At 67.7% G+C, this 113,141-nt stretch carries 104 protein-coding genes and 1 tRNA gene (2 of these 105 running past the window's edge); 46 read left to right on the top strand and 59 right to left on the bottom strand.

What is annotated here, in order from left to right:
- Together U4Y91_RS13750 and U4Y91_RS13745 are read left to right on the top strand one after the other, a co-directional pair.
- Window positions 1–152: the end of a glycerate kinase gene (locus tag U4Y91_RS13750; protein WP_321805487.1), read on the top strand. 994 nt of this gene lie to the left of the window's left edge; only the last 152 of its 1,146 coding nucleotides appear in the window; its start codon lies beyond the left edge, outside the window; the stop codon is at window positions 150–152.
- Window positions 153–214: 62 nt separating this feature from the next.
- A complete protein-coding gene (locus U4Y91_RS13745) occupies window positions 215–664 on the top strand; it encodes a MarR family transcriptional regulator (protein WP_321805486.1) in 450 nt (149 codons plus the stop codon).
- Window positions 665–929: 265 nt separating this feature from the next.
- Here the strand turns inward: U4Y91_RS13745 and U4Y91_RS13740 are convergent, their stop codons facing one another.
- A complete protein-coding gene (locus U4Y91_RS13740; RefSeq protein WP_321805485.1) occupies window positions 930–1,928 on the bottom strand; it encodes a 2-dehydropantoate 2-reductase in 999 nt (332 codons plus the stop codon).
- Window positions 1,929–2,029: 101 nt separating this feature from the next.
- Complete coding sequence (locus tag U4Y91_RS13735; protein WP_321805484.1) at window positions 2,030–3,175, bottom strand: helix-turn-helix transcriptional regulator; 1,146 nt, start codon at window positions 3,173–3,175, stop codon at window positions 2,030–2,032.
- A gap of 302 nt (window positions 3,176–3,477) precedes the next feature.
- On the opposite strand from U4Y91_RS13735, the gene U4Y91_RS13730 reads away from it, so the two are divergent.
- The 4 genes from U4Y91_RS13730 to U4Y91_RS13715 all read left to right on the top strand — a co-directional run bounded on the left by U4Y91_RS13730 (window position 3,478) and on the right by U4Y91_RS13715 (window position 7,221).
- Window positions 3,478–4,524, top strand: coding sequence for a porin (locus tag U4Y91_RS13730; RefSeq protein ID WP_321805483.1), 1,047 nt, complete (start codon window positions 3,478–3,480; stop codon window positions 4,522–4,524).
- A 22-nt stretch (window positions 4,525–4,546) separates the two neighbouring features.
- Entirely contained in the window at window positions 4,547–5,767 is a 1,221-nt protein-coding gene (locus U4Y91_RS13725) for an MFS transporter (protein WP_321805482.1), read from the top strand.
- A gap of 16 nt (window positions 5,768–5,783) precedes the next feature.
- Window positions 5,784–6,893, top strand: a complete 1,110-nt coding sequence (locus U4Y91_RS13720; RefSeq protein WP_321805481.1) for a class II histone deacetylase — start codon at window positions 5,784–5,786, stop codon at window positions 6,891–6,893.
- Window positions 6,894–6,990: 97 nt separating this feature from the next.
- Window positions 6,991–7,221, top strand: a complete 231-nt coding sequence (locus U4Y91_RS13715; RefSeq protein ID WP_044843684.1) for a hypothetical protein — start codon at window positions 6,991–6,993, stop codon at window positions 7,219–7,221.
- An 86-nt stretch (window positions 7,222–7,307) separates the two neighbouring features.
- Here U4Y91_RS13715 and U4Y91_RS13710 read toward each other — a convergent pair.
- Window positions 7,308–7,394 (bottom strand) — tRNA-Leu (locus U4Y91_RS13710).
- Between the two features lie 235 nt (window positions 7,395–7,629).
- Here U4Y91_RS13710 and hpnD point away from each other — a divergent pair.
- On the top strand, window positions 7,630–8,463 hold the full coding sequence (gene hpnD / locus U4Y91_RS13705) for a presqualene diphosphate synthase HpnD (protein WP_321805480.1): 834 nt from the start codon (window positions 7,630–7,632) through the stop codon (window positions 8,461–8,463).
- A gap of 24 nt (window positions 8,464–8,487) precedes the next feature.
- Here the strand turns inward: hpnD and U4Y91_RS13700 are convergent, their stop codons facing one another.
- The 3 genes from U4Y91_RS13700 to U4Y91_RS13690 all read right to left on the bottom strand — a co-directional run bounded on the left by U4Y91_RS13700 (window position 8,488) and on the right by U4Y91_RS13690 (window position 11,686).
- Entirely contained in the window at window positions 8,488–9,708 is a 1,221-nt protein-coding gene (locus U4Y91_RS13700; protein WP_321805479.1) for a DUF1501 domain-containing protein, read from the bottom strand.
- Between the two features lie 76 nt (window positions 9,709–9,784).
- Complete coding sequence (locus U4Y91_RS13695) at window positions 9,785–11,287, bottom strand: DUF1800 domain-containing protein (protein WP_321805478.1); 1,503 nt, start codon at window positions 11,285–11,287, stop codon at window positions 9,785–9,787.
- Between the two features lie 120 nt (window positions 11,288–11,407).
- Window positions 11,408–11,686 (bottom strand): hypothetical protein, encoded by a 279-nt coding sequence (locus tag U4Y91_RS13690; protein WP_321805477.1) that lies wholly within the window; start codon window positions 11,684–11,686, stop codon window positions 11,408–11,410.
- Window positions 11,687–11,944: 258 nt separating this feature from the next.
- Here U4Y91_RS13690 and ompR point away from each other — a divergent pair, with 258 nt between their 5' ends.
- The 4 genes from ompR (at window position 11,945) to U4Y91_RS13670 (ending at window position 15,423) form a co-directional block, all read left to right on the top strand.
- The gene (ompR, locus tag U4Y91_RS13685) at window positions 11,945–12,679 is read left to right on the top strand and encodes a two-component system response regulator OmpR (RefSeq protein WP_004192636.1); all 735 of its coding nucleotides are present in this window, start codon (window positions 11,945–11,947) and stop codon (window positions 12,677–12,679) included.
- Between the two features lie 40 nt (window positions 12,680–12,719).
- Window positions 12,720–14,081: an ATP-binding protein gene (locus tag U4Y91_RS13680; RefSeq protein ID WP_044843721.1), complete on the top strand. Its 1,362-nt coding sequence runs from the start codon at window positions 12,720–12,722 to the stop codon at window positions 14,079–14,081.
- 189 nt (window positions 14,082–14,270) lie between these two features.
- Entirely contained in the window at window positions 14,271–14,819 is a 549-nt protein-coding gene (locus tag U4Y91_RS13675; RefSeq protein WP_031399305.1) for a peroxiredoxin, read from the top strand.
- A 76-nt stretch (window positions 14,820–14,895) separates the two neighbouring features.
- Window positions 14,896–15,423, top strand: coding sequence for a carboxymuconolactone decarboxylase family protein (locus tag U4Y91_RS13670; RefSeq protein ID WP_321805476.1), 528 nt, complete (start codon window positions 14,896–14,898; stop codon window positions 15,421–15,423).
- Window positions 15,424–15,548: 125 nt separating this feature from the next.
- Here the strand turns inward: U4Y91_RS13670 and ispF are convergent, their stop codons facing one another.
- Together ispF and ispD are read right to left on the bottom strand one after the other, a co-directional pair.
- Window positions 15,549–16,034 (bottom strand): 2-C-methyl-D-erythritol 2,4-cyclodiphosphate synthase, encoded by a 486-nt coding sequence (gene ispF, locus U4Y91_RS13665; protein ID WP_044843723.1) that lies wholly within the window; start codon window positions 16,032–16,034, stop codon window positions 15,549–15,551.
- Window positions 16,035–16,063: 29 nt separating this feature from the next.
- Window positions 16,064–16,774, bottom strand: coding sequence for a 2-C-methyl-D-erythritol 4-phosphate cytidylyltransferase (gene ispD / locus U4Y91_RS13660; protein ID WP_044843724.1), 711 nt, complete (start codon window positions 16,772–16,774; stop codon window positions 16,064–16,066).
- 108 nt (window positions 16,775–16,882) lie between these two features.
- Here ispD and mfd point away from each other — a divergent pair, with 108 nt between their 5' ends.
- The 4 genes from mfd (at window position 16,883) to U4Y91_RS13640 (ending at window position 23,354) form a co-directional block, all read left to right on the top strand.
- Window positions 16,883–20,353 (top strand): transcription-repair coupling factor, encoded by a 3,471-nt coding sequence (gene mfd, locus U4Y91_RS13655; RefSeq protein ID WP_321805475.1) that lies wholly within the window; start codon window positions 16,883–16,885, stop codon window positions 20,351–20,353.
- Between the two features lie 96 nt (window positions 20,354–20,449).
- Entirely contained in the window at window positions 20,450–21,670 is a 1,221-nt protein-coding gene (argE, locus tag U4Y91_RS13650) for an acetylornithine deacetylase (RefSeq protein WP_321805474.1), read from the top strand.
- Window positions 21,671–21,730: 60 nt separating this feature from the next.
- Entirely contained in the window at window positions 21,731–22,750 is a 1,020-nt protein-coding gene (locus tag U4Y91_RS13645) for a threonine/serine dehydratase (protein WP_321805473.1), read from the top strand.
- A 184-nt stretch (window positions 22,751–22,934) separates the two neighbouring features.
- Window positions 22,935–23,354 carry a DUF3574 domain-containing protein gene (locus tag U4Y91_RS13640; protein ID WP_321805582.1) on the top strand — a complete coding sequence of 140 codons (420 nt, stop codon included), beginning with the start codon at window positions 22,935–22,937 and terminating at the stop codon, window positions 23,352–23,354.
- An 88-nt stretch (window positions 23,355–23,442) separates the two neighbouring features.
- On the opposite strand, the gene U4Y91_RS13635 is transcribed toward U4Y91_RS13640, so the two are convergent.
- A complete protein-coding gene (locus U4Y91_RS13635; protein ID WP_321805472.1) occupies window positions 23,443–25,962 on the bottom strand; it encodes a penicillin-binding protein 1A in 2,520 nt (839 codons plus the stop codon).
- Between the two features lie 438 nt (window positions 25,963–26,400).
- Here U4Y91_RS13635 and U4Y91_RS13630 point away from each other — a divergent pair, with 438 nt between their 5' ends.
- The 4 genes from U4Y91_RS13630 to U4Y91_RS13615 all read left to right on the top strand — a co-directional run bounded on the left by U4Y91_RS13630 (window position 26,401) and on the right by U4Y91_RS13615 (window position 29,838).
- Complete coding sequence (locus tag U4Y91_RS13630) at window positions 26,401–27,081, top strand: PspA/IM30 family protein (protein WP_044843730.1); 681 nt, start codon at window positions 26,401–26,403, stop codon at window positions 27,079–27,081.
- Between the two features lie 82 nt (window positions 27,082–27,163).
- On the top strand, window positions 27,164–28,372 hold the full coding sequence (locus U4Y91_RS13625; protein ID WP_321805471.1) for a tetratricopeptide repeat protein: 1,209 nt from the start codon (window positions 27,164–27,166) through the stop codon (window positions 28,370–28,372).
- A gap of 237 nt (window positions 28,373–28,609) precedes the next feature.
- A complete protein-coding gene (gene mscL / locus U4Y91_RS13620) occupies window positions 28,610–29,041 on the top strand; it encodes a large conductance mechanosensitive channel protein MscL (protein ID WP_257771513.1) in 432 nt (143 codons plus the stop codon).
- 350 nt (window positions 29,042–29,391) lie between these two features.
- The gene (locus U4Y91_RS13615; RefSeq protein WP_185500383.1) at window positions 29,392–29,838 is read left to right on the top strand and encodes a hypothetical protein; all 447 of its coding nucleotides are present in this window, start codon (window positions 29,392–29,394) and stop codon (window positions 29,836–29,838) included.
- A 77-nt stretch (window positions 29,839–29,915) separates the two neighbouring features.
- Here U4Y91_RS13615 and U4Y91_RS13610 read toward each other — a convergent pair whose 3' ends face one another.
- Window positions 29,916–30,809 (bottom strand): NAD(P)-dependent oxidoreductase, encoded by an 894-nt coding sequence (locus U4Y91_RS13610; protein WP_044843795.1) that lies wholly within the window; start codon window positions 30,807–30,809, stop codon window positions 29,916–29,918.
- A gap of 135 nt (window positions 30,810–30,944) precedes the next feature.
- On the opposite strand from U4Y91_RS13610, the gene U4Y91_RS13605 reads away from it, so the two are divergent.
- Entirely contained in the window at window positions 30,945–31,154 is a 210-nt protein-coding gene (locus tag U4Y91_RS13605; protein WP_006755984.1) for a dodecin, read from the top strand.
- A 240-nt stretch (window positions 31,155–31,394) separates the two neighbouring features.
- Complete coding sequence (locus U4Y91_RS13600; protein WP_006762467.1) at window positions 31,395–32,324, top strand: LysR substrate-binding domain-containing protein; 930 nt, start codon at window positions 31,395–31,397, stop codon at window positions 32,322–32,324.
- Window positions 32,325–32,481: 157 nt separating this feature from the next.
- Here U4Y91_RS13600 and U4Y91_RS13595 read toward each other — a convergent pair whose 3' ends face one another.
- Complete coding sequence (locus U4Y91_RS13595; protein ID WP_321805470.1) at window positions 32,482–33,900, bottom strand: 8-oxoguanine deaminase; 1,419 nt, start codon at window positions 33,898–33,900, stop codon at window positions 32,482–32,484.
- 493 nt (window positions 33,901–34,393) lie between these two features.
- Between U4Y91_RS13595 and uraH the strand changes: the two genes are divergently transcribed.
- Both uraH and U4Y91_RS13585 read left to right on the top strand, forming a co-directional pair.
- Entirely contained in the window at window positions 34,394–34,747 is a 354-nt protein-coding gene (gene uraH, locus U4Y91_RS13590; protein ID WP_011657188.1) for a hydroxyisourate hydrolase, read from the top strand.
- Window positions 34,748–34,800: 53 nt separating this feature from the next.
- On the top strand, window positions 34,801–35,994 hold the full coding sequence (locus tag U4Y91_RS13585) for a urate hydroxylase PuuD (RefSeq protein WP_321805469.1): 1,194 nt from the start codon (window positions 34,801–34,803) through the stop codon (window positions 35,992–35,994).
- A gap of 97 nt (window positions 35,995–36,091) precedes the next feature.
- Here U4Y91_RS13585 and U4Y91_RS13580 read toward each other — a convergent pair whose 3' ends face one another.
- The 11 genes from U4Y91_RS13580 to U4Y91_RS13530 form a co-directional block, all read right to left on the bottom strand.
- Window positions 36,092–36,502 (bottom strand): ACT domain-containing protein, encoded by a 411-nt coding sequence (locus U4Y91_RS13580; RefSeq protein WP_321805468.1) that lies wholly within the window; start codon window positions 36,500–36,502, stop codon window positions 36,092–36,094.
- Between the two features lie 171 nt (window positions 36,503–36,673).
- Window positions 36,674–37,186, bottom strand: a complete 513-nt coding sequence (locus tag U4Y91_RS13575; RefSeq protein WP_321805467.1) for an ureidoglycolate lyase — start codon at window positions 37,184–37,186, stop codon at window positions 36,674–36,676.
- Window positions 37,183–38,196 (bottom strand): allantoicase, encoded by a 1,014-nt coding sequence (gene alc / locus U4Y91_RS13570; protein ID WP_321805466.1) that lies wholly within the window; start codon window positions 38,194–38,196, stop codon window positions 37,183–37,185. The genes U4Y91_RS13575 and alc overlap by 4 nt, the downstream gene beginning before the upstream one ends.
- A gap of 62 nt (window positions 38,197–38,258) precedes the next feature.
- Window positions 38,259–38,780, bottom strand: a complete 522-nt coding sequence (gene uraD / locus U4Y91_RS13565; protein WP_044843738.1) for a 2-oxo-4-hydroxy-4-carboxy-5-ureidoimidazoline decarboxylase — start codon at window positions 38,778–38,780, stop codon at window positions 38,259–38,261.
- Window positions 38,777–39,730: an allantoinase PuuE gene (gene puuE, locus U4Y91_RS13560; RefSeq protein ID WP_321805465.1), complete on the bottom strand. Its 954-nt coding sequence runs from the start codon at window positions 39,728–39,730 to the stop codon at window positions 38,777–38,779. The genes uraD and puuE overlap by 4 nt, the downstream gene beginning before the upstream one ends.
- 150 nt (window positions 39,731–39,880) lie before the next feature.
- Window positions 39,881–40,717 (bottom strand): aspartate/glutamate racemase family protein, encoded by an 837-nt coding sequence (locus U4Y91_RS13555; RefSeq protein ID WP_321805464.1) that lies wholly within the window; start codon window positions 40,715–40,717, stop codon window positions 39,881–39,883.
- A gap of 10 nt (window positions 40,718–40,727) precedes the next feature.
- Window positions 40,728–42,212 carry an NCS1 family nucleobase:cation symporter-1 gene (locus U4Y91_RS13550; protein WP_321805463.1) on the bottom strand — a complete coding sequence of 495 codons (1,485 nt, stop codon included), beginning with the start codon at window positions 42,210–42,212 and terminating at the stop codon, window positions 40,728–40,730.
- 149 nt (window positions 42,213–42,361) lie between these two features.
- Entirely contained in the window at window positions 42,362–43,066 is a 705-nt protein-coding gene (locus U4Y91_RS13545) for a GntR family transcriptional regulator (protein WP_059599950.1), read from the bottom strand.
- Between the two features lie 308 nt (window positions 43,067–43,374).
- Window positions 43,375–44,313, bottom strand: a complete 939-nt coding sequence (gene ldcA, locus U4Y91_RS13540) for a muramoyltetrapeptide carboxypeptidase (protein WP_321805462.1) — start codon at window positions 44,311–44,313, stop codon at window positions 43,375–43,377.
- Between the two features lie 107 nt (window positions 44,314–44,420).
- Window positions 44,421–45,002 (bottom strand): tRNA adenosine(34) deaminase TadA, encoded by a 582-nt coding sequence (gene tadA, locus U4Y91_RS13535; RefSeq protein ID WP_321805461.1) that lies wholly within the window; start codon window positions 45,000–45,002, stop codon window positions 44,421–44,423.
- On the bottom strand, window positions 44,999–45,400 hold the full coding sequence (locus U4Y91_RS13530; RefSeq protein ID WP_044843744.1) for a DnaJ family domain-containing protein: 402 nt from the start codon (window positions 45,398–45,400) through the stop codon (window positions 44,999–45,001). The genes tadA and U4Y91_RS13530 overlap by 4 nt, the downstream gene beginning before the upstream one ends.
- Window positions 45,401–45,735: 335 nt before the next feature.
- Here U4Y91_RS13530 and U4Y91_RS13525 point away from each other — a divergent pair, with 335 nt between their 5' ends.
- The 6 genes from U4Y91_RS13525 (at window position 45,736) to U4Y91_RS13500 (ending at window position 50,665) form a co-directional block, all read left to right on the top strand.
- A complete protein-coding gene (locus tag U4Y91_RS13525) occupies window positions 45,736–46,506 on the top strand; it encodes a GntR family transcriptional regulator (RefSeq protein ID WP_124666428.1) in 771 nt (256 codons plus the stop codon).
- Window positions 46,503–48,242 (top strand): fumarate reductase/succinate dehydrogenase flavoprotein subunit, encoded by a 1,740-nt coding sequence (locus U4Y91_RS13520; protein ID WP_321805460.1) that lies wholly within the window; start codon window positions 46,503–46,505, stop codon window positions 48,240–48,242. The genes U4Y91_RS13525 and U4Y91_RS13520 overlap by 4 nt, the downstream gene beginning before the upstream one ends.
- A 17-nt stretch (window positions 48,243–48,259) precedes the next feature.
- Window positions 48,260–48,505 (top strand): ferredoxin family protein, encoded by a 246-nt coding sequence (locus tag U4Y91_RS13515; protein ID WP_006755644.1) that lies wholly within the window; start codon window positions 48,260–48,262, stop codon window positions 48,503–48,505.
- A gap of 49 nt (window positions 48,506–48,554) precedes the next feature.
- The gene (locus tag U4Y91_RS13510) at window positions 48,555–49,517 is read left to right on the top strand and encodes a HEAT repeat domain-containing protein (RefSeq protein ID WP_321805459.1); all 963 of its coding nucleotides are present in this window, start codon (window positions 48,555–48,557) and stop codon (window positions 49,515–49,517) included.
- Window positions 49,514–49,855, top strand: a complete 342-nt coding sequence (locus U4Y91_RS13505) for a gamma-butyrobetaine hydroxylase-like domain-containing protein (RefSeq protein ID WP_321805458.1) — start codon at window positions 49,514–49,516, stop codon at window positions 49,853–49,855. The genes U4Y91_RS13510 and U4Y91_RS13505 overlap by 4 nt, the downstream gene beginning before the upstream one ends.
- A gap of 360 nt (window positions 49,856–50,215) precedes the next feature.
- Entirely contained in the window at window positions 50,216–50,665 is a 450-nt protein-coding gene (locus U4Y91_RS13500; RefSeq protein WP_321805457.1) for an acetyltransferase, read from the top strand.
- Between the two features lie 255 nt (window positions 50,666–50,920).
- On the opposite strand, the gene guaA is transcribed toward U4Y91_RS13500, so the two are convergent.
- The 5 genes from guaA to U4Y91_RS13475 all read right to left on the bottom strand — a co-directional run bounded on the left by guaA (window position 50,921) and on the right by U4Y91_RS13475 (window position 56,625).
- Window positions 50,921–52,540 (bottom strand): glutamine-hydrolyzing GMP synthase, encoded by a 1,620-nt coding sequence (guaA, locus tag U4Y91_RS13495; protein ID WP_321805456.1) that lies wholly within the window; start codon window positions 52,538–52,540, stop codon window positions 50,921–50,923.
- Window positions 52,541–52,647: 107 nt separating this feature from the next.
- A complete protein-coding gene (locus tag U4Y91_RS13490) occupies window positions 52,648–53,247 on the bottom strand; it encodes a hypothetical protein (RefSeq protein WP_321805455.1) in 600 nt (199 codons plus the stop codon).
- Window positions 53,248–53,253: 6 nt separating this feature from the next.
- Window positions 53,254–54,714, bottom strand: coding sequence for an IMP dehydrogenase (gene guaB, locus U4Y91_RS13485; protein WP_321805454.1), 1,461 nt, complete (start codon window positions 54,712–54,714; stop codon window positions 53,254–53,256).
- 288 nt (window positions 54,715–55,002) lie between these two features.
- Entirely contained in the window at window positions 55,003–55,830 is an 828-nt protein-coding gene (locus U4Y91_RS13480) for a DUF2182 domain-containing protein (protein WP_321805453.1), read from the bottom strand.
- 30 nt (window positions 55,831–55,860) lie between these two features.
- The gene (locus tag U4Y91_RS13475) at window positions 55,861–56,625 is read right to left on the bottom strand and encodes a DUF899 domain-containing protein (protein WP_321805452.1); all 765 of its coding nucleotides are present in this window, start codon (window positions 56,623–56,625) and stop codon (window positions 55,861–55,863) included.
- A gap of 113 nt (window positions 56,626–56,738) precedes the next feature.
- Between U4Y91_RS13475 and U4Y91_RS13470 the strand changes: the two genes are divergently transcribed.
- From U4Y91_RS13470 to U4Y91_RS13460, 3 genes are all read left to right on the top strand, one after another.
- Complete coding sequence (locus U4Y91_RS13470) at window positions 56,739–57,959, top strand: helix-turn-helix domain-containing protein (RefSeq protein WP_321805451.1); 1,221 nt, start codon at window positions 56,739–56,741, stop codon at window positions 57,957–57,959.
- 30 nt (window positions 57,960–57,989) lie between these two features.
- The gene (locus U4Y91_RS13465) at window positions 57,990–58,673 is read left to right on the top strand and encodes a glutamine cyclotransferase (RefSeq protein ID WP_321805450.1); all 684 of its coding nucleotides are present in this window, start codon (window positions 57,990–57,992) and stop codon (window positions 58,671–58,673) included.
- A gap of 181 nt (window positions 58,674–58,854) precedes the next feature.
- Window positions 58,855–59,838 carry a DMT family transporter gene (locus U4Y91_RS13460; protein ID WP_321805449.1) on the top strand — a complete coding sequence of 328 codons (984 nt, stop codon included), beginning with the start codon at window positions 58,855–58,857 and terminating at the stop codon, window positions 59,836–59,838.
- 63 nt (window positions 59,839–59,901) lie between these two features.
- Here the strand turns inward: U4Y91_RS13460 and U4Y91_RS13455 are convergent, their stop codons facing one another.
- Both U4Y91_RS13455 and U4Y91_RS13450 read right to left on the bottom strand, forming a co-directional pair.
- On the bottom strand, window positions 59,902–60,225 hold the full coding sequence (locus tag U4Y91_RS13455) for an RnfH family protein (RefSeq protein WP_044843758.1): 324 nt from the start codon (window positions 60,223–60,225) through the stop codon (window positions 59,902–59,904).
- Between the two features lie 4 nt (window positions 60,226–60,229).
- On the bottom strand, window positions 60,230–60,667 hold the full coding sequence (locus tag U4Y91_RS13450) for a type II toxin-antitoxin system RatA family toxin (protein ID WP_044843759.1): 438 nt from the start codon (window positions 60,665–60,667) through the stop codon (window positions 60,230–60,232).
- Between the two features lie 98 nt (window positions 60,668–60,765).
- On the opposite strand from U4Y91_RS13450, the gene smpB reads away from it, so the two are divergent.
- Window positions 60,766–61,212, top strand: coding sequence for an SsrA-binding protein SmpB (gene smpB, locus U4Y91_RS13445; RefSeq protein WP_050012888.1), 447 nt, complete (start codon window positions 60,766–60,768; stop codon window positions 61,210–61,212).
- A 332-nt stretch (window positions 61,213–61,544) separates the two neighbouring features.
- Here the strand turns inward: smpB and U4Y91_RS13440 are convergent, their stop codons facing one another.
- The 3 genes from U4Y91_RS13440 to ppsA form a co-directional block, all read right to left on the bottom strand.
- Window positions 61,545–62,480 carry an SPFH domain-containing protein gene (locus U4Y91_RS13440; RefSeq protein ID WP_321805448.1) on the bottom strand — a complete coding sequence of 312 codons (936 nt, stop codon included), beginning with the start codon at window positions 62,478–62,480 and terminating at the stop codon, window positions 61,545–61,547.
- A 33-nt stretch (window positions 62,481–62,513) separates the two neighbouring features.
- Entirely contained in the window at window positions 62,514–62,948 is a 435-nt protein-coding gene (locus U4Y91_RS13435; protein WP_044843762.1) for an NfeD family protein, read from the bottom strand.
- A gap of 208 nt (window positions 62,949–63,156) precedes the next feature.
- Window positions 63,157–65,556 carry a phosphoenolpyruvate synthase gene (ppsA, locus tag U4Y91_RS13430; protein ID WP_321805447.1) on the bottom strand — a complete coding sequence of 800 codons (2,400 nt, stop codon included), beginning with the start codon at window positions 65,554–65,556 and terminating at the stop codon, window positions 63,157–63,159.
- 375 nt (window positions 65,557–65,931) lie between these two features.
- Here ppsA and U4Y91_RS13425 point away from each other — a divergent pair, with 375 nt between their 5' ends.
- Window positions 65,932–66,747, top strand: coding sequence for a pyruvate, water dikinase regulatory protein (locus U4Y91_RS13425; protein ID WP_044843764.1), 816 nt, complete (start codon window positions 65,932–65,934; stop codon window positions 66,745–66,747).
- A gap of 121 nt (window positions 66,748–66,868) precedes the next feature.
- Here U4Y91_RS13425 and U4Y91_RS13420 read toward each other — a convergent pair whose 3' ends face one another.
- The 16 genes from U4Y91_RS13420 to rpsB all read right to left on the bottom strand — a co-directional run bounded on the left by U4Y91_RS13420 (window position 66,869) and on the right by rpsB (window position 82,506).
- A complete protein-coding gene (locus U4Y91_RS13420; protein ID WP_321805446.1) occupies window positions 66,869–67,651 on the bottom strand; it encodes an RNA methyltransferase in 783 nt (260 codons plus the stop codon).
- Window positions 67,648–68,292: a ribonuclease HII gene (gene rnhB, locus U4Y91_RS13415; protein ID WP_321805445.1), complete on the bottom strand. Its 645-nt coding sequence runs from the start codon at window positions 68,290–68,292 to the stop codon at window positions 67,648–67,650. Before rnhB ends, U4Y91_RS13420 begins: the two co-directional genes overlap by 4 nt.
- Window positions 68,289–69,458 carry a lipid-A-disaccharide synthase gene (gene lpxB, locus U4Y91_RS13410; protein ID WP_321805444.1) on the bottom strand — a complete coding sequence of 390 codons (1,170 nt, stop codon included), beginning with the start codon at window positions 69,456–69,458 and terminating at the stop codon, window positions 68,289–68,291. Before lpxB ends, rnhB begins: the two co-directional genes overlap by 4 nt.
- Before the next feature lie 3 nt (window positions 69,459–69,461).
- A complete protein-coding gene (gene lpxA, locus U4Y91_RS13405) occupies window positions 69,462–70,250 on the bottom strand; it encodes an acyl-ACP--UDP-N-acetylglucosamine O-acyltransferase (RefSeq protein WP_321805443.1) in 789 nt (262 codons plus the stop codon).
- Window positions 70,251–70,317: 67 nt separating this feature from the next.
- A complete protein-coding gene (gene fabZ / locus U4Y91_RS13400; protein ID WP_006402657.1) occupies window positions 70,318–70,785 on the bottom strand; it encodes a 3-hydroxyacyl-ACP dehydratase FabZ in 468 nt (155 codons plus the stop codon).
- A 130-nt stretch (window positions 70,786–70,915) separates the two neighbouring features.
- Window positions 70,916–71,995: a UDP-3-O-(3-hydroxymyristoyl)glucosamine N-acyltransferase gene (gene lpxD / locus U4Y91_RS13395; protein WP_321805442.1), complete on the bottom strand. Its 1,080-nt coding sequence runs from the start codon at window positions 71,993–71,995 to the stop codon at window positions 70,916–70,918.
- A gap of 16 nt (window positions 71,996–72,011) precedes the next feature.
- On the bottom strand, window positions 72,012–72,509 hold the full coding sequence (locus U4Y91_RS13390) for an OmpH family outer membrane protein (RefSeq protein ID WP_321805441.1): 498 nt from the start codon (window positions 72,507–72,509) through the stop codon (window positions 72,012–72,014).
- Between the two features lie 64 nt (window positions 72,510–72,573).
- Entirely contained in the window at window positions 72,574–74,880 is a 2,307-nt protein-coding gene (gene bamA, locus U4Y91_RS13385; protein ID WP_321805440.1) for an outer membrane protein assembly factor BamA, read from the bottom strand.
- 64 nt (window positions 74,881–74,944) lie between these two features.
- Window positions 74,945–76,318: an RIP metalloprotease RseP gene (gene rseP / locus U4Y91_RS13380; RefSeq protein ID WP_321805439.1), complete on the bottom strand. Its 1,374-nt coding sequence runs from the start codon at window positions 76,316–76,318 to the stop codon at window positions 74,945–74,947.
- Window positions 76,319–76,329: 11 nt separating this feature from the next.
- Complete coding sequence (locus U4Y91_RS13375; RefSeq protein ID WP_321805438.1) at window positions 76,330–77,526, bottom strand: 1-deoxy-D-xylulose-5-phosphate reductoisomerase; 1,197 nt, start codon at window positions 77,524–77,526, stop codon at window positions 76,330–76,332.
- A 15-nt stretch (window positions 77,527–77,541) separates the two neighbouring features.
- Complete coding sequence (locus U4Y91_RS13370; protein ID WP_321805437.1) at window positions 77,542–78,363, bottom strand: phosphatidate cytidylyltransferase; 822 nt, start codon at window positions 78,361–78,363, stop codon at window positions 77,542–77,544.
- On the bottom strand, window positions 78,357–79,139 hold the full coding sequence (gene uppS, locus U4Y91_RS13365; RefSeq protein ID WP_321805436.1) for a polyprenyl diphosphate synthase: 783 nt from the start codon (window positions 79,137–79,139) through the stop codon (window positions 78,357–78,359). Before uppS ends, U4Y91_RS13370 begins: the two co-directional genes overlap by 7 nt.
- Window positions 79,140–79,188: 49 nt before the next feature.
- Window positions 79,189–79,749 (bottom strand): ribosome recycling factor, encoded by a 561-nt coding sequence (frr, locus tag U4Y91_RS13360; RefSeq protein ID WP_321805435.1) that lies wholly within the window; start codon window positions 79,747–79,749, stop codon window positions 79,189–79,191.
- A gap of 102 nt (window positions 79,750–79,851) precedes the next feature.
- A complete protein-coding gene (gene pyrH, locus U4Y91_RS13355; protein ID WP_011885142.1) occupies window positions 79,852–80,565 on the bottom strand; it encodes a UMP kinase in 714 nt (237 codons plus the stop codon).
- A gap of 156 nt (window positions 80,566–80,721) precedes the next feature.
- On the bottom strand, window positions 80,722–81,603 hold the full coding sequence (tsf, locus tag U4Y91_RS13350; RefSeq protein WP_014896733.1) for a translation elongation factor Ts: 882 nt from the start codon (window positions 81,601–81,603) through the stop codon (window positions 80,722–80,724).
- Window positions 81,604–81,765: 162 nt separating this feature from the next.
- The gene (gene rpsB, locus U4Y91_RS13345; RefSeq protein WP_006752149.1) at window positions 81,766–82,506 is read right to left on the bottom strand and encodes a 30S ribosomal protein S2; all 741 of its coding nucleotides are present in this window, start codon (window positions 82,504–82,506) and stop codon (window positions 81,766–81,768) included.
- Between the two features lie 357 nt (window positions 82,507–82,863).
- Between rpsB and map the strand changes: the two genes are divergently transcribed.
- The 3 genes from map to U4Y91_RS13330 are packed head-to-tail and all read left to right on the top strand — an operon-like array spanning window position 82,864 to window position 88,327.
- Window positions 82,864–83,679: a type I methionyl aminopeptidase gene (gene map / locus U4Y91_RS13340; protein ID WP_021159103.1), complete on the top strand. Its 816-nt coding sequence runs from the start codon at window positions 82,864–82,866 to the stop codon at window positions 83,677–83,679.
- Window positions 83,680–83,733: 54 nt separating this feature from the next.
- Window positions 83,734–86,310, top strand: a complete 2,577-nt coding sequence (locus tag U4Y91_RS13335) for a [protein-PII] uridylyltransferase (RefSeq protein ID WP_321805434.1) — start codon at window positions 83,734–83,736, stop codon at window positions 86,308–86,310.
- Window positions 86,311–86,326: 16 nt separating this feature from the next.
- The gene (locus U4Y91_RS13330) at window positions 86,327–88,327 is read left to right on the top strand and encodes a pseudouridine synthase (RefSeq protein ID WP_321805433.1); all 2,001 of its coding nucleotides are present in this window, start codon (window positions 86,327–86,329) and stop codon (window positions 88,325–88,327) included.
- A 79-nt stretch (window positions 88,328–88,406) separates the two neighbouring features.
- Here U4Y91_RS13330 and def read toward each other — a convergent pair whose 3' ends face one another.
- From def to U4Y91_RS13305, 5 genes are all read right to left on the bottom strand, one after another.
- Window positions 88,407–88,940, bottom strand: coding sequence for a peptide deformylase (def, locus tag U4Y91_RS13325; RefSeq protein ID WP_321805432.1), 534 nt, complete (start codon window positions 88,938–88,940; stop codon window positions 88,407–88,409).
- A complete protein-coding gene (gene ligA, locus U4Y91_RS13320; protein WP_321805431.1) occupies window positions 88,937–91,012 on the bottom strand; it encodes an NAD-dependent DNA ligase LigA in 2,076 nt (691 codons plus the stop codon). Before ligA ends, def begins: the two co-directional genes overlap by 4 nt.
- Before the next feature lie 178 nt (window positions 91,013–91,190).
- The gene (locus U4Y91_RS13315) at window positions 91,191–92,486 is read right to left on the bottom strand and encodes a cell division protein ZipA C-terminal FtsZ-binding domain-containing protein (protein ID WP_321805430.1); all 1,296 of its coding nucleotides are present in this window, start codon (window positions 92,484–92,486) and stop codon (window positions 91,191–91,193) included.
- Between the two features lie 85 nt (window positions 92,487–92,571).
- Complete coding sequence (gene smc / locus U4Y91_RS13310; protein ID WP_321805429.1) at window positions 92,572–96,084, bottom strand: chromosome segregation protein SMC; 3,513 nt, start codon at window positions 96,082–96,084, stop codon at window positions 92,572–92,574.
- A gap of 141 nt (window positions 96,085–96,225) precedes the next feature.
- Complete coding sequence (locus tag U4Y91_RS13305; protein ID WP_321805428.1) at window positions 96,226–97,167, bottom strand: DMT family transporter; 942 nt, start codon at window positions 97,165–97,167, stop codon at window positions 96,226–96,228.
- Between the two features lie 168 nt (window positions 97,168–97,335).
- On the opposite strand from U4Y91_RS13305, the gene dapC reads away from it, so the two are divergent.
- From dapC to cls, 6 genes are all read left to right on the top strand, one after another.
- Window positions 97,336–98,568 (top strand): succinyldiaminopimelate transaminase, encoded by a 1,233-nt coding sequence (gene dapC / locus U4Y91_RS13300; protein ID WP_321805427.1) that lies wholly within the window; start codon window positions 97,336–97,338, stop codon window positions 98,566–98,568.
- A 43-nt stretch (window positions 98,569–98,611) separates the two neighbouring features.
- Window positions 98,612–99,439 carry a 2,3,4,5-tetrahydropyridine-2,6-dicarboxylate N-succinyltransferase gene (gene dapD / locus U4Y91_RS13295; RefSeq protein WP_006478479.1) on the top strand — a complete coding sequence of 276 codons (828 nt, stop codon included), beginning with the start codon at window positions 98,612–98,614 and terminating at the stop codon, window positions 99,437–99,439.
- Window positions 99,439–99,807: an ArsC family reductase gene (locus tag U4Y91_RS13290; protein ID WP_121859337.1), complete on the top strand. Its 369-nt coding sequence runs from the start codon at window positions 99,439–99,441 to the stop codon at window positions 99,805–99,807. Before dapD ends, U4Y91_RS13290 begins: the two co-directional genes overlap by 1 nt.
- An 88-nt stretch (window positions 99,808–99,895) precedes the next feature.
- A complete protein-coding gene (dapE, locus tag U4Y91_RS13285; protein WP_321805426.1) occupies window positions 99,896–101,035 on the top strand; it encodes a succinyl-diaminopimelate desuccinylase in 1,140 nt (379 codons plus the stop codon).
- Window positions 101,036–101,046: 11 nt separating this feature from the next.
- Window positions 101,047–101,955: a 50S ribosomal protein L3 N(5)-glutamine methyltransferase gene (gene prmB / locus U4Y91_RS13280; RefSeq protein WP_321805425.1), complete on the top strand. Its 909-nt coding sequence runs from the start codon at window positions 101,047–101,049 to the stop codon at window positions 101,953–101,955.
- A 113-nt stretch (window positions 101,956–102,068) separates the two neighbouring features.
- Window positions 102,069–103,508, top strand: coding sequence for a cardiolipin synthase (gene cls, locus U4Y91_RS13275; protein WP_321805424.1), 1,440 nt, complete (start codon window positions 102,069–102,071; stop codon window positions 103,506–103,508).
- Window positions 103,509–103,613: 105 nt separating this feature from the next.
- Here cls and U4Y91_RS13270 read toward each other — a convergent pair whose 3' ends face one another.
- On the bottom strand, window positions 103,614–104,093 hold the full coding sequence (locus U4Y91_RS13270; RefSeq protein ID WP_069745053.1) for a glutathione peroxidase: 480 nt from the start codon (window positions 104,091–104,093) through the stop codon (window positions 103,614–103,616).
- A 136-nt stretch (window positions 104,094–104,229) separates the two neighbouring features.
- On the opposite strand from U4Y91_RS13270, the gene U4Y91_RS13265 reads away from it, so the two are divergent.
- Window positions 104,230–106,161, top strand: coding sequence for an ATP-binding cassette domain-containing protein (locus U4Y91_RS13265; RefSeq protein WP_321805423.1), 1,932 nt, complete (start codon window positions 104,230–104,232; stop codon window positions 106,159–106,161).
- A gap of 202 nt (window positions 106,162–106,363) precedes the next feature.
- Here U4Y91_RS13265 and U4Y91_RS13260 read toward each other — a convergent pair whose 3' ends face one another.
- From U4Y91_RS13260 to alr, 3 genes are all read right to left on the bottom strand, one after another.
- Window positions 106,364–106,630 carry a DUF2866 domain-containing protein gene (locus tag U4Y91_RS13260; protein ID WP_321805422.1) on the bottom strand — a complete coding sequence of 89 codons (267 nt, stop codon included), beginning with the start codon at window positions 106,628–106,630 and terminating at the stop codon, window positions 106,364–106,366.
- Window positions 106,631–106,779: 149 nt separating this feature from the next.
- Complete coding sequence (gene radA / locus U4Y91_RS13255) at window positions 106,780–108,156, bottom strand: DNA repair protein RadA (protein WP_321805421.1); 1,377 nt, start codon at window positions 108,154–108,156, stop codon at window positions 106,780–106,782.
- An 11-nt stretch (window positions 108,157–108,167) separates the two neighbouring features.
- Window positions 108,168–109,238, bottom strand: a complete 1,071-nt coding sequence (alr, locus tag U4Y91_RS13250; RefSeq protein WP_321805420.1) for an alanine racemase — start codon at window positions 109,236–109,238, stop codon at window positions 108,168–108,170.
- 218 nt (window positions 109,239–109,456) lie between these two features.
- Here alr and lplT point away from each other — a divergent pair, with 218 nt between their 5' ends.
- Both lplT and thiD read left to right on the top strand, forming a co-directional pair.
- Window positions 109,457–110,764 (top strand): lysophospholipid transporter LplT, encoded by a 1,308-nt coding sequence (gene lplT / locus U4Y91_RS13245; protein WP_321805419.1) that lies wholly within the window; start codon window positions 109,457–109,459, stop codon window positions 110,762–110,764.
- 58 nt (window positions 110,765–110,822) lie between these two features.
- Complete coding sequence (gene thiD, locus U4Y91_RS13240; RefSeq protein ID WP_321805418.1) at window positions 110,823–111,632, top strand: bifunctional hydroxymethylpyrimidine kinase/phosphomethylpyrimidine kinase; 810 nt, start codon at window positions 110,823–110,825, stop codon at window positions 111,630–111,632.
- Window positions 111,633–111,650: 18 nt separating this feature from the next.
- On the opposite strand, the gene U4Y91_RS13235 is transcribed toward thiD, so the two are convergent.
- Both U4Y91_RS13235 and U4Y91_RS13230 read right to left on the bottom strand, forming a co-directional pair.
- Window positions 111,651–112,610 (bottom strand): DUF1853 family protein, encoded by a 960-nt coding sequence (locus tag U4Y91_RS13235; RefSeq protein WP_321805417.1) that lies wholly within the window; start codon window positions 112,608–112,610, stop codon window positions 111,651–111,653.
- On the bottom strand, window positions 112,607–113,141 hold the end of the coding sequence (locus U4Y91_RS13230) for a uracil-DNA glycosylase (protein WP_321805416.1). The gene runs 545 nt beyond the window's last position; the window shows 535 of its 1,080 coding nt (coding positions 546–1,080); its start codon lies off the right edge, out of view; it ends in the stop codon at window positions 112,607–112,609. Before U4Y91_RS13230 ends, U4Y91_RS13235 begins: the two co-directional genes overlap by 4 nt.

The raw sequence follows: 113,141 nt of genomic DNA, 5'->3' as shown, positions 1-113,141 counted from the left end.
CGGCCGCGCTGCCGCGCCTGTCCGAACACTTTTCCGGCTGCTTCTCGCCGGCACCCGGCCCGATCACGCTCGACGTCGCGATCCGCGACGCGGCGAACCTGCTCGCGAACGAAGCGGAACAGTTGACACGGCTGAAGTACGGCGCACACTGACCGTTGACCCGAGCGCGCGATACAGGAACAATCGGGCCCGCCCTTTTTCTTCAGGATTCGACATGAAAGGCCGTCAAGCCGGGCTCGATCAGTTTCTGACCTATCGCCTCCATGCGCTCGCGAAGCGATCCGACCGCGGGATCGCCGACGTGTACCGGCACAAGCTGGACATCTCGCTGCCCGAGGCGCGCGTGATCGCCGCCGTCGGCGCCTTCGGTCCGTTTTCGATTATGGATCTCGCGCGCCACACCAATCTCGACAAGAGCCAGGCGAGCCGCGCGGCGGAAGCGCTGCTGCGCCAGGGGCTGCTCGAGCGCAGCGCGAGCGACGAGGATGGCCGGATCGTGCTGATCGCGCTGACCACCGACGGCCGCGCGCTGCATCGCAAGATCATGCCGATCGTGCGCAAGTGGAATGAAGGCTTGCTCGCGTGCCTGTCCGACAGCGAGCGCCAGACGTTCGAGCGGCTGCTCGACAAGGTGGTCGCGAACGCGATCGAACGCGACGACTGAACCGCTTGGCGGGCGTAGTCGGTGCCGCGCCTGTATCGCGAAGGTGCGGCATGGGCTGCAATCGCTGCGGCGGCGCCGCACATGTTTCAGGCGCGCTCCCCGCGCCTGCCGCTTTACTCGGATTTACCCAGATGAATCCCGCGGGCCGCCCGAGTCGCGCAAGCGCGGGCGGCGGCCCGGCGTCCCTGCCGGGCGACCGGACGGCCGCTCGCCGTTTCTTCATTCTGCTCCGCGTGCCGGCCTTCGCCGCCGCGCTCTCCCTCCGCTACAGCCCGCTGTTCGCCGCACGCTGACGCAGCAACCCCAGCACCGCGTCGCAATACGGCGTCGGCACGCCGAGCTGGCGCCCCAGTTCCGGAAACACGCCGAGGATCGGCCCGATTTCCAGCGCTCGCCCGGCCTCGAAATCCTGCAGCATCGATGTCTTGAACGCGCCGAGCTTGCGCGTCACGGCAATCCGCTCCGGCCCGCTCATCCCCGTATCGAGACCGAGCTTCGCGCCGATCGCGGCCGCCTCCTCCATCATCCGCAACGCGAGATCCCGCGTGAACGGATCGTCGAGCAGTTGCTCGGCGGTCGAACCCGTCAGCGCGCTCAACGGATTCATGTTCATGTTGCCCCACAGCTTCGCCCAGATCTCGGTGCGGATCGCCGGCGTCGACTCGACGTCGAAGCCGCCCGCGGCGAGCGCCGCCGCGAACCGCGCGCTCGGCGCGGCGAGCCGATGATCGGGCGAGCCGACGATCAGGCGGTTGCCGCGGCCGCGGCGCACGACACCCGGTGCATCGGTGCTCGACGACAGGTGCACGACGCAGCCGATCGCCTGTGCAGGCGGCAGCGCCGCCGAGACCGCACCGGCCGGGTCGACCGCGTCGAGCGGCACGCCGTCGAGCGGGCCCGCGAGCCCGTGCGTGAACCACCACGGCAGCCCGTTCATCGCGGCGACGATCACCGTGCCGGGTCCGACCAGCGGCGCAATGCGCGCGGCCAGCGCCGGCAACGCCTGCGCCTTCAGCGCGATCACCACGTAGTCCTGCACGCCGAGCGCGGCCGCATCGTCGCTCGCGCGCACCGGGACCGACGACATGGCGCCCGCCTCGTCGATCACGCGCACGCCGTGCGTGTCCAGTGCATCGAGCGTCGCACCGCGCGCGAATGCGCTCACCGTCATGCCGGCCCGCGACAGCGCGGCCGCGAGCAACCCGCCGATCGCGCCGACACCGACCACCGCCGCGCGCACCGACCCTGAATTCGTGTCGTTCATGATGGAAATCCGTTTACCGGGAGCTGACGAGCATAGCGCTCAATGGTTGCGGATACAACCATTTGCACCAGCACCCGCATGCCTATGCCGGCACGAGCGATTCAGCGCGCCGCGCCACCCGTCTCCACCGGTTCGTCGTCGGTCGGGCCGCCCGTCGCGCCGAGCACGCCGGCGATCTGGCTCTTGTCGTGCATGCCGAGCTTGCGGTATGCGCAGCGCAGGTAGTGACGCACGGTCGTCGGCGAAATCGCCATCTGCTGCGCGACCTCCTTGTGCGAACGACCGGCACCGTAATAACGGATCGCCGCCAGCTCGCGCGGGCTCAGCCGGTCGAGCAGCGAGCGCGGCCGCGCCTCGATCTGGAACAGTCCCGCGACGGGCACGCACTGGATGCGCAACGCATCGCCGATGAACGGCTGGCCCGACTGGCGCCGCACATGCGCGACCAGCGGCTCCGGCACGCGCGGGCCCGTCCACGCCGGCCATTCGGTGCGCAGCACGTCGTCGAAGCCGTGATCGGCGTGATGCAGCACGCCAAAGTTGTCGCACAGCGCGCGCGCCGCCGGCGCCACCGCGTCGCCGCGCTCGCGCGTGAGCTGCGCCGCGCGATTGATCGTCAGCGCGGCCGCCAGATGCGGGATCACTTCCTCGAAGCGGCTCGCGTCGTCGTCGCTGAACGGACGGTTCAGGCCCTGGCGGTAGATCGACATGAACGTCGTCAGCCCGAAGCGGCGATCGAGCGTACACACGCACATCAGTTGCGCCAGCCCGTACTTCACGCACCAGTCGCGAAACCGCGCGTCGAACCCGGGCTCGACGACCGACAATCGCACCGCGCGACCGTGCGCGCCGAGCAGCGTGCGCTGCGCGAGCGGATCGCAGTCGCGCACGCGTTTCCAGTCGCTGAAGAACGCATGCGGGAGACGGTACAGGAAACTGTTGTGCATCACGGGACCGGTCGGCACGTGCGTCGCGACGCCGGTCCACGCGGCGTCGAACGGGATGAGCCCCTGCAGCAGCGAAAAGAAGCGGCACTCGAATTCGCCGATGCCCGACTGCGCGGCGAGCGCGTACAGATCGAGCAGCATCAGGCCGAGTTCGCGCCGCGCTGCGTCGCCGCGCGTCACGCCGTCGAAATCGGCGCGGCGGGGCGGCAGCGGCGGCCAGGCGGATTCGTCGAGCACGATCGCGGCCGGCACGTCGCGCAACGCGTCGAGATCCTGCCCGATATCCGTCGTGATCCTCACCTTCCGCTCCCCTGCCCGATCGGGCCGCTGATGCGCGCAACGCAGACCGACCGATTATAGCGACCGGCATTTTTGGCGGGCGCCGCCGCCGGAGCACGCGGCAGCCCCATCCATTTGAACGGGACGCCGCCCGTTGCTGCTGCGCAGCACGCCGCGCCGCGGCGGCGCGGCGTGTCCATGCCGTGCACCGCGGGTTTTCCATACCGTTCATCTGCACGACTGTTCGCCGGTTTTCCCGCTGCGGACACTGCGTCGCGACAACACCAACGACAAACGATGCAGGACGGTATGGAGAACCCCACGTGATGACACCGCGTTTCATCCGCACGGCGACGGCCGCCGCTGCGCTCGCCGCGTGCAGCCTCGCCGCGCACGCGCAATCGACCCTCACGCTGTACGGCGCGCTCGACGCCGGCGTGCAGTACCTGACGCATGCCGACGGACGGCACGCGGCCGTGCAGTTGCAGAACTACGGCATCCTGCCGTCGCAGGTCGGGCTCAAGGGCACCGAGGATCTCGGCGGCGGCTGGCGCGCGCTGTTCAAGCTCGAACAGGGCCTCAACCTCAACGACGGCACCGCGACCGTCCCCGGCTACGCGTTCTTCCGCGGCGCGTACGTCGGCATCGCGGGGCCCGTCGGCACCGTCACGCTCGGCCGGCAGTTCAGCGTGCTGTTCGACAAGACGCTGTTCTACGACCCGCTGTGGTACGCGTCGTACAGCGGCCAGGGCGTGCTCGTGCCGATGAACGCGAACTTCATCGACCACTCGATCAAGTACCAGTCGCCGGCGTTCGCCGGCTTCGATGTCGAGGCCCTCGCCGCGACGGCCGGCGTCGCGGGCAATACGCGCGCCGGGCGCGTGCTCGAACTCGGCGGCCAGTACACAAGCAACGGGCTGTCGGTCAGCGCGGTGCTGCATCAGGCGCACGGCGACGCGTCGGCGGCTGACGACGCGTCCGCGCGCCGCCGCGAGCTCGGCACGCTCGCCGCGCGTTATGCGTTCGCGACGCTGCCGCTCACCGTCTACGCGGGCGTCGAACGCCTGACCGGCGACCTCGACGCGGCGCGCACGATCGTCTGGGGCGGCGCGCGCTATCTGACGTCGGGCGGAATCGGGCTGAACGCGGGCGTCTACCACACCGATTCGCACACGCCGGCGATCGGCCACCCGACGCTGTTCATCGCGAGCACCACCTACGCGCTGTCGAAACGCACCGTCGCCTACCTGAACCTCGGTTATGCGCGCAACAGCGGCCAGAGTTCGCAGACCGTCTACGAATACAACCCGACGCCGCTCGCCGGCGCATCGCAGTTCGGCGCGATGGTCGGCATGTACCACCTGTTCTGATTCCGTCCAGCGAGATCCCGCCATGAAAACCCTTTGCTCCACAGATGCCGCACTGCCGTCCGACGGCCGCGCGTCGCCGTTCGCGCGCTCGACGCTCGTCGCCCTCGTCGTGTTCGCGGCCATCACGCCGCTGCTGCTGCTCGTCGCGCCGGCCGTCGCCGGTCAGTTGGCGACGCAGCTCGGGCTGTCCGCGTCGCAGATCGGCACCTACTTCTTCGTCGAACTCGGTGCGTTCAGCCTCGCGACCGTGCCGTCGTACCTGTGGCTCGGCCGCGTCGATGCGCGCCGCGTTGCCGCCTGCGCGATCGCGCTGTTCGGCGCGGGCAATCTCCTGACCGCGCTGTGGATGCCCGGCTTCGTCACGCTGCTCGCGTTGCGCGCCGTCACCGCGCTCGGCGGCGGCTCGCTGATGGTGCTCTGCATGACCAGTGCGGCCACGAGCGAGAACAGCGATCGCGTGTACGGCCTCTGGGTCGTCGGCCAGTTGATCGCCGGCGCGATCGGCCTGTTCGTGCTGCCGCACGTGTTCGCCGCGTTCGGGCTGCGCGCGCTGTACGTCGCGCTGGCTGCGCTCGCGCTGCTTGCCGCGCCGCTGTCGCGCGGCTTTCCGGCGACGCTCGGTGCGCGGAGCGCGTCGGCGCAGGCCACGCGCGGCGTCGCGACGAATACGCCGCAGCGCTTCGTCGCGCTCGCGATCGGCGCGGTGCTGACGTTCTATCTCGCGATCGGCAGCGTGTGGACCTTCGCGAGCCGCGCGGCGGCGGAAGCCGGACTCGATCCGCAATCGACCGCCAACGTGCTCGCGATCGCGAGCGTGATGGGGATTGCCGGCGCGGCGCTCGCATCCTGCGCGGGCGGCCGGCTTGCGCGGCGCACGATGCTGGCCGCCGGTTACGCGTTGCTCGCGGCGTCGCTCATTGCACTCGCCGCGCTGCCGCATGCGCGTGGCTACAGCGCCGCGATCTTCGCGTTCAAGTTCGCGTGGACGTTCGTACTGCCGTTCATGCTCGCGACCGTCGCGCAGATCGATACGTCCGGGCGCCTCGTCGCAACGCTCAATTTCGTGATCGGTGCGGGCCTCGCGGCCGGCCCGCTGCTCGCCGGGCTGTTGCTCGATGCCGGCGGCACGATGCACGCGCTGTTCGCGGCCGCCACTGCCGTCGCGATCGCGTCGTTCGCCGCGCTGCGCCATATCGATCGCCGCGCGCGGATTGCCGCGGCTGCCATTTCCTCCCAACCGTGACAGGTCACACACATCCATGAATCGCACTGCCTTCTTCACCGACGAACGCACGTTCTGGCACACCGGCGGCACGCACGCGCTGTTCTTCCCCGTCGGCGGCTGGGTCCAGCCGCCGTCGAGCGCCGGCTACGCGGAATCGCCCGATTCGAAGCGGCGCTTCCTGTCGCTCGTGCAGGCGTCGGGCCTCGCCGCTCACCTCGACATGCGCGGTGCCGCGCCGGCCACCACCGGCGATCTGCTGCGGATTCATCCGGCGAGCTATCTCGACGCGTTCCGCGCGCTCAGCGATACGAACGGCGGCGACCTCGGCGATCTCGCGCCGTTCGGCAAAGGGAGCTACGAGATCGCCGCGCTGTCCGCCGGCCTCGCGATCGCGGCGGTCGACACGGTCGTCGCCGGGCATGCGGCGAACGCGTTCTCGCTGTCGCGCCCGCCCGGCCATCACTGCCTGCGCGATCGCCCGATGGGCTTCTGCCTGCTCGCGAACATCCCGATCGCGATCGAGGCCGCGCGCGCGAAGCATGCGATCGAGCGCGTCGCGGTGATCGACTGGGACGTGCATCACGGCAACGGCACGCAGTCGATCTACTACGACGATCCGGACACGCTGACGATCTCGCTGCACCAGGACCGCTGCTTTCCGCCCGGCTACAGCGGCGGCGACGAGCGCGGCGAAGGCGCGGGCGTCGGCGCGAACCTGAACGTGCCGTTGCTCGCGGGCAGCGGCGACGACGCGTATCGCCATGCGTTCGAGCGGATCGTGCTGCCGGCGCTGGAACGGTTCCGGCCGGAGCTGATCGTCGTCGCAAGCGGCCTCGATGCAAGCGCGGTCGACCCGCTCGCGCGCATGCAGTTGCATACCGACAGTTACCGGTACATGACGCGCGCGGTGAAGGAGGCGGCACGGCGCCACTGCGGCGGACGGCTCGTGATCGTGCACGAAGGCGGCTATTCGGAGGCCTACGTGCCGTTCTGCGGACTCGCGATCGTCGAGGAACTGGCCGGCATCCGCACCGAGGTCGCCGACCCGATGCTCGACCTCGCGATCGCGCAGCAGCCGGGCGAGCGGTTCGTCACGTTCCAGCGCGAGCTGCTCGACGAACTGGCCGTGTCGTTCGGGTTGTAACGCGCGCTCACCAACGAGATGGGGCCGGCCCTTGCGCGATCGGTGCAGATGGGGTTTGCTGTGCTTTTACACCTGCCGGGCCCGGGCCCCTCTTCAGATGAAATCGTCTCCGCGCGAACCCGACACCAACGACAAAGCGCGCCGCCAGCCGTCGAAGCTCGCCCTGAATATCGCCGCGGTGCTGGTCGGCCTCGTCACGTTCGCGATCGGCGTGGCGTGGTTGATCTATAGCTGGATCGTCGATCGCGAAGCGCAGTATTTCGCGATTCCGCTGGTGTTTTCGGTGCCGGTGATCGTGGCGGTCGCGGTGCGGAGTTTCTGGGACTAGGCGCGCGCCCAACGACAAAGCGCCGCGGTCGGTCGACGCGCGGCGCTTTTTTGGAACGGCCCTTGGGCGGGGCACGTTCGACTTCGTGGTGCGTGAGGCCGGACTCGAACCGGCACACCCTTGCGGGCGTCAGGACCTAAACCTGGTGCGTCTACCAATTTCGCCACTCACGCGCATCCCTGTCGCCTGACCGCGCGGCACGCAAGAAGCGTGCTCCACGCGCCCGGGCGTCATGCCGGCCCGAAAACCGGCACGCCCGATCAGGCGAGCGCGAGATTCTACCCGATCTGCGCAGCATTGTCTCGCCCCGCCGGCGCCCGCCTGACAGCGGTGCTAGAATGCCGCGCTCGACGTGCCGGCCACGCGCCGGCGCGCGTCCCCGAACCCGCCTCCGCCACGATCCCACCCGTGAACTTCGACGACTACTGTCAGCAAAAGGCCGCCCCCACGGGCTCCAGCGTCTACTACGCGCTGCGCCAGGCGCCGCTCGCCGCCGAACCGCGCCTGACGGCGCTGTTCGCGCTGCGCCGCGAACTCGAGGAAACCGTCAAGGAAACCAGCGATCCGACCGTCGGACACACGAAACTCGCGTGGTGGCACAAGGAACTCGCGGCGCTCGCCGCCGGCGAACCGTCGCACCCGGTCACGAAGGCGCTCGCGCAGCACCACCCGGCGATCGGGGCAGAAACCGACGCGCTGCGCACGCTCGTCAACGGTTACGGGATGGATCTGGAACAGGCGCGTTACCTGGATTTCGCGAATCTGCAGCGCTACATCGCGCAGGTCGGCGGCACCTTCGCGTCGCTGGTCGCGCGCGCAAGCGCCGCGAATCCGGCCGAACCGCAACCGTGGGCCGCGCAGGCCGGCCACGCGCTGATGCTCGCGCAATTCGTGCAGGAACTTGGCAACGATGCACGCTACGGCCGCATCTATCTGCCGATCGACGAACTGCAACGCTACAACGTGACCGCGGCCGACCTGCTGAATCGCCGCTACAGCCCGGCCTTCAGCGAGCTGCTGCAGTTTCAGACGGCCCGCGCGCGCGAAGCGCTCGCCGCCGCCGACGCAGCGATCCCCGCGTCCGCACGCCGCGCGCAACGCACGCTGCGTGCGCAGATCGCACTGGCCGGCGCGCTGCTCGACGAAATCGAGCGCGACGGCTACCAGGTGCTGCACCAGCGTATCGCGCTGACGCCGATCCGCAAGCTGTGGATCGCGTGGCGCGCCGCACGCCGCCGCTGATCCGCCCCGTCACGCACGACCACCTCACACCTTCAGCAGCGGCAGCGTCTCGAAGCGCTGCTGCAGCACGTGCGTCGCGTCGAGCCCCCACCACGGCCCGAGCACGGTCGCATAGAGCTGGCGGAAATCGACCGCGACCGGCAGGTTGCCGTTGCCGTCGAGATGCCCGAGTGCCGGCGCCGCGCCGTACAGCCCGCCGGCCACGCGGCCGCCCATCACGAAATGCGGCGCGGCGGTACCGTGATCGGTGCCGTTGCTCTGGTTCTCGCGCACGCGCCGCCCGAATTCCGCATACGTCATCACGAGCGTCTGGTTCCAGCGCCCGAGCTCGACCAGCGCGCCGCGCATCGCACTCATCCCTTCCGCGAACTGCCTGAGCAACGCCGCCTGCTGCCCGGGCTGGTTCTGGTGCGTATCGAAACCGTTGAGCGTGAGCCGCAGCACCGCGACGCCGTCCTGCGCGCCGGGCCCCGACGCCTCGCATGCCGCGAGCACCTGCATCGCGGTCTTCACCGCGGTCCCGAACGTACCGGCCGGAAAGGCCGTCCTGAACTCGCGCATCCCGCCGCGCGGGCGCAGCCTGTCGGCCGCCTTCACGATGTCGTTCTCGACGTCGATGATGTGCGCGAGCGCCGGGTTCCGTTCGCGCAGCGACGACGGTTCGGCCAACCGCGCCGCGCGGATGAACTGCGCGGGATTGACGAGCGCGATCGCGCGCGCGCCGTTCGCGAGCGGTCCCATCTCCGCACTGCCGAGCACGACGCCGTCCGCCGCGAAGCCGGGCGGCACCGGCGCCTGCGCGAACGTGCGCGTGAGCCAGCCTTCGTGCAGGTACTGGTCCGAGCGCGACGCGGTGTCCCAGATCTCGATCGAGCGGAAATGCGACAGGTTCGGCTGCGGATAACCGACGCCCTGCACGATCGCGACCTGTCCGTCGCGCCACAGCGGCATCAACGGCGCGAGCGACGGGTGCAGCCCCGTCTGCGCATCGAGCTGCAGCACCTGGTCGCGCTTAATGCCGATGCTGCGGCGGAACGGGTAGTAGAGCGGATCCGCATACGGCACCACCGTGTTGAGGCCGTCGTTGCCGCCCTTCAGCTCGACGAGGATCAGCACGTTCGCATAACCGGCCGCCGGCTGGCGGCCGGCCGCGACCATCGATGCCGCCTGCGCGGGCGGCTGCCACAACGACACGCCCGCCGCAGCCGCGGCGCCCGTCAGCGTCAGAAAATCACGTCGGTTCATCGTGCATCCTTCGGCTCGCCGTGCGGTATGGCCACCGCGGCAGCGTGCCTGTTCGTCGTCGTTTCAGTCGTTTCAGTCATTTCAGTTGATAGGCCGGATCCATCAGCAGCGCCTCGAGATACGCGCTGCCGGTCGAGTCCGTATCGATCGCCGCGACCGGCGACACCGGCAGCACCGCGTGCTGCAGCTGGAGCTCGGTCGACAATCCCGCAATCGCCTGCGGCCGCGCACGATACTGCGCGAGCCAGCGTTCGAGGTCGAATCGCAGGCCGCCGCGCGCGGATTTGACCGGCGCGCCGCGCATGCCGGCAACCGACGCGGCGTCCGCAACCGGTATCGCGTGCGCCCGCGCATTCGGCAACGGCGGCGCCATCGCGTGCGCGGGCGAGCGCATGCCGGCCGTCTCGGTCGCGCGGAACAACTGCTCGACGAACTGCTTGCGCGCCAGCAGCGTGGTGCTGTTGATCCACATCGCGCCGCCCGGCCAGCCCTTCACGTTCGGCGGATAGAACAGGTTCTGCCCGAGCGTGCGCACGGTGTTCGCGAGCATCTGCGGATCGCCGTTCGCGACGTCGAACAGCCGCACCGACCCGACGACGAACTCGGCCGGCGACTTCACGAGCACGCCGCGATTGCGCGGATCCCAGAATGCGTCGGTCGACCAGAGCGCGGCGAGCGCCGCGCGTATGTCGTAGCCGCTGGTGCGAAACCGCTCGGCCACGACATCGAGCGCGCCGGCGTCGGGCGTATCGGACACGAACTCGCGCCACAGCTTGCCGGCGATGAAGCTTGCCGTGTCGGGCCGCTTCAACAGGATGTCGAGAAACCCGTCGCCGTCGAACGCGCCGACCTCGCCGAGGATCGTCTTGTCGCCCGCGTCGTGCCATTCGGGCCGCACCACGAAGCGCAGCGTATCGGGATCGACGCTCCAGCCGGTCATCGCGCGCGCGGCCTCGGTCACGTCGCGCTGCGAGTAATGCCCTTCGCCGAGCGTGAACAGCTCCATCACCTCGCGCGCGAAATTCTCGTTCGGGCGGCCCTTGCGGTTGCTCGCGCCGTCGAGATACTGGAGCATCGCCGGATCCTTCGCGACCGCATGCAGCAGCGTGCCGAAGTTGCCGAGCGCCTCGCGCCGAAACAGCGCATTCTGCGCGGCCATCGTCTGCGGATACGGGACCTTGTCCTGCCCGGACGTGAAGTGCCCGTGCCAGAACAGCGTCATGCGCTCGGTAGGCGGCGACGGCGTCACGACCATCTCGTTGACCCACGCCGCGCGCAACGCATCGTAGCGGCGATTGCGCTCGCGCTGCTCGTCGCGCCGCATGTCGGGCGTCATGGCCTGGCGTTGCGCGCGGGTCGGCGGCAGCTCGGCGAGCCAGTCGGGCCAGGTCGTCACGGGCTCGCGGCGCACGTTGCCGAGCGTATCGGCCACCACTTGCGCGCGCGTCATCCCGACAATGCGGGCAACCTCGGCCGGTGCGGGAGAAAAGCCGGAACGGCTCAGGAAGAACAGCGCATCGTCGGCGTCGAGCGGCGCCTGCATCGCGGGCGAGGCCGGGGCGGCAGCGTTCGCTTTCATCGTCGTGGACTCCCGGAGCGCACCGGCGGTGCGGATGCCGGTTCAACGGCGGCACGCATCCGAAAGTTGACCGAAAAATTGCTACGGAATCTTTCCGCGCCGTGCGAACGCGCGTGCGTGTCAGCGCTTGTACAGCTCGCGAACGGCGTCCTCGATGTGCTGGCGCAGCAGGTGGCGCTCCTCGGGCGTCATGTGCCCGTCGCGACGGTGCTGTTCGAGATCGGGAGGCACGGCGGAACGGACCGCCATGTCGGCGGCGCGGTCGGGCTGCGGCGCTTTGCCGCGCGGCAGCTTGCGCGACGAGGCGCCCTGCTCGGGGCGCTGCGCATACGCGAAGTTCGACGCATATGGACCGGCAAGTGCGATCGTCAGCATCAGTGCAATCCGGGCAGATCGCATGACCGTCCTCGCTTCTCTGGTCGATTTGTTCCCTTCGTCACGCGGCAACCGGTTACCTCTGGTACTTGAAAAACCCTGCGGAATTCGGGTGTACAAAGATGAAAGATGGAGTGCAGGGGAGTATCTACCGAATTTCAGCTTCGAGTAAAGGAATCTCTATAGCCTGCCTTTACTCCGCGCGACACTCCGGGTAAATTTTGTAACGGACTGTAACGCGCGAAAATACGCGACCGTGCGTGATTTCCCATTCGCGATAAGATGCCGCTCATGGAAACGAAAAACCCCTCCAAGATTCTCGTCGTCGACGACGACCCGCGCCTGCGCGATCTGCTGCGCCGCTATCTCGGCGAGCAGGGTTTCAACGTGTACGTCGCGGAGAACGCGACCGCGATGAACAAGCTCTGGGTGCGCGAGCGCTTCGATCTGCTGGTGCTCGACCTGATGCTGCCGGGCGAAGACGGCCTGTCGATCTGCCGCCGCCTGCGCGGCAGCAACGACCGCACGCCGATCATCATGCTCACCGCGAAGGGCGAGGACGTCGACCGCATCGTCGGCCTCGAGATGGGCGCCGACGACTACCTGCCGAAGCCGTTCAACCCGCGCGAACTCGTCGCGCGCATTCACGCGGTGCTGCGCCGCCAGGCGCCGGCCGAACTGCCGGGCGCGCCATCGGAAACCACCGAGGTGTTCGAGTTCGGCGAGTTCTCGCTGAACCTCGCGACGCGCACGCTGACGAAGTCGGGCCAGGAAATTCCGCTGACGACCGGCGAATTCTCGGTGCTGAAGGTGTTCGCGCGCCATCCGCGCCAGCCGCTGTCGCGCGAAAAGCTGATGGAACTCGCCCGCGGCCGTGAATACGAAGTGTTCGACCGCAGCCTCGACGTGCAGATCTCGCGCCTGCGCAAGCTGATCGAACCGGATCCGGGCAGCCCGCGCTTCATCCAGACCGTCTGGGGCCTCGGCTACGTGTTCATCCCGGACGGCGCTGCCTGATCTTTTTCCTTTCCGGTTTCGCCCGTCCACGGCCCGTCCCATGCGTATCGACCGGCGCCTCCTGCAACTCGCGTTCGGCGGGCTGTTCTGGCGCACCTTCCTGCTGATCGCGCTGCTGATCTCGGTCAGTCTCGCCGCGTGGTTCCAGAGCTTTCGCGTGATCGAGCGCGAGCCGCGCGCGCAGCGCGTCGCGCTGCAGCTCGTCGCGATCGTGAAGCTCACGCGCACCGCCCTGCTCTATTCCGATCCCGATTTGCGGCGCGCGCTGCTGCAGGATCTCGAGAGCAACGAGGGCGTGCGCGTGTACCCGCGCGAAAAGACCGACAAATTCAAGCTGCAGCCCGACGAATCGCTGAACCGCCTGATCGAACACGACATCCGCAGCCGTCTCGGCGACGATACCGTGATCGCGCAGTCGGTCAACGACATCCCGGGCGTGTGGATCAGCTTCAAGATCGACGACGACGATTACTGGGTCGCGCTCGACCGCGACCAGCTCGACAGCGTCACGGGCCTGCAGTGGGCCGGCTGGGGCCTGTTCGCGCTCGCGCTGTCGCTGTTCGGCTCCGCGTTCATCACGAGCCTCGTGAACCGGCCGTTCTCGCGGCTCGCGCTCGCCGCGCGGCAGATCGGCTCGGGCCAGACGCCCGAGCTGCTGCCCGAGCGCGGGATGGGCGTCGCGGCCGACACCAACCGCAGCTTCAACCAGATGGTGCGCGACCTCGAACAGCTCGAGGCCGACCGCGCGCTGATGCTCGCGGGCATCTCGCACGACCTGCGCACGCCGCTCGCGCGGCTGCGGCTCGAGACCGAGATGAGCCCGTCCGACCAGGCGACCAAGGACGCGATGGTCGACGACATCGAGCAGATGGACCGCATCATCGCGGCGTTCATCGACTACGCGCGCCCGACCCAGCGCAAGCCGGAGCCGGTCGACCTGTCGTCGATCGCGCACGAAGTCGCCGCGCGCGTGTCGGGCGAGGACGGTGTCGAGATCCGCACGCGGCTCGCGCCGACCGCCGTGATCGAAGCCGACGAGACCGACATGCGCCGCGTGATCGGCAACCTCGTCGAGAACGCGCGTAAATACGGCCAGAGCCGCGACGACGGCGTGTCGCGCATCACGCTCGAGACGCGCGTGACGCACGCGCGCGTCGAGCTGTCGGTGAGCGACGAGGGCCCGGGCATCCCCGAGGACCAGCTGCCGCTCGTGATGCGGCCGTTCTATCGCGTCGATACGGCGCGCACCAAGGCGGACGGCACGGGGCTCGGCATGGCGATCGTGCTGCGCCTCGTCGGCCGCTATCGCGGCGCGCTGCGCCTGCGCAACCGCAGCCCCGAAGCGGGCCTCGAAGTTACCCTCGAATTCCCCGGCGCCGGCAAGGCGCGTGCGACGGCGTGACGCGTTCGCGCACGCTTCTTGCGCGTCACACTATCGGCGCGGTTGAAAAAAACTATGGGAATCGTTAGTCAAAAACTATTGAAGCGACTTATTAATAGTGTTATAGTCGTGCCCATGCTGTCACATCAACGTTGCAGCACCGAGGTAGCTTGACTCAGTCTTCTTCCCAACTCATACAGGAGTATCCGCATGAAAACCGTGGGCGATAAACTCGAAGCATTCACCGTCGTAGCCGCGAAGCCGGGCTTCAACAATCACGAGGAAAACGGCCAGTCGGCGTTCGAGACCGTCACCGAAGCGTCGTTCCCGGGCAAGTGGAAGATCATCTACTTCTATCCGAAGGATTTCACGTTCGTGTGCCCGACGGAAATCGTCGAGTTCGCGAAGCTGACGAAGCAGTTCGAAGAGCGCGACGCCGTCCTGCTCGGCGGCAGCTCGGACAACGAATTCGTGAAGCTCGCATGGCGCCGTGAGCACAAGGACCTGAACAAGCTGAACCACTACTCGTTCGGCGACGTCAAGGGCGAGCTGATCGACCAGCTCGGCGTGCGCGACAAGGAAGCCGGCGTGGCCCTGCGCGCGACGTTCATCGTCGACCCGGACAACACGATCCAGCACGTTTCGGTGAACAACCTGAACGTCGGCCGTAGCCCGGAAGAAGTCCTGCGCATTCTGGACGGCCTGCAAACGGACGAACTGTGCCCGTGCAACCGTGCAGTCGGCGGCGCAACGCTGTAAGCGCATCGATGCACGAAGCCCGCGGCGCACGTCCTGCCTGCGGGCTTTTTTAACGGCCAACTCATAGGAGATATCAATGGAATTCATCGACTCGATTAAGGCACGTATCCCCGACTACGCGAAGGACATTCGCCTGAACCTCGACGGCACGATCTCGCGCTCGTCGCTCGAAGGCACCGATGCAGTCGGCGTCGCGCTGGCGGCGGCGGTCGCGACGAAGAGCACCGTGCTCGTGAAGACGATCCGCGAAGCCGGCGTGCTGTCGCCCGAAGAGACGAACGCCGTGCTGACGGCGGCCGCGCTGATGGGGATGAACAACACCTGGTATCCGTATGTCGAGATGGCCGACGATGCCGACCTGAAGACGCAGCGCGCCGAGCTGCGGATGGGCGCGTATGCGTCGCACGGCGGCGTCGACAAGCGCCGGTTCGAGATGTACGCGCTCGCCGCGTCGATCGTCGGCAAGTGCCACTTCTGCGTGAAGTCGCACTACGCGCTGCTGAAGAACGAGCAAGGGATGACGACGACGCAGCTGCGCGACGTCGGCCGCATCGCGTCGGTGATCAACGCCGCCGCGCAGGTGATCGCCGCCGAAGGCGAATAAGCGGCCGCGCAAGCGGCGGCCAAGCGCGCCGGATCGCGCCGCAAAACGAAAATGCCACGCAAGCGCGTGGCATTTTTCATTCCGGCGGCGCAACCTGCGCGCCGCTTCGGACCGGCGTCAGGCGCTCACGCGCCCTGCTTCACCAGCAGCGCGGCGGCCTGCGCCTCGATGCCCTCGCCGCGGCCGAGATAGCCGAGCTTCTCGTTGGTCTTCGCCTTCACGTTCACGCGCTCGAGCGGCAGGCCGAGATCGGCCGCGAGGTTCGCGCGCATCCCGTCGATGTGCGGTGCGAGCTTCGGCGCCTGCGCGATCACCGTGCTGTCGACGTTCTGGATCGTGAAGCCGGCCGCCTTCACGCGGGCGACGCACTCGCGCAGCAGCACGCGGCTGTCCGCGCCCTTGAACGCCGCGTCGGTGTCGGAGAAATGGCGGCCGATGTCGCCGAGCGCCGCCGCGCCGAACAGCGCGTCGGTGATCGCGTGCAGCAGCACGTCCGCGTCCGAGTGGCCGAGCAGGCCGCGCTCGTACGGAATCGTCACGCCGCCGATGATGAGGGGGCGCCCCGGGACGAGCTGGTGCACGTCGTAGCCTTGTCCGATTCTGAAGTCCATGCGTAATCCGGTTTGAGATGAGGTGAAAGTCAGGAAGCGTTCGCGGGGCGCGCGAGGATCGCTTCCGCGAGCGCGAAATCTTCCGGGTACGTGACCTTGAAGTTGCGCAGGCTGCCCTGCACGACGCGCGGCGTATGGCCGGCCCATTCGATCGCGCTGGCCTCGTCGGTCAGGTCGTGCCCTTCGCGCTGCGCGCGCAGGATCGCGTCGCGCAGCATGCCGATGCGGAACATCTGCGGCGTCTGCGCCTGCCACAGCGCGTCGCGCGACTCGGTGCGCGCGATCGCGTCGCCGCCGGCCGGCACGCGCTTGAGCGTATCGGCCACCGGCAGCGCGACGATGCCGCCGACCGGGTCGTCCTTCAGCGTCGCGACCAGCGTGCGGATCAGTTCCGGCGTGATGCCCGGGCGCGCGGCGTCGTGCACGAGCACCCAGTCCTGCTCGGTCGCGCCGAATTCGGCCAGCTCGAGCAGCCCGTTGAGCACCGACGCCTGCCGCGAGCCGCCGCCGCAGCGGCGCACCGCGAAGCGCAGGCCCGCGAAGCGGCGCGCGTCGAAGTGCGTGTCGTCGGGCGCGAGGACGACGAGCGTCTGCGCGAATTCGCTGCACGCGTCGAACGCGGCGAGCGTGTAATGCAGGAGCGCGCGGCCGGCCAGCGTGCGGTATTGCTTCGGCACGGCCGAACCGGAACGGCTGCCCGTGCCGGCGCAAGGAATCAGGGCGAAAAGTCGGGGAGTCACGAAGGGGAAACGCCGGAAAGATGAAATCGAGAAGCGGATTTTATAATAGGTCTTTCGTCTCGACCGGCGCGCCGCGCCGCGCCCGTGCCCGCCACCCCTGCCGTCCCTATGCCAGACAACGCTTCCACCCCGTTCGCCTCGCCCGTCGCCCGCGTCAAACCGGGCCAGCGGTTCGCCTTCGACGGCGCGCACGGCTCCGCCGACGCACTCGCCATCGCCCGCTATCTCGCCGACAACCGCGCCGCGGTCCCGCTCCTTGCGGTGATCTGCGCGAACGCGGTCGACGCGCAGCGGCTGTCGCAGGAACTCCGCTACTTCTCGCCGGAGGCGCGCGTGCGCCTGCTGCCGGACTGGGAGACGCTGCCGTACGACACGTTCTCGCCGCACCAGGATCTCGTCTCCGAGCGGCTCGCGACGCTGCACGACCTCGGCGAGGGCCGCTGCGACATCCTGCTGGTGCCCGCGACCACCGCGCTGTACCGGATGCCGCCCGCGTCGTTCATGGCCGCGTACACCTTCGCGTTCGCGCAGGGCGAGCGGCTCGACGAGGCGAAGCTGAAGGCGCAGCTCACGCTGGCCGGCTACGAGCACGTGAGCCAGGTCGTGCGGCCCGGCGAATACTGCGTGCGCGGCTCGCTGATCGACCTGTACCCGATGGGCTCGCCGCTGCCGTACCGGATCGACCTGTTCGACGACCAGGTCGACTCGATCCGCGCGTTCGATCCCGATACGCAGCGCAGCCTCTATCCGGTGCGCGACGTGCGCCTCCTGCCCGGCCGCGAGTTTCCGTTCGACGAAGCGGCGCGCACGGCGTTTCGCAGCCGCTGGCGCGAGACCTTCGAAGGCGACCCGAGCCGCGCGCCGATCTACAAGGACATCGGCAACGGCGTGCCGTCGGCCGGCATCGAGTACTACCTGCCGCTGTTCTTCGACGAGACGGCCACGCTGTTCCACTACCTGCCGCAGGATGCGCACCTCGTGTTCGCCGGCGACCTCGAAGCGTCGATCCGCCGCTTCACGGCCGATACGAAGCAGCGTCACGCGTTCCTCGCGCACGATCGCGAGCGGCCGATCCTCGAGCCGCAGCGCCTGTTCCTGTCCGACGAGGATTTCTTCGGGTTCGCGAAGCCATTCGCGCGCGTCGTGCTGCCCGCGCAGCCGGCCGGCGGCTGGGCGACGGCGCTGCCCGAGCTCACCGTCGACCGCCACGCGGACGATCCGCTCGCCGCGCTGCGCACCTTCGTCGAATCGTCGGGCAAGCGCGTGCTGCTGACGGTCGAATCGGCCGGCCGCCGCGAAACGATCCTGCAACTGCTCGCCGAGCATCGCCTGCGCCCGGCGTCGAACGACCACTTCGCGGGCTGGCTCGAAAGCGACGCGCCCTTCGCGCTCGGCGTCGCGCCGCTCGCGAGCGGCTTCGCGGTGCCGGGCGAAGGCTACGCGATCGTCACCGAAACCGAGCTGTACGGCGCGCTCGGCCGCCGCGCCGGGCGCCGCCGCCAGGAGCAGGCGAGCAACGTCGACGCGATGGTGCGCGACCTGTCGGAGCTGAAGGTCGGCGATCCGGTCGTGCATGCGCAGCACGGCATCGGCCGCTACATGGGCCTCGTGTCGATGGATCTCGGCGAAGGCGAGACCGAGTTCCTGCATCTCGAATACGCGGGCGACAGCAAGCTCTACGTGCCGGTCGCGCAGCTGCACGTGATCTCGCGCTACAGCGGCGCCGATCCCGACAGCGCGCCGCTGCACGCGCTCGGCTCGGGCCAGTGGGAGCGCGCGAAGCGCAAGGCCGCGCAGCAGATCCGCGATACGGCCGCCGAGCTGCTGAACCTGTACGCGCGCCGCGCGGCCCGCGAAGGCCATGCGTTCGCGCTCGAGCCGCGCGACTACGTGAAGTTCGCGGAAAGCTTCGGCTTCGAGGAAACGCCCGACCAGGCCGCGGCGATCGCGGCCGTGATCGGCGACATGACGAGCGGCAAGCCGATGGACCGCCTCGTGTGCGGCGACGTCGGCTTCGGCAAGACCGAGGTCGCGCTGCGCGCCGCATTCATCGCGGTGATGGGCGGCAAGCAGGTCGCGCTGCTGTCGCCGACCACGCTGCTCGCCGAGCAGCACACGCAGACCTTCGCCGACCGCTTCGCCGACTGGCCGGTGCGCATCGTCGAGCTGTCGCGCTTCAAGACCGCGAAGGAAGTGAACGCGGCGATCGCGCAGATCAACGAAGGCAGCGTCGACATCGTGATCGGCACGCACAAGCTGCTGTCGTCGGACGTGCAGTTCAAGCGGCTCGGCCTCGTGATCATCGACGAGGAGCACCGCTTCGGCGTGCGCCAGAAGGAAGCGCTGAAGGCGCTGCGCGCGGAAGTCGACGTGCTGACGCTGACCGCGACGCCGATCCCGCGCACGCTCGGGATGGCGCTCGAGGGCTTGCGCGACTTCTCGGTGATCGCGACCGCGCCGCAGAAGCGGCTCGCGATCAAGACCTTCGTGCGCCGCGAGGAGGAAAGCGTGATCCGCGAGGCGATGCTGCGCGAGCTGAAGCGCGGCGGCCAGGTGTACTTCCTGCACAACGAGGTCGAGACGATCGAGAACCGCAAGGCGATGCTCGAGGAGCTCGTGCCCGAAGCGCGCATCGTGATCGCGCACGGCCAGATGCACGAGCGCGAGCTCGAACGCGTGATGCGCGATTTCGTCGCGCAGCGCGCGAACGTGCTGCTGTGCACGACCATCATCGAGACCGGCATCGACGTGCCGAGCGCGAACACGATCATCATGCATCGCTCGGACAAGTTCGGCCTCGCGCAGTTGCACCAGCTGCGCGGCCGCGTCGGCCGTTCGCACCACCAGGCGTATGCATACCTGCTGGTCCACGACCCGCAGTCGCTGACCAAGCAGGCGCAGCGCCGCCTCGAGGCGATCCAGCAGATGGAGGAGCTCGGTTCGGGCTTCTATCTCGCGATGCACGACCTCGAGATCCGCGGCACCGGCGAGGTGCTCGGCGACAAGCAGTCGGGCGAGATCCACGAGATCGGCTTCCAGCTGTATACCGACATGCTGAACGACGCCGTGAAGGCGCTGAAGAACGGCAAGGAGCCCGACCTCACCGCCCCGCTCGCCGCGACGACGGAAATCAACCTGCATGCGCCCGCGATCCTGCCGGCCGACTACTGCGTGGACGTGCAGGAGCGGCTGTCGCTGTACAAGCGGCTCGCGAACTGCGAGCACGGCGACGCGATCGACGGCATCCAGGAAGAGCTGATCGACCGCTTCGGCAAGCTGCCGCCGCAGGCGCACGCGCTCGTCGAGACGCACCGGCTGCGCCTCGCCGCGAAGCCGCTCGGCATCGTCAAGATCGACGCGAGCGAGGCCGCGATCGGGCTGCAGTTCGAGCCGAACCCGCCGATCGATCCGATGCGGATCATCGAGATGGTGCAGAAGCACCGGCACATCAAGCTCGCGGGCCAGGACAAGCTGCGCATCGAGACGCGCTCGCCCGATCTCGCGATCCGCGTGTCGACGATCAAGGAAACGCTGCGCGCGCTCGCCCCGCGCGCCGACGCGACGAGCGCCGCACGCTGACGGCACGGCCGCGATGCTGCACCGCATCGCGGCCGGCGCAGGCGGGCCGGCGCGTTTTTGAGTATGATTTTCCCATTCCTCAGACGGAGTTTTGCCATGTCCACTCTCGACGCGCCGGCGCCGTCCGCCGCAACCCAAGGCGACGCTTCGCTTGTCAGCCTGCCCTGGATCAAGCAGCTGGTGTCGATGGACACGACGAGCCGCGTGCCGAACCTCGGCCTGATCGAAACGGTGCGCGACGCGCTCGCCGCGAAAGGCATCGCGTCGACGCTCACACACGATCCGCGCGAAGGCTGGGCCAACCTGTTCGCGACCGTGCCCGCGCACGACGGCTCGACCGACGGCGGCATCGTGCTGTCGGGTCACACCGACGTCGTGCCGGTCGACGGCCAGCAGTGGGACAGCAACCCGTTCGCGCCGGAGCTGCGCGACGGCCGCCTGTACGGCCGCGGCACGTGCGACATGAAGGGCTTCATCGGCACGGCGCTCGCGCTGTTGCCCGAGATGCAGGCGACGAAGCTCGCGAAGCCGATCCATTTCGCGCTGTCCTATGACGAGGAAATCGGTTGCGCGGGCGCACCGCTGCTGATCGCCGATCTCGTCAAGCGCGGCGTGAAGCCGTCCGGCTGCATCGTCGGCGAGCCGACCAGCATGCGGCCGATCATCGCGCACAAGGGCATCAACGCGTATCGCTGCTGCGTGCGCGGCCACGCGGCGCACTCGTCGCTGACGCCGAAGGGCCTGAACGCGATCGAATACGCGGCGCGCCTCATCTGCCACATCCGCGACATCGCCGAGCGCTTCCGCGCCGAAGGCCCGTTCGACGCGCTGTACGACGTGCCGTTCACGACCGCGCAGACGAGCACCATCCAGGGCGGCAACGCGATCAACACGGTGCCGGCCGAATGCCGGTTCGACTTCGAGTTCCGCAACCTGCCGACGCTCGATCCCGAGCAGATCTTCGCGCGCATCGAAGCGTATGCGCAGGAAACGCTGCTGCCGCAGATGCGTCGCGAGCATCCGAACGCGGCGATCGAGTTCTCGAAGATCGCCGCGGCGCCCGGGCTCGACGCGACCGAACAGGCCGCGATCACGCAGCTCGTGCGCGCGCTGACGGCCGACCAGGACAAGCGCAAGGTCGCCTACGGCACGGAAGCCGGCCTGTTCGAACGCGCGGGCATCCCGAGCATCGTCTGCGGGCCCGGCAACATCGAACAGGCGCACAAGCCGAACGAGTATGTCGAGCTCGCGCAGCTCGCCGCCTGCGAGCAGTTCCTGCGCAAGTTCATCCGCAGCATGTCGGTCGACGCACACTGACTGCCCCCGCCACGCTGGCCTGCATGTGCGGGCCGGCCCACTCCCGCCACCCGCCACGTCATGTCGACTGAACAACAGCGCACTGCCCATACGACGATCGACGGCGAGCCGATTCCGACGCTCGACGAAATCGCCGCGCAGCATTTCGCGTTGTCGCCGTGGGTCGCGCGCACGCCGGTGTTCGAGCGTGCCGACCTGCCGTCCCTCGAGGGCACGCACGTCAACTTCAAGTTCGAGCTGCTGCAGGTGAGTGGCAGCTTCAAGGCGCGCGGTGCGTTCACGAACCTGCTGGCACTCGACGAAGCGCGCAAGAACGCCGGCGTCACGTGCGTGTCGGCCGGCAATCACGCGGCGGCCGTCGCGTATGCAGCGATGCGGCTCGGTAGCAGCGCGAAGGTCGTGATGTTCCATACCGCGAGCCCGGCGCGCATCGCGCAGTGCAAGCAGTACCGCGCGGAAGTCGTGCTCGCCGGCAGCGCGTCGCAGGCATTCGACCTCGTGCGGCGGATCGAGGCCGAGGAAGGCCGCTTCTTCATCCATCCGTTCAACGGCTATCACACGATTCTCGGCACCGCGACGCTCGGCTACGAATGGGCGACGCAGACGCCCGATCTCGACGCGGTGATCGTGCCGATCGGCGGCGGCGGGCTCGCGGCCGGCATGGCGACCGCGCTGCGGCTCGCGAATCCGCGCGTGCACGTGTACGGCGTGGAACCGGAAGGCGCCGACGCGATGAGCCGCAGCTTCGCGGCGAATCACACGATCCAGATGAGCGCGATGCAGACCATCGCCGACTCGCTGATGGCGCCGCACACCGAGGAATACAGCTACCAGCTGTGCCGGCGCCACGTCGACCGCATCGTCACGGTGTCCGACGACGCGCTGCGCGCGGCGATGCTGTTCCTGTTCTCGCAACTGAAGCTGTCGGTCGAGCCGGCGTGCGCGGCAGCGCTCGCGGCGCTGCTCGGCCCGCTGCGCGAAACGCTGCAGGGCAAGCGGGTCGGCGTGCTGCTGTCAGGCACGAACACCGACCCCGCGACGCTCGGCATGCATCTCGCGCACGCGAAACTGCAGCACTGAACCCGCGCACGGTACTCAGGGTTATCCCCAGTTTATGTTGACAGCCCTGTTGATAACCCGCCGGACAAGCACGCAAGTGGTTGAGCGCGCAGCGTTTTACGCGCGCGAAGCGCGCCGGACGCGAAATAGGCAAATAGCGCCGCCGAACGCATGGCCCGCGACGTGGCAACGTCGTACGCGGCAGATGATCGGCGCGGCAGCCGTCGCGCTGCTCGCCGGTTGCGCGGCCCCGCCCTCGCCCGTCGTCGACGCTTCCGTTGGCTGCCTGCAGCCGGACACGCATCGGATGCTGCAGGCCGACCTGCTGTTCGGGCGCGATATCGCGGGACGCGGCCCCGTCACCGAAACGGAACGCGCGGCCTTCCTCGCCGACGTCGTCACGCCGCGCTTTCCGGACGGTTTCACGGTCTGGGACACCCGCGGCCAATGGCGCGACCGCGCCACCGGCCGGATCATCGGCGAAGCGAGTTTCGTGGTCCGTATCGTCGCCGACGACACCGCCGATACGCACGCGCGGCTCGCGGCGATCCGGCACGCGTACCGCGAGCGCTTTCGGCAGGACTCGGTCGGCATCACGCTCGTACCGGCCTGCGCGTCGTTCTGATTCGTCCTCCCGCCAGCTGATGCGCGACGACACATAAGAAAACGGGCGCCCGAAGACGCCCGCCGCATGCGACACATCCGCGTATCGCTTACTTGTTCTCGAACATGTCCATGATCTGCTGCTTCTCCTGCTGCGTGACGGGCGGCGGTGCGAGCCCTGCCGCGCCGGCCGAGCCGAGCGCGTCGTTCGCGCTGATCGCATTCGCGGCCGGGTTGATGTCCACGCTGCCGACGAAGCCGTTGCCCGGCGTGCGATCGGCGTAGTACAGTTCGCCGTCGATCGAGGTCAGGCCGTCCGGCATCGGCATCTGCTGCTCGGGCACGCCGTTCAGCGCGGTGCGCATGTAGTTCACCCAGATCGGCAACGCGAGCTGCGCGCCGAATTCGCGGCTGCCGAGGCTCTTCGGCTGGTCGAAGCCCATCCACGCGACCGCGACGAGCGACTGCTGGTAGCCGGCGAACCAGCCGTCCTTCGCATCGTTCGTCGTGCCCGTCTTGCCCTGCAGGTCGCTGCGGCCGAGCGCGTTGGTGCCCGCGCCCGTGCCGGCCGTCGCGACCGTGTGCAGCAGGCTGTTCATCACGTATGCGTTGCGGCCTTCGATCGTGCGCGGCGCGGTGCCGCCGGCGATCACCGGCTGCGATTTCTGCAGCGGCTGGCCGCGCGCGTCGTCGACTTCGGCGATCAGGTACGGATCGACCTTGTAGCCGCCGTTCGCGAACACCGCATAGCCGGTCGCGAGCTGCAGCGGCGTCACGAGGCCTGCGCCGAGCGCCATCGGCAGGTAAGGCGGCGTCTTCGCCGGATCGAAGCCGAAGCGCTGCGTCACGTACTCCTGCGCGTACTGCGTGCCGATCGACGCGAGGATCCGGATCGACACGAGGTTCTTCGAACGCTGCAGGCCGGTGCGCATCGACATCGGGCCGTCGGGCTGGTCGTCGTCCTTCGGTTCCCACGCGGTGCCGCCCGGCACGCTCGGCGGGAAGTACAGCGGCGCATCGTTGATGATCGTCGCCGGCCCGAGGCCCTTGTCGAGCGACGCCGAATAGATGAACGGCTTGAACGACGAACCCGGCTGGCGCCACGCCTGCGTCACGTGGTTGAACTTGCTCTTGTTGAAGTCGAAGCCGCCGACGAGCGAACGGATCGCACCGTCCTGCGGCGCGATCGCGACGAGCGCGCCTTCGACCTGCGGCAACTGCACGATCTGCCAGCCCGTCTTGCCGTCCTTCAGCACGCGCACGATCGAGCCGGGCTTGATGTGCAGCGTCGCGCTCGCGCGCGGGCTCAGCGCGGCCGACACGAAGCGCAGCCCGGCCGGGCCGATCGTCGTCGTGGCGCCGCCGACGAACTGCACCTCGACCGCGTTCGGCGACGCCGACAGCACCACCGCCGACTGCAGGTCGCCGTTGTCCGGGTGATCGGCGAGCGCGTCGTCGATCGCCTCGTCGCGATCGTCGCCGGCCGCCGGCAGGTTGATCGAGCCTTCCGGCCCGCGATAGCCGTGGCGGCGCTCGTAATCGAGAATGCCGCGGCGCACGGCCTGGTATGCGGCTTCCTGGTCGGCCGAGTTGATCGTCGTCGTGACGGTCAGCCCGCGCGTATAGGTTTCGTCCTTGTACTGCTGGTACATCATCTGCCGCACCATCTCGGCGACGTATTCGCCGTGCACCGCGTACTGGTTGCCCGGCGTGCGCACGCGGATCTCTTCCTTCACCGCCTGGTCGTACTGCGGCTGCGTGATGTAGCCGATCTCGAGCATGCGTTTCAGGATGTACTCCTGACGCACCTTCGCGCGCTTCGGATTGACGACCGGGTTGTACGCGGACGGCGCCTTCGGCAGCCCCGCGAGCATCGCCGCTTCCGCGAGCGTGATGTCCTTCAGGTCCTTGCCGAAATACACGCGCGCGGCGGCCGCGAAACCGTACGAGCGCTGGCCCAGGTAGATCTGGTTCATGTACAGCTCGAGGATCTGGTCCTTCGTCAGCGCTTTCTCGATCTTGTACGCGAGCAGCATCTCGTAGATCTTGCGCGTATACGTCTTCTCGCTCGACAGGAAAAAGTTGCGCGCGACCTGCATCGTGATCGTGCTCGCGCCCTGGCGCGCGCCGCCGTGCATCAGGTCGGCCACGCCGGCGCGCAGGATGCCGAGGAAGTCCACGCCGCCGTGTTCGTAGAAGCGGTAGTCCTCGATCGCGAGCACCGCCTTCTTCATCACGTCGGGAATCTCCTGGAAGCGCACGAGGCTGCGGCGCTCCTCGCCGAACTCGCCAATCAGCACGTGATCGGCGCTGAACACGCGCAGCGGCACCTTCGGCTGGTAGTTGGTCAGCGCATCGAGCGACGGCAGTTGCGGCGCCATCACGACGAGTGCGTAGCCGACGATCAGCGCACCGACGATCGCGAGCGTCGCGACGAGGCCGACGAACCACAGCGCGACGCGCGAGCCGAACGAGCGGCGAGCGCCGTCCCCGCCGCCGTTGCGCTGCGCGCGCCGGTCGTCGCCGCGGTCGTCGTCATCGGGGTAATAGGCCCCCGACGGCGAACGGCGCAACGTGTAGTGAGGTTCGTTCCGGTCGGAAGGAGAAGACGGTCGTTTAATGATTGGCATGTCGGAATGGCGGGCGGCGTGGCGCCCTCGGACGCATGCGGAAAATGCAAGCGGATGAGTCAGAGTGGGTGCATCGTGGCAACTGTCACGTCGACAGACCCCGCCGCGCGGCGATCCGTTCCCGCGACGTGACAGCGCATTTTAATGAAATCGACCGATCGGCTTCGCGATTTTTTGTAAAAATTCCCGCACAAGCGCGAATTGCGGAACGTATTGGCGCCATGCTCCGCCTATCATGGACTCGCGACCCGGTGCGTGCCGCGGCGTTTCTTTCAGATGCGAAAGGTCGGAAATCTGCACACGCACGGCGCTTGAACTCCGGCGCTTAAGCCGTATTTAAGGGGCCGGCGGTGTAATATCCGCCGGCTCACGCGGGTCGGAACCGATTCGCGACGGGCATTGCCGCCGACGCGGCACCTTTCAACCACGGAGGATTTCATGTCGCTTTTCGACTCTGTTTCGCGCACGATCAAAGGCCTGCTGAACGATGCGGCCGACTCGGTACAGGATCCGTCGCGCGACGCACGGCAGATCGTGCGGGAGCTCGACGACAGCATCGGCCGTGCCGAGAATTCGCTGATCGAGATCGAGGCACAAGTCGCGACCCAGCGCAGCAAGCGCGATGCGGCCGACGACAAGGTGAAGAAGTACGAAGACGGTGCGAAGCGCGCGCTGCAGGCGGGCGACGAAGCGCTCGCACGCGAGGCGCTCGCCGCGCAGTCGAACGCTGAAGCCGAGCGCGATGCGCTCGCGGCCGAGCTGACGACGCTCGAGCCATCGGTCGACAAGCTGAAGGGGCAGATCGCCGACATGCGTCAGCGCCGCAACGACCTGAACGCACGCTCGAACATCCTGCAGGCCAAGCAGGAAATCGCGCAGGCGAAGGACGTCGCGGCAAGCGCCTTGGGCGGCATCGGCGGCAAGAACCTGTCCGAGGACTTCCAGAAGCTCGAGGACAAGGTCGCGCTGCAGAATGCGCGTTCGGACGCCCGCCTGAATTCGGCCGACACGTCGAGCGGCAAGGCGCTCGACGACAAGCTCGCCGCGCTGAACAAGGGCCCGTCGGTCGAGGACCGCCTCGCCGCGCTGAAGAAGCAGCTCGACACGCCCGCGCAGTAACGGCAGGCAACCGCGCCGCGGCCCGCCGGGCGCGCGGCGCGCACCGATCGTCAGGAGACGGGCGCCCGCGCCCGGTTCGACCATGAAGAAATCTCTCGCCGCACTCGGCTTCTCGCTGATGCTGCTGTCGTCCGCCGCATTTGCGGTCCCGTCGCTGCAGCAAGTCGAGCAGTCGATCGCACAACGTGACTGGCAGCGCGCCGACACGCAGCTGTCGCAAGTCATCGACGCCCATCCGAACAATGCGCATGCGCGCTATCTGTACGCACAGGTGCTGGACCGCGAAGGCCGCGCGTCCGACGCGCTCGCGCAACTGCAGCGCGCGAAGTCGCTCGATCCGCAACTGCGCTTCACCGACGCGTCGCATTTCGCGCAGACCGAATCGCGCATTCGCGCCGACGCCGCGCGCGTGAGCGGCGCGAGCGGCAACGCACCGTCGGCCACGCAGGCTGGCTCGTTGCAGTCGTCGCTCGCGCCTGCCGCGCCGGTCGCGAAACACGGTCCGTCGACCGGCATGTGGATCGGCCTCGGGCTGATCGTCGCGGTCATCGCGCTGGTGCTGCGCTGGACGTTGCGGCGCGCACGCTCGGCCGACGACAGCCGTGCGGGCGACGAACGCCGCGCGCAGTTGAAACGCGCGACCGACGTGCTGAACGACATCCGTCCGCTGAAACTCGACGCGAAACTGTCGACGGCGCCCGGTGCCGCCGCGCTCACTAGCGAACTCGAAGGCATCGAGACCGATGCACGCACGCTCGTCGAAACACTGTCGAACGGCAAGAACCCGGTGCCGCCGTATCGCATCGACGAACTCGAACAGCGGCATGCGAGCGTGAAGGCGCGCGTCGAAGGCCGCCCCGATCCGAGCGCGCCGCCCGCTGCGCCCGCGAACGGCAGCGGCTCCGTGTATGCGCAGGAAGCCGATCGCGTGACCGGCATGCAAGGCCAGCCGTATCAGCAGCAACCGTACCCGCAACAGCCGTATCCGCCGCAACCGTATCCGCAACAGCAGCCGCCCGTCGTGGTTCAGCAAGGTGGCGGTTTCGGCAGCGGAATGGGCGGGCTGCTGACCGGCGTGCTGCTCGGCGAAGCGATGTCCGGCGGCCGCGAACGCGTGGTCGAACGCGACGTGATCGTCGACGACCAACGCCGGCGCCAGGAGAACAACGATCCAGGCTTCGACCTCGGCCGCGGCGACAATTCGAACTGGAGCGACGGCAATGGCAATGGCGGCGGCGGCGGCGTCGATCTCGGCAGCAACGACGACGGCTGGACCGACGACAACACCTGAGCATGGCCCACGCGGGCGTCGACGCATCGCGCCGCGCCCGCCCCCGACACCGCGCTTTCTTTCATTTCCACTCGCGCCAGCCGGTGATTTGTTAATCATTTCAAGATGGGCTACCGGCAATGGGGCACGTTCGCTATCATGCGGCCATCGGCGTGCCCCCGATCCGACCCATCAGACGCTTCGCAGCCCTGCGCGTCGCGGCACGCCTCCTCTCGCCCAACCAGGAGAAAGCCGCTCATGAGCATAATCAAGGAATTCAAGGAGTTCGCCGTCAAAGGCAACGTGATGGATCTCGCCGTCGGCGTGATCATCGGCGGCGCGTTCTCGAAGATCGTCGACTCGGTCGTGAAAGACCTCATCATGCCGGTCATCGGCGTGCTGACGGGCGGTCTGGATTTCTCGAACAAGTTCGTTCTGCTCGGCACCATCCCCCCGACGTTCAAGGGTAATCCCGATTCGTTCAAGGACCTGCAGGCCGCGGGCGTCGCCGCATTCGGCTACGGCTCGTTCATCACCGTGGCGATCAACTTCGTGATCCTCGCGTTCATCATCTTCCTGATGGTGAAATTCATCAACAAGCTGCGCAAGCCGGAAGCAGCCCCGCCGGCCGCGACGCCGGAAGACGTGCTGCTGCTGCGCGAGATCCGCGATTCGCTCAAGCAACGCTGAGCACCGCGCCACGCTGCGACTGCCGGGCCCGCCATGTGCGGGCCTTTTTTCATGGGCACGCATCGTGCACCGTCGCGCGAGCGCTTATCTCACTTTTTTGTGACGCGCGAATGCACGCGCGGGAAAAGCAGGTCTATGATGGAGACTAAACGACAGTACGGGCGCCAAGACGCTGGCTGTGTCGATCATCGTGGCATGCGGGTCGACGGGAGACATTGATCGTCGTACCGCACGAGTGCAGAGTGCAGCATTTTCGTGTGCTATAAAGGATCGACATGCGGCGTACATAGCCGGGAGTGGGTCGCATGAAAGTGCCGCATTTCTTGCAATTGTTTTTGAGGCGAGTGTTTATGTCCTTCCCGAAAAAACGTCGACGTGCGCAACAGGATGGCCAGGAGTCCTTCCTCGCGGTATTGCGCCATTCGAAACCGTTCGCGCAGCTCGACACCAAGATTGCCCGCGCCCGTGCGCAGGACGAACCCGTCCTCTATGCGCACGTGCTGCCCGGCCTCGACGTGCTTCTGTGCAGCGTGCGCGGCGCACAGCCGCCCTATCCGGCCATCGCCGAACTGCGCAAGCGCTGCCTCGAATCGATCGCCAACGCACTCGAACAACCGCTCGACGGCCTCGAGAACGGCGGGTACTGGTACGAAGCGAACGGCTTCGGCTTCCTCGTGTTCGCGAGCCGCGCCCGTGCGCGCATCCTGCCCGAATTTGGTGCAGGCACGAAAGCGAGCCTGCGCGGCGGGCTCGGACGCCAGAACGCCGGCGACACGACACCGCGCTCCCTCGGCTGAATCGACACCGACACGATGGGCCGCCTCCGGGCGGCCCATCGGCCATTCAGGCTTCCCGCTTCAGCGTCGCGGCGCGCTCACTGCGCCGTCCCGCGCCCGTTGCCGGGCCGGACGATGTCGATGAACGCGGCGAAATCGGCGCCGGCAAGCCCCTGCGCAGCACCCAGGCGCAGCACCTGCTGCACGGTGGCCGATACGGGCATCACCGCGCCCGTGTCGCGCGCGGCATCGGCGATCGCATCGACATCCTTCTGGAACGTGCTGAGCGCGCCGATCGGCGCGTGACCGCCTGACGTCATGCGCGGCACGAAGGTCTGCAGCAGCACCGAATCGGCCCAGCCGCCCGCCAGCGCGTCGGCCAGACGCGCGGCGTCGATCCCGCTCGCCTGCGCGAGGCCGACGGCTTCCGCGATCGCGGTCACCGTCGCGGTGACGATCGCCTGGTTGCACAGCTTCGCGGTCTGGCCCGCGCCTGCGTCGCCCATGTGCGTGACGCGCGACGCATAGGTGTCGATCAGCGGTCGCACCGCAGCGAGGTCGGCCGCGCCGCCGCCCGCCATCACCGCAAGCGTGCCGGCCTGCGCGCCGGGCACGCCGCCCGAAACTGGCGCATCGATCCAGCCGACGCCGAGCGCGGCGGCACGCGCCGCGTAGTCACGCGTCGCGGCAGGCGGGATGCTCGAGTGATCGACGATGCGCTTCAGGCGGCGTGCATGCGCATCGCCGGCAAACAGCCCGTGCTCGCCGAACGCGACGTCGCCGACCGCACGGCCGTCGAGCACGCACACGAACACCGTGTCGACGCGCTCGGCCAGTTCGCGCGGTGTGTCGACCACCTGCGCACCGTCCTTTTCAAGCGCCTCGGCCTTGCCGCGCGTGCGGTTCCATACGCTGACCCGGTGGCCCGCCGCCAGCAAATGCCGAATCATCGGCGCGCCCATCAATCCCGGTCCGCAAAATCCGACTTCCACGATCTTCCTCGTCTCCAATTGAGGTTGCACTTGCCGCCCATCATACCTATCACTCAAGAAGCCGGACACGCGCGACGCCGCTTCGGGCCCGCCGCTTGCGCCGGCCGCACACACCGACATCCCAGGGAGCGCATCATGAGCGACCACGTCTACAAGCTGATCGAACTGACCGGTTCGTCGCGGCAATCGTGCGACGACGCCATCCGCAACGCGATCTCGAAAGCCGGCAAGACGCTACACAACCTGCACTGGTTCCAGGTGACCGAAACGCGCGGCCACATCGAAGGCGACCAGGTCATCCACTGGCAGGTCACGCTGAAAGTCGGCATGCGCATCGACGACTGACGCACGCGTGTCGCGCGTGGTGCCCTGACCACCGGATGCGTGCAATGCGCATCCGCGCGGCATCGCGCGCGCCCGCATTCCGCCCGCCTTCCCACTTTCGGCCCTCTTCAGCCCGCTTGGCGAGGCCCGGCCGGCGGGTGTCTGCGGGTATCCATCTCTTGACGCTGACTTTCGTTCATATTAAAAACCATATACCCACCTCCCCCATCGATCAGCCCAGACATATAAACTGGAGAAATCATGAGTCAGCAACGCGAGGCGATCGACACGTACCTCTTGCGCGTCTTGCACACCTTGTTGATGGAGCGCAGCGTCACGCGCGCGGCCGTCAAACTGAACCAGTCGCAACCGGCGATCAGCGCCGCGCTGCGGCGCCTGCGCGACATCACCGGCGACCCGCTGCTGGTGCGCGGCAAGTCCGGCATGGTCCCGACCGAATACGGGCTGCGCTTGCTCGAGCCGGTGCAGAACGCACTGCGTGAAATCGAGCGCATCAAGTTCCAGCAGCACAATTTCGACCCGGCCACGTCGATCCGCTGCTACCGGATCGGCTGCCCCGACTACCTGAACGTGCTGTTCGTGCCGACCGTCGTCGAACGCTTCCGCCAGGCGGCGCCGAATGCGACGCTCGAGTTCCACTCGCTCGGCCCCGCGTTCGATTACGAGCTCGCGCTGGAAGACGGCAAGCTCGACATCGTCGTCGGCAACTGGCCCGAGCCGCCCGAGCAGCTGCACCTGTCGAACCTGTTCGTCGACGAAATCGTCTGCCTGATGAGCAACACGCACCCGTTCGCGAAACGCGGCGGGCTCACGCTCGACCAGTACCTGAACGCGCCGCATCTCGCGCCGACGCCGTACTCGGTCGGCCAGCGCGGCGCGATCGACGTGCATCTCGCGCGCGAACGGCTCAAGCGTCACGTGGTCGTCACGCTGCCGTACTTCAACCTCGCACCGTACGTGCTGGTGAAGTCGGACCTGATCTTCACGACGACGCGCCTGTTCGCCGATCATTACGCGAAGTTCCTGCCGCTGTCGGTCGTGCCGGCACCGCTCGACTTCCCGCCGATGCAGTATTACCAGCTGTGGCACGAACGCTGCCACTACTCCGACGAAGTGCGCTGGCTGCGCAGCCTCGTCGCCGAAGCGACCCGCACGCTGATCGAAGCGTAAGCGCGCACGACGCGCGCGCCGGCCACGCCATTGCGGGGTGGGCCGGTGTGACGCGCGGCGCTTGGCGGCTTCAGCTTCAACCTCAACCTCAGCCGTAGCCACGGCCGCGCGCCCGATCCGCAGCGCGCGGGCGCGGCCTTCACCTCACGCCGACGCGTCAGCGCGACGCCTCCACGAGTGCCTGCGCCAGCGCGTTGTGGCGCTCGATGACCGGCGGCAGGTCGAGCGTCGCGAGCCGCCCTTCCCGCACCACGACCTTCCCGTTTACCACCGTGTACGCCGTCTGCGACGGCGCGCAGAACACGAGCGCCGCGACCGGATCGTGCAGCGCGCCCGCGAACAGCGGCTGGCGCAGGTCGAACGCGGCGAAGTCCGCGGCCATGCCGGGCTTCAGCGCGCCGATGTCGTCGCGGTTCAGCACCTTCGCGCCGCCCAGCGTCGCGATCTCGAGCGCTTCGCGCGCGGTCATCGCATCGGGCCCGAAACCGACCCGCTGCAGCAGCAGCGCCTGCCGCACTTCCGCGACCATCTGCGCGCCGTCGTTCGACGCGGAACCGTCGACGCCGAGGCCGACCGGCACGCCCGCGAGACGCATCTTCCTCACCGGCGCGATGCCCGACGCGAGCCGCATGTTCGAACACGGACAGTGCGCGACGCCGGTGCCGGTGCGCGCGAACAGGCCGATGCCCGCATCGTCGAGCTGCACGCAGTGCGCGTGCCACACGTCGTGGCCGACCCAGCCGAGATCTTCCGCGTATTCGGCAGGCGTCATCCCGAACTTCTCGCGGCTGTATGCGATGTCGTTGACGTTCTCGGCCAGGTGCGTGTGGAGCGACACGCCGTAGTCGCGCGCCAGCGCGGCCGCATCCCGCATCAGGCCGCGGCTCACCGAGAACGGCGAGCACGGCGCGACGACCACCCGCAGCATCGCGTAGCGGCCTTCGTCGTGATAGGTCTCGATCAGGCGCTGCGCATCGCGCAGGATGTCGGGCTCGCGCTCGACGACCGAATCGGGCGGCAGCCCGCCGTCGCGCTGGCCAACGCTCATCGCGCCGCGGCTCGCGTGAAAGCGCATGCCGATCCGCTGCGCGGCGCCGATGCTGTCGTCGAGCCGGCTGCCGTTCGGATAGATGTACAGATGATCGCTCGACGTCGTGCAGCCCGACTGCAGCAGCTCGGCCATCGCGGTCAGCGTCGACACTTCGATCATCTCGGGCGTCAGGTGCGCCCAGATCCGGTACAGGTTCGTGAGCCAGCCGAACAGCTCGGCGTTCTGCGCGGCCGGCACCGCGCGCGTGAGGCTCTGGTACATGTGATGGTGCGTGTTCACGAGCCCCGGGATCACGAGGTGGCCGCGCAGGTCGAGCACTTCGTCCGCAGTATCGGGCAACTCGGCACTCGGGCCGACCGCGACGATCCGGTTGTCTTCGATATAGAGCCCGGCGTCGCGCAGTTCGCGGCGCGCGTCGTCCATGGTCACGAGCACGTCGGCGTGCTTGACCAGCAGGGTCGTCGGGCGGGATGAGGATGGGTGCGGCGCGCGCGCGCGCGCGCCGGAGTGCTGCTCGGGATTCATGCGTTCTCCGCGTCGGTCAGCCCTTTCGGGCGGTCGCAAAGCCGTTCGAACGCTGATTCGCGGCACGCCCCGGTGCCTGCGTCCGTTCGAACGCCCTGGCCCGGTTACCCGGCGTGCTCGCCGTCTTCGGGGTGCGCACCGGCCTCGGGCCGACGCGCACGGCGGGAGGATCGCCGATGCACGCGCGCCGCACAATGCGTCACGCCGAATACTGCGCTTCACGGTTTCGATATGGTACGCGCGCGGGCCGTGCAGCGGCCCGCCGAGCACGGCGCGGCGGGTTTTTTCCCGCCGTCGACAGCGGTTCATGCGCGGCGCATTATCTTTGATATCGCGCCCGTATTTGCGCGGGGAACCTTTTTACAATGCCTGCACGGCGCTCGCTTCAATCTCGCCGACGGGTATGTAGCCACGTGACGTGGAGCCTCGATCCGCCGCACAGTCATGGATCGAGTCGCCGCCGAACCTCGCATTCACACAAGGACAATTGCGAATGGGAAAGCTCACTACCCACGTACTCGATACGGCACACGGTCGTCCCGGCGCCGCCATCAAGGTGGACCTCTACGCGCTGGACGGCGAATCGCGCCGCGCGATCAAGACCGTGCTGACCAATAGCGACGGCCGCTGCGACGAACCCCTGCTCGAAGGTGCCGCGCTCGCCGCCGGCGAATACGAACTCGTGTTCCATGCCGGCGACTACTTCGCGTCGCTCGGCGTGAAGGTGCCCGAACCGCGCTTCGTCGACCGCGTCGTGCTGCGCTTCGGCATCGCCGACACCGCATCGCACTACCACGTGCCGCTGCTCGTGTCGCCGTGGTCGTACAGCACCTATCGCGGCAGCTGACACACGCATCGGCGCCCGCATCAAAGACAACGATCTGAGTCTGGAGGAGTTTCATGGAAGGCTTCATCACCGACTGGCTGAACCTCGCGCTGCGATGGCTGCACGTCATCGTCGCCATTGCGTGGATCGGCGAGTCCTTCTATTTCGTCGCGCTCGACAACAGCCTGAAACCGCCGACCGACGCGAACCAGCGCAAGCGCGGCGTGTTCGGCGAACTGTGGCACGTCCACGGCGGCGGTTTCTATAACATGCAGAAGTACACGGTCGCCCCGCCGGAAATGCCGGATGACCTGCACTGGTCGAAATGGCCGTCGTACACGACCTGGCTGTCGGGCTTCTCGCTGTTCTTCGTGCTGTACCTGCTCGCGCCGAACACCTACCTGATTGACAAGAGCGTGCTCGACATGGGCCCGGTGGTCGCCGTCGCGTCCGCGCTCGGCTTCCTCGCGGCGGGCTGGATCGTCTACGACTCGCTGTGCCGCATTCTCGGCACCAACGATCGCGTGCTCGGCATCTGCGTTGGCCTCTACGTCGTCGTCGCCGCGTACCTCGCGTGCCACATCTTCGCGGGCCGCGCGGCATACCTGATCGTCGGTGCGATGCTCGCGACGATCATGTCGGCGAACGTGTTCTTCGTGATCATCCCCGGCCAGCGCAAGATGGTCGACAAGATGCTCAAGGGCGAAGAGCCGAACCCGATCTACGGCAAGCGCGGCAAGCAGCGCTCGGTGCACAACACGTACTTCACGCTGCCGGTCGTGTTCGCGATGCTGTCCAACCACTATGCGATGACGTACACGAACAAGTTCAACTGGATTGTGCTCGTGCTGATCATGCTGGCCGGCGCGCTGATCCGTCAGTTCTTCGTGATGCGTCACCGCGGCAAGCAGCTGTGGTACCTGCCGATCGGCGGCGTCGCGCTGCTGTCGGGCGCACTGGTGTGGACGATGCCGAAGCCGGTCGCACCGGAAGCACAGGCTGCGAACGCACCGAAGATCGTGATCAACGACATCATGCCGATCCTGCAGCAGCGCTGCGTCGAGTGCCACTCGGCCAAGCCGACGCTGATGGGCAGCGCGCCCGCCGGCGTGATGTTCGACACGCCGGACGAAGTGTCGAAGAACGCGCAGCGCATCTACGAACAGGCCGTGCGCCTGAAGGCGATGCCGATCGGCAACGTCACGCACATGACCGACGACGAGCGCGTGAAGCTCGCCGCCTGGTTCGAGGGTGGCGCGGCCAAGTAAGCCGCCGTGCGCCGGCCGTCGGTTGCCGGCGCGATCCTCTCCGTTCGCGGGCCCGGAAACGGGCCCGTTTTTTTGCGGGTACGGAACGTGTCGCCCGCTAGCCGCGCCGCGCATCGCGCTGCAGCGCGACGAGCGCATCGAGCGCGCGCGGGCCGTCGTCGAACGGCACGAAGATGTGATCGTGATACGCGGCGGCCATCACGTTGCAGCTGATGCCGGCCTCACCCAATGCCCGCGCGAACGCGGCCGTCAGGCCGACCGCCGCGAGGTCCGAATGCACGGTCAGCGTGATCCACGCGGCGCGGAACAGCACGGGCCAGCCGCGACGCGCGGCCGTCGCCTCGTCGACCACGACCGTCACGCCTTCGGCTTCGCGAAACGTCGCGATCGTTTCGGATAACGATATTTCCGTAGCGGCCGGCAGTGCGACGAACGCGAACGCACCGCGACGCAGTTCGGGCTGCATCGTGCGCAGCAGTATCGTGAGGTCGTTTTCAGGTTGGCTCATCGGGGGAACGCGTCCGGAACCGGACGTCGGGCGGTGGCGATGCGGGCACGATAGCATGCGGCCGACGTCCTCGACGCAGCGGCAACGTCATGCCGTGATGAGCGCGGCGGGCATGAAAAAACCCGCGCAGGTCGCGCGGGTTTTTTCGCCATGCAACTGCCGAAATACTAGTCAGGCCGTCAGCGCATCCAGCGCGTCCTCGGTGAGCCACAGCGATTCCTGCAGGTCCTGCTCGTTCAGGTTCAGCCCGTCGCCGCCGCGGTCGACGACGATGAAGTCGCTGACGCCGCCCAGCGCGATCAGCGGGTGATGCCACACGCCCTTCGCATAATTGACGCCCTGCCAGCCGCTCGTCACGAACGCGCGGATCTTCGACGGATCGAGATCGCCGGCCGGCGCGACGACGACGAGATACGGCTGGTCGTTCAGCGGCACGAACGCCTGGCTGCCGAGCGGATGGCGCTCGAGCATCTTCACCTCGAACGGCAGCGTGCGCGGCTGGCCGCGGAACAGGTTGACGAGCGTGCGGCCGTCTTCGTCGCTCACGTCGACCTTCGCAAGATCGTGAAAGCGGATCGTCGTGCCGAGATTGATCGGAATCTGCTTCGCGCCTTCGGTTTCGATCACGTCGCCGAACGCCGCGAATGCTTCCTTGGTCAGCGGTTCGATTGCGAGCGTCTTCATTTGTCGAGCGTCCCCCACAGACGCAGGCGCGATACGCCGCCGTCCGGAATGATGTTCAGGCGCACGTGGGTCACCGGGCCCAGCGATGCGATCTCGTGTTCGAAATAGTGCTGCTTGTCCATCTGCAGCTTCTGTTCGCCGAGCAGCACCGGCCAGAACATCGACTGCGTGATCAGCGAGCTGTCGGTGCCGCCCGACACGTACGCGGCCTGGATCGAGCAGCGGTCCGGATAGTTGCCCTTGAAGAACGCGGTATCGACTTCGATCCTGCGGATCACACTCGGCTGCGCGAGCGCGATGATCGCCCAGTCGTTGCCCGGCTCGCGGCGACGGCGGGTTTCCCAGCCGTCACCCATGTTCACGCCGCGGCCCGGCAGCAGCAGGTTCGACGCGACGCCGAAGTGCTGGTTGTTCGCCGCCACCACGTAACCGCCGTTCTCCATCGCCGCGAGGTCGAACTGCTCGGTCGCGCTGGCGCCGGCCCAGTCGAGCTGCGGCTGGCCGTACACGCGCAGGCGCGCGATGCCGCCGTCCGGATAGATGTTCACGCGCAGGTGCGTGAACGCGCGGGCGTCGCTCGCCGCGACGTAGTGGTGGCTGTTGCCTTGCAGCGTCGTCGACGGCACGATCTCGACCCATTCGGTCGCGTGCGTCGGCGCGCCGCCGGCCACGTACGCGGCCTCGATCGACGCGGCCGGCGGGAAGTTACCGGTGAAGTGGCTCGTGTCGATGTCGAAGCCCTTGATCACGCCCGGACGCGCGAGCTTGACGATGCACCAGTCGTAGCCCGTCGTGCGCTTGCGGCGCGTCTCCCAGCCGTCCATCCACTTGCCGTGGTCGTCGTACTTGCCGGGGATGAACACCGCCGGCTCGGGGTTCAGCATCCGCTCCTTCGGCGCGAAGAAGTCGTCGCTGGCCTCGAGCGCCTGCGCACCGAGACGCGGGTCGGCGAGGTTCACGTAGCGCCGTGTGAAGTCGGGTGCGTCGGGATCGAGAAGCGGAACAGCCATGATGTTTCCTTGTTTCAGTGATGCGATCAGGCCGCTGCGACGCAGCAGGCCGTCGTGAGGTGTCAGGCGTCGATCAGGTCGTCGAGGCGAAAGCGCGCGATCCGGTAGATCTGGTCGAGGCTCGCGCGCAGTTCCTCGGTGCGCGAATGATTCACGCGCGACTCGAAGTTCGCGATGATGCCGTGCCGGTCATAGCCGCGCACCGCGAGGATGAACGGGAAACCGAACTTCTCGCGATACGTGCGGTTCAGCGTCAGCAGCTTGTCGAACTCTTCCTGCGTGCACTGGTCGAGACCCGCGCCGCTCTGCTCGCGCGTCGACTCGGCCGTCAGCTCGCCGCGCACGGCAGCCTTGCCGGCCAGCTCCGGGTGGGCATTGATCAGTGCGAGCTGGCGGACTTCGCCGCCTGTCTCCACCGCGTTCGACATCGTCTCGTGCAGCGCGTCGATGCTCGCGAACGGCCGCTTGCCCGCGGCGACCTCGGCCACCCACGGCGAATGTTCGAAGATCCCCGACAGCGCCGCGACGAATGCGCTCGGCGCCATCGTGTTCAGTTGCTCCAACGTGTAACGCATCGCCTTCATGCTTTCCCTTCGTTTCGATGATTGGGCTGATACGGATGATGTTCACGCCAATGACGCGCGATATCGACACGCCGCGTCACCCATACGCGATCGTGCTTCTCGATGTGATCGAGGAAACGCTGCAGCCCGCGAAAACGCCCCGGCCGGCCGAGCAGCCGGCAGTGCATGCCGATCGACAGCATCTTCGGCGCCTCGTCGCCCTCCGCGTACAGCACGTCGAACGCGTCGCGCAGGTACTCGAAGAAATGGTCGCCGGTGTTGAAGCCCTGCGGCGTCGCGAAGCGCATGTCGTTCGTATCGAGCGTGTACGGAACGATCAGCTGCGGCGACGTGCTGCCGCCCGACACCTCGACATCCATCCAGAACGGCAGGTCGTCGCCGTAGTTGTCGGAGTCGTACAGGAAGCCGCCGTATTCCGCGACGAGGCGGTGCGTGTTCGGGCTGTCGCGGCCGGTGTACCAGCCGAGCGGGCGCTCGCCCGTCACGCGCTCGATCGCTTCCATCCCGAGGCGCATGTGCTCGGCCTCGAGCTCGGGCGTCATGCTCTGGTAGTGGATCCAGCGCCAGCCGTGGCACGCGATCTCATGGCCCAGCTCGACGAAGGCCCGCGCGAGTTCCGGATGACGCTCGATCGCCATGCCGACGCCGAACACCGTCAGCGGCAGCCCGCGCTTCTCGAATTCGCGCAGGATGCGCCACACGCCCGCACGCGAACCGTACTCGTAGATCGACTCCATGCTCATGTGGCGGTCCGGATAGGCGGCCGCGCCGACGATTTCGGACAGGAACTGCTCGGAGCCCGGATCGCCGTGCAGCACGCAATTCTCGCCGCCCTCCTCGTAGTTCAGGACGAATTGCACGGCGACGCGGGCGCGCCCGGGCCAGTTCGCCTGCACGGGATGGCGGCCGTAGCCGATCAGGTCGCGAGGATAGTTGGGATCGAGTGACATGGGTTCGAAGTGCCGCGAAAGCGTGCTGAAATAATGGGTTCGCATCGACCCGCGCGGGTGCCGGAGGCCGGCCGCACGGGCCGATGCGATGACGGCCCAGTGTAGCGAAAAGGTTCATACGCGCCCATACAGCGGCGCAGATAGTGCAGGTCAGACGGCGTGTATGTGCGGTTGCGGCAAAGCCGGGACCGGTTCCGGCGCGGCGCTCCCGCTTCGCGCCGTGGCGGCGGCCGGCGCGGACGACGACGCGGCCTCCGGCGGGCTGAAATGGGCGAATTCGCCGTCGTAGCGCTTCGGCAGCGGCCGCGCATAGTCGCCGCGCTTCGCGGTCGCGAGGCGCAGCGCGACGAGCGCCTCGGCCCACTTGACGGCTGCCGTGACACCTTCCACCACCGGTGCGCCGATCTGCTGCTCGATCTCGTGCGCGAATTCGGCCATCCCGGCACAGCCGAGCACGATCGCGTCGGCACCGTCCTCGTCGAGCGCGCGCCGGCATTCGTCGACGATGATCCGCCGCGCGGCCGAACCGGGCCGGTCGAGCTCGAGCACCGCGACGTCGGTCGCCCGCACGTTGCGGCAGAACCGCTTCATCCCGTAGCGCTCGGCGAGATGCCATGCCATCCCGCAGGTGCGCGCGAGCGTCGTGACGACCGAGAAGCCCGGCGCGAGCACGCTCGCCGCGTGCATCGCCGCCTCGGCGATCCCGATCACCGGCCCGCGCGCGAGTTCGCGCGCCGCATACAGGCCCGGGTCGCCGAAACACGCGATCACGTACGCATCGCAGCCGTCACGCTCGCCCTGCGCGATCTCGGCGAGCAGCCCGGGCGTCGCGAGCGCTTCGTCGTAATAGCCTTCGATCGACGGCGGCCCCATCGGCGGGCTCACTGCGACGATCTCGGTGCCTGCCGCCGCGACTTCGCGCGCGCAGCGGCCCATCGCGTCGGTCATCCGCTGCGTCGTATTCGGATTGATCAGCTTGATCTTCATCGCGCGCTCCTCAGGCCTTCGTGCTCACGAGCAGCCGGTAGAACACGAAGCCGAGCCCCGCGCCGATGAACCACGAGAAGTTCGCGGCGGCCTGCCAGCCCGGCACCATTACACAGACGACGGCGATCACCGCGGCCGGCAGCAGCGCGGCGAGCGCGCGGCGGTTCACGCCACCGGTGTACCAGTAGGTGCCGCGCTCCGACATCGTGTACAGGTCGTCGCGCACGAGCCGGCCGCGCTTGACGAGGTAGAAGTCGGCGATCAGCACGCCGTACAGCGGGCCGATGAACGCGCCGAGCACGTCGAGCGTGTAGTGGATCACGGCCGGGTTGTTGAACAGGTTCCACGGCGTGATGAAGATCGACGCGACGGCCGCGAGCATCCCGCCCGCGCGCCAGCTGATCAGCCGCGGCGCGACGTTCGAGAAGTCGAACGCGGGCGACACGAAATTCGCGACGATGTTGATGCCGATCGTCGCGATCGTGAAGGTCAGCGCGCCGAGAATCACCGCGGTCGGATGGTCGATGCGACCGACCGTCTCGACGGGATCGGTGATCAGTTCACCGAACACCGGCAGCGTCGCCGCGGTGGTGATCACCGTGACGAGCGAGAACGCGAGGAAGTTGACCGGCAGCCCCCAGAAGTTGCCGCGCTTCACGTCGCCGAACGAGCGGCAATAGCGCGAGAAGTCGCCGAAATTGAGCATCGGCCCGGAGAAGTACGACACGACGAGCGACACGGCCGTGATCATCACCGGGATCACTTCCGCGCCGTGATACTTGACGCCGCCGAGGTTGAGGCCGATGTTGCGCCAGCCCGCGCGCCACACCATGTAACCGGCCAGGATGAACATCACGACGTAGACGGCCGGACCCGCGAAGTCGATGAACTTCTTGATCGTCTCCATCCCGTTCCAGAACACGAGCGCCTGCAGCACCCACAGCAGCATGAAGCCGGCCCAGCCGACCGCCGACAGCCCGAGGAAGCCGTAGCGATGGACGTCCGCGTACGGCAGCCATTGCGGAAAGAACTTCAGCACGACAATCACGAGTGCGCTGGACGCGAGATAGGTCTGGATGCCGTACCACGCGATCGCGATCAGCCCGCGGATCACGGCCGGCACGTTCGCGCCGAGCACGCCGAAGGTCGCACGGCACGCGACCGGATACGGCACGCCGATCTGCTGGCTCGGCCGCGCGATCAGGTTGCACAGCCGGTTCACGATCGTAATGCCGACGATCAGCGCGATCAGCACCTGCCAGCTCGTCAGCCCGAGCGCGAACAGGCTGCCCGCGAACACGTAGCCGCCGACGCTGTGCACGTCCGACATCCAGAACGCAAAGATGTTGTACGAGCCCCACGTCTGATTCTTTAGTGGTGCCAAATCTTCGTTGTACAAACGTTGACTGTAGCCGTCCGGCAACGCGGGGCCGCCGCCCTCGCCGCCTTCTTCCGCCGGATACGCACTGTCGTGCGCCACACTGAACTGAGCCATGACTTCTCCTTGACGCGGCCTGGCAGCCGCTCCACCGTCATCGATATCGCTCCGGGTCGTCGTCCGGAGTCGGACTGGCGGCCGGCGGCGCGAACCGCCGGCCTGCATTGCTCTCGTCGTGTGGCGCGCGGCCGGGTTCGCGTCGCCGCTCAGGCGCCGCCGAACACTTCGCGCAAATCGACCTGCCCTTGCGCGGGCCGGTCCAGCATCTTCAGTTCGACATGCTGCAGATGGTGCGCCATCAGCGTCACCGCCCGCTTCGAATCGCCCGCTTCCAGCGCGGTCAGGATCTCGTCATGGTCGTCGCACGAGCACGGGCTGCGCCCGTGCGATTCGTACAGCGCCGACATCAGCGTCGAGCGTGCGACGAGCCCGTCGAGGCACTCGCAGAGTGTCGCGTTGCCCGTCAGCGCCGCGAGCGCCGTATGGAATTCGCCCGACAGGCGGATCCACGCCGCGAAGTCGTGCCGCTCGAACGCCTTGCGTTCCTTGTCGATCAGCGCGGCGACGCCCTTCAACCGCTTCGCGCCCGGCCCCGTCGCGAGCCGCTCGACGACGGCCAGCTCGATGATCCGGCGCATCTCGAACACCTCGTGCACGTCCTGCAGCGTCGGACTCGCGACGAACGCACCGCGGTTCGGCTCGAGATCGACCAGCTTGTCGGCCGCGAGCTGCGAGAGCGCCTGGCGGATCGTCCCGCGCTTCACGCCGAACACGTCGCAGAGCTGCGCCTCCGTCAGCTTCGCGCCGGGCGCGAGCCGATGCTCGAGGATCGCGGTGCGGATCCGCTCGGCGATCGCTTCGGGACCGGCGGCGCCGGACGGATGGGTATCGGAGTCGTTCATGTTCTGCATCGTGTGATGGTCCTCATCCTAGGACGGACATAAAGATTGTCAACAATTCTTTTCTGGAAATGCGCACAATCGGTGTGCATCAGCCTGTACCAGAGCGGTGCGCTGCGCCCGATATCCAGGCAAGACAAGCCTCTCGCGCTTGTCCATGGCGGCTCACGGTGTATACCCTCCCGGCCATTTTGTTGACAAAAATGATGCGTGCCACGACACCAACCGGATCGACGGCGATGAAAATTTCCGACCGTTAGTTGCGCATTTACTTAAAGAAAAAGGCGGGAAGCCCCGCCTTTCGATGGTCCCTGCCCGTTTCAGCCGAGATGCGGATAGTCCGACAGCGTGAGCCGGAAACCGTGCGCATTCGCGACGAGCTGCGCCTGCGCGCCGAACGGCAGCGTCAGCAGGTCGGGCACGTGACCGAACTGCAGCCCCGTGACGACCGGAATGCCGATCACCGAGCGCATCTGGTCGATCATCGCCTGCATGTCGTAGCCGTTGTCGTATTCGAATGGCCGCGCGCCCGTGAACTGGCCGAGCACGAGCGCCTGCTGGCGCGCGAGCAGCCCCGACAGGTGCAGCTGGTAGATCATCCGTTCGATCCGGAACGGCTGCTCGTTCACGTCCTCGATGAACAGGATGCCGCCCTCGATGTCGGGCATGTACGGCGTGCCGACGAGCGACGTGAGGATCGCGAGGTTGCCGCCCCACAGCGTGCCCGTCACGTTCACGGTCTGCACTTGCGGCGCCTCGGTGACGATCGTCGTGGTCGGCTGCGACAGCGTCCGCCAGAAGTGCTGCATCGTGAAATCGCTCGGCGTTTCCGCACCGAAGTCGGCCGACAGCATCGGGCCGCCGAAGGTCTTGATGCGCGCCTTCGCGTACAGCGCGAGCTGGATCGCGGTGAAGTCGCTGTGGCCCACGAGCGCGATCGGCTGGTCGCGCAGCCGACGCTCGAGCCCGCGATAGTCGAGCCCGTGCAGGATGCGCGCGGCGCCGTAGCCGCCGCGCACCGCGAGCGCGATATTCGGCAGCGCGCGCTCCGGATCCGCGAGACGGTTCAGGTCGCCGGCCCGCTCGCCGTCGGTGCCGCCGAAGCGCTGAAAGCGGCGCTGCGTCGCCTCGATGTTCTCGATGCGCTGCTGCGCGCCGCTCAGGCGCTCGAGCGCGCGGTTGATCGCGTCGGGGTCGTGCGGATAACCGGACGGCGCCAGCAGGCGGATGGTGTAGGACGCGGCGGGCTGGAAGGACATGGCGAAAGATATCGGGATCGTCAAACCTGCTTAGAGGGTCCGAACCGTCTCCGGTTCACGGAACTGCGCGGCCCGCCCCGCTCCGGGCGACGGGCACGGCGGGCGCGCTATGACGCGCCGGATGCGGCGTCGCGGGCGAGCCGTGCTTCCCGCAGCGCGCGACGGCGCTCCGCGAAGAACGACTTCAGCGCGGCGCCGCACTCGTCGGCGAGCACGCCGCCGGTCACGTCGGTATGGTGATTGAGCTGCGGATTCGCGAACGCGTCGATCACGCTGCCGCACGCGCCCGTCTTCGGGTCGGCGGCGCCGTATACGACCCGCGCGATGCGCGCGTGCATGATCGCGCCCGCACACATCAGGCACGGCTCGAGTGTCACGTACAGTTCGCAGCCGGGCATCCGGTAATTCTGCAGATGCTGCGCGGCCATGCGCAGCGCGGCCATTTCCGCGTGGGCCGACGGGTCGTGCCCGCCGATCGGATGGTTGAAGCCGCGTGCGATCACTTCGTCGCCGCGCACGAGCACCGCGCCGACCGGCACTTCGCCGGCCGCGCGCGCCTCTTCGGCGGCGGCCTGCGCGAGCCGCATGAAATGCAGGTCGCGCGCCGACACCGGCGCGGCTTCGGGAACGGGCGCATCGGGAGCGGCAGCCGGTCCGGCTGCCGCGTCGGGCAGCGCGTCGGCGCTCACATCGGCCCCGCTTCGGCGGGCGCGTCGTCGAGCCCGCGCTCGCACAGACGTTCCGCGATGCGCCGGCAATAGTCGCGCGGCATCACCATCGGGCCGCCGCGCAGCGATTCGAGCGCCATGTCGAGGGCGAGGATCTTCGCCTGCAGCCGGCAGCGCGCGGCGCGGTCGCTGACCGCCTGCAGTTCGTCCTGCAGGTTGCGCAGCGCGCGCAGTTGCTCGACGGCCGGCGGCACGAAGCCCGCATTCTTCAGGATACGGTTGGCCACCCGCACCTCCTCGGGTACGAGCAGGTCGTCATCCAGCGCCTGCGGCGCGCCGGTACCCGGCAAATCGTCGAACTCGCCCCGCGCGGCGGCGGCGGCAATGCGTTGTTCGACCAGTGCGTCAAGCAATCTCATCAGTCAATCGGAACAAATGCGGCAGCCGAATTCTAGCAGGGTGACGTGCGTATGACAGGCCCTTCGAAGGCATGCTCGATATTGTGTTTTTTAGGGGCCGAATCGGCGCGCATGGGTGCCGATCGCCGCGACTTGCCGCTGTGCTGCGCCGCAGCAGGCTCCGCGCGGATTCGGTGCCGTTTGCGCGGGTCATGCGGGGCCCTGTTTTTTTATTTTCGCGCGGGTCGCCGCCGCCCCGCTTTTCCGGAATCGGAAAGTCGAAATCAGAAATAGTTGGTTTCGGCGCGCGAGCGCGCTCACTACACTCGAGTCATCTTGTCATAACAAGTTGACCGATGACCCCACCCAACGTCGTGCCGCTGTCGGCGGCGCCGCTCTACGTGCAGATCAAGGACACGCTGCGCACGCGCATCCTCGACGGCACCTATGCACCACACAGCCGGATGCCGTCCGAGCACGAACTCTGCGCGATGTTCGACGTGAGCCGCATCACGGTGCGCCAGGCGCTCGGCGACCTGCAGAAGGAAGGCCTGCTGTTCAAGCTGCACGGCAAGGGCACGTTCGTGTCGAAGCCGAAGGCGTTTCAGAACGTGACGTCGCTGCAGGGCTTCGCCGAGGCGATGTCGTCGATGGGCTACGAGATCGTCAACCAGCTGCGCAGCTTTCGCACCGTGAAGGCCGACCGCCACCTCGCGACGAAGCTGAACGTGCCGGAAGGCGCGCCGCTCGTCGAGATCCACCGCGTGCGGCTGCTGAACCGCGAGCCGGTGTCGCTCGAGCAGACGTGGGTGCCCGAGGCGCTGGGCAAGCGGCTCGCCGGCGCCGATCTCGCGACCCGCGACATCTTCCTGATCCTCGAGAACGACTGCGGCGTGCCGCTCGGCCACGCCGACGTGTCGATCGACGCGATCCTCGCCGACGATGAAATCGTCGATGCGCTGCGCGTCGAGGAAAGCAGCCCCGTGCTGCGAATCGAGCGCCTGACGCACGACGCGTCGGGCACGCCGATCGACTACGAACACCTGTACTTCCGCGGCGACGCCTTCCAGTACCGGCTGCGCATCGACCGGCAGAAGACGCGCCAACCTGCAAGGAACCCGCAATGAACACCCATGTACTCGAATACGACATCGTCGTGGTCGGCGGCGGCACGGCCGGCCCGATGGCGGCGATCAAGGCGAAGGAGCGCGACCCGTCGCTGCGCGTGCTGCTGCTGGAGAAGGCCAACGTGAAGCGCAGCGGCGCGATCTCGATGGGGATGGACGGGCTGAACAACGCGGTGATCCCGGGCCACGCGACGCCCGAGCAATACACGCGCGAGATCACGATCGCCAACGACGGGATCGTCGACCAGGAAGCCGTGTACGCGTATGCGACGCACAGCTTCGCGACGATCGAGCAGCTCGACCGCTGGGGCGTGAAGTTCGAAAAGGACGGCACCGGCGACTACGCGGTGAAGAAGGTCCACCACATGGGTTCGTACGTGCTGCCGATGCCGGAAGGCCACGACATCAAGAAGGTGCTGTACCGGCAGCTGAAGCGCGCGCGCATCGCGATCACGAACCGCATCGTCGCGACGCGCGTGCTGACCGACGCGCAGGGCCGCGCGAGCGGCGTGCTCGGCTTCGACTGCCGCACGGCCGATTTCCACGTGATCCGCGCGAAGGCCGTGATCCTGTGCTGCGGCGCGGCCGGCCGGCTCGGGCTGCCGGCGTCCGGCTACCTGATGGGCACCTACGAGAACCCGACCAATGCGGGCGACGGCTACGCGATGGCGTACCACGCGGGCGCGGCGCTCGCGAACCTCGAGTGCTTCCAGATCAATCCGCTGATCAAGGACTACAACGGCCCGGCCTGCGCATATGTGACGGGCCCGCTCGGCGGCTTCACCGCGAACGGCAAGGGCGAGCGATTCATCGAGTGCGACTACTGGAGCGGCCAGATGATGTGGGAGTTCTACCAGGAACTGCAAAGCGGCAATGGCCCGGTGTTCCTGAAGCTCGACCACCTCGCGGAGGAAACGATCCAGACCATCGAGCAGATCCTGCACACCAACGAGCGGCCGAGCCGCGGCCGCTTTCACGCGGGGCGCGGCACCGACTACCGGCGCCAGATGGTCGAGATGCACATCTCCGAGATCGGCTTCTGCAGCGGCCACAGCGCATCCGGCGTATACGTGAACGCCCGCGCGGAAACGACCGTGCCGGGGCTCTACGCGGCCGGCGACATGGCGGCGGTCCCGCACAACTACATGCTCGGCGCATTCACCTACGGCTGGTTCGCCGGACAGAACGCGGCCGACTACGTGGCCGGCCGCGATCATGCGCCGGTGGACGACGAACAGGTCGCCGCCGAACGCGCGCGCGTGCTTGCGCCGCTCACGCGCGAGTGCGGACTCGCGCCGGCGCAGGTTGAATACAAGCTGCGCCGCATGGTGAACGATTACCTGCAACCGCCGAAGGTGACGCGCAAGATGGAAATCGGGCTGCAACGTTTTGACGGCATTACTGAGGATATCGAAGAAATCAAGGCGAGCCACCCGCATGAACTGATGCGCGCGGCCGAAGTGCGCGCGATCCGCGACTGCGCCGAAATGGCCGCGCGCGCGTCGATGTTCCGCACCGAGAGCCGCTGGGGGCTGTACCACCATCGCGTCGATTTTCCACATCGCAACGATGCCGAGTGGTTCTGCCACACGTGGCTGCGCAAAGGTACCGACGGCACGATGCGCAGCGAGAAACGACCGGTCGAACCCTACGTCGTGCCGCTCGCCGACGACGAACGCAGCGCCTACGCGCACCTGCGCATCCGCGAACCGGCCGCACACGCGGCCGCCCTCTGACGCCGAGGAGCCTTACCGTGCCCCATACCCCGCACGACATCTTCCTGCGCAGCAGCGCGCCCGTGACGATCGACGAGGACCGCTGCATCGCCGACAAGGGCTGCACCGTCTGCGTCGACGTGTGCCCGCTCGACCTGCTCGCGATCGACGTGACCAAGGGCAAGGCATACATGCAGTTCGACGAATGCTGGTACTGCATGCCGTGCGAACGCGACTGCCCGACCGGTGCGGTCAAGGTCGACATCCCGTATCTGCTGCGCTGACCCGGCGCGCCGCCGGCGCGTCGCTTCCCCACTACCGGACTCACGACACATGAAACCTGCTTCCGACCATGCCGCGCTCGTCGCGCGCGTTGCCGCACCCGATGCATCGGTGCGCCGGATCGCGCTGCTCGAGCTCGCCGATCTCGAGGATCCCGATCTCGTGCCGATCTTCGTTGCGGCGCTGCGCGACGATCCGTCCGCCGACGTGCGTGGCGAAGCTGCGCGTGTGCTCGCCGCCTGGGAGCAGCCCGACGTCGTCGACGCGCTGTGCCACGCGCTGCTCGATCCGGACGACGACGTGCGCGCGACCGCCGCACACAGCCTGTCCGAACTGAAGGACGTCGCATCCGGCGCCGCGCTGTGCCGCTGGGTCGAGCACGCCGAACCGTTCGTGCGCAGCGCCGTGCTGCGCGCGCTGCGTGAACTGCGCGCCCCCGACGCGTTCGCGCCGGCGCTGCGCGCGCTCGACGCGCCGGCGTCGGCCGTGCGCGCCGAGGCCGTCGCCGTGCTCGGCTGGCTCAAGGACGCCCGCGCGCTGGCGCCGCTCGCACGCGTCGCCACGACCGACACGCATGCGGACGTACGGCGTATCGCGGTCGGCGCGGTCGGATTCGCGGCGTCCGCCGACACGGCCGTCGTCACTGCCTTGCTGGCGGCGCTGCGCGACGCCGAATGGCAGGTACGCGAGGAAGCAGCCGCGACGCTCGGCAAGCTGCGTGTCGCGGCCGCACGTGCGCCGCTCGTCGCCGCGCTCGACGACGATTACTGGCAGGTCCGCTTGCGTGCGGTGCGCGCACTCGGGCAATTGCGCGACGCCGCCGCGGCGCAGGCCGTCGTCGCGCTGCTGCCGCACGCGATCAGCAACCTGCGCAAGGAGGCCGCGCTCGCACTCGGCGAACTGCGCGATCCTGCGACGCTGCCCGCGCTGCACGACGCGCTCGACGATCGCGATCCCGAAGTACGCAAGGCCGTACGGATCGCGATCGCGCAGATCGGAGAAGATGTTCGATGACACCGCCGACCGAGATCCTGCTCGATCATGCGGCCCGCGCATTGACGCTGTGCTGGCCGGACAGCGATACGCAGCGCATCGGTTATGCGCGCTTGCGCAGCGCTTGCCCGTGCGCCGCATGCCGGAAGATCCGACTCGATGGCGGGCAGGTCGACGCGCCACCCGACCTGACACTGGACGGCGTGGAAGCGGCCGGTTACGGTATCCGCGTGCGGTTCGGCGACGGTCACGCGCGTGGCATCTATCCGTGGCCGTTTCTGGCGGAACTCGGCGCAGACGAGACGGATGCGGGCGTCGCAGCGCCCGGCGTGCCCGCATCCGGCCATCCCGCGAACTGACCGTCGGCGAATCGACTCGCATCGGGTCGCCCGTTTCAGCCTCGTACACGGGCCGCGACTTGCCTGGTCCGCGAGCGCACCTCCCGAACGCTCCCGCCGCCACGCCGCCATCTGTTCGAGAACGCTGCGATACTGACGCCTGCGCGCTGCACGCGCCTCCCCAAGGAGCACGGACATGCGAACGGCGGTCGGATTCATCGGCCTTGGCGTCGTCGGCACGCCACCCGTCGTATGGAGCCGGTCGCACGGCAGCGACGACGCACTGCGCGACGTTGCGCGCCGGGCGATGGAGGGGCCGCCCGATCGGGACCATGACGGTATCGGCTTCCCGCCGAGCCACGCATCACCACACATCCAACCATGATCAGAATTCGCAAATCCAACGAGGCCGACGGCACGCGCGTGCTGGATATCTGGCGCCAGGCAGTCGATGCGACACACCACTTCCTAAGCGACGACGACCGTCGCGCAATCGAAGCTGAAGTCGTCGCGTTTCTGCCCGGCGCACCGCTCGATCTGGCCGTCGACGAGAGCGATCGTCCAGTCGCCTTCATGCTGCTCGACGGCAGTCACATGGAAGCGCTGTTCGTCGATCCCGCGCACCATGGCGCGGGTGTCGGGCGGCGGCTGGTCGAAGCGGCGCTCGGACGCCATCCCGACCTGTCGACCGACGTCAACGAGCAGAACGAAGCTGCGGCGGGATTCTACGAACGGCTCGGATTCGAGCGCTGCGGGCGATCGGCGCTCGATGGACAAGGGCGGCCTTATCCGCTGATTCATCTTCGTTATCGCGGCGGCAAGCCAGACTGAGCATGATCGGGACAGCTCGTAACATCGGCTTGTGCCGCATCGAAAGCCGCGCTTTCCGTCGACGACGCAACGCAGCGCTCGCGCGCGTCACACCGCTACGCGCGGACGTGACGGCAAGGAAAACTCCCGGCTCCAGCATCGATCGAATCACGGCCGCCAACCGCACAAACGACAACGCCCGGCAGGTTCCCCTGCCGGGCGTCCGCATCATCCGATGCCGCTACCGGTCATCGAGGCACGCCTCGACGCCGACGCTCATTCCCACTCGATCGTCGCCGGCGGCTTGCCCGAGATGTCGTACACCACGCGGTTGATCCCGCGCACCTCGTTGATGATCCGGTTCGACGCACGGCCGAGCAGCGCGTACGGCAGGTGCGCCCAGTGCGCGGTCATGAAGTCGGTGGTCTGCACCGCGCGCAGGGACGTCACGTAGTCGTACGTGCGGCCATCGCCCATCACGCCGACCGACTTCACCGGCAGGAACACCGCGAACGCCTGGCTCGTCAGGTCGTACCAACTCTTGCCGACGTCGGCCTCGCCGCACAGGCCCGCTGCCGCATCCTGCGCGGTGGCGGTCGTGCCGCGCAACTCCTCGATGAAGATCGCATCCGCGCGACGCAGCAGGTCCGCGTATTCGCGCTTCACTTCGCCGAGAATCCGCACGCCGAGGCCCGGGCCCGGGAACGGATGGCGGTACACCATCTCCGGCGGCAGGCCGAGCGCGACGCCGAGTTCGCGCACTTCGTCCTTGAACAGGTCGCGCAGCGGCTCGAGCAGCTTCAGGCCGAGCGTTTCCGGCAGGCCGCCGACGTTGTGGTGGCTCTTGATCGTGGTCGCCTTCTTGGTCTTCGTGCCGCCCGACTCGACCACGTCCGGATAGATCGTGCCCTGTGCGAGCCACTTCGCCTTCGACAGCTTCTGCGCTTCGGCCTGGAACACCTCGACGAACTCGCGGCCGATGATCTTGCGCTTCGCTTCCGGATCGGTCACGCCGGCCAGATGGCCGAGGAACTGCTCGGATGCGTCGACGTGCACGACCTTCGCATGCAGGCGGCCCTCGAACATGTCGAGCACCATCTGGCCTTCGTTCAGGCGCAGCAGGCCGTGGTCGACGAACACGCAGGTCAGCTGGTCGCCGATCGCGCGGTGGATCAGCGCGGCCGCGACGCTCGAATCGACGCCGCCCGACAGGCCGAGAATCACTTCCTCGTCACCGACCTGCTCGCGAATCTTCGCGACGGCTTCCTCGATGTGGTTCTTCATGATCCAGTCGGGCTTCGCGCCGGCGATCTGCAGCACGAAGCGTTCGATGATCTGGCGGCCCTTCACCGTGTGCGTGACTTCCGGGTGGAACTGCACCGCGTAGTAGCCGCGCGCCTCGTCGGCCATGCCGGCGATCGGGCAGCTCGGCGTCGACGCCATCAGCGCGAAGCCCGGCGGCAGCTCGGCAACCTTGTCGCCGTGGCTCATCCAGACCTTCAGCATCCCGTGGCCTTCGTCCGTCTTGAAATCCTCGATGCCGTCGAGCAGGCGCGTATGGCCGTGCGCACGCATTTCCGCATAGCCGAATTCGCGATGGTCGCTCCACTCGACCTTGCCGCCGAGCTGCACGGCCATCGTCTGCATGCCGTAGCAGATGCCGAGCACCGGCACGCCGAGATCCCACACGGCCTGCGGCGTGCGCAGTTGGTGGTCTTCGTACGTGCTCGCGTGGCTGCCCGACAGGATCACCGCCTTCGGCGCGAACTCGCGGACGAAGTCGTCGGACACGTCGTTCGGATGGATTTCGCAGTAGACGTGCGCTTCGCGCACGCGGCGCGCGATCAGTTGGGTGACTTGCGAACCGAAGTCGAGAATCAGGATTTTGTCGTGCATGGCTGCGGACGGGATGAAGAGAATAAGAAAAGCAGCGCATCGAGCGCTGCGTCAAAAGCATGGACTACGGCGTCGGGCGGCAGGCGGCTCGCGCGACGCATCGCCGCTCAATCCTGCGACGGCGGGCGCGCGTCGAATGCGACGCTGCCGGACGCGCGCTCGGAGGCGCTCGACGTGGCCGCCGCGACCGGCGCCGACGGCGCGACCGGACGGCTGACGACCGGTTCGACCCGCTGCCGCGGCGCGGCCGCCGGCGCCGGCTCGACCGGACGCTGCGCGCCCTCGCCCTCGAGCGCCTGCGCCTTCTCGCGCCGCCGCACGGCCGATGCGAGCCGTACGCCGCCGAAGCCCAGCAAGATCAGCGCGACACCGGCCATCGCCGACAGCACGCGGCCGGCGGCCGCGAGCGCGGGACCGTTGCCGGTACCGAACGACCACACGACCGCCAGCACGCCGATCAGCCAGTTCACATGGCCGACCGCACGTGCGACGGGCGCCGTGAGATCACCGTTGAGCGCCGCGTGAAACGCGAGCCACGCGAGGCCGAGCAGCGCGATGCCGAACGCCTGGCCGAGCATCGCCGGCTGGATGTTCGCCAGCTGCAGCGCGTTGAACAGCGCCTGCCAGGGCGTCAGCACGAACAGCACGCCGAACGCCAGCAGCAGCACGGCATCGACGATCAGCACGGCTCGCAGCAGCGGTTTCATCGGCGATCAGTCCACGTGGTAGTTCGGTGCTTCCTTCGTGATCTGCACGTCGTGCACGTGCGACTCGCGCATGCCCGCCGCGGTGATCTGGACGAATTCGGCCTTGTCGTGCAGCTCGTCGATCGTCTTGCAGCCGCAGTAGCCCATGCTCGCGCGCACGCCGCCGACCAGCTGGAACAGGATCGCGTTGACCGAACCCTTGTACGCGACGCGGCCCTCGATGCCTTCCGGCACGAGCTTGTCGATGTTCGCCGAGTTGTCCTGGAAGTAGCGGTCCGCCGCACCGTCCTTCATCGCGCCGACCGAACCCATGCCGCGGTACGACTTGTACTGGCGGCCCTGAAACAGGAACACGTCGCCCGGCGCCTCTTCGGTACCCGCGAACATGCTGCCCATCATCACCGCGTTCGCGCCGGCCGCGAGGGCCTTCGACACGTCGCCCGAGAACCGCACGCCGCCGTCGGCGATGCACGGCACGCCGGTGCCCTTCAGCGCTTCCGCGACGTTCGAGATCGCGCTGATCTGCGGCACGCCGACGCCCGCGACGATCCGCGTCGTGCAGATCGAGCCCGGGCCGATACCGACCTTGACCGCATCCGCGCCGTATTCGACGAGCGCCTTCGCGGCGGCTGCCGTCGCGATGTTGCCGCCGATCACCTCGACGTTCGGGAAGTTCTGCTTGACCCAGCGCACGCGCTCGAGCACGCCCTTGCTGTGGCCATGCGCGGTATCGACGACGATCACGTCGACGCCGGCCTGCACCAGCAGCTCGACGCGCTCTTCGTTGTCCGGGCCGACGCCGACCGCCGCGCCTGCGCGCAGCTTGCCGTGTTCGTCCTTGCACGCATCCGGGTGTTCGGTCTGCTTCGTGATGTCCTTGACGGTCATCAGGCCGCGCAGTTCGAACGCGTCGTTGACGACCAGCACGCGCTCGAGGCGGTGGCTGTGCATCAGCGCCTTCGCTTCGGCGAGCGGCGTGCCTTCCTTGACGGTGACGAGACGCTCGCGCGGCGTCATGATCGACTTGACCGGTTCGTCGAGGCGCGATTCGAAACGCAGGTCGCGGTTCGTGACGATGCCGACGAGCTGCGGGCCTTCGACGACCGGGAAGCCCGAGATGCCATGCTGACGCGACAGCGCGATCACGTCGCGCACCTTCATCTGCGGCGGGACCGTGATCGGGTCGCGCACGACGCCCGATTCGAAACGCTTGACCTTCGCGACTTCGCGAGCCTGCTCGGCCGGCGTGAGGTTCTTGTGGACGATCCCCACCCCACCCTGCTGCGCCATCGCGATCGCGAGGCGACCTTCGGTGACCGTGTCCATCGCGGCGGACACGAGCGGCATGTTCAGGGAGATGTTGCGGGTCAGCTTGGTCTTCAGGCTGGTGTCGCGCGGGAGAACGTCGGAAAAGGCGGGAACGAGGAGCACATCATCGAAAGTGAGTGCTTTTTGGATCAGACGCATGGCAAATCCTATGGGCGCAAAAGCGAATTATACGCGAAGCGCTGCGAATTTTCACAACACGAACAACGGGTTAGCCGTTTCCCACCGTTCGGGGGCCGAATCGTTCGGATCGCCGTTCGGATCGCCGTTCGGTTCGTTTTCGATCGCCTTTCGTTTCACCCCCGCATCGGCCCATTCGCGCAGCCGGCCGGAATCGGGCCGATCGCACGCCGTTGCCGTACGACGCCGGACCTGCCGGCGGTGCGTGCGCCGGCCCCGTTCGACGCGCGCCGGCAGCCCCGGGCGCCGCTAGGCCAGCCCGGCCGCGGCGCACGCGATCATCGCCGCGCCGGCGCCGATCGCGACGCCGCCGACGATCCGCGCGACGCGAACGCCAGCCGGCGCCAGCCGCTCGGCGGCGACCGCCACGGTCACGACGGCCATCACGCGCAGGTCCATCATGCCGGCCGCCAGCGCAACGGCCATCAGGTTCCCGCAGCAGGCGCCGCACCGTAGCGCGGCACGCACGCCGTACCACCACGCGACCGCGGCCCGGGCTACCGCCCGCGGCGCGCATGCGTCGTCCGGTGCATGCCGGCAGCAAGCGAGCCGGCGCGCCTTCCAGCCGGAAAACTGCAGCACGCCCGCGCCGAGCACGATCGCGCCAGCCGCGAACGGCACCGAGGCGGCGAGCGCGGGCAGCCGCGCAGCGGCCGCCGCCCATGCAGTGCCGACCGGAAACACCAGCGCGCCGAGCGCCATCCACACGGAGAAATACCCGGCGCCCGCGAGCGCGACGAACCATGCCGCACGCACGTCGCCCACCGCGCCGAGACGCTGCCGATATCGCCAGAGCACCGGCGCCAGCACCGGCAGCATCATCGTCACCGTCATCGCGCCCCACATGCCGGCGAATGCGGCGAACGCGCGCCCTGCCTGCCATCCGCACGGCCTGAGCCACCCGGCCGACAGCGTCCAGCCGCCGGCCATCGGCATGCCGCCCATCGCGTCCATCGATGCGTGCTGCGCGAGCGTCGCCCAGATCGCGGCGGCCGATACCGCGACGAGCGCGGCGCCGAACACCCGCCGGCCGCCGCCCGCGGCACCGGCCGCCGCCCGTTTCGTCGCCGTGCTCATCGCCCGCTCCCGCGGCTCGCCGGCCCGCGCTCAACCGCGTGCGTACTCGTCATGACGGCGCCACCACACGCCCGTTTCGTTGCGCCCGAGCGGCGCGCGATCGAGCCACTGGTACATCCCCCACAGCCCGTCGAGCCCGCGCGCGTACGTCGAATACGTGTGATAGACGATGCCGTCGTCGCGCACGAACGCGCTCATCCCCGGCCGGTCGCGCGCGTACGTCGCGGCGTCGGTGCCGCAGGTCGCCGCGAACTGGGCGACCGCGGCGGGCGGCGGGTCCATGTCCATCGCGTGGCCGGCCCGCGCATAGTTGTATTCCACGTCGCCGGCGCGCTGCTGCGCTTCGGTGAACGACACGTTGAAGTCGAAGTTGAACTCGCCGCCGTCCGACGACGCCCACGGAAAGTGCCAGCCCATCCGCTGCCGGTATGCCAGCAGCTTCGCAAGCGGCGCGCGCGACACCGCCGCGAGCGTCACGTCGTGGTTCGCGAGGTGGACCGCGAAACCGTCGAAGCCGTCGGCGAGCGCCGAGCACGACGGGCAGCCGGCCTTGTAGTCGGGACCGAACATGAAGTGATAGACGAGCAGCTGCGAGCGGCCGTCGAACAGATCGTCGAGCGTCGCCGGGCCGTCTTCGGTGTCGAACCGGTAGGCCTTGTCGACGCGCACCCACGGCAGCGCCTGGCGCCGCCGCGCGAGCTCGTCGCTCTGCCGGGTCAGCGCCTTTTCCGCATCGAGCAGCGCGCGGCGCGCAGCCAGCCATTCGTCGCGCGTTCCGGTGAGATGGTTCGTCATTACGGGTTCCTCCTTTCGATGGATATCCGGGCACGGCGCATCTGCCGTGTGCGTGGTGCTAGATTAGGACCGGGCGTCGGACCGGAGGGAGTGACAACTGTGTCGGGATTCGGATGGATTCGCTGATCACGGCCGCCGCGCGGGCGCTCGCGGCGGGCGACCCGCTCGGCGCGCTGAACCGCGTCGCCTTGCGCGACGACGCGCCGGCGCTCGCGTTGCGCGGGATCGCGATGGCCCAGCTCGGCGATTTCGAGCGCGCACGCGCGCTCGTGCGCAGCGCGGCTCGCGCGTTCGGCGCGAAGGAAGCCGTCGCGCGGGCGCGCTGCGTCATCGCGGAAGCCGAGATCGCGCTGGCGTCGCGCGACCTCGGCTGGCCGTCGCGCGCCCTCGACGCCGCCTGTGCGACGCTCGACGCACACGGCGACCGCACGAACGCCGCGCATGCGCGCTATCTCGGCGTGCGCCGGCTGCTGCTGATCGGGCACGTCGGGGATGCCGAACAGCGGCTCGCGAGCCTCGATCCCGCACCGCTGCCCGCCGCATCGCGCGCGGCTCACGAACTGATCGCGGCCGGCATCGCGATGCGCCGCATCCGCCCGCACGCGGCGCGCCTGGCGCTCGCCCGTGCGCGCGCGGCCGCACAGGACGCCGGCATCGCCGCGCTGACGGCCGAAGTCGAGACGGCTGCCCGCATGCTCGATACGCCGGCCGCGCGACTCATCGCGCGCGGTGCGTCGCGGCTCGTGCTGCTCGACGAGGTCGAGGCGCTGCTGGCATCGAACGCGCTGGTCGTCGATGCATGCCGCCACGCGGTGCGCGACGCGCGCACGACCGTGTCGCTCGCACGCCGCCCGGTGCTGTTCGTGCTCGCCCGCGCACTGGGCGAGGCGTGGCCCGGCGACGTGTCGAGAAACACGCTCGTCGCCGCGGCGTTTCGCGCGAGACACGCGGACGAATCGCATCGCGCCCGCCTGCGCGTCGAGATCGGCCGCTTGCGCGCGGTGCTGCGGCCGCTCGCGAACATCACTGCGACGCCGCGCGGCTTCGCGCTCGAACCGCTCGGCCCGCGCGAGGCCGTCGTGCTCGCGCGTCCGGTCGACGACCGCCACGCGGTCGTGCTCGCGCTGCTCGCGGACGGCGAGGCGTGGTCGAGCTCCGCGCTGGCGCTCGCACTCGGCGTGAACCAGCGCACCGTGCAGCGCGCGCTCGATGCGCTCGCCGAAGCGGACAAGGTGCAGGCGGTCGGCCGCGGTCGCGCGCGCCGCTGGATGACGCCGCCGCTGCCCGGATTCGCGACGACCTTGTTACTCCCCGCGCCGCTGCCGGGCGACTAGGATGGGGATACCAACGACGAGGTGACAAACATGAAACGCTCCACCGCAGACATCCTCCGCGAATACGGCCCGTTCCCGGGCGTCGACGGCGTACACGGCGTCACGTTCGACGGGCGGCACGTGTGGTTCGCGTCCGGCGACAAGCTGAACGCGCTCGACCCGGAACGCGGCACGACCGTGCGCGCACTCGACGTCGCCGCGCACGCAGGCACCGCGTTCGACGGGCGCCACCTGTTCCAGATCGTCGAGGACCGCATCGAGAAGATCGACCCCGACTCCGGCCGCGTGCTCGCGACGATCCCCGCGCCCGGCGGCGGCGCCGATTCGGGGCTGGCCTGGGCGGAAGGCACGCTGTGGGTCGGCCAGTACCGCGAACGCAAGATTCATCAGGTGGATCCGCAATCGGGCGCGGTGCTGCGCACGATCGAATCGAACCGCTTCGTCACCGGCGTGACGTGGGTCGACGGCGAGCTGTGGCACGGCACCTGGGAAGCGGACGAGAGCGCGTTGCGGCGGATCGACCCGCGCACCGGGCAAGTGCTCGAACAGGTCGACATGCCGCCCGGCGTCGGCGTGTCGGGGCTGGAGTCCGACGGCCGCGACCTCTTCTACTGCGGCGGCGGCAACAGCGGCAAGCTGCGCACCGTGCGCCGCCCCGCGCGGGCACGCGCGGCCGGCGACAGTGCGGCGGCGGCCGAGCCGGTCGAGCGGTGATCAGTCGATCGTCGAAGGGCAACCCGACCCGCCGCAGCCCCCGGTAAACAGGACCGGATCGCGGCGGCGCTTACCGCCGATGCCTACCCCCACCCCGCTCCCGAGTGCAGGAATGAACAAGACGCGGTCACGCCGCCGTCGTTAAGATGCGCGCTCATCAGTCTTTCGTTCGGAGCAGTCGATGCAGCGCGGTGTGGTGTATGGCGTCCTCGCGGGCGCGTTGTGGGGAATGGTCTTTCTCGTGCCGCGGCTGATGACCGACTTCTCCCCGCTGCTGCTGAGCGCGGGCCGCTATGCGATGTACGGCCTCGTGTCGCTGGCGGCGGCCCTGCCGGCCGCCCGCTCGCTGCTCGCCCGGCTGACGCGCGAGGATCTCGTCGCGCTCGCGAAGCTCGCGCTGATCGGCAACGTTGCGTACTACATGCTGCTGTCCGGTGCCGTGCACCTGATCGGCATCGCACCCAGCTCGCTGATCGTCGGCGTGCTGCCCGTGACCGTCACGCTCGCGGGCCTCGGCGACCACGGCGCGGTGCCGCTGCGGCGCCTCGCCGCCCCGCTCGCGCTGGTGATCGCCGGCATCGTCTGCATCAACGTCGACCTCTTCACGTCGGAAGCCGCGCAGGCGACGACGCTCGGCCAGAAGCTCGCGGGCATCGCGTGCGCAACCGGCGCGCTCGCGAGCTGGACCTGGTACGCGGTCGCGAACACGCGCTACCTGCAGCGCCACCCTCATTTCGGCGGTAACGAGTGGTCGGTGCTGTGGGGTGTGGTGACGGGCCTGATCGGCGGCCTCTGCTGGCTCGCGATCCTCGCGCTGCCGGCCGGCACGGTGCAGGCCGCCGTCCCGGCATCGCGCTGGCACCTGTTCTGGCTGCTGAACCTCGTGCTTGCGATCGGCGCGTCGTGGCTCGGCAACGGACTGTGGAACGCGGCGTCGAAGCGGCTGCCGCTCACGCTGTCCGGCCAGTTGATCGTGTTCGAAACCGTGTTCGCGATGCTCTATGCGTTCGTCTACGACCAGCGGATGCCGCGCGTACTCGAGATCGTGGCGCTCGCCCTGCTGCTGGCGGGCGTCTACGGGTCGGTGCGCCGGCACAACGACACGCATGCGGGCGGCAATACGCCCGGCAGCGCGGCCGTGAACGCGAACGTCACGGCGCACTGAGCGCAGCCGCGCCTGGTCTGAGGAATCGGAACGGAGAAGATGAAGCGACGCCGACGCGACGCGTCAGCGCGCGTCCTTGTGCATCCACTTGCGGCCCTCGACGGAGCCCTCGCGGCGGGTCTTGTCGACGCGCCGCTGACGCGCGAGCTTCGGATCGACGATCAACGGGCGGTAGATCTCGACGCGGTCGTGGTCGGCGAGCGGCGCGTCGAGCGGTGCGAGCTTGCCGAATATGCCGGTCTTCGCGTGCGCGAGGTCGATTTCCGGGTGCAGCGCGAGCACGCCGCTCGCGTCGATCGCCGCGCGCACGGTCGCGCCTTCGGGCAGCGACACCGGAATCAGCGTCTGGCGATCCGGCAGCGCGTAGCAGACTTCGATCGACAGCATCGCGTCACCCCTTCCCGTAGCGCTGGTCGGCGCGCTTGACGAACGAATCGACGAACGTGTTCGCGATATGGCTGAACACCGGCCCGATGATCTTCTCGAGCAGGATGCTCGAGAACTCGTAGTGCAGCGCGAATTCGATCTTGCACGCATCGGCGCGCAGCGGGATGAAGCGCCACGAGCCCGTGAACTTCCGGAACGGGCCGTCCGCGAACTCCATGTCGATCCGCGTCGGGCGCTGCTGCGTGTTGCGCGTCGCGAAATGCTGCTTGATGCCCTTGAAGTTGATGTCGATGCGCGCTTCCATCCCGCTGTCGTCCTGACGGCGGATCTCGACGCCGCCGCACCAGGGCAGGAAATTGGGGTAATCGGCCACGTCGGTGACGAGGTCGAACATCTGTTCCGCCGAATGACGGATCAATACGGTTTTCTGGACATCTGCCATAAATCGCGCGGCATCGCTTGAAGTGAGAACGCAAGCCGGGCGATTCCCGCCCTGCTTTGCTAAAATCGTGATTTTAAACGAGTTGGCCCGATCCTTTCATGAGCATCATCGACAACAGGAAAGCGCACTTCGATTATCACATCGAGGAACGCTACGAGGCGGGGCTCGTGCTCGAGGGCTGGGAAGTCAAGGCGCTGCGCGCCGGGCGCGGCCAGATCAAGGAAGGCTACGTCGTGGTGAAGAACGCCGAGATCTTCCTGATCGGCACCCACATCAGCCCGCTGCCCGAAGCCTCGACGCACATCAAGCCCGATCCGGTCCGCACGCGCAAGCTGCTGCTGCACCGTGACGAAATCAAGAAACTGATCGGCAAGGTCGAGCAGCGTGGCTACACGCTCGTGCCGCTGAATTTCCACTACAAGGGCGGTCGCGTGAAATGCGACATCGCGCTCGCGAAGGGCAAGAAGCTGCACGACAAGCGCGAAACCGAGAAGAAGCGCGACTGGGAACGCGAAAAGGCGCGCATCATGCGCGCCGGCACCTGAACGCCGAGGTTCGTCTCACAAACGACACGGCCCGCTCGAAGCGGGCCGTGTTGCTTTGTGTGGTGCGATGCGCATGAGCGCCGGCCGGACCGCCGCTCGCCTTCCGGGACGAACCGCTACGCGGTCTGCACTGCTGACATGCGGGCACGATCGCGGCGAGGTCGCGCGACGATTCGCCGCATGCCGGGCACATAACGGGCACATAACGGGCACATAACGGGCACATAACGGGCACATGGCCGGCACATACCGGGCGCATGCCGGGCGCACGAGCAGCGCACACCCGGCGACGCTCGTGACGACCGCCGGCACGCGTAACCCGCGCTTGCCGCTCAGCCCCGCCCGCTCGCCGCTGGTGCCGCGTTCTTGACGATGGTCAGCGCGGACGCGATCGCGGTGCCGAGATCCGACAGGTTCGCCGGCACGATCAGCGTATTGCCCTGTTTCGCGAGGTTCGAGAACGCGCCGACGTACTGCTCGGCGACCTTCAGGTTCACGGCATCCATCCCGCCCTGCGACTGGATCGCGTTCGCGATCTTCTGGATGGCCTGCGCGTTCGCCTCGGCCACCGCGAGAATCGCGGCCGCCTCGCCCTGCGCCTGGTTGATCGCGGCCTGCCGCTCGCCTTCCGACTTCTGGATCGCCGCTTCGCGCGCGCCCGACGCGAGGTTGATCTGCTCCTGCTTGCGGCCTTCGGAGGCGGCGATCAGCGCGCGCTTTTCCCGCTCGGCGGTGATCTGCGCCTGCATCGCGTGGAGGATCTCCTTTGGCGGCGTCAGGTCCTTGATCTCGTAGCGCAGCACCTTCACCCCCCAGTTCGCAGCAGCCTGGTCGAGCGCCGACACGATGTTGTGGTTGATGAAGTCGCGTTCCTCGAAGGTCTTGTCGAGTTCGAGCTTGCCGACCACCGAGCGCAGCGTCGTCTGCGCGAGCTGCGTGATCGCGAGCACGAAGTTGCTCGACCCGTACGACGCCTTCATCGGATCGGTCACCTGGAAGTACAGCACGCCGTCGACCTGCAGCTGCGTGTTGTCGCGCGTGATGCAGACCTGGCTCGGCACGTCGAGCGGAATTTCCTTCAGCACGTGCCGGTAGGCGATCCGGTCGACGAACGGCAGCACGATATTGAGACCGGGCGACAGCGTCGCGTGATAGCGCCCGAAGCGTTCGAGCACCCACGCATGCTGCTGCGGCACGATCTTCACCGTCTTCGACACGAGCACGATGGCGATGACGAGCAGGACGACCCAGATGATCAGCGAATCCATGAAATATTCCCTCCTTGTTGTATCAGTGGACGATCAGCCCGCGGGCTTCGCGATGACGACGAGACTGTTGCCGCGCACGGCACGCACCTGATACACGCGTGCATCGTCGCGCTCGCCGGCCGCGAGTTCGACGTCCCAGTCGGCGCCGCGATACTGCACGCGCGCGCGGCGGTCGTGCCACGCGTCGACCGTGACGGTCGCGCCGATATCGAGATTGACGTCCGGATTCGTCGACGTGTCGCGCTTCTGCTTGCGCCCGAGCCCCGAGCGGCGCAGCACGATCATCGCGACGATCGCGACCACGGCGGCCGCACCGAACTGCACGTGCGGCGCGAAACCGGCGAGCTGCAGCAGCGCGCCCGCGAGAAAGCCGAGCGCGATCATCAGCAGATAGAACGTGCCGGTCAGCAATTCGGCGACGACCAGCACGCCGACTCCGACCCACCAGAACAGATGCCCCGACATCATTGTGGTCTCCCGAAAAACGTCCCCGCTGCTCACTATATTCGCTGTGCGCGCCCGTGGGTCGCGGTCGACACGCATGACGCAACGCGGCGCGTACCGACGAAAAAAAACACCCCGGTGCTTACCGGGGTGTTTATAGCATGAACCTTGCATTTTGCCTTCAACGAAAGCGCGGTGAACCGCCCTTTCGTCGAAGCTGCGTTACCGACCGTTACTTCCGGTTGGCGAGCGCTTGCCACGTATCGATGATCGTGTCCGGGTTCAGCGAGATCGACACGATGCCTTCGTCGGTCAGCCATTGCGCGAAGTCCGGGTGATCGGACGGCCCCTGGCCGCAGATGCCGACGTACTTGCCCATCTTGCGGCAGGTATCGATCGCACGCTTGAGCAGGAACTTGACGGCCGGGTCGCGTTCGTCGAAGTCGACGGCCAGCAGTTCCATGCCCGAGTCGCGGTCGAGGCCGAGCGTGAGCTGCGTGAGGTCGTTCGAACCGATCGAGAAACCGTCGAAGTGCTCGAGGAACTCTTCGGCGAGGATCGCGTTGGTCGGGACTTCACACATCATCACGAGGCGCAGGCCGTTCTCGCCGCGCTTCAGGCCGAACTTCTCGAGCAGGCCGACGACGCGCTCCGCCTGCTTCACGGTACGCACGAACGGCACCATGATCTCGACGTTGGTCAGGCCCATCTCGTCGCGCACGCGCTTCAGTGCACGGCACTCCATCTCGAACGCCTGCGCGAAGTCTTCAGCGATGTAGCGCGACGCGCCGCGGAAGCCCAGCATCGGGTTTTCCTCGTCCGGCTCGTAGCGCGAACCGCCGATCAGCTTCTTGTACTCGTTCGACTTGAAGTCGGACAGACGCACGATCACGGGCTTCGGATAGAACGCCGCGGCGATCGTCGCGACGCCTTCCGTCAGCTTGTCGACGTAGAACTGGCGCGGCGACGCGTGACCGCGCGCGACGCTCTCGACTGCCTTCTTCAGGTCCTGGTCGATGTTCGGGTACTCGAGGATCGCCTTCGGGTGCACGCCGATGTTGTTGTTGATGATGAACTCGAGACGCGCGAGGCCAACACCACCGTTCGGCAGCTGCGAGAAGTCGAACGCGAGCTGCGGGTTGCCGACGTTCATCATGATCTTGACCGGGATTTCCGGCAGCTCGCCGCGCTGCACTTCCGTGACTTCCGTCTCGAGCAGCCCGTCGTAGATCTTGCCTTCGTCGCCTTCCGCGCACGACACCGTGACGAGCGCGCCGTCCTTCAGGATGTCGGTCGCGTCGCCGCAGCCGACGACTGCCGGCACGCCGAGCTCACGCGCGATGATCGCCGCGTGGCAGGTGCGGCCGCCACGGTTCGTGACGATCGCCGCCGCACGCTTCATCACCGGCTCCCAGTTCGGGTCGGTCATGTCCGCCACCAGCACGTCGCCCGGCTGCACGCGTTCCATTTCCGACGGGTCCTGGATCACGCGCACGGGGCCCGCGCCGATCTTCTGGCCGATCGCGCGGCCCGTTGCCAGCACCTGCGACTGGCCCTTCAGCTTGAAGCGCTGCTCGGCCTTGCCGCTCGCCTGGCTCTTCACCGTTTCCGGACGCGCCTGCAGGATGAAGATCTTGCCGTCGCGGCCGTCCTTGCCCCACTCGATGTCCATCGGACGCTGGTAGTGCTTCTCGATGATGACCGCGTACTTCGCGAGCTCGATCACGTCTTCGTCGGTGATCGAGTAGCGGTTGCGCTGCTCGTGCGGCACGTCGACCGTCTTCACGCGGCCCGGCTCGCCCGGCTGCGTGAATTCCATCTTGATCAGCTTCGAGCCGATCGAGCGGCGGATGATCGGGTACTTGTCCTGTGCGAGCGTCGTCTTGAACACGTAGAACTCGTCCGGGTTCACGGCGCCCTGCACGACGGTTTCGCCCAGGCCGTAGCTCGACGTGATGAACACGGCGTCCTTGAAGCCCGATTCGGTGTCGATCGTGAACATCACGCCGGCCGCGCCGACGTCCGAGCGGACCATGCGCTGCACACCGGCCGACAGCGCGACTTCAGCGTGCGTGAAACCCTTGTGCACGCGGTACGAGATCGCGCGGTCGTTGTACAGCGACGCGAACACGTGCTTCATGCGATCGAGCACGTCGTCGATGCCGACGACGTTCAGATACGACTCCTGCTGACCGGCGAACGAGGCGTCGGGCAGGTCTTCCGCGGTCGCGGACGAACGCACGGCGAACGACAGCTCGCCCGGCGAGCCGTTCTTCAGGATTTCGAACTGTGCGCGGATTTCCTCCTCGAGACGTGCCTGCATCGGCGCGTCGACGATCCACTTGCGGATTTCGGCACCGGCTTCGGCGAGCGCCTTCACGTCGTCGATGTCGAGCGACTCGAGACGCTTGGCGATGCGATCGGTCAGATCGTTGTGCTTGAGGAAATCGCGGAATGCGAGCGCGGTCGTGGCGAAACCGGTGGGTACGCGAACGCCTGCTTCGGAAAGCTGGCTGATCATCTCGCCGAGCGACGCATTCTTGCCGCCCACGATCTCCACATCGGTCATCCGCAACTGCTCGAACGGGATTACATACGCCTGGTCCTTTGCGACGTTTGCTGCGTTAGTCATACAAGCCCCTAAGTGTGAAAAAAATGCTCGATTGCGCAAGTGGGCTCGGACGCGGGCGCTTGCAAAAAGGCGCGGCGCGTCTTGCGCAACCTGTTGGAGAAACAATCGCAGGCGGAAAATCTTCCGACCCGATTTGCAAAAATCCCGGCAGAAAGGCGATATATTCAGACGAATCGCCGAACTTGCCGGGAGTTCTGGAAACGTTCGCGGCAAGCCTGGCGTGCCGTTCGCACCCCGCCCCCGCAATTGCTTATCCAACAGGTTGCCGCTATTCTACCGTGCCGGCTGCCGGATGTGGCGCGACCTTGTCACTATGCCTGGAGGCGGACCTCCAGCCGCCCGCGCAACCGCCCTTCACGCTCGACGCCCAGATTCATGCTGCCTACCGTTTTCATCGTCTCCGACGGCACCGGGATCACTGCCGAAACCTTCGCGCACTCGATCCTCTCCCAGTTCGACCAGAAATTCCGCCTCGTGCGCGTGCCGTTCGTCGACTCGCTCGACAAGGCCTTTTCGACCGTCGAGAAGATCAACGAAGCCGCGGTGCACGACGGCCGCCGCGCGATCGTGTTCACGACGCTCGTCGACAGCGAGTCGAACGACATCGTCAAGCGCTCGAACGCGCTCGTGCTGGACATGTTCCAGCGCTTCGTCGAGCCGCTCGAGCAGGAACTGGAGCTGAAGTCGAGCCACGCGATGGGCCGCGGCCACCAGAACGCCGATACCGAGGAATACAAGACGCGGATCGAGGCGATCAACTTCTCGCTCGCGCACGACGACGGCCAGTCGAACCGCAACCTGTCGGAAGCCGATGTGATCCTGGTCGGCGTGTCGCGCAGCGGCAAGACGCCGACGAGCCTGTATCTCGCGATGCAATACGGCGTGAAGGCTGCCAACTATCCGCTGATTCCGGAAGACTTCGAGCGCGGCAAGCTGCCGTCGGCGCTGTCGCCGCATCGCGACAAGCTGTTCGGGCTGTCGATCGATCCGCAGCGCCTGTCGGAGATCCGCAACGAGCGCCGCCCCGGCAGCAAGTACGCGGCGCCCGAGAATTGCCGCTACGAGATCAACGAGGCCGAAGCGATGATGCGCCGCGAAGGGATCAAGTGGCTGTCGTCGACGCACAAGTCGATCGAGGAGATCGCGACGACGATCCTGCAGGAAATCCGTCTCGACCGGCAGTCGTACTGACGACCGGCGCACGGGCGGCCGCCGGGCCGCCGTTGCCAAAAGCAACAAGGCCGCGTCGAACGCGGCCTTGTTTCGTGGTGCGGGATACCGCGCGGGCAACGCCGCGCGTCACGTCATCATGTCATGCGTGCCGCTGCTGCCGCACCTGCTCGAACAGGCACACCGCCGCCGCCGCCGCCACATTCAGCGACTCCATGCCGCCCGGCTGCGGGATCGTCACGCGATGCGTGGCCACGTCGCGCCAGAACGCCGACACGCCGGCGCCCTCGTTGCCGAACACCCATGCGACGGGCCCGGCCAGGTCGCAGTCGTAGATCGCCTGCGCGCCATGCGAATCGGTCAGCGCGACCGGCACGTCGAGGCGTTCGGCGAGCGCACCGGCCTCGACATCCTCGTGGATCGACAGCAGGAAGTGCGCGCCCATTCCCGAGCGCAGCACCTTCGACGACCACGCATAGGCAGTGCCCGGTGCACAGAACACGTGCTGCACACCGGCCGCGGCCGCGCTGCGCAGGATCGAGCCGACGTTGCCGGCGTCCTGCACGCCGTCGAGCACGACCGACGTGTGCGCGACACGCTCCGGCAGCGGCTGCGCGGGACGATCGACGAGCAGCAGGAAACCGACGCCGCTGACCACGTTCGACAGTTGTCCGAACAGCGCATCGGGCAGCGTGACGACCCGCTGCGCGTCGACGCGCGCGATGATCGCCTGCGCTTCGTCGTGCGCGAGCGCGCCTTCGGTGGCGACGCACAGCTCGGGTATCGCGCCCGTATCGAGATACGCGCTGGCGAGGTGAAAACCTTCGAGCAGCGCCTGGCCGCCGCGGCGCTGCTGGGACGTCGAACCCGCAAGCGCCTTCAGGCGCTTGTACAGCGGGTTGTCGCGGGAAGTAATGCTTTTCATCGAATCAGGTCGAGTGCCGCGCGCACGGGTGCGAACGAGCGCCGATGCGCTTCGCACGGGCCGTGCTCGCGCAGCGCGGCAAGATGTTTCTCGGTGCCGTAGCCCGCATGCACGTTGAACCCGTACACCGGGAAGCGTTCGTGCAGCTCGACGAGCATGCGGTCGCGCGTGACCTTCGCGAGAATCGACGCGGCCGAGATGCTCGGCACGAGCGCGTCGCCGCTGACGATCGCCTCGGCGCGCACCATCAGCGTCGGACAGCGGTTGCCGTCGATCTGCGCGAGCGTCGGCAGCACCGACAGGCCTTCGACGGCCCGCTTCATCGCAAGCATCGTCGCGTGCAGGATGTTGAGCGTGTCGATTTCGTCGACGCTCGCCGACGCGACGCAATACGCGCGCGCGCGCGCGACGATCAGGTCGTACAGCGCGTCGCGCTTTTTCGCGGACAGCGCCTTCGAATCGTCGAGCCCGTCGATCGGCTGCGCGGGATCGAGGATCACCGCGGCGGCGACCACCGGCCCCGCGAGCGGGCCGCGGCCCGCTTCGTCGACGCCGCAGACGATCTCGTCGGGCCGGCTGAAGTCGAAACCGCCCTGCACGTCGGTCGACGCGCGGCGGCGTGGTGCACGGGCTGCCGTCATGCGCGCCCCTTGCGTTGCTCGAGTACGCGCACGACCGCTTCGGCCGCCTTCGCGGCCGTGTTCTGCCGCAGCGAGAGATGCATTTCGGTAAACACTTCGGTCAGCGTGCGGCGGTTCGCGTCGTCGCGCAGCTGCGTGAGCGTCGCATCGGCGAGCGCCTCGGGCGTCGCGAAATGCTGCAGCAGCTCGGGCACGACGAAGCGCCCCGCCAGGATGTTCGGCAAGCCGACGTACGGCAGATAGCCCTGCCGGCGCATGATCTGTCCGGTCAGCCAGGGCACCTTGTACGAGATCACCATCGGCTTCTTCAGCAGCGCGGCTTCCAGCGTGACGGTGCCGCTCTTCACGAGGATCGCGTCGGCGGCCGTCATCGCGACCTGCGAGCGGCCGTCGGTGATCGTCAGCGCGAGTTGCGGATGAGCGTCGACGAGCGGCTGCAGCAGTTCGCGCAGCGCGGGCGTCGCCGCCGGCATCACGAACCGCACGCCGGGCTCGCGCTGCTGCATCAGCGCCATCGCGGCGAAGAACGTCGGGCCGATCAGCCCGATCTCCGAGCGCCGGCTGCCCGGCAGCACCGCGATCACGGGGCCCTCGGCCGGCAGGCCGAGCGCGATGCGCGCGCCGTGCGTGTCGGGCTCGAGCGGAATCTCGTCGGCCAGCGGGTGGCCGACATACGTCGACGCGACGCCCGCCTTGTCGAGGATCGCCGGTTCGAACGGGAACAGGCACAGCATGTGGTCGACGGACTTCGCGATCTTCTTGATCCGCCCGCCGCGCCACGCCCAGATCGACGGGCACACGAAGTGGATCGACGGGATGCCCGCGTCGCGCGCGGCCTGCTCCACGTTGAAGTTGAAATCGGGCGCGTCGACGCCGATGAATGCGTCGGGCCGCTCCGCGAGCAGCTGGCGCTTCAGCTCGCCGCGTATCCGCAGGATCTCGGGAATCTGGCCGAGCGCCTCGACGTAGCCGCGCACCGTCAGCTTGTCCATCTGCCAGTGCGAGTCGAAGCCGTGTGCAAGCATCCGCTGCCCGCCGATCCCGTAGTAGCGGGTCGATTCGGGCAGCCGCGCTTGAAGCCCGCCGAGCAGCGATGCCGCGAGCAGGTCGCCCGACGGCTCGCCGGCCACCATCGCGAGCCGGAGCTGATTGGTCGGGAGCGACATCGCTTAGCGGATGATGCCGCGTTGGGACGCGTCGATGAACTCGACGAGCGCGGTGACCGCTGCGTCGCCTTCGCCGCCCGCGGCCGCCAGCTCGCGCAACTGCACCTTCGCTTCCTCGAGCGACAGGCCGTTCTTGTACAGCAGGCGGTACGCGCTGCGCAGCGCCGAGATCGCGTCGGGCGAGAAACCACGCCGGCGCAGGCCTTCGACGTTGATGCCGTGCGGCTCGGCCTTGTTGCCGGCCGCGATCACGAACGGCGGCACGTCCTGCACGAGCGCCGAGGCGCCGCCCAGCATCGAGTGCGCGCCGATGCGCACGAACTGGTGCACGCCCGACATCCCGCCGACGATCGCAAAGTCGCCGATCTCGACGTGACCGGCCATCTGCGCGTTGCTCGACAGGATCACGTTGTTGCCGACGCGGCAATCATGGCCGATGTGCACATAGGCCATGATCCAGTTGTCGTCGCCGAGCGTCGTCACGCCGACGTCCTGCACGGTGCCGGTGTGGATCGTCGTGAATTCGCGGATCGTGTTGCGGTTGCCGATCACGAGCTTCGTCGGCTCGTCCTTGTACTTCATGTCCTGCGGACGGCCGCCCACCGACGCGTAATGGCCGATGCGGTTGTCCTCGCCGAGCGTCGTGTGACCTTCGATCACGCTGTGCGAGCCGACCGTCGTACGCGCGCCGATCGTGACGTGCGGCCCGACGATCGCGTACGGCCCGATCTCGACGGACTCGTCGATCTGTGCGCCCGGTTCGACGATCGCGGTAGGATGAATCCTGGTCATGCGCCGTTGCCTCTCGATGTGATGTGTCGCGTTGCCCGCGTTACGTTACTCATGCGTGCCGCGTCGCTCAGGGCGCCGCGTCGGCCGTCTTGACCGTGCACATCAGTTCGGCTTCCGCCGCCACCTTGCCGTCCACTTCCGCCACTGCCTTGAACTTCCAGATGCCGCGGATGTAACGTTCGAACGTCACGTTCAGAATCAGCTGGTCGCCCGGTTCGACCACACGCTTGAAGCGCGCACCGTCGATCCCGACGAAGTAGTACAGCGTGTTTTCCGGATCCTTCGGCTGCTCTTCCGAAAACGTCAGCAGCGCGGCCGCCTGAGCGAGCGCCTCGAGGATCAGCACACCCGGCATCACCGGCCGCTTCGGGAAGTGCCCCTGGAAGAACGGCTCGTTGATCGACACGTTCTTCAGCGCTTTGATGCCTTTGTGCGGCTCGAGTTCGAGCACGCGATCGACGAGCAGAATCGGATAGCGATGCGGCAGCAGCGTGAGGATCTTGTGGATGTCGAGATTGATTTTTTCAGTGCTCATGATGGTTCGTCTCACGCAGAGGCTGCGCGGTGGTGATGCAAAGGCTGAAGCGGGCCGCCGTGCGGCCCAGTCTGGCAAACCGGGCCGGATGCGCTGGCCGTGCCCGGTTCGTGGTCTCGCATGGTGTCGGTCAGGCTTCCGTGCCGCCCTGGGCGGCCAGCGCGGTTTCGAGCGCCTTGATGCGGTCGCGCAGCTTGTCGAGGTTGCGCACGAGCGCGGCGCTCCGGTTCCATTCGCCGTGGTCGACGGCCGGGAACGCGCTCGTGTAGATGCCGGCCTTCGGCAGCGACTTCGACACGCCCGAATTCGCCGTGATGATGACATAGTCGCCGAGCGTCACGTGGCCGGCGATCCCCGCCGCGCCGCCGATCATGCAGTGACGGCCGATCGTCGTGCTGCCCGCGATGCCCGCCTTGCCGGCGATCACCGTGTAGGCACCGATCCGGCAGTTGTGGGCGATCTGCACCTGGTTGTCGATCTTCACGCATTCTTCGATGACGGTGTCCGCCATCGCGCCGCGGTCGATCGTCGTGTTCGCGCCGATCTCGACGTCCGGGCCGACCGACACGCCGCCGACCTGCGGGATCTTGACCCAGCTGCCGGTGCGCGCGTCGCCGTCGCCGACGAAATCCGGCGCGAAGCCGAAGCCGTCGGAACCGATCACGGCACCGGAATGGATGATCGCGCGCGGGCCGATCTTGCAGCCGTGGTACACCGAGGCGTTCGGATACAGGTGCGAGCCGGCGCCGATCGTCGTGCCGCGGCCGACGAACACGTTCGCGTCGAGCTGCACGTTGTCTTCGATCACCGCGCCGGCCTCAACCGTCACGTGCGGGCCGATCACCGCGCTCGCGGCGACCTGCGCGGCCGGATCGATCGTCGCGCTCGGATGCACGCCGGCCGCGCGCGGCGGCGTGGCGAGATCGATGAACATCTGCGCGACGCGCGCGAAGTACGCGTACGGATTCGGCGTCACGATGAAGTTGCGGCCATGAGCGGCCGCACCCAGCTTTTCGAGATCCTTCGGCGCGATCAGCACCGCGCCGGCGCGGGTCGCCTCGACCTGCGACAGGTACTTCGGATTCGCGAGAAACGCGAGTTGCTGAGGGCCTGCCTGGTCGAGCGGCGCGAGGCCGCCCACCTTGCACTGGGCGTCGCCGGCGATCTCGCCGCCGAACCGCTTTACGAGTGCCTCAAGCGTCAATGCCATTCGTCGTCTGCTCCGTTCAGTTCGTCGAGCCGGACGCGAGCGCCTTGAGCACCTTGTCGGTGATGTCGATGCGCGGGCTGACGTACACGGCTTCCTGCACGATCAGGTCGTAATTCTGCTGCTCGGCGATCTGCTTGATGACCCTGTTCGCACGCTCCAGCACCGCCGCGAGTTCCTCGTTGCGGCGCTGGTTCAGGTCTTCGCGAAACTCGCGCTGCTTGCGCTGGAAGTCGGTGTCGAGCTGCGCGAGATCGCGCTGCTTCTGCGCGCGATCGGCCGCCGACAGCGACGCACCGTTCTTGTCCAGCGAATCGGACATCGACTTCAGGCGCGCCGCGAGGTCCTGCAGATCCTTGTCGCGCTTCGCGAACTCGGCTTCGAGCTTCGTCTGCGCCACCTTGGCGGGCGCCGACTCGCGCAGGATCCGATCCGAATTGACCGCCGCGATGCGGGCGACGTCCTGAGCATGCGCCGTCGCCGCGCCCAAGGCCAGCGCAACGGTCAGCGCACACATCACTCGTTTCGAAAACTTACCGGTTAGCAAAATTACCCTCTCGTTACTGTTGTCATGCGTTCGATCAGAACGCCGTCCCGATCTGGAACTGGAATTTCTGGTACTGATCGCCTTCGTGCTTCTGCAGTGGGAAGCCGAGGCTCAGCTTCAGCGGGCCGATCGGCGAGATCCACGCGAGACCCACACCGTAGCCGTAACGCAGGCCGTTCGCGCCGGTACTCGTGCCACCCGGCGCGTTGCCCCACACGTTACCGCCGTCGAGGAACGTGAACACGCGCAGCGTGCGGTCGTAGCCGGTGCCCGGCAGCGGGAACGTCAGCTCGATGTTGCCGACCAGCATCTTCGAGCCGCCGATCGGGTCGTTCGTCTTCGTGTCGCGCGGGCCCAGCGAGCTCGGCTCGTAGCCACGCACGGAGCCGATACCGCCCGCGTAGTAGTTCTTGAAGATCGGGTACGGGTTGCCGATGCCGTTACCGTAGCCGCCTTGCAGGTTCAGGCCCAGGATGAAGCCGCGCGAGAACGAATAGTAGTACTGCGCCTGCAGGTCGGCCTTGTAGTACTGGATCTTGCCGACCGGCACGCCGTATTCGACGTTCGCCTGCGTGAAGTAGCCGCGGCTCGGGATCAGCGCACTGTCACGCGCGTCGCGCGACCATGCCACCGTCAGCGGCACCGTGTTCGACACGCGGCCGAACTCGTTCACGTAATCCTGGTAGCTCTGCGGCGTGTTCGAGTCGACGTCGAGACGGTTCTGCTCGAAGCCCGCGCCGAAGTAGACGGTGTCGACTTCCGAGAACGGAATGCCGAACTTCAGGTTGCCGCCCGCGCTGATGATCCGGAAGCTCGAGCTGGTCGAGTAGTAAAGCGGCTGGTACGTGCGGTAGTAGACGTCCGTGATCCGCTTGATGCCGTCGACCGTGAAGTACGGGTCGACCTGCGTGACGGTCAGCGTGCGGTAGCTCTTCGCGGTGTTGACGTTCACCGACAGGCTCGTGCCCGAGCCGAACACGTTGTCCTGCGATACGCCGGCCGACAGCACCACCTTGTCCGTCGACGAGAAGCCCGCGCCCAGCGTGATCGCGCCGGTCGGCTTTTCGTCGACCTTCACGTTCACGTCGACCTGGTCGTTCGTGCCTTCGACCGGCAACGTCGTCACGTCGACGTTGGTGAAGTAGCCGAGACGGTTCACGCGGTCCTTCGACAGCGCGAGGCGGTTCGAATCGAACCACGAGCTTTCGAGCTGGCGCATTTCGCGGCGCACGACTTCGTCGCGCGTGCGCGTGTTGCCGACCACGTTGATGCGGCGCACGTACACGCGGCGGCTCGGATCGACGACGAGGTTCAGGTTCACCTTGTGGTTCGCCTGGTCGATGTCCGGCTGCGCGTTGACGGTCGCGAACGCGTAGCCGTATTCGCCGAGCTTGTCGACGATCGACTTCGTCGTTTGCTGCAGCTTTTCGGCCGAGAAGCGATCGCCCGGCTTGATCTTGATCAGCTTGTTCAGTTCGGCTTCGCGATCGAGAAGGTTGCCCGACAGCTTGATGCCCGACACCGTGTACGGCTCGCCTTCGTGCAGCGTGACCGTCAGGTACATGTCCTTCTTGTCGGGCGAGATCGACACCTGGGTCGATTCGATGTTGAACTCGAGGTAGCCGCGGTTCAGGTAGTACGAGCGCACGGCCTCGAGGTCGCCCGTGAGCTTTTCCTTCGAGTACAGGTCGTTCTTCGTGTACCAGGAGAACCAGTTCGGCGTCGACAGCTGCATTTCGTCGCGCAGCGTGCTGGTGCTGAACGCCTTGTTGCCGATGAAGTTGATCTGGCGGATCTTCGCGCTCGGGCCTTCGGCGACCGCGAACAGGATCGACACGCGGTTCGCGTCGACCGGCGTGATCGTCGTCTTGACCTCGGCCGCATAGAAGCCGCGCGTCAGGTACTGACGCTTGAGCTCCTGCTCCGCCTTGTCGACGAGCGCCTTGTCGTAGTAGCGGCCGTCGGCCAGACCGACCGCGCGCAGCGCCTTCGTCAGGTTGTCCTTGTCGAATTCCTTCGTGCCGGTGAAGTCGATCGACGCGATGGCCGGACGCTCCTGCACCTGCACGATCACGACGTTGCCCTGGGTGGCGATGCGCACGTCGTTGAAGAAGCCCGTCGCGTACAGCGCGCGGATTGCTTCGGATGCCTTGTCGTCGGTGAAGGTATCGCCCTGCTTGATCGGCAGGTAGGCGAACACCGAACCGGCTTCGACGCGCTGCAACCCCTCGATCTTGATGTCTTGCACCACGAACGGTGCCGCTGCATGCGCCGCGAGGCCGTGCGCGGCGAGCGCGGCCGCTGCAACTGTCTTAGGTACAAAGCGATGAGGTTTGAACAACGTGCATCCCCAATATTTAGCTGCATCAAATCAGGCGGCGGCCGACTGGCCGCCGCCTGACGCTTCAGAAATGGATTAACCGAGCCAGGTCGTTGAACAGCGCGATCGCCGACAACGCGACGATGCAGATCAACCCGGCTCTTTGCAGAATCAGCTGCCAGCGCTCCGATACGGCTTTCCCGGTCGCGGCTTCAACCAGATAATATAACAGATGCCCCCCGTCCAAAACGGGAATCGGCAGCAAGTTCAGCACCCCGAGGCTAATGCTGACAAGGGCGAGGAACGACAGGAAGGCCGACGGACCGAGCCGCGCGCTCTTGCCCGCGTAGTCCGCAATCGTCACCGGGCCGGACAGGTTCTTCAGCGACGCATCGCCCGTGATCATCCGCCCGAACATCCTCAGCGAGTAGACGGCGATGTCCCACGTGCGGTGCGCGCCGAGCTGCAGACTCTCGATCGGCCCGTAGCGCACGTCCACCGACGGCGTGTGCATCGACAGCGCCGCGCCGATGCGGCCGACCTGCTGTCCCGTTTCGTCGTCGCGCTGCGCGTGCGGCACGATCGACACCGTCCGGGAGGCACCGCCACGCTCGATCTGCAGTTCGACCGCCTGGCCCGCATGGTGCTTCACCGCGTCGATGAAGCGCGTGGCGCCGCCGATGGGCTTGCCGTCGAGCGCGAGCAGCTTGTCGCCGGCCTTCAGGCCCGCCTGCTCGGCCGCGCTGCCGGGCTGCACCGACGCCACCGACAGCGCGCCGCCGCCGGTCTCGAAGCCCAGGTGCATCATGAAATCGTCGTCGAGCGCGCTTTCGGGAACATTGCGCAGGTCGACGCGGAAGTCGAACGTCGCCGCGCCGCCGTCGCGTGCGCCGAGCACGACCTCGCGATGATCGAACGCGGCGGCCAGCAGCTTCCAGCGCAGGTCCGACCACGAGCGCACCGGCACGGCGTCGCCACCCTGAGCGTCGCGGATCGATACGATCGTCTCGCTGCCGTCGAAGCCCGCGCGGGCCGCCGCCGTGCCGGCGACCGGCGGCGCGAGCACCGCGGCCGGCTCGGTCACGCCGGTTGCGAATACGGCGGAAAACAGGACGATTGCCAACAGGAAGTTCGCGATCGGGCCGGCGGCGACGATCGCGATGCGCTTGAACACCGATTGCCGGTTGAACGCCTGGCCGAGCTCCTCGGGTTTGACGCCCGCCCCCGGCTCGCGCTCGTCGAGCATCTTCACGTAGCCGCCGAGCGGCAGCGCGGAGAGCGTCCATTCGGTGCCCGTCCTGCGGCTGACCCAGCGGGCGACCGGCTGGCCGAAGCCGATCGAGAAACGCAGCACCTTCACGCCGCACCAGCGCGCGACGCGATAATGTCCGTACTCATGCACGACGACCAGCACCCCGATCGCCACCGCAAACGCGATCAGTTCGACCAGCACGTTCATGAGCACCTCATTCAGACAGTGCGCTCCACGCGTGGCGCAGGCGCTTTCGAAATGATCTCGGCGGCGAGGCGGCGTGCCTCGGCATCCGCCGCAAGGACGTCGTCGAGCCCGTTCGGGTTGCGGTTCGGCAGTGCGTTGAGCACCGCGTCGACCGTCGCCGCGATCGCCATGAAGCCGATCCGGCGCTCGAGAAACGCTTCGACCGCGATTTCGTTCGCCGCGTTCAACGCGGCGCTCGCGATACCGCCCTCCTCAAGTGCCTTCAGCGCGAGCGCGAGGCACGGGAAGCGCGTGTAGTCGGGCTTCTCGAACGACAGCTGGGCGATCTGCGCGAGGTCGAGCTGCTCGACACCGGCGTCGACGCGCTCCGGGAACGCCAGCGCGTGCGCGATCGGCGTGCGCATGTCGGGGTTGCCGAGCTGCGCGAGCACCGAGCCGTCGCGGTACGACACGAGCGAATGGATCACGCTCTGCGGGTGGATCAGCACGTCGATCCGGTCGCCCGGCAGGCCGAAGATCCAGTGCGCCTCGATCACTTCGAGGCCCTTGTTCATCATCGTCGCGGAATCGACGGAAATCTTGCGGCCCATCACCCAGTTCGGGTGCTTGCAGGCCTCGTCCGGCGTCACGTCGACGAGCGTGGCCGGCTCGCGCGTGCGGAACGGGCCGCCCGACGCGGTCAGGATGATCTTCGAGATCCCGCCGTGCTCGTTCTCGTCGCGCGGCATGCACTGGAAGATCGCGTTGTGTTCGCTGTCGACCGGCAGCAGGATCGCGCCATGGTCGCGCACGGCGTCCATGAAGATCGCGCCGGACATCACGAGCGATTCCTTGTTCGCGAGCAGGATGCGCTTGCCGGCGCGCGCGGCCGCCAGGCTCGGCGCGAGACCGGCCGCGCCGACGATCGCCGCGACGACCGTATCGCAGCCGTCGCTGTTCGACACGTCGACGAGCGCCTGCGGCCCATACAGTACGGTGGTCTTGCTGCCCGCCGCGCGCAGCTTCGCCTCGACGTGCGCCGCCGTGTTCGCATCGCCGACCACCGCGACTTCGGGTGCAAAGCGCAGGCACTGCTCGACGAGCTTGTCGCCATTGCGATGCGCGGTCAACGCATAGACCGAGAAACGCTCGGGATGGCGGGCGACCACGTCGAGCGTGCTGTCTCCGATCGAGCCCGTGGAACCGAGCAGTGTCAGACGTTTTTGCATAACAGAAATAGTGGTTTAACCAAGCAGCAGCATTGCGAGCGGCAGCACCGGCAGCAGCGCGTCGACGCGGTCGAGCACGCCGCCGTGACCGGGCAGCAGGCCGCTCGAATCCTTCACGCCCGCCTGACGCTTGAGCAGCGACTCGAACAGGTCGCCGATCACGCTGTACGCAACCAGCAGCGTCAGCGCGGCCCACGCGCCGGGCATCCCGTAGCGCGTCGCGAATGCGGAAAACAGGGTCGGCTCGAACCAGTGCGCGACCATCGCGGCTCCCGCGACGACCATCACGGCGAGCCAGCCGCCGATCGCGCCTTCCCAGCTCTTCCCGGGACTGATCGTAACGGCCAGTTTACGCTTTCCGAAGGCCTTGCCCGCGAAATATGCACCGATATCGGCCAGCCACACGACCAGAAGCAGCGAGAGCACAAACGGAACGCCCTGCGCACGCGCCGCGACGACCGCGTGCCAGCAGGCCGCGAACACCACGAGCCCGGCCGCGAGCAGGAACGGCCGCCAAACGCCGCCCGCGAGTTCCGGCTTGCGCCGCAGCGAGAACGGGCCGACCAGCAGCCAGAACACGCCGGCTGCCATGAAAAGGGGACGGGACGAAGCGGCTTCGACGCCGAGCGGCGCGGTCGCCGCGAGCGCCAGCGCCGCGACGATCGCATAGACGACCGAACCGGCCGCGCCGAGCTTCAGCAGGCGCGCCCATTCCCACGCGGCGAACACGAGCACGACGCCGATCAGCGCACCGAAGGCCGCGAGCGGCGCGAACAGCGTGACCGGCAGCAACACGGCCAGCATCACGACCGCCGTGATCACACGGGTCTTCAGCATGAAAGGGAATCGGCGTTCTGCGATTGCGGTTCGAGCTGCGCGCTGGTGCGCCCGAAACGGCGCTCGCGCTCGGTATACGACGCGATCGCGTCGGCCAGCGCCGCGCCGTCGAAATCCGGCCAGTATTTGTCGGTGAAATAGAATTCGGCGTACGCGAGCTGCCACAGCAGGAAATTGCTGACGCGCTGCTCGCCACCGGTGCGGATGAAGAGATCGGGCTCCGGCGCATAGGCCATCGCCAGGTGCGGCGCGAATGCGTCTTCGGTCACCTCGACCTCGCGGCCCTCGCGCACGGCCTGCTCGACGAGTTTCTTCGTCGCCTGCAGGATGTCCCAGCGGCCGCCGTAGTTCGCGGCGATCGTCAGGGTCAGGCGGGTGTTGCGCGCCGTCTTGGTTTCGGCGCGGCGGATCAGTTCGCGGATGCGCGGCTCGAAACGCTCGAGATCGCCCACCACCCGCAGGCGGATCCCGTTCGCATGCAGCTTGCCGATCTCGCGCTCGAGCGCGGTGATGAACAGCCGCATCAGGAACGACACTTCGTCGTTCGGCCGGCGCCAGTTTTCCGAACTGAACGCGAACAGCGTCAGGTATTCGACGCCGGCGCGCGCGCAGCCTTCGACCACCGACCGCACGGCGTCCACGCCGCGGGTGTGCCCCGCGACGCGCGGCAAGCGGCGTTCGGTCGCCCAACGGCCGTTGCCGTCCATGATGATCGCGATATGACGCGGCACGACGCCGACGTCAGGCACGCGAACGGTAGAGCTGGTATAGGTCATGGCCGTTGAGACAGTAATGCGGGAAGAAGGCGGCGCGCGAGGACGGTCGTCAGACCGTCATGATCTCGGCTTCCTTGCTCTGCACGAGCTTGTCGACTTCGGTGACGTGCTTGTCCGTCAGCTTCTGCACGTCGTCGCTCGCACGGCGCTCGTCGTCTTCCGAGATTTCCTTGTCCTTCACGAGCTTCTTGAGCGCTTCGTTCGCGTCGCGGCGCAGGTTGCGGATCGCGACCTTGGCCGTTTCGCCTTCGCTCTTGACCACCTTGGTCAGCTCGCGGCGGCGCTCTTCCGTCAGCGCGGGCATCGGCACGCGGATCAGGTCGCCGGACGTGGCCGGGTTCAGGCCCAGATCGGCTTCGCGGATGGCCTTCTCGACCTTCGCGACCATGTTCTTTTCCCACGGCTGCACGCCGATCGTGCGTGCGTCGACGAGCGTCAGGTTCGCAACCTGCGAGATCGGCACCATCGAACCGTAGTAGTCGACCTGCACGTGATCGAGCAGACCGGTATGCGCACGGCCCGTACGGATCTTCGCCAGATCGTTCTTGAACGCTTCGATCGAGCGCTGCATCTTCTGCTCTACGCCCTTCTTGACATCAGCGACACTCATTTCAACCTCCGAACCTTCCAACCTTCAATGAACGCGGGCCCCGCCCGGTGCGCCACGCACCACGGCCGGCGACCCGCGCCGCTTGCCCGCATCCGCGGGAGTTTACACGTGGACGAGCGTACCTTCGTCCTCGCCCAGCACGATGCGCTTGAGCGCGCCCGGCTTGTTGATCGAAAACACGCGGATCGGCAGCTTCTGGTCGCGGCACAGCGCGAAGGCCGTCGCGTCCATCACCTGCAGATTGCGGCTGATCGCCTCGTCGAAGCTGATCGTCGTGTAGCGCGTGGCCGACGGATCCTTCTTCGGATCGGCAGAATATACGCCATCGACCTTGGTCGCCTTCAATACGACCTCGGCGCCCACTTCCGAACCGCGCAGCGCGGCTGCCGTGTCCGTCGTGAAAAACGGGTTGCCCGTGCCGGCCGCGAAGATCACGACCTTGCCTTCCTCGAGCTGGCGGATCGCGCGCGGCCGGATGTACGGCTCGACGACCTGGTCCATGCGCAGCGCGGACTGCACGCGCGCGACGATGCCGGCGTGGCGCATCGCGTCCTGCAGCGCCAGCGCGTTCATCATCGTCGCCAGCATCCCCATGTAGTCGGCCGTCGCGCGGTCCATGCCGGCCGCACCGCCCGCGACACCGCGGAAAATGTTACCGCCGCCGATCACGACCGCGAGTTGCGTACCGAGACCCACGACTTCGGCGATATCCGCCACCATCCGTTCGATCGTCGCGCGATTGATGCCGAAGGCATCGTCGCCCATCAGCGCTTCGCCGGAGAGTTTGAGGAGGACGCGTTTATAGGCATTGGACATAGGGGCTTCCGAGCGACGAGAGGATGACAACCACGAACTGTAGGGGCGAAATACTGATTCGGGCAAGCGCCGGCGACCGGACCGGGTTTCCCGGCCGGCCGGCGGCGCCGCCGGCCGCGGCGGAGCGGACGCCCGCCGCGGATACTGCCTGACTGCTTACTGCTGCTTTGCTGCTGCGACTTGCGCGGCCACTTCGGCGGCGAAGTCGTCCTGGCGCTTCTCGATGCCTTCGCCGACGACGAACAGCGCGAACTTCTGCACGGTCGAATCCGCTGCCTTCAGCATCTGCTCGATCGTCTGCTTGTCGTTCTTCACGAACGTCTGGTTCAGCAGCGACACTTCCTTCAGGTACTTCTGGACGCTGCCGTCGACCATCTTCGCGACGATTTCAGCCGGCTTGCCCGATTCGGCAGCCTTCTGCTCGGCGACGCGGCGTTCCGTCTCGATCAGTTCCGCCGGCACGTCGGCCGACGACAGGGCGACCGGCTTCATCGCGGCGATGTGCATCGCGACGTCCTTGCCGACCTGCTCTTCCGCACCCGTGTACTCGACGATCACGCCGATACGCGCGCCGTGCAGGTACGTTGCGATCTTGTTCGCGGTTTCGAAACGGACGAAACGGCGGATCGAGACGTTTTCGCCGATCTTGCCGATCAGGGCCAGACGCACTGCGTCGACCGTCGAACCTTCCAGCGGCAGCGCCGACAGCGCAGCCACGTCTGCCGGGTTTTGCGTCGCGACGAGTTCTGCAACCGTCTTCGAGAATGCGAGGAAGTCGTCGTTCTTCGCGACGAAGTCGGTTTCGCAGTTCAGTTCGACCAGCGCGCCTGCGTTGCCGCCGACGAACGATGCGACGACGCCTTCTGCCGTCACGCGCGATGCCGCCTTGCTCGCCTTGTTGCCGAGCTTGACGCGCAGCAGCTCTTCAGCCTTGGCCAGGTCGCCGTCGGCTTCCGTCAGCGCCTTCTTGCACTCCATCATCGGTGCGTCGGTCTTTGCGCGCAGTTCTGCCACCATGCTTGCGGTAATTGCCGCCATCATTCGCTCCTTGAGTCTGTATTCACAACGCCGCCCGCTTGGACGCGAACGGCCGAAAATCGTTTCCGGACCCGCGCCGATTCGGCGCGATCAGGTCCGGCGCACAAGCTTAAAAAAAGGGGGCCTGTTGAGAGCCCCCTTTTTGCGCCGGCTCGGGGCCAGTTACGCGTTTTCCTCGACGTACTCGTCGTCGCCACGCGCTGCCTGGACCACTTCGTTGACCGCGTTCGCACGGCCTTCGAGGATCGCGTCGGCCACGCCTTCAGCGTACAGCGCGACTGCCTTGCTCGAGTCGTCGTTGCCCGGGATCACGTAGTCCACACCTTCCGGCGAGTGGTTCGTGTCGACCACGGCGATGACCGGCACGCCCAGCTTGTTCGCTTCCGTGACGGCAATCTTGTGGTAGCCGACGTCGACGACGAAGATTGCGTCCGGAATGCCGCCCATGTCCTTCACGCCGCCAATCGACTTCTGCAGCTTGGCGATTTCGCGTTCGAACAGCAGCGCTTCCTTCTTGCTCATCTTCTCGAGCTCGCCTGCCTCGACTGCCGCTTCCATGTCCTTCAGGCGCTTGATCGATACCTTCAGCGTCTTGAAGTTGGTCATCATGCCGCCGAGCCAGCGTGCGTTGACGAACGGCATGCCTGCGCGCTGCGCTTCCTGGGCGATCGTGTCACGCGATTGACGCTTCGTGCCGACGAACAGGATCGTGCCGCGGTTCGCTGCCAGCTGGCGCACGTACTTCTGTGCGTCCGTGAACATCGGCAGCGTCTTTTCGAGGTTGATGATGTGAATCTTGTTGCGGTGACCGAAAATGAACGGAGCCATCTTCGGGTTCCAGAAGCGCGTCTGGTGACCGAAGTGGACACCCGCTTCCAGCATTTGGCGCATCGTGACTGCCATGTAAATTCTCCACGAGGGTTGGGTCTTAAGCCGGCTGCCGTACCGCCGCGCGTTCCGCGCGGCCGGCACCCTGGTTGCGCCGGCTTGCGATTCGGCACGTGCGAAAATGCCCGTGCCGCAAGCCTTTCATCCCGATGCCACCCCACACCGGGGCATGCTCGGCATTTGGATGTCGACTTAGCCAAAGAGTATAGCACGCCGATTTGTCGGCTCTCAAGTCGCCCGCCACTTTCGCTTGCCGCGCGGCAGCCGGCCGGACAATCCGCGAAAACCCGCACCGGCACCGCCGGCAGGGGCTGCGAGGCCCGCCATAAGGTGCGATAATCTGTCAATTCACCGCATTCCAGGCATACCTCGATGGCTATTACGCTCAAAAACGAACACGACATCGCCGAGATGCGCGTCGCCTGCCGTCTCGCGAGCGAAGTGCTCGACTTCATCACGCCGCACGTCGTCGCGGGCATCACGACCGCCGAACTCGACCGGCTCTGTCACGAATTCATGCTCAACGAGCAGGGCACGATCCCCGCGCCGCTGAACTACCAGCCGCCCGGCTATCCGCCGTACCCGAAGGCCACCTGCATCTCGGTCAACGACGTGATCTGCCACGGCATTCCCGGCGAGAAGGTGATCAAGAACGGCGACGCGCTGAACATCGACATCACCGTGATCAAGAACGGCTACTTCGGCGACACCAGCCGGATGTTCATCGTCGGCGAAGGCTCGATCCTCGCGAAGCGCCTCGTGCAGACCACCTACGAGTGCATGTGGCTCGGCATTGACCAGGTCAAGCCCGGCGCGCACCTCGGCGACATCGGCTATGCGATCCAGAAGCATGCCGAAGCACAGGGCTACAGCGTCGTGCGCGAATACTGCGGCCACGGCATCGGCACGGTGTTCCACGAGGATCCGCAGGTCGTCCACTACGGCCGCCCGGGCACCGGCATCGAGCTGAAGGCCGGGATGATCTTCACGATCGAGCCGATGATCAACGCCGGCAAGCGCGACATCCGCACGATGCCCGACCAGTGGACGGTCAAGACGCGCGATCGGAGCCTGTCCGCGCAATGGGAGCACACGGTGCTCGTCACCGAAACGGGTTACGAGGTGCTGACCGTGTCCGCCGGCACGCCGGCACGCCCGGTGTTCGCGCAACCGGCCGCTGCGGTCTGAGCGCCGTCGCGCCCGCCCCGCCCACCCCTCACCTGCTGACCTGAACGGCCGCCCATGAGCGCTCACGCCGCCCCCTCGCCCGCAGCGCTGTCGCGGCGCGCCGAATTCAAGGCCGCCAAGGCCGACCTGCTCGAGCGCTTTCGCAGCGCGACGAACGTCGCATCGCTGATGCACGCGCTGTCGAAACTCACCGACGATGCGCTCAAGCGCGTGTGGGACGACTGCGGGCTGCCCGCGACGCTCGCGCTCGTCGCCGTCGGCGGCTACGGGCGCGGCGAGCTCGCGCCCCACTCCGACGTCGATATCCTGGTGCTGCTGCCCGATGCGCACGACCCGGCGCTCGACGCGCGGATCGAGCGCTTCATCGGGATGGCGTGGGATCTCGGCCTCGAGATCGGCAGCAGCGTGCGCACGGTCGAGCAATGCATCGAGGAGGCGTCGCAGGACGTCACCGTGCAGACCTCGCTGCTCGAGGCACGCCGCATCGTCGGCAGCACCGCGCTGTTCGAGCGCTTCACCGTGCGGTATCACGAGGCGCTCGACGCGCGCGCCTTCTTCACCGCGAAGGTGCTCGAGATGCGCCAGCGCCACGCGAAGTTCCAGGACACGCCGTACAGCCTCGAGCCGAACGTGAAGGAGAGCCCCGGCGGGCTGCGCGACCTGCAGACGATCCTGTGGATCGCGCGCGCGGCCGGCTTCGGCAGCAGCTGGCGCGAGCTCGACACGCGCGGCCTCATCACCGATCGCGAGGCGCGTGAGCTGCGCCGCAACGAAGGATTCCTGAAGACGCTGCGCGCGCGGCTTCACGTGATCGCCGGGCGCCGCCAGGACATGCTCGTGTTCGACCTGCAGACGCAGGCCGCCGAGAGCTTCGGCTACCGGCCGACGCAGGCCAAGCGCGCGAGCGAGCAGCTGATGCGCCGCTACTACTGGGCCGCGAAAGCGGTCACGCAACTGGCGACGATCCTGATCCAGAACATCGAGGCGCAGCTGTTCCCCGCGACGAGCGGCATCACGCGCGTGCTGTCGCCCGATCGCTTCGTCGAGAAGCAGGGCATGCTCGAGATCGTCGACGACGGCGTGTTCGAACGCCATCCCGACGCGATCCTCGAAGCGTTCCTGCTGTACGAAGCGACCCGCGGCGTGAAGGGCCTGTCCGCCCGCACGCTGCGCGCGCTCTACAACTCGCGCGAGATCATGAACCACACGTGGCGGCGCGATCCGCAGAACCGCCGCACGTTCATGCAGATCCTGCAGCAGCCCGAAGGCATCACGCATGCGTTCCGGCTGATGAACCAGACGAGCGTGCTCGGCCGCTACCTGCTGAATTTCCGCCGCATCGTCGGCCAGATGCAGCACGACCTGTACCACGTGTACACGGTCGACCAGCACATCCTGATGGTGTTGCGCAACATCCGCCGCTTCGCGGTGGCCGAGCATGCGCACGAGTACCCGTTCTGCAGCCAGCTGATCGGCAATTTCGAACGCCCGTGGGTGCTGTACGTCGCGGCGCTGTTCCACGACATCGCGAAAGGCCGCGGCGGCGACCACTCGACGCTCGGGATGGCCGACGCGCGGCGCTTCTGCCGCGAGCACGGGATCACCGGCGACGACGCGACGCTGATCGTGTGGCTCGTCCAGCATCACCTGACGATGAGCCAGGTCGCGCAGAAGCAGGACACGAGCGACCCGGAAGTCATCAAGCGCTTCGCCGAAGTCATCGGCAACGAGCGCTACCTCACCGCGCTCTACCTGCTGACCGTCGCCGATATCCGCGGCACGAGCCCGAAGGTGTGGAACACGTGGAAGGGCAAGCTGCTCGAGGACCTGTACCGCATCACGCTCGCGGTGCTCGGCGGCGCGAACCCCGACGCGCATTCGGAACTGAAGTCGCGGCAGGAGCAGGCGCTCGCGCTGCTGCGCCTCGAGACCGTGCCCGACGACGCGCACCGCGCGCTGTGGGATCAGCTCGACATCGGCTTCTTCCTGCGTCACGACGCGGCCGACATCGCATGGCAGACGCGCGTGCTGTACCGGCACGTGAACGCCGAGACCGCGATCGTGCGCGCGCGGCCGTCGCCGATCGGCGACGCGCTGCAAGTGCTCGTGTACGTGAAGGACCGCCCCGACCTGTTCGCGGGCATCTGCGCGTACTTCGACCGCAACGGGCTGTCGGTGCTCGATGCACGCGTCAGCACGACGCGGCACGGCTATGCGCTCGACAACTTCATCGTCACGCAGACCGAACGCGACGTGCGCTACCGCGACATCGCGAATCTCGTCGAACAGCAACTCGCGGCGCGCCTGGCCGAAACCGCGTCGCTGCCGGAGCCGTCCAAGGGCCGCCTGTCGCGGCTGTCCCGGACGTTTCCGATCACGCCGCGCGTCGACCTCCGGGCCGACGAGCGCGGCCAGTACTACATCCTGTCCGTGTCCGCCAACGACCGGCCGGGCCTTCTCTATTCGATCGCGCGCGTCCTGGCCGAGCATCAGGTCGGCGTCCACGCGGCGCGGATCAATACGCTCGGCGAACGCGTCGAGGACATCTTCCTGCTCGACGGTGCCGGCCTGTCCGACAACCGCCTGCAGATCCAGCTCGAAACCGAATTGCTGCGCGCGATCGCAGTCTGAATGAATCCCAGCGTTTATGCGCACCAAATTAACCGTCAAGAATCCGAAGCCGGCGTCGCCGACCCGCGCCCCTGTCCGCTCCGGCAGCCTCGTCGCCCGCAAGGCGGTACGTCCCGCCGCGCCGCCCGCAGGCGACAAGCCGGCGCGCCCGAAGAAGGCCGCGCCGGCCGCCGCCGGCGAACGCTCGTTCAAGCCTCGCGGCGCGGCAGGCGCCGAGCGCCCGGGCGCGGATCGCGCACCGGCCAAGCGTGCGCCGCGTGACGGCGGTGCCGAACGCGGCACGCGCGCGCCTTATCGCGACAATGCAGCCGGCGAAGGGGCTAAGCGCAGCTTCGGCGACCGTCGCACGTCGTCGGATCGTCCGCCGCGTCGCGATGATGATGCACGTCCGCGTCGCGCGGGTGGCGAAGGCGGCGCACGTGCGCCGTATCGCGACAACGCGTCCGGCGAAGGCGCAAAACGCAGCTTCGGCGATCGTCGCACGTCGTCGGATCGCCCGCCGCGTCGCGATGACGATGCACGTCCGCGTCGTGCGGGTGGCGAAGGCGGCGCACGTGCGCCGTATCGTGACAACGCGTCCGGCGAAGGCGCAAAACGCAGCAGTTTCGGCGACCGCCGCACGTCGTCCGATCGTCCGCCCCGCCGTGACGACGACGCACGTCCGCGTCGCGCAGGTGGCGAAGGCGGCCCGCGTGCACCGTATCGCGACAACGCATCCGGCGAAGGCGCGAAGCGCAGCTTCGGCGACCGTCGCACCTCGTCGGATCGTCCGCCGCGTCGTGATGACGATGCACGTCCGCGTCGCGCGGGTGGCGAAGGCGGCGCACGTGCGCCGTATCGCGACAACGCGTCCGGTGAAGGTGCAAAGCGCAGTTTCGGCGACCGTCGCACGTCGTCGGATCGCCCGCCCCGCCGTGACGACGATGCACGTCCGCGTCGTGCGGGTGGCGAAGGCGGCCCGCGTGCGCCGTATCGCGACAACGCAGCCGGCGAAGGCGCAAAACGCAGCTTCGGCGACCGCCGCACGTCGTCCGATCGCCCGCCGCGTCGTGATGACGACGCCCGCCCGCGCCGCGCAGGCGCCGATGAAGGCAAACGCCCGTCCTATCGCGACAAGGCAGCCGGCGAAGGCGCGAAGCGCAGCTTCGGCGACCGCCCGGCACGCCCCGCACGCGACGGCGAACGCCGCTCGTTCGGTGCGGTCAAGACCGCGCAACCGGTCAAGCGCGCGACGACCGACGTCGACCACGGCGACGAAACGGGCCTGATGCGCCTGTCGAAGCGCATGTCCGAACTCGGCCTGTGCTCGCGCCGCGAAGCCGACGAATGGATCGAAAAGGGTTGGGTGCTCGTCGACGGCGAACGCATCGACACGCTCGGCACCAAGGTCCGCCCGGACCAGAAGATCGAGATCGACGAGCGCGCGAGCGCCGCGCAGGCCGCGCAGGTGACGATCCTGCTGCACAAGCCGGTCGGCTATGTATCGGGCCAGGCGGAAGACGGCTACGAGCCGGCGGCCGTGCTGATCACGCGCGCGAACCGCTGGAGCGGCGATCATTCGCCGGTACGCTTCTCGCCGCAGCACCTGCACGCGCTCGCGCCGGCCGGCCGGCTCGACATCGACTCCACCGGCCTGCTCGTACTGACGCAGAATGGCGTGATCGCGAAGCAGCTGATCGGCGAGCAGTCGGACATCGACAAGGAGTACCTGGTGCGCGTGCGCTTTGGCGAGCGGCTCATCGACATCGACCAGCACTTCCCGGCGGAATCGCTCGCGAAGCTGCGCCACGGCCTGGAGCTCGACGGCGTCGCGCTGAAGCCCGCGATGGTGAGCTGGCAGAACGGCGAACAGCTCCGCTTCGTGCTGCGTGAAGGCAAGAAGCGCCAGATCCGTCGCATGTGCGAACTGGTCGGCCTCGACGTGATCGGCCTGAAGCGCGTGCGCATGGGCCGCGTGATGCTCGGCGCGCTGCCGCAGGGCCAATGGCGCTATCTGTCGGCCGACGAGACGTTCTGACCGCAGGCACACCACGTGCGCCATGCAATGAAAAAGCCCGCGCAAGCGGGCTTTTTCTTGTCTGCCGGAGACCGAACGATCAATCGTCGTCGGCCGGATCGAGCCCCGGGAACAGCACCTCGGTGAAGCCGAAGCGCGTGAAGTCGGTGATCCGCATCGGATACAGCTTGCCGATCAGGTGATCGTATTCGTGCTGGACGACCCGCGCATGGAAGCCTTCGGCGACACGGTCGAGCTTCGCGCCGAACTGGTCGAAGCCGCTGTAGCGCACCTTCGCATAGCGGCTGACGACGCCGCGCATGCCCGGCACCGACAGGCAGCCTTCCCAGCCCTCTTCCATGTCCGGCGGCATGTACTCGAGCTTCGGGTTGATCAGCACGGTCTCTGGCACCGGTGGCGCGTCCGGATAACGGTTGTTGCTGCCGAAGCCGAAGATGATGATCTGCAGCCCGACGCCGATCTGCGGCGCGGCAAGCCCCGCGCCGTTCGCGTGATGCATCGTCTCGAACATGTCCGCGACGATCTCGTGCAGTTCGGGGGTGTCGAACCGCTCGACCGGCTTGGCGATTTCGAGCAGGCGCGGATCGCCCATCTTCAGGATCTCGCGAATCATGGCGTATTGCCCTCCAGGAGTTGGTGCAGTCCGTCTTCGTCCAGCACGGGGATGCCGAGTTCCTCGGCCTTCGCGAGCTTGCTGCCGGCGTCGGCGCCCGCGACCACGTAATCCGTCTTCTTCGATACCGAGCCCGCGACTTTCGCGCCGGCCGCTTCGAGCATCTCCTTCGCCGCGTCGCGCGTGAGGTTCGGCAGCATGCCCGTCAGCACGACCGTCTTGCCGGCGAGCACGCCCTGCGGCGCCCTCGGCGCGGGCGGGCCTTCGGGCCACGTGACCTTGCCGGGCGCGCGCAGTTGCTCGATCACCGTGCGGTTGTGCTCTTCCGCGAAGAACTGGTGAAGCGACTCGGCCACGATCGGCCCGACGTCGTTCACTTCGAGCAGTTCCTCGATCGACGCGTCCATGATCGGGGTCAGCGACCCGAAGTGCTTCGCGAGATCCTTCGCGGTCGATTCGCCGACATGGCGGATCCCGAGCCCGTAGATGAAGCGCGCGAGCGTCGTGTGCTTCGCCTTCTCGAGCGAGTCGAGCAGATTCTGCGCGGACTTCTCGGCGAACCGGTCGAGTTCCGCGAGCGTCGCGAAACCGAGATTGAACAGGTCGGCCGGCGTGCGCACGAGATTCAGTTCGACGAGCTGATCGATGATCTTCTCGCCGAGCCCGTCGATGTCGAGCGCGCGGCGCTGCGCGAAGTGCCACAGCGCCTGCTTGCGCTGCGCCGGGCAGAACAGCCCGCCCGTGCAGCGTGCGATCGCCTCGTCCGGCAGGCGCTCGATCTTCGAACCGCACACCGGACACTCGGTCGGCATCACGAACTCGGCCGCGTCATCCGGCCGGCGCTCGAGCAACGCACCGACGACCTCGGGGATCACGTCGCCCGCACGCCGCACGATCACGGTATCGCCGATCCGGATGTCCTTGCGGCGCACTTCGTCCTCGTTGTGCAGCGTCGCGTTGGTCACCGTCGCGCCGCCGACGAACACGGGTTCGAGCCGCGCGACCGGCGTGATCGCGCCCGTGCGACCGACCTGCACGTCGATCGCGACGAGCTTCGTGAGCGCTTCCTGCGCGGGAAACTTGTGCGCGAGCGCGAAGCGCGGTGCGCGCGACACGAAGCCGAGGCGGTCCTGCTCGTCGCGCCGGTTCACCTTGTAGACGACGCCATCGATGTCGTACGGCAGCGACTCGCGCTTCTCGCCGACCTTGCGGAAGAAGCCGAGCAGGCCGTCGGCGCCGTGCACGACCGCGCGTTCGCGGTTCGCCGGCAGGCCGAGCGACTCGTACCAGTCGAGCAGCGCGCTGTGCGTGTCCGGCATCGGCATCCCGTCGAGCACGCCGATCCCGTACGCGAAGAACGACAGTGGACGCTGCGCGGTGATCTTCGGGTCGAGCTGGCGCAGGCTGCCGGCCGCCGCATTGCGCGGGTTCGCGAATTCGCGCTGCTCGGCCGCGCGCTGGCGTTCGTTCAGGCGTGCGAAATCGCGCTTGAACATCAGCACCTCGCCACGCACGTCGAGCACCGCCGGCACGTTCCTGCCCTTCAGCTTCAGCGGAATCGAGCGGATCGTGCGCACGTTCTCGGTCACGTCCTCGCCCGTCGTGCCGTCGCCGCGCGTCGACGCCTGCACGAACACGCCCTGCTCGTAGCGCAGCGAAATCGCGAGCCCGTCGAACTTCAGCTCGCACGCATATTCGACCGGGTCCGTCACCGAGCCGGCGAGATCGGTCGTCTTGTCGAGCGCATCGGCGACGCGCTTGTCGAATGCGACGATGTCCTCGTCGGCGAAGCCGTTGTTCAGCGACAGCATCGGCGCGTCATGGACGACCGGCGTGAATCCGCTCGCCACTTCACCGCCGACACGCTGCGTCGGCGAATCGGGCGTCACGAGTTCGGGATGATCGGTTTCGAGTTGCTGCAGCTCGCCGAACAGCCGATCGTATTCGGCGTCGGGCAGGTCCGGCTGGTCGAGCACGTAATAGGCGTAATTCGCCCGCTCGAGTTGGTCGCGCAGCCACGCGGCACGCGCGTCGGGCTGGCTGGCTGGCGGTTCGGCTTGGGTTCGGGCCATGCTGGCGGCAGATTCGTTCTGAAAAATCGGATGGTCGATTATCTCAGTTTGACGCCGCGACGGGGGCGCGCGATGCGTGCCGCGCAGGCCCGCCGCAGCGCACACAGGCGGTGTGTGTGCACTGCGGCAGCATCGACCGACGGGCGACGGCACGTCAGGCCGCCGCCCATGCAACGCGTTACTGGCTGAACAGACGGCGCGTGACCGGCGAACCGGCCGGGATGCCCGCTTCCTCGAGCTTCGCGTACAGCTTCATCAGTTGCTGGTCGATCGCGACGAGCGTCGATTCCGGCAGCGGCCGGCGCGAATCGTCGACGACCCGCGCGCCGATCCGCTCGGACAGCGACTTCGCGTAATCGCACATCAGCCGGAACGGCAGGATGTCCTCTTCGGCGACCGGCACGTCGAGCACCAGCGTGATCATGTTGCCGCCCTTGTAGGTCAGGTCGTCGCGCAGGAAGTTCGTGTCGCCGAACTGCAGCATGAACACCGGGTTCTGCTTCGCGTCGAGCTTCACGAACCGCGTGCCGTCGCGCGACAGCAGCAGCCCGTCCTGGGACGCGACGGCCTGCACGTAGTTCGCCGACCACGGCGCGCCGTCCGACATCACGTTGATCGACAACTGCGCGTCGCACTGCGCGGCAAAGCCGTCGAGTTCGCGCGCCATCGCGACCGTCTCCATCATGTCGGGGAATTCCGGTGCGCCGTCGATCGCGTCGGCGAACTGCTGGACACCCGTCACGAACTCGGAGAATTCGAGCTCGTTCAGCGCGCCGCTGCGGTTCGCGAGCTGCGCGGCCGCGCGCAGCTCTTCATAGCGCACGCCGTTCTGCAGCAGCTCCCACTGGCCGCCCTCCGGCTTGCCTTCGATATGCACGGGCTTGCTGCCCGCGCGGCGCAGCCGCTGCGCGGCCGGCAGGATCTTGTCGCCCGGCAGCGGCGCGCCGAGGCGAATCGGCACGATGCAGTCGATCCGGCGGTCGACGATCGCGGGCGGCGCCGACGAAATCGTCGTGGCGGCCGGCAGCACGGGTTCGGCCGGTTCGTGCGATGCGGCGGCGGCCGGCGCTTCCTGCGCGGCGGCAACTGCCCCTTCGTCGACGGCCTGCTCGGCCGACTCGATCGACCCCGACGGCGTGTCGACCCCGGTGGCCTCGGCCTGCAGGTCGGCCGGCGTGTCGGCAGGCGCCACGCCGCCGAAGGTCGGCTCGACGCGCGCGGCTTCGACCGGCGCGCTCGCGGCGGCGGCGGCCGGTGCCGGCGCCGCGGGCTCACGGCGCACGGGCTGGCGCACCGGCTCGATGAACGGCAGCTCTTCGTCGCGCTCGGGGCGATTCATCGCCTCGACCGCCTCTTCCGGCATCGGGCGCGGCATCCTGCGCCGCACCTTAGCGCCCTGCCACGCGTTGTAGACCACGACGCCGCCCACCACGACGGCGCCCGCGCCGATCAAACCGAGTGTCAACTCGTCCATGCACGCTCCATCAGCAATTCTTGTTCGTCGGAACCGCGAACGGGCGCCCATGCGCCGCGCGAACGCGGTCCGGTTTCTTCAAACGTCAATTCTGGGCAAAACCCGCGGCGGTTTCCATGTCCACCGCGACGATCCGCGACACGCCCTGCTCCTGCATCGTCACGCCGATCAGTTGCTGCGCCATCTCCATCGCGATCTTGTTGTGCGAGATGAAGAGGAACTGCGTCTTGTCGGACATCGCGCGCACGAGATTCGCGAAACGCTCGGTGTTCGCGTCATCGAGCGGTGCGTCGACCTCGTCGAGCAGACAGAACGGTGCCGGGTTCAGCTGGAACATCGCGAACACCAGTGCGGTGGCGGTCAGCGCCTTTTCGCCGCCCGACAGCAGGTGAATGGTCGCGTTCTTCTTGCCCGGCGGCTGCGCCATCACCTGCACGCCCGCATCGAGGATTTCGTCGCCCGTCATGATCAGCTTCGCCTGGCCGCCGCCGAACAGGCGCGGGAACAGGTCGCTGAAGTGACGGTTGACCTCGTCGAAGGTACCCTGCAGCAGCGTGCGGGTTTCCTGGTCGATCTTGTGGATCGCGTCCTCGAGCGTCGTGATCGCGTCGGTCAGGTCGGCCGACTGCGCATCGAGGAACACCTTGCGCTCGCTCGCGGCCTTCAGCTCGTCGAGCGCGGCCATGTTGACCGGGCCAAGCGCGTTGATCGCGTTGTTCAGGCGCGTGACTTCGCCCTGCAGGTACGACGGCTTCAGGTCCGGCGTCAGCTTCTCGCGCAGCGCTTCCTCGTCGACCTCGGCCGCCGTGAGCTGCTCGGCGAACTGCTCGACGGCCAGGCGCGCGGCCTGCTCCTTCAGCTGCAGTTCGGTGATGCGGTCGCGCAGCGGCTGCAGCGAACGCTCGGCGACGAGACGCTGCTCGTCCGATGCGCGCAGCTTCGCGGTCAGGTCGTCGAGTTCGATCCGCGCGGCCTGCAGCGCCTCTTCCTTCACCGCGCGAATTTCGAGCGCGTCCTGCAGGCCCGTGTGCGCGGTCTGCTCGTTGATCGTTTCGAGTTCGGCGCGCGCGTCTTCCAGCGACGCGGCGACGCGCTCGCTCTGCTCGTGCGCGACCTGGATGCTGCGCTTCAGTTCGTCGATGCGCGTAACTGCGTTGCGCGCGGCGAAGCGCGCGTCGTTCGCGCCGCGCTCGAGGTCGCGCGCTTCCTGGCGCGCCTGCGTCAGCGATTCGTCGAGCGCCTCGAACGCGAGCTGGTTGTCCTCGAAGCGCGCCTGCAGTTCCGCGAGTTCGCCGTCGAAGCGCTCGAAGTTCGCTTCCGATTCCGCGCGCAGTGCGCGCTGCTCGTCGATCTGCGCACCGATTTCCTCCAACTCCTCGCGGATCTGCGTGCTGCGCTGCGTGTAGCGTTCATGCGCCTGAGCGAGCTTCAGCACGTCCATCTGCAATGCATGCACGCGCTGGGTCGCGCGTTCGGCCTGCGCGCGCACGTCGCCGAGCGCCTGCGTGGCCTGCGTGTGCGCGGCTTCCGCGCGCACCGCCGCCGTGCGGGCCTCGTCGGCGAGCAGCGCCTGCGCGCGCACCTGGCGCGTCAGGTTCTCGATCTCCTGCTGGCGGGCCAGCATCCCGGCCTGCTCCGAATCGGCCGCGTACAACTGCACGCCGACACGCGTGACGATGTGGCCGGCCTTGACGACGAACGCACCGCCGGCCGGCAGTTGCGCGCGCGTCGCGAGTGCCTGCGCGACGTCGTCGGCGACGTACACGTTGCCGAGCCAGTCGTTCAGCACCGCGCGGATGCCCGCATCGTCGATGCGCACGAGCGACAGCACCGGGCGCAGCCCGGCCGCGGCGGCCGGCGGCTCGCCGGCCACGGGCGGCGCGTAGAACGCGAGCTTCGCGGGCGGCGCATCGGTCGCGAACGCCTTCACCCAGTCGAGATTCGACACCTCGAGCGCGGCCAGGCGCTCGCGCAGCACGGCCTCGAGCGCCGCTTCCCAGCCGGCCTCGACGTGCAGCTTCTTCCAGAGACGCGGCAGCGCGCCGAGCTCGTGCTTGTCGAGCCACGGCTGGATCTTGCCTTCGGTCTGCACGTTCTCCTGCAGCTGCTTGAGCGCGGCGAGCCGCGCCTCGAGCTGGTGGATCTGCGCGCTTTCGGCCTGCACGCGCTCCTGGGCCGCGCGGCGCTCGCCGTCGAGGCGCGGTACCGTTTCCTGCGCATCGGTAAGGCGTGCCTGGGCTTCGGCGAGGATTTCTTCCTGCTCGGCGAGCTGCATGCGCAGTTCCTCGAGCTGCGCCTCGTCCGGTGCGTCGAGCCCGCCCGCCTCGGACTTCAGGCGCTCGTGGCGCTGCTGAAGCTGCTGGAGCTGCTGGTCGGCATTGCGCTGGTGCGCGGCCTCGAGCTTCAGCGACTGTTCGGTCTGGGCGATCCGCGCGCGCTCGTCGTTGAGCTGCGCCTGCGCATCGCGCCATTTCGCCTCGAGCGCCGGCAGCGCGTCGTGTTTCGCGGCCGCGTTGTCTTCAGCGAGCGCGGCCTTCTCGTCGGCCATCGCGCGCGCTTCCTCGGCTTCCTCGAGCTCGTCCTGCGCCTTCTCGGCCTGCGCGCGCCATTGCTCGCGCTGCGCATTCAGCGCGGCGATCTGCGCCTGCACGCGGTTGCGCGATTCGACGATGAACTTGATCTCGGCCTCGAGGCGGCTCACTTCGGCGTTGGCCTCGTAAAGCGCGCCCTGCGCGCCCTGCATCGCGTCGCTCGCCGAGTAATGCGCGACCCGTAGCGTTTCGAGCTGCGATTCGACTTCGCGCAGCTTCGCCGTCTGCGCCTCGAGGTCGATCTGCGCCTGTTCGATCGCGCGCTGCTGCTTCTGCTGCTCGCCCGCGGCCTCGTTCTTGCGCAGCAGCCACAGCAGGCGCTGCTTCTCCTCGCCGTCGGCGACGAGTTCCTTGTACTTGGTCGCGACGACCGCCTGCGCCTCGAGCTTCTCGAGGTTCGCGCCGAGCTCGCGGACGATGTCCTCGACGCGCGTCAGGTTCTCGCGCGTGTCGTGCAGGCGGTTCTCGGTCTCGCGGCGGCGTTCCTTGTACTTCGACACGCCCGCGGCTTCCTCGAGGAACACGCGCAGCTCTTCCGGCTTCGCCTCGATGATCCGCGCGATCATGCCCTGCCCGATGATCGCGTACGCGCGGGGGCCAAGGCCCGTGCCGAGGAAGATGTCCTGGATGTCGCGGCGGCGCGCCGGCAGGTTGTTGATGTAGTAGCTCGAGGTGCCGTCGCGCGTCAGCACGCGCTTCACGGCAATCTCGCCGTACTGGCCCCACTGCCCGGCCGCGCGGCCGTCGGAGTTGTCGAAGATCAGTTCGACGCTGGCCCGGCTGCCGGGCTTGCGGGCGGTCGAGCCGTTGAAGATCACGTCCTGCATCGACTCGCCGCGCAGCTCGGACGCACGCGACTCGCCGAGCACCCAGCGCACGGCATCGATGATGTTGGACTTGCCGCACCCGTTCGGGCCCACCACGCCGACAAGCTGGCCCGGAACCTGGAAATGCGTGGGATCGACAAAGGATTTGAAGCCAGCGAGTTTGATCGAGCTCAGACGCACGGCGGTATCGGATGTGAAGAAGAGGTGAAACGGACGGGGCCGCGACGCGCGGGGCCGGACGGCCCGTGTGCGCGATGCGCCCCGGAATTCAAAAGCGGGGCCGCGCGCATCTCAAGCGTTGGGCCCCGCAAACGGCTTCCATCATACCATCGCGCGTGCGCCGTCCCGCCCGTCGCCGGGTTTGCCCGATTCGGGCGCGGCACGATGGACCCGGCTCGACAGCAGCGTCGCCAGCACGATGCACGCGCCGCCCGCCCACTCGCGCGCGCTCGGCAGTTCGCTCGCGAACACCCACGCCGACAGCGCGGTGATCACGATCTCGAACAGCATGATGATCGATGCGCGGTTCGCCGGCACGCGTGCGAGCCCGTATTGCACGAGCAGGTTGTTGGCGGCCATCGTCACGCCGATCGCAGCGATGATCAGCGCGGCCGTCCCGAGCTGGCCGCCCGCCGGCGCGGCCGGCAGGCCTTCGAACAGCGATGCGATCGCGCCGAACACGGCCGCACCGCCGAACAGCGTCGCGGTGCGCATCTCGGCGCGCATCTCCGGCAGCTCGCGGCTCGCCTTGATCACGAGCACGTTGCTCATCGCGAAACTCAGGCCGGCCGCGAGCCCCGCCCATTCGGCCGGGTTGGCCGGCAGCGGCATGCCGAGCTTCGGCGACCACAGCATCAGCATCGCGCCGCCGATCGACAGCGCCGCGAGCCCCGCGCCGGCCCAGGTCAGCCGCTCGCGCAGCAGGAAATGCGCGTAGATCGCGGTCCATGCCGGGGTCAGGTAGAACAGCAGCATCACGCGCAGCACTTCGCCATGGATCGTGCCCCACACGAAACCGAGGTTGGTCACGCCCGCCGTGATCGCGATGCCCGGCAGCACCCAGTGCCAGCGCAGCGTGGCGATCGTGTGGTGCCGCACGACGACCACGAACAGGAACGCGACCGCGCTCGTCAGCGCGCTCGCCAGCGTTCCGGTGAGCCCGAGCGACGCAAGAATCCGCAGCGGATACCAGATCAGGCCCCATACCGACGCGCCGATCAGGATGGCCAGCGTCGGCAGGCTGCCGCGTACCGCGTTATTCATTTGATTCGCTACCCTTTATTCGACCGGCCCGGCCGCCGTTCCGGCGGGCCGCGACCGCATTGCGTCACGTTATAATCGTCCGCTGCGAGCCGCGCGCCGTCGGCGCCCGCTCGCAGCCGTGCGGCACCCGCGCCGCCCCTTTCGCCCCTTTCGCTCCAACCGGCCGCGATGGCCGCTTCGCCCGTGAACCCTCGACTCGACTCGCTCCAGCCCTATCCCTTCGAAAAGCTGCGCGCCCTGTTCAAGGACGTGACGCCTTCCGGCGACCTGAAACCGATCAGCTTCGGCATCGGCGAGCCCAAGCACCCGACGCCGGCGCTGATCCGCGACGCCGTGGTGGCCGCGCTCGACGGTCTCGCGTCGTACCCGGCCACGGCCGGCTCGGACGCGCTGCGCACGTCGATCGCGCACTGGCTCGAGCGCCGCTACGGGCTGCCGGCGATCGATCCGGCCACGCAGGTGCTGCCCGTGTCGGGTTCGCGCGAGGCGCTGTTCTCGCTCGCGCAGACGGTGATTGACGCGCGCCCGCGCGCGGACGGCAAGAAGGCGATCGTACTCTGTCCGAATCCGTTCTATCAAATTTACGAAGGCGCGGCGCTGCTGGCCGGTGCCGAACCCTATTTCGCGAACAGCGACCCGGCCCGCAACTTCGCGTGCGACTATGCGGCCGTGCCCGATGACGTGTGGGCGCGCACCCAGCTGCTGTACGTGTGCTCGCCGGGCAACCCGACGGGCGCCGTGCTGACGCTCGACGACTGGCGCGAGCTGTTCGCGCTGTCGGACCGCCACGGCTTCGTGATCGCGTCCGACGAGTGCTATTCGGAGATCTATTTCGACGAAGCGGCGCCGCCGCTCGGCGGCCTCGAGGCCGCGCACCGCCTCGGCCGCGGCTTCGAGCGGCTCGTGATGCTGTCGAGCCTGTCGAAGCGCTCGAACGTGCCGGGCATGCGCTCGGGCTTCGTCGCCGGCGATGCCGCGCTGCTGAAGCAATTCCTGCTGTACCGCACGTACCACGGCGCCGCGCTGTCGCCGGTCTGGCAGCACGCGAGCATCGCCGCGTGGAACGACGAGGCGCACGTGCGCGAGAACCGCGCGCTGTACCTGCAGAAGTTCAGCACGGTCACGCCGATGCTGGCCGACGTGATCGACGTAAAGCTGCCCGACGCCGCCTTCTACCTGTGGGCCAACGTCGCGCGCACCGGCCTGTCGGACACCGAGTTCGCCCGCCGCCTGTACGCCGACTATAATGTGACGGTTCTGCCCGGCTCGTACCTGGCGCGCGATGCGCACGGCACCAATCCGGGCCGCGATTTCATCCGGATCGCGCTCGTCGCGGGCACCCCCGAATGCGTCGAGGGCGCGCAACGCATCGTCGATTTCTGCCGGGCTCTCGCGCGGTAATCGTCCATCCGATCAATTCCATTCATCTCCTGCGAAAACGAACATGTCGCAACAACTTCAGCAAATCATCGATACCGCCTGGGAAAACCGCGCCGAGCTGTCGCCGAAGGCCGCGCCCGCCGACGTCCGCGAAGCCGTCGCTCACGCGATCGAGCAACTCGATAAGGGTGCACTGCGCGTCGCCGAGAAGATCGACGGCAACTGGACCGTCCATCAGTGGCTGAAGAAGGCCGTGCTGCTGTCGTTCCGCCTGGAGGACAACGCACCGATGCCGGCCGGCGGCTACTCGCAGTTCTACGACAAGGTGCCGTCGAAGTTCGCGAACTACACGGCCGAAGACTTCGCCGCGGGCGGCTTCCGCGTCGTGCCGCCGGCCATCGCGCGCCGCGGCTCGTTCATCGCGAAGAACGTCGTGCTGATGCCGTCGTACACCAACATCGGCGCGTACGTCGACGAAGGCACGATGGTCGACACGTGGGCGACGGTCGGCTCGTGCGCGCAGATCGGCAAGAACGTGCACCTGTCGGGCGGCGTCGGCATCGGCGGCGTGCTCGAGCCGCTGCAGGCGAACCCCGTCATCATCGAAGACAACTGCTTCATCGGCGCGCGCTCGGAAGTCGTCGAAGGCGTGATCGTCGAGGAGAACTCGGTGATCTCGATGGGCGTGTACCTCGGCCAGAGCACCAAGATCTACGATCGCGAGACGGGCGAAGTCAGCTACGGCCGCATCCCGGCCGGCTCGGTCGTCGTCGCCGGCAACCTGCCGTCGAAGGACGGCTCGCACAGCCTGTACTGCGCGGTGATCGTGAAGAAGGTCGACGCGAAGACCCGCGCGAAGGTCGGCCTGAACGAGCTGCTGCGAGGCGACTGATGGCCAAGCCGCACACCGTGGTCGTCTACGGCATTCCGAACTGCGACACCGTGAAGAAGGCCCGCGTGTGGCTCGACGATCACGGCGTCGAGTTCGAGTTCCACGACTTCAAGAAGCTCGGCGTCAGCGCACCGCTGGTCGAAGACTGGCTGAAGGACGTATCGCTCGACGCGCTCGTGAACAAGCGCGGCACGACGTGGCGCGGCCTGGACGACGCCATGAAGGCGGCCGCGGAAACGAAGTCCGGCGCGGTTGCGCTGATGATCCACAAGCCGTCGGTCATCAAGCGCCCCGTGCTCGTCGTCAACGGCCGCGTGAAATCGCTCGGCTTCGTGGCCGATCAGTACGCGGCGCTGTTTGCCGCCTAGGCCCGCCCGCGCGGCGCCCGCGCGGCACACGACGCCTCATCGCTGCCGGCCACCGCGCCGGCATTTTTTATCGAAAGTGGTCCGAACCATGTCCGCCACCCTAGCCCTTACCGAACAGCTGATCGCCCGCGCGTCCGTCACGCCCGACGACCAGCATTGCCAGCAGATCATGACCGAGCGCCTCGCCGCGCTCGGCTTCGAATGCGAGACCATCGCGTCGCACGGCGTGACCAACCTGTGGGCCGTGAAGCGCGGCGCCGACGGCCGCGACGGCAAGCTGCTCGCGTTCGCGGGCCACACCGACGTCGTGCCGACCGGCCCGCTCGAGCAGTGGACCTCGCCGCCGTTCATTCCCGCGCATCGTGACGGCAAGCTGTACGGCCGCGGCGCGGCCGACATGAAGACGTCGCTCGCGGCGTTCGTCGTCGCCTCCGAGGAATTCGTCGCGGCCCACCCCGGCCACCGCGGCGCGATCGCGTTTCTGATCACGAGCGACGAAGAAGGCCCGGCCACCGACGGCACCGTGAAAGTCGTCGAGCTGCTCGAAGCGCGCGGCGAACGTCTCGACTATTGCATCGTCGGCGAGCCGACGTCGACCGCCGAACTCGGCGACGTCGTGAAGAACGGCCGCCGCGGCTCGATGTCGGGCGAACTGATCGTCAAGGGTGTGCAGGGCCACATCGCCTACCCGCACCTCGCGAAGAACCCGATCCACCTGCTCGCGCCGGCGCTCGCCGAGCTCGCCGCCGAACAGTGGGACGAAGGCAACGAATACTTCCCGCCGACCACCTGGCAGGTGTCGAACCTGCATGCCGGCACCGGTGCGACCAACGTGATCCCCGGCCACGCGGACCTGATGTTCAATTTCCGCTTTTCGACGGCGAGCACCGTCGAGGGCCTGCAGGCACGCGTGCATGCGATCCTCGACAAGCACGGCCTCGAATACTCGCTGAAGTGGTCGGTGAGCGGCCTGCCGTTCCTCACGCCGCGCGGCGACCTGTCGAACGCGCTGGAGCACGCAATCCGCGCCGAGACCGGCCTCACGACCGAGCTGTCGACGACGGGCGGCACGTCCGACGGGCGCTTCATCGCGCGCATCTGCCCGCAGGTGATCGAGTTCGGTCCGCCGAACGGCAGCATCCACAAGATCGACGAGCACATCGACGTGCGCTTCGTCGACCCGCTGAAGAACGTGTACCGCCGCGTGCTCGAACAACTGATCGCCTGACGGAGCCTCGCATGACGACACCTTTTGCAACTGTTCGCGACCTGCTGCGCTATGCGGTCACGCGCTTCTCGAAGGCGAAGCTCGCGTTCGGCCACGGCTCGGACAACGCGTACGACGAAGCCGCTTACCTCGTACTCCACACGCTCGACCTGCCGCTCGACACGCTCGAGCCGTTCCTCGATGCCCGCCTGCTGCCCGACGAAATCGCGGCCGTGCTCGCGGTGATCGAGCGACGCGCGACCGACCGCGTGCCGGCCGCGTATCTCACGCATGAAGCGTGGATGCATGGCCACCGCTTCTACGTCGACGAGCGCGTGATCGTGCCGCGCTCGTTCATCGGCGAACTGCTCGACGACGGGCTGCAGCCGTATGTCGCCGATCCCGAGCAGGTCGGCGCGGTGCTCGAGCTGTGCACCGGTTCCGGCTGCCTCGCGATCCTCGCGGCCAGCGCGTTCCCGAATGCCGAGATCGACGCGGTCGACCTGTCCGAGAAGGCACTTGAAGTCGCCGAGATCAACGTGCGCGACTACGGCCTCGACGATCGCATCACGCTGCATCGCGGCGACCTCTACACGCCGCTGCCCGCATTCCGCGCCGAACCCGACACGCGTTACGACGTGATCCTGACGAACCCGCCGTACGTGAACGCAACGTCGATGGCGGCCCTCCCGCCCGAGTACCGGCACGAGCCGGAAATGGCGCTCGCGGGTGGCGACGACGGGATGGACATCGTGCGGCGCATCATCGGGCAAGCGCACAAGTGGCTGCACGACGACGGCGTGCTCGTCGTCGAAATCGGCAACGAGCGCGAGCACGTCGAAGCCGCGTTCGGCGGCCTCGAGCTCACGTGGCTGCCCACCAGCGCGGGCGACGACGCCGTGTTCCTGATCCAGGCGTCTGACCTGCCGCGCAAGGCCTGACGGCGCGCCGCGACCGAACCGTGCGGTACGGCACACCGCTGTCCCGCACGGTTGGGTAAGATGCGCGTAAGCGGCCGTCGCGCCGCACGACTTCAGGAGTCCGTCACGCGCCCATGACCCTCGACTGGCTACATCTCGGCACCCTGATCCTGGCCATCCATGTGCTCGGGATCATCGCGGCGTGTCATGCGATCCTGAACACGCGCACGTCGCAAGGCGCGATCGCATGGGCCGTGTCGCTCGCCGCGATGCCGTACCTGACGCTCATCCCGTACCTGTTCCTCGGCCGCAGCAAGTTCTCCGGCTATGTCGACGCGCGGCGCCACGAGATGGAAGCGCTGCGCACGCACGCACCGCGCGCGCCATGGCCCGCGGCGGACGCAACCGACGGGCCGGCCGCCGACGCGATCGGCCGGGCCGCCGTGCTCGCGCTCACGCGGTTGGGCGGAATGCCGTTCGTCGGCGGCAATGCGGTGCGCACGCTCGTGAACGGCGACGCGACCTTCTCGGCGATCCTGTCGGCAATCGACGCCGCGCGCGACTACGTGATCGTCCAGTTCTTCATCGTGCGCGACGACGCGCTCGGCCAGATGCTGCGCGACGCGCTGCTCGCCCGCACGGCGGCCGGCGTGCGCTGCTACCTGCTGTACGACAGCATCGGCAGCTTCGACCTGCCGCACGGCTACGTCGACACGCTGCGCCGCGGCGGCGTCGAGGTCCATCCGTTCGCGACCCACCGCAAGTTCGTCAACCGCTTCCAGCTCAACTTCCGCAACCATCGCAAGATCGTCGTCGTCGACGGCAATCGCGCGTTCGTCGGCGGCCTCAACGTCGGCGTCGAATATCTCGGTGCGAACCGGCGCCTGTCGCCGTGGCGCGACACCCATATCGAGATCCGCGGCCCGGTGGTGGCCAGCATCCAGTACGTGTTCGCCGAAGACTGGCACTGGGCCACGCAAACGCTGCCGCCGCTCGTCGCGCCGCCGGAGGCGCTGCCCGACGACGCGATGCATTGCCTCGCGGTGCCGATGGGGCCGGCCGACAAGCAGGAAACCGGCTCGCTGTTCTTCGTCGAGGCGATCAACGCCGCGCGCGAACGGGTCTGGATCACGACGCCGTATCTCGTGCCCGACGAAGCGGTGATCGCCGCGCTGAAGCTCGCGGTGATGCGCGGCGTCGACGTGCGCATCCTGATTCCGAGCCGGCGCGATCACTACGTGGTGTTCGAGGCGTCGAAGCTCTATGCGCGCGATCTCGTCGACGCAGGCGTCAAGGTGTTTCGCTACCGGCCCGGCTTCCTGCATCAGAAAGTGGTGCTGATCGACCGCGTCGCGGCCGCCGTCGGCAGCGCGAATCTCGACAACCGCTCGTTCCGGCTGAACTTCGAAATCATGGTGCTGACCGTCGACCGCACGTTCGCCGACGAAGTCGAAGCGATGCTCGACGCCGATTTCGCGCTGGCCTACGAAGTCGATGCGAACGAGTATCGGCACTCGCCCGCGTGGCGGCGTATCGCAATGCACGTCGCGCGCCTGTTCGCGCCGATCCTGTAGCGGTTGCGCGAGCGCCGGCCCCGCGCCGCCGCCCGGCGGCGCATGCTTGCGCACGGCGCGACCCGGCAGGCTCGTTCCGAACCGCCCGCTCGCCGCGTCGAGCCGTCAAAGCAGCTTGTCGATATCCGCGGCGATTTCCTCGGGCTTCGTCGACGGCGCGTAGCGCTTGACGATCCGCCCGTCGCGGTCGATCAGGAATTTCGTGAAATTCCACTTGATCGCCTTGAGGCCGAGGATGCCGGGCGCCTCGTCGGTCAGGTAGCGGTACAGCGGATGCGCGTGGTCGCCCTTCACGTCGATCTTCGCGAACATCGGGAACGTGACGCCGTAGTTGCGCTCGCAGAACGCGCCGATCTGCGTGGCGTCGCCCGGCTCCTGCTTGCCGAACTGGTTGCACGGGAAGCCGAGCACGAAGAAACCGCGGGCCGCGTACTGGTCATACAGCTTCTGCAGGCCCGCATACTGCGGCGTGAAACCGCACTCGCTCGCGGTATTGACGATCAGCAGCACCTTGCCGCGATACGCGTCGAGCGACGCCGGCGCACCGGCGAGCGTCTCTGCGCTGAACGAATACAGGGTGGACATCGGGCACTCCTTTTACGAAACCGTATCGACGTGGAGTCTAGGCGAAATCGCGCCGTTGCGGCACCTGCCGAACGGCCGAAATCCGGGGCGACGCGCGCGCAGTCTAGAATAGCGGTTTTGGTCAGTCATTCCCGCCGTGATCCGTTTCAATCAGTTCAGCCTTGCGCGCGGCACCAAGCCGCTGTTCGAATCGGCCTCGTTCGTGCTCAATCCCGGCGAGAAAGCCGGCCTGATCGGCGCGAACGGCGCCGGCAAATCGACGCTGTTCTCGGTCCTGCGCGACGAGCTGCATTCCGACGGCGGCGATTTCGCGATGCCGCCGTCGTGGCGGATCGCCCACGTGTCGCAGGAAACGCCCGCCGTCGACCGCTCCGCGCTCGACTACACGCTCGACGGAGACACCGCGCTGCGCGAGATCGAGGCGCGTATCGCCGCCGCCTCGGCCGCGCACGACGGCGCGGCCGAAGCCGACGCGCACGCGGCGTTCGCCGACGCCGACGGCTATACGGCCCCCGCGCGCGCCGAAGCGCTGCTGCTCGGCCTCGGCTTCACGCTCGCGCAGACGCGCGAATCGGTCGCCAGCTTCTCCGGCGGCTGGCGCATGCGGCTGAACCTCGCGCAGGCGCTGATGTGCCGCTCCGACCTGCTGCTGCTCGACGAACCGACCAACCACCTCGACCTCGACGCGATCGTCTGGCTCGAAGACTGGCTGCACCGCTACGCCGGCACGCTCGTCGTGATCTCGCACGACCGCGAATTCCTCGACTCGATCTGCAACGTCACGCTGCATCTGGAAAATCGCCAGGTGAAGCGCTACGGCGGCAATTACTCGCAGTTCGAAGTGCTGCGTGCGCAGCAGCTGGCGCTGCAGCAAAGCGCGTACGAAAAGCAGCAGAAGACGATCGAGCACCTGCAGAGCTTCGTCGACCGCTTCAAGGCCAAGGCGACCAAGGCCAAGCAGGCGCAAAGCCGGATGAAGGCGCTCGAGAAGATGGAGCTGATCGCGCCCGCGCACATCGCGTCGCCGTTTACGTTCGAGTTCCGCACGCCCGACGCCGCGCCGAACCCGATGATGGTGATGGAAGACGTCCGCTGCGGCTACCACGCCGAGGACGGCACGGACATCCCGATCGTCGAACGCGTGGCGCTGTCGATCCAGAACGGCCAGCGCATCGGCCTGCTCGGCGCGAACGGCCAGGGCAAGTCGACGCTGATCAAGACGCTGGCCGGCACGCTCGCGCCGCTGTCGGGCCACGTGCGCGACGGCAAGGGGCTGACGATCGGCTATTTCGCGCAGCACCAGCTCGAAACGCTGCGCGAGGACGATTCGCCGCTCGCGCATCTCGCGCGGCTCGCCCCCGATACGCGCGAACAGGAACTGCGCGACTTCCTCGGCGGCTTCAATTTCTCCGGCGACATGGCGACGAGCCCGGTCGGCCCGTTCTCGGGCGGCGAGAAGGCGCGGCTCGCGCTTGCGCTGATCATCTGGCAGAAACCGAACCTGCTGCTGCTCGACGAACCGACCAACCACCTCGACCTCGAGACGCGTCACGCGCTGACGATGGCGCTCGCGCAGTTCGAAGGCACGCTGATCCTCGTCTCGCACGACCGCCACCTGCTGCGCGCGACCACCGACCAGTTCATGCTCGTCGCGAAGCACCGGCTGCAGCCGTTCGACGGCGACCTCGACGATTACCGCGACTGGCTGCTGCAGCATGCGGCCGAGCAACGCGCGGCCGCGAAGGCCGACAGCGCGGCGGCAGCGGGCGCGGATCCGGGCGTCAACCGCAAGGATCAGAAGCGTCAGGCGGCCGAGGAGCGCCAGCGGCTGTCGCAGTTGAAGAAACCGCTGCAGAACCGCATCACGAAGCTCGAAAGGGAAATGGAAACGCTGCACGCGGAGAAGGCGCGCCTCGACGCGTTCGTCGCCGATCCGGCGAGCTACGAAGCCGCGCGCAAGACGGAACTGACCGAAGCGATCCGCAAGCTGGGCGAGGTCAATACCCGGCTCGAAACGGTCGAGGCGGACTGGCTCGCCGTGCAGGAAGAACTCGAGCAGATCAGCTGAACGCGCCCCGGGCGCCGTCAGCCGGTCGTTTCAGCGGCGGCCGGACGCCTCGGCACGATCCACTATCTACGACCGACGACCTACGAACCCGCCCAGCCGCACCGGGCGCGGAAACGACAAGGCCGGGCGCCCGGGCCCGGCCTCTTTGTCGTTGTTGCGTTCGACGTGATTGCGTCGGCCGTCTGCCGGCCGCGCCATCCGCTCAACGCCGCGGCAACGTATCGCGCGGCAACTGCTCGTCATCGCCCATCAGGTGACGCCGCCCTTCGGTCGGCCGGCGGATCGCCGCCGCGACCTCCGCTTCCGTCACGTCCTCGGACACGACCCGGCGCGCCAGGCGCCCTTCGTCATCGATCCATTCGACAATCCGGCATCCGCCGCCCCACGGCTGAACGATCGGCTCCGACACACGGCAGCCGCGCAGGTTGTAACTGCGTCCGCTCGGCGCTTCCCCATACTGTTTAAACATAGGTTCCCTTCGCATTGCGCGGTTCGACAATCCGGCAAAGGATAGGGAAAAGCGATGTCCGGCGGGTTACATCAGCCTACATATTCATTACAGCCAATTACGCGACAGATCACTGCGGGCCAACGCACGGCGGCGTTGGCCAGCCACGGCTATTCGAGATCGCGCACACGATCGATCGCCTGCTCGATCCGCTCGACGGCCATCACGTTCAGCCCTTCGATCGGCTGTTTCGGCGCATTCGCCTTCGGGATCAGCGCGGCGGTGAAACCGAGCTTCGCCGCCTCGCGCAGCCGTTCCTGGCCGCGCGGCGACGGCCGGATCTCGCCTGCCAGCCCCACTTCGCCGAACACGATCAGGCCCTTCGGCAGCGCCTTGTTGCGCATCGACGAATGGATCGCGAGCAGCACCGCGAGGTCGGCGGCCGGCTCGGTGATCTTCACGCCGCCCACCGCGTTCAGGAACACGTCCTGGTCGAAACACGCGATGCCCGCGTGCCGGTGCAGCACCGCGAGCAGCATCGCGAGCCGGTTCTGCTCGAGGCCGACCGCGAGCCGGCGCGGGTTCGGCACGTGGGCCGTATCGACGAGCGCCTGGATCTCGACGAGCAGCGGCCGCGTGCCCTCCTGCGTGACGAGCACGCAGGAACCCGGCACGACCTGCTCGTGCTGCGACAGGAACAGCGCGGACGGGTTCGCGACACCGCGCAGCCCGCGCTCGGTCATCGCGAACACACCGAGCTCGTTGACCGCGCCGAAGCGGTTCTTGAACGCGCGCACGAGCCGGAACGATGAATGGGTGTCGCCCTCGAAGTACAGCACCGTGTCGACGATGTGCTCGAGCACGCGCGGGCCGGCGAGGTTGCCCTCCTTCGTCACGTGCCCGACCATGATGATCGCGGTGCCGGACTGCTTCGCGATGCGCGTGAGCTGCGCCGCGCACTCGCGCACCTGCGCGACCGAGCCGGGCGCCGATGTCAGCGCTTCGGAATAGACGGTCTGGATCGAGTCGATGACGGCGACGTCCGGCCGTTCCGTGTCGATTGCGGCCTGGATCTTCTCGAGCTGGATCTCGGCGAGCAGCTTCAGCTCGGCCGCCGGCGCGCCGCCGTCGAGCAGTGCGAGCCGTTGCGCGCGCAACGCGATCTGCGCGGCCGATTCCTCGCCGCTGATATAGAGTGCGCGCCGCACGCTCGCGATGTCCGCGAGCGACTGCAGCAACAGCGTCGACTTGCCGATGCCGGGATCGCCGCCGATCAGCACGACGCCGCCCGGGACCAGCCCGCCGCCCAGCACGCGATCGAATTCGCCGATGCCGGTGGAGAAGCGCGGCACGTCGGCCGCCTCGATGTCGACGAGGCGCTGCACGGGCGCGCGTTTCGCGAGCGACTGGAAGCGATGGGCGGCCGGCGACTCGGCGACCGATTCGACGAGCGTGTTCCACGCCTGGCACGACGGGCATTGCCCCTGCCACTTCGGGGTTTGTCCGCCGCACTCGCTGCAGACATAGACGGTTTTCTGTTTGGCCACGCGTTCTGCCCTTATTCCGCGCGCACCGGTACGCGGCCGGCGACCGCGCACATCAGTTCATAGCCGATGGTCCCGCAATGGCGCGCGACGTCGTCGATCGGCAGCGCGTTGCCCCACAGCTCGATCCGCGCGCCGACGCCGGCCTGCGGGCACGGCGTCAGGTCGACGGTAATCATGTCCATCGACACGCGGCCGACGATCCGCGTGCGGATGCCGTCGACGATCACGGGCGTGCCTTCGGGTGCGACGCGCGGATAGCCGTCCGCATAGCCGCACGCGACGACGCCGACGCGCATCTGCGCTTGCGCGGAGTACGTCGAGCCATAGCCGATCGCCTGCCCCTTCGCGATCGTCTGCACGGCGATCAGCTCGGAGGCGAGCGTCATCGCGGGCTTCAGGCCCGTGTCGGCGATATCGGACGACAGCCCCGACGGCGATGCGCCGTACAGCATGATCCCCGGCCGCACCCAGTCGAAGTGCGTATCCGGATGCCACAGCACGGCCGCCGAATTCGCGAGGCTGCGCGCGCCCGCGATGCTTGCCGCGCCGCGCTCGAACGTCGCGAGCTGCTCGGCGACGCCGCGCTCGTTGTCGGCGTCCGAAAAATGGGTCATCAACGTGATCTGGCCGATGCCGGGGCACGCACGGGCGCGCTCCCACGCGGCGCGGTACTTCTCCGGCACGTAGCCGAGCCGGTTCATCCCGCTGTTCATCTTGAGCTGCACGTTGACGGGCTTCGACAGCCGCGCCGTCTCCAGCATCCGCATCTGCTCGTCGTTGTGGACGGTGGTCGTGAGGCTGTAGCGGTCGATCACGTCGATGTCGGTCGACCGGAAGAACCCTTCGAGCAGCAGGATGGGGCCGGCCCAGCCGAGCTCGCGCAGCTTCACGGCCTCGTCGAGGTCGAGCAGGCCGAAGCCGTCGGTGCCGCGCAGGCCGGGAAACACGCGCGCGAGACCGTGGCCGTACGCGTTGGCCTTGACGACCGCCCAGACCTTGGACGGGCCGGCAAAGCGGCGGACGACGGAGAGATTGTTCGCGAGGGCGGCGGTGTGGATGGTGGCGGAGATCGGGCGCGGCATGGGAAATTTACGTAAAGACGCTTGCGAATCATCAGCTTACCGCGCCTTTTGAGCACCGAAGCCGACAATTTGCGGAACGATCGGGGAATCTTGCTAGTCCGAATTGCCGTATTTTCGTGTTATAAAGCCGTGCGCACAACCCATTTCGAACGGAATAAGCCGATCGCATACCAGGCGGCCTACGCGGCCCTGCCGCAGCGACGAAAGCATCGCATCAGATGAAAAAAGGTTTTTACACCATCATGGCCGCGCAGTTTTTCTCGTCGTTGGCCGACAATGCGCTTCTCATCGCCGCCATCGCCCTGCTGAAAGACCTCCACGCCCCCAACTGGATGACACCGCTGCTCAAGCTGTTCTTCGTGTTGTCGTATGTGGTGCTGGCGGCCTATGTCGGTGCGTTCGCCGATTCGCGTCCGAAGGGGCGCGTGATGTTCATCACCAATTCGATCAAGGTGGTCGGCTGCCTGATCATGCTGTTCGGCGCCCATCCGCTGATCGCATACGGCATCGTCGGATTCGGCGCCGCCGCCTACTCGCCCGCGAAGTACGGCATTCTGACCGAGCTGCTGCCGGCCGACCGGCTCGTCGCCGCGAACGGCTGGATCGAAGGCACGACCGTCAGCTCGATCATTCTCGGCACCGTGCTCGGCGGCGCGCTGATCAGCCCGCACATCGCGTCGCACGTGATCGCGCACACGCCTGCCTGGATCGCCACGCCTGCCGAAGCGGCGATGGTGATCATCATGGCGATCTACGTGATCGCCGCCATCTTCAATCTGCGGATCCCCGATACCGGCGCGCGCTACCCGAAGCAGGAGCGCGGCCCGGTCAAGCTCCTCACCGACTTCGCCGACTGCTTCATGGTGCTCTGGCGCGACAAGCTCGGCCAGATCTCGCTCGCGGTCACGACGCTGTTCTGGGGTGCGGGCGCGACGCTGCAGTTCATCGTGCTGAAGTGGGCCGAAGTGTCGCTCAACATGTCGCTGTCCGAAGGCGCGATCCTGCAGGCGGTGGTCGCGGTCGGCGTCGCGGGCGGCGCGATCGCCGCCGCCGCGCGGATCCCGCTGAAGAAGTCGCTCAGCGTGCTGCCGGTCGGCATCATCATGGGCATCGCGGTCATGCTGATGGCGTTCTACACGCGTGACCTGTTCCCGGCGCACTGGGCCGTGCACTTCGGCCACCTGCGCCTGCCCGTGTACCTGATCGTCGCTTACATCTTCCTGATCTGCGTCGGCGCGCTGTCCGGCTACTTCGTGGTTCCGATGAACGCGCTGCTGCAGCATCGCGGCCACGTGCTGCTGTCGGCCGGCCATTCGATCGCGGTGCAGAACTTCAACGAGAACCTGTCGGTGCTCGTGATGCTGTGCCTGTACGCGGTGCTGGTCTGGCTCGACGTGCCGGTCGGCGTCGTGATCGTGCTGTTCGGCACGTTCGTGTGCCTGACGATGTGGCTCGTGATGCGCCGCCACCAGGCAAACCAGCGTCAGTTCGACTCGGTCGCGCTGATCGGCGAATCGCGGCACTGACGCTACACTTCCTGTTTCCGTCCGTCGGCGCCGGTCTTCGAACCGGCGCCTTGCCATCATGACGCACCCGATACCCAACGTCCTGACGATCGCCGGCTCCGACTCGGGCGGCGGCGCGGGCATCCAGGCCGACCTCAAGACCTTCTCCGCGCTCGGCGCGTACGGCGCGAGCGTGATCACCGCGCTGACCGCGCAGAACACGCGCGGCGTGACCGGCGTGCACGCGCCGGACGCCGCGTTCGTGACCGCGCAGCTCGACGCGGTGTTCGACGACATCCGCATCGACGCGGTCAAGATCGGCATGCTCGCGAACGCGGCGATCGTGCACGCGGTCGCCGACGCGCTGCGGCGCTATGCGCCGCGCTTCGTCGTGCTCGATACGGTGATGATTTCGAAGAGTTCGCACGCGCTGCTCGCGCCCGATGCGGTCGACGCGTTGCGCGACGCGCTGCTGCCGCTCGCGACCGTCGTCACGCCGAACCTGCCCGAAGCGGCGGCCCTGCTCGGCGACACGCCCGCGATGACCGAAGACGAGATGGTCCGGCAAGGCCGGGCGCTGCTGCAATCCGGCGCGCGCGCCGTGCTGATGAAGGGCGGCCACCTGCCTGACGCAGCCGCGAGCCCCGACTGGCTCGTCGATGCGGCGCATGCGGTGCGGTTCGACGGCACGCGCGTGCCGGTCAGCAACACGCATGGCACGGGCTGCACGCTGTCGTCGGCGATCGCCGCGCTGCTGCCGCAGCAACCCGATCTCGACAGCGCGGTGCGCGAAGCGAAGGCCTACCTGACCGGCGCGATCGCCGCGAGCGGCCAGCTCGACGTCGGCCACGGCGTCGGCCCCGTCCATCACTTCCATCGCTGGTGGTAAGCGCCGGCTGACGCGGCGTCAGTGGTCCTGGGCAGCGAACGCCTGCGCACGCGCGGGCCAGTCGTCCGGCACGATGAAGCCGCGCGCCGTCTCCCGCCATACGCCGTTGCCGTCCTGTCGATGAACGCCGATCAGCGCGGGCGCCTGGCGCGCCGTCAAGGCGGACGGCAACTCGAGCGAACGCGCCAGCGGTTCGGGCGCGGCGTCGGCCGCCACCCGCCGCGGCGCGAGCCATGCGAGCCGCGGCAGCACGTTCCACGCCGCACCGTCGGGCTGTGCGGAGGCCCAGGCCGGCCACTGCGCGTGCGTGAGCCAGAACCCGCGCGGATGATCGGCCGCGATTTCCGCGGCCACCGGCGGCAGCGGCACGCCGTGCGGATAGAACAGCCAGCCCTTGATGAACATCTGCGCATCGGACGGCGCGCCGTAGCCCAGCAGCGCGAACCCGTGGCGATCGCTCAGCCGCAGCTGATGCTCGAGCAGCCGGCTGCGCTTGCGGTCGAGGCGGTCGACGAGATTCGGCCCGACGAAATCCGCGAGCGATGCATCGCCGTCCACCGGCGCGCATAGATAGCACTTGACCGCGAGTTCCCAGTGCAGGCGCAGCCCGCCCGGCGCATCGACGAGGAAATCGACCTCGCCGAGCGTCTTGCCGTTGCTGCGCAACGGTAGATTCGCAGCGACGAGCCGCAGCGACGGCCCGTGCGTGAGGAAATACTCGAGCAGGCATTCGGCATAGCGGCCGAGTCGCACGGGCCGCAGCCCGTCGAGCGCGCGGTGCAGCGGCTCGGGCGCGGCATCGAGCGCGACGAGCCACGCTTCGACGGCCACGCGTTCGACCGCATCCGACCACGGATGCGCGAGCGGCGCGCCGGGCGCCGCGGTGAGCAGGCTCGGGCTCGCGAGGAGCCAGCCCAGATCGCGGACCGCGGCATCGTGCAGCGTATCGACGAACGCGAACGCCGCGCCGCGCGTCATTGTCCGGCCGGCCCGTGTGCGGCGGCGCCCTCCGCCCGCTGGAACGTATCGCGCGCCAGGCACAGGTCGGCCCATGCCTTCGACTTGTCCTGCAGGCTGCGCAGCAGGTACGCCGGGTGGTAGGTGACGATCACCGGCACGCCTTCGTACGTGTGCACGCGGCCGCGCAGCGATGCGATGCTCGCGTCCGTCTTCAGCAGCGTCTGCGCGGCGAAGCGGCCGAGCGCGACGATCAGCTTCGGCTTCACGAGCGCGACCTGACGCTGCAGGTACGGCTCGCAGCGCGCGACCTCGTCCGGTTCCGGATTGCGGTTGCCGGGCGGGCGGCACTTGATCACGTTGGCGATGTAGACGTTGTCGCCGCGCTTGAGCGCGAGCGACTGCAGCATGTTGTCGAGCAGCTTGCCGGCCTGGCCGACGAACGGCTCGCCCTGCCTGTCCTCGTTCTCGCCGGGCGCTTCGCCGATCAGCATCCAGTCCGCTTCTCGATCGCCGACACCGAACACGGTGTTGGTGCGCTTCTCGCACAGG

This window comes from Burkholderia sp. BCC1993 (assembly GCF_905339865.1).
In the GTDB taxonomy this organism is placed as follows: Bacteria; Pseudomonadota; Gammaproteobacteria; order Burkholderiales; family Burkholderiaceae; genus Burkholderia.
The sequence above is the reverse complement of the archived record's forward strand: the minus strand, read 5'-3'. Positions and strand labels throughout refer to the sequence as shown.

What these genes read in the sequence shown, in the direction of transcription:
- U4Y91_RS13745 (WP_321805486.1), top strand. Translation starts at nt 215, where the DNA reads ATGAAAGGCCGTCAAGCCGGGCTCGATCAGTTTCTGACCTATCGCCTC.
- U4Y91_RS13740 (WP_321805485.1), bottom strand. Translation starts at nt 1,928, where the DNA reads ATGAACGACACGAATTCAGGGTCGGTGCGCGCGGCGGTGGTCGGTGTC.
- U4Y91_RS13725 (WP_321805482.1), top strand. Translation starts at nt 4,547, where the DNA reads ATGAAAACCCTTTGCTCCACAGATGCCGCACTGCCGTCCGACGGCCGC.
- U4Y91_RS13720 (WP_321805481.1), top strand. Translation starts at nt 5,784, where the DNA reads ATGAATCGCACTGCCTTCTTCACCGACGAACGCACGTTCTGGCACACC.
- U4Y91_RS13715 (WP_044843684.1), top strand. Translation starts at nt 6,991, where the DNA reads ATGAAATCGTCTCCGCGCGAACCCGACACCAACGACAAAGCGCGCCGC.
- U4Y91_RS13700 (WP_321805479.1), bottom strand. Translation starts at nt 9,708, where the DNA reads ATGAACCGACGTGATTTTCTGACGCTGACGGGCGCCGCGGCTGCGGCG.
- U4Y91_RS13695 (WP_321805478.1), bottom strand. Translation starts at nt 11,287, where the DNA reads ATGAAAGCGAACGCTGCCGCCCCGGCCTCGCCCGCGATGCAGGCGCCG.
- U4Y91_RS13690 (WP_321805477.1), bottom strand. Translation starts at nt 11,686, where the DNA reads ATGCGATCTGCCCGGATTGCACTGATGCTGACGATCGCACTTGCCGGT.
- ompR (WP_004192636.1), top strand. Translation starts at nt 11,945, where the DNA reads ATGCCGCTCATGGAAACGAAAAACCCCTCCAAGATTCTCGTCGTCGAC.
- U4Y91_RS13680 (WP_044843721.1), top strand. Translation starts at nt 12,720, where the DNA reads ATGCGTATCGACCGGCGCCTCCTGCAACTCGCGTTCGGCGGGCTGTTC.
- U4Y91_RS13675 (WP_031399305.1), top strand. Translation starts at nt 14,271, where the DNA reads ATGAAAACCGTGGGCGATAAACTCGAAGCATTCACCGTCGTAGCCGCG.
- U4Y91_RS13670 (WP_321805476.1), top strand. Translation starts at nt 14,896, where the DNA reads ATGGAATTCATCGACTCGATTAAGGCACGTATCCCCGACTACGCGAAG.
- ispF (WP_044843723.1), bottom strand. Translation starts at nt 16,034, where the DNA reads ATGGACTTCAGAATCGGACAAGGCTACGACGTGCACCAGCTCGTCCCG.
- mfd (WP_321805475.1), top strand. Translation starts at nt 16,883, where the DNA reads ATGCCAGACAACGCTTCCACCCCGTTCGCCTCGCCCGTCGCCCGCGTC.
- argE (WP_321805474.1), top strand. Translation starts at nt 20,450, where the DNA reads ATGTCCACTCTCGACGCGCCGGCGCCGTCCGCCGCAACCCAAGGCGAC.
- U4Y91_RS13645 (WP_321805473.1), top strand. Translation starts at nt 21,731, where the DNA reads ATGTCGACTGAACAACAGCGCACTGCCCATACGACGATCGACGGCGAG.
- U4Y91_RS13640 (WP_321805582.1), top strand. Translation starts at nt 22,935, where the DNA reads ATGATCGGCGCGGCAGCCGTCGCGCTGCTCGCCGGTTGCGCGGCCCCG.
- U4Y91_RS13635 (WP_321805472.1), bottom strand. Translation starts at nt 25,962, where the DNA reads ATGCCAATCATTAAACGACCGTCTTCTCCTTCCGACCGGAACGAACCT.
- U4Y91_RS13630 (WP_044843730.1), top strand. Translation starts at nt 26,401, where the DNA reads ATGTCGCTTTTCGACTCTGTTTCGCGCACGATCAAAGGCCTGCTGAAC.
- U4Y91_RS13625 (WP_321805471.1), top strand. Translation starts at nt 27,164, where the DNA reads ATGAAGAAATCTCTCGCCGCACTCGGCTTCTCGCTGATGCTGCTGTCG.
- mscL (WP_257771513.1), top strand. Translation starts at nt 28,610, where the DNA reads ATGAGCATAATCAAGGAATTCAAGGAGTTCGCCGTCAAAGGCAACGTG.
- U4Y91_RS13615 (WP_185500383.1), top strand. Translation starts at nt 29,392, where the DNA reads ATGTCCTTCCCGAAAAAACGTCGACGTGCGCAACAGGATGGCCAGGAG.
- U4Y91_RS13605 (WP_006755984.1), top strand. Translation starts at nt 30,945, where the DNA reads ATGAGCGACCACGTCTACAAGCTGATCGAACTGACCGGTTCGTCGCGG.
- U4Y91_RS13600 (WP_006762467.1), top strand. Translation starts at nt 31,395, where the DNA reads ATGAGTCAGCAACGCGAGGCGATCGACACGTACCTCTTGCGCGTCTTG.
- U4Y91_RS13595 (WP_321805470.1), bottom strand. Translation starts at nt 33,900, where the DNA reads ATGAATCCCGAGCAGCACTCCGGCGCGCGCGCGCGCGCGCCGCACCCA.
- uraH (WP_011657188.1), top strand. Translation starts at nt 34,394, where the DNA reads ATGGGAAAGCTCACTACCCACGTACTCGATACGGCACACGGTCGTCCC.
- U4Y91_RS13585 (WP_321805469.1), top strand. Translation starts at nt 34,801, where the DNA reads ATGGAAGGCTTCATCACCGACTGGCTGAACCTCGCGCTGCGATGGCTG.
- U4Y91_RS13580 (WP_321805468.1), bottom strand. Translation starts at nt 36,502, where the DNA reads ATGAGCCAACCTGAAAACGACCTCACGATACTGCTGCGCACGATGCAG.
- U4Y91_RS13575 (WP_321805467.1), bottom strand. Translation starts at nt 37,186, where the DNA reads ATGAAGACGCTCGCAATCGAACCGCTGACCAAGGAAGCATTCGCGGCG.
- alc (WP_321805466.1), bottom strand. Translation starts at nt 38,196, where the DNA reads ATGGCTGTTCCGCTTCTCGATCCCGACGCACCCGACTTCACACGGCGC.
- uraD (WP_044843738.1), bottom strand. Translation starts at nt 38,780, where the DNA reads ATGAAGGCGATGCGTTACACGTTGGAGCAACTGAACACGATGGCGCCG.
- puuE (WP_321805465.1), bottom strand. Translation starts at nt 39,730, where the DNA reads ATGTCACTCGATCCCAACTATCCTCGCGACCTGATCGGCTACGGCCGC.
- U4Y91_RS13555 (WP_321805464.1), bottom strand. Translation starts at nt 40,717, where the DNA reads ATGAAGATCAAGCTGATCAATCCGAATACGACGCAGCGGATGACCGAC.
- U4Y91_RS13550 (WP_321805463.1), bottom strand. Translation starts at nt 42,212, where the DNA reads ATGGCTCAGTTCAGTGTGGCGCACGACAGTGCGTATCCGGCGGAAGAA.
- U4Y91_RS13545 (WP_059599950.1), bottom strand. Translation starts at nt 43,066, where the DNA reads ATGCAGAACATGAACGACTCCGATACCCATCCGTCCGGCGCCGCCGGT.
- ldcA (WP_321805462.1), bottom strand. Translation starts at nt 44,313, where the DNA reads ATGTCCTTCCAGCCCGCCGCGTCCTACACCATCCGCCTGCTGGCGCCG.
- U4Y91_RS13530 (WP_044843744.1), bottom strand. Translation starts at nt 45,400, where the DNA reads ATGAGATTGCTTGACGCACTGGTCGAACAACGCATTGCCGCCGCCGCC.
- U4Y91_RS13525 (WP_124666428.1), top strand. Translation starts at nt 45,736, where the DNA reads ATGACCCCACCCAACGTCGTGCCGCTGTCGGCGGCGCCGCTCTACGTG.
- U4Y91_RS13520 (WP_321805460.1), top strand. Translation starts at nt 46,503, where the DNA reads ATGAACACCCATGTACTCGAATACGACATCGTCGTGGTCGGCGGCGGC.
- U4Y91_RS13510 (WP_321805459.1), top strand. Translation starts at nt 48,555, where the DNA reads ATGAAACCTGCTTCCGACCATGCCGCGCTCGTCGCGCGCGTTGCCGCA.
- U4Y91_RS13505 (WP_321805458.1), top strand. Translation starts at nt 49,514, where the DNA reads ATGACACCGCCGACCGAGATCCTGCTCGATCATGCGGCCCGCGCATTG.
- U4Y91_RS13500 (WP_321805457.1), top strand. Translation starts at nt 50,216, where the DNA reads ATGATCAGAATTCGCAAATCCAACGAGGCCGACGGCACGCGCGTGCTG.
- guaA (WP_321805456.1), bottom strand. Translation starts at nt 52,540, where the DNA reads ATGCACGACAAAATCCTGATTCTCGACTTCGGTTCGCAAGTCACCCAA.
- U4Y91_RS13490 (WP_321805455.1), bottom strand. Translation starts at nt 53,247, where the DNA reads ATGAAACCGCTGCTGCGAGCCGTGCTGATCGTCGATGCCGTGCTGCTG.
- guaB (WP_321805454.1), bottom strand. Translation starts at nt 54,714, where the DNA reads ATGCGTCTGATCCAAAAAGCACTCACTTTCGATGATGTGCTCCTCGTT.
- U4Y91_RS13480 (WP_321805453.1), bottom strand. Translation starts at nt 55,830, where the DNA reads ATGAGCACGGCGACGAAACGGGCGGCGGCCGGTGCCGCGGGCGGCGGC.
- U4Y91_RS13475 (WP_321805452.1), bottom strand. Translation starts at nt 56,625, where the DNA reads ATGACGAACCATCTCACCGGAACGCGCGACGAATGGCTGGCTGCGCGC.
- U4Y91_RS13470 (WP_321805451.1), top strand. Translation starts at nt 56,739, where the DNA reads ATGGATTCGCTGATCACGGCCGCCGCGCGGGCGCTCGCGGCGGGCGAC.
- U4Y91_RS13465 (WP_321805450.1), top strand. Translation starts at nt 57,990, where the DNA reads ATGAAACGCTCCACCGCAGACATCCTCCGCGAATACGGCCCGTTCCCG.
- U4Y91_RS13460 (WP_321805449.1), top strand. Translation starts at nt 58,855, where the DNA reads ATGCAGCGCGGTGTGGTGTATGGCGTCCTCGCGGGCGCGTTGTGGGGA.
- U4Y91_RS13455 (WP_044843758.1), bottom strand. Translation starts at nt 60,225, where the DNA reads ATGCTGTCGATCGAAGTCTGCTACGCGCTGCCGGATCGCCAGACGCTG.
- U4Y91_RS13450 (WP_044843759.1), bottom strand. Translation starts at nt 60,667, where the DNA reads ATGGCAGATGTCCAGAAAACCGTATTGATCCGTCATTCGGCGGAACAG.
- smpB (WP_050012888.1), top strand. Translation starts at nt 60,766, where the DNA reads ATGAGCATCATCGACAACAGGAAAGCGCACTTCGATTATCACATCGAG.
- U4Y91_RS13440 (WP_321805448.1), bottom strand. Translation starts at nt 62,480, where the DNA reads ATGGATTCGCTGATCATCTGGGTCGTCCTGCTCGTCATCGCCATCGTG.
- U4Y91_RS13435 (WP_044843762.1), bottom strand. Translation starts at nt 62,948, where the DNA reads ATGATGTCGGGGCATCTGTTCTGGTGGGTCGGAGTCGGCGTGCTGGTC.
- ppsA (WP_321805447.1), bottom strand. Translation starts at nt 65,556, where the DNA reads ATGACTAACGCAGCAAACGTCGCAAAGGACCAGGCGTATGTAATCCCG.
- U4Y91_RS13425 (WP_044843764.1), top strand. Translation starts at nt 65,932, where the DNA reads ATGCTGCCTACCGTTTTCATCGTCTCCGACGGCACCGGGATCACTGCC.
- U4Y91_RS13420 (WP_321805446.1), bottom strand. Translation starts at nt 67,651, where the DNA reads ATGAAAAGCATTACTTCCCGCGACAACCCGCTGTACAAGCGCCTGAAG.
- rnhB (WP_321805445.1), bottom strand. Translation starts at nt 68,292, where the DNA reads ATGACGGCAGCCCGTGCACCACGCCGCCGCGCGTCGACCGACGTGCAG.
- lpxB (WP_321805444.1), bottom strand. Translation starts at nt 69,458, where the DNA reads ATGTCGCTCCCGACCAATCAGCTCCGGCTCGCGATGGTGGCCGGCGAG.
- lpxA (WP_321805443.1), bottom strand. Translation starts at nt 70,250, where the DNA reads ATGACCAGGATTCATCCTACCGCGATCGTCGAACCGGGCGCACAGATC.
- fabZ (WP_006402657.1), bottom strand. Translation starts at nt 70,785, where the DNA reads ATGAGCACTGAAAAAATCAATCTCGACATCCACAAGATCCTCACGCTG.
- lpxD (WP_321805442.1), bottom strand. Translation starts at nt 71,995, where the DNA reads ATGGCATTGACGCTTGAGGCACTCGTAAAGCGGTTCGGCGGCGAGATC.
- U4Y91_RS13390 (WP_321805441.1), bottom strand. Translation starts at nt 72,509, where the DNA reads ATGTGTGCGCTGACCGTTGCGCTGGCCTTGGGCGCGGCGACGGCGCAT.
- rseP (WP_321805439.1), bottom strand. Translation starts at nt 76,318, where the DNA reads ATGAACGTGCTGGTCGAACTGATCGCGTTTGCGGTGGCGATCGGGGTG.
- U4Y91_RS13375 (WP_321805438.1), bottom strand. Translation starts at nt 77,526, where the DNA reads ATGCAAAAACGTCTGACACTGCTCGGTTCCACGGGCTCGATCGGAGAC.
- U4Y91_RS13370 (WP_321805437.1), bottom strand. Translation starts at nt 78,363, where the DNA reads ATGCTGAAGACCCGTGTGATCACGGCGGTCGTGATGCTGGCCGTGTTG.
- uppS (WP_321805436.1), bottom strand. Translation starts at nt 79,139, where the DNA reads ATGACCTATACCAGCTCTACCGTTCGCGTGCCTGACGTCGGCGTCGTG.
- frr (WP_321805435.1), bottom strand. Translation starts at nt 79,749, where the DNA reads ATGAGTGTCGCTGATGTCAAGAAGGGCGTAGAGCAGAAGATGCAGCGC.
- pyrH (WP_011885142.1), bottom strand. Translation starts at nt 80,565, where the DNA reads ATGTCCAATGCCTATAAACGCGTCCTCCTCAAACTCTCCGGCGAAGCG.
- tsf (WP_014896733.1), bottom strand. Translation starts at nt 81,603, where the DNA reads ATGGCGGCAATTACCGCAAGCATGGTGGCAGAACTGCGCGCAAAGACC.
- rpsB (WP_006752149.1), bottom strand. Translation starts at nt 82,506, where the DNA reads ATGGCAGTCACGATGCGCCAAATGCTGGAAGCGGGTGTCCACTTCGGT.
- map (WP_021159103.1), top strand. Translation starts at nt 82,864, where the DNA reads ATGGCTATTACGCTCAAAAACGAACACGACATCGCCGAGATGCGCGTC.
- U4Y91_RS13335 (WP_321805434.1), top strand. Translation starts at nt 83,734, where the DNA reads ATGAGCGCTCACGCCGCCCCCTCGCCCGCAGCGCTGTCGCGGCGCGCC.
- U4Y91_RS13330 (WP_321805433.1), top strand. Translation starts at nt 86,327, where the DNA reads ATGCGCACCAAATTAACCGTCAAGAATCCGAAGCCGGCGTCGCCGACC.
- def (WP_321805432.1), bottom strand. Translation starts at nt 88,940, where the DNA reads ATGATTCGCGAGATCCTGAAGATGGGCGATCCGCGCCTGCTCGAAATC.
- ligA (WP_321805431.1), bottom strand. Translation starts at nt 91,012, where the DNA reads ATGGCCCGAACCCAAGCCGAACCGCCAGCCAGCCAGCCCGACGCGCGT.
- U4Y91_RS13315 (WP_321805430.1), bottom strand. Translation starts at nt 92,486, where the DNA reads ATGGACGAGTTGACACTCGGTTTGATCGGCGCGGGCGCCGTCGTGGTG.
- U4Y91_RS13305 (WP_321805428.1), bottom strand. Translation starts at nt 97,167, where the DNA reads ATGAATAACGCGGTACGCGGCAGCCTGCCGACGCTGGCCATCCTGATC.
- dapC (WP_321805427.1), top strand. Translation starts at nt 97,336, where the DNA reads ATGGCCGCTTCGCCCGTGAACCCTCGACTCGACTCGCTCCAGCCCTAT.
- dapD (WP_006478479.1), top strand. Translation starts at nt 98,612, where the DNA reads ATGTCGCAACAACTTCAGCAAATCATCGATACCGCCTGGGAAAACCGC.
- U4Y91_RS13290 (WP_121859337.1), top strand. Translation starts at nt 99,439, where the DNA reads ATGGCCAAGCCGCACACCGTGGTCGTCTACGGCATTCCGAACTGCGAC.
- dapE (WP_321805426.1), top strand. Translation starts at nt 99,896, where the DNA reads ATGTCCGCCACCCTAGCCCTTACCGAACAGCTGATCGCCCGCGCGTCC.
- prmB (WP_321805425.1), top strand. Translation starts at nt 101,047, where the DNA reads ATGACGACACCTTTTGCAACTGTTCGCGACCTGCTGCGCTATGCGGTC.
- cls (WP_321805424.1), top strand. Translation starts at nt 102,069, where the DNA reads ATGACCCTCGACTGGCTACATCTCGGCACCCTGATCCTGGCCATCCAT.
- U4Y91_RS13270 (WP_069745053.1), bottom strand. Translation starts at nt 104,093, where the DNA reads ATGTCCACCCTGTATTCGTTCAGCGCAGAGACGCTCGCCGGTGCGCCG.
- U4Y91_RS13260 (WP_321805422.1), bottom strand. Translation starts at nt 106,630, where the DNA reads ATGTTTAAACAGTATGGGGAAGCGCCGAGCGGACGCAGTTACAACCTG.
- alr (WP_321805420.1), bottom strand. Translation starts at nt 109,238, where the DNA reads ATGCCGCGCCCGATCTCCGCCACCATCCACACCGCCGCCCTCGCGAAC.
- lplT (WP_321805419.1), top strand. Translation starts at nt 109,457, where the DNA reads ATGAAAAAAGGTTTTTACACCATCATGGCCGCGCAGTTTTTCTCGTCG.
- thiD (WP_321805418.1), top strand. Translation starts at nt 110,823, where the DNA reads ATGACGCACCCGATACCCAACGTCCTGACGATCGCCGGCTCCGACTCG.
- U4Y91_RS13235 (WP_321805417.1), bottom strand. Translation starts at nt 112,610, where the DNA reads ATGACGCGCGGCGCGGCGTTCGCGTTCGTCGATACGCTGCACGATGCC.